Consider the following 115,343-nt stretch of genomic DNA (forward strand, 5'->3'; position numbering starts at 1 on the left):
CCGTCTCCGCACCATTCCATTTCAGGCTTGATAGCTTCGCCGTCCAGATACTTAGCAACTTTTTCAAGTCTGCGATCTACGCAGTCTTCTTCATCCAGCTCATCGATGAAGACGATTTTGCTTCTATCTTCAAAAGTACATCCGCCGATGAGTGCTGCTGGATCTGCAGGATCTCCGCCGTACTGTTCTACATTATTGTAACCGAAGTGTGCAGTTACAGGAGCCATGTAATCTTCTTCTCTTTCGAAGATATAACCGTAACCTACGCCGCCTTCTGGATTTCTTGCGATACCATCGCCGTTTCTTTCAGGATATTTTGCAGAGTCAACGAAGAAGCCTTCCTTAACTGCCTGGAAATATCCGCCGACTTCGATGATTTCTTCCATGAACAGGCAAGCTCTTTCTTTCAGGTCACGAGCCATTTCACGGAGCGGACCATCTTTCTTCAGTTCAACCATTTCCATCAGACCGTCCATTGCCAGAAGTGCCTGTTTTGCGTTGTCTACAGCCTCCATGTTGTAAATGTGCCAAGGCACGTTTCTTCCTTCGTCCGGTGTGATAGTGGACTGAATGTCTGCACTGGTCAGCTTGGAAATAACCATGTTCATAACATGGGTTACAGTTGCTTCTCTTGCGGAGGAGCAGATATATTTAGTGTTCTGCTGTGCTCTCATTTTGTATCTGCCGCAGAAGTCACGAAGAGCTACTGCATACGGCAGGTCGTAGTACATACAAGGTGCTGGTGTTGCTGTCGGAGGTACAGTTGACAGCGCAATATTTTCCGGTTTGATGCCTACTTTTTCTGAGAACAGAGAGTTGATTGCGTGCTGCACAATCAGCTCAGGCATTACTTTCCACGCTTCTCTTGCGGTAGCATTTGCATTGTGAGCGCCGTCAATCTGCAGAATGCCAGCCCAAGCTAAAACTTTCTTGGATTCACAAGCGTCTACAAAAGAACGAACGCAGTTGATATCTCTGTAAAGTACGTTGTACTGCGGATCCTGGTGCGCACCGTTGATACCTTCTTCTGCGAACATAACAGCTACATCAGGTCCAGCTACGCCGGAAACGTAGGAATGGTAGTTGATTGGACGACCAACTTCATCTTCGATGATATCCAGTGCTTTTCTCTGTGCTCTCACCTGTTTACGAGTTACAGGAATACCACCAATACCCTGCGGAGTACCTTCCATCAGACCGTCGATGTGGGACTGACCCATATGACGAATAACCATGATATGGTCAGCACCATGCCATGCAGCCATTCTCATTCTTCTGATATCGTCTTCAAATCTTCCGGAAGCGATTTCAGTTGTAATAACCGGCATCGGCTGCGGATCGATATCTTCAAAGTACTTTGCAGGAGGAAGACCTACGCCGTTCTTCAAAGGTTCGGAGCAATCATGATACTCAAAAGGTCCCATTTTAAGACCAGGAGCAGGTTTTCTCCAAGTCCAGCCTTTTCTTCTCGGTTCATACTTATCGAGGTCTTTTAAGATGTTTCTAACATCTAATTTTTCATTGTGTTTTAAAACCATATCTGCCATCTTTATTTACCCTCCTTGAACAGTGCTACTGCATCGTCCCAGTATTCGCCAGCAGCCAGTTTTTCACTGGCCTCTCTGATGGAGATGCCTTTGTCTTTAGAAATTTTGTAAACTACATGACCTGTTCCGTGTCCCATCAGACCTCTGTCCATGCAGCCTTCTACGATTTTCTGCGTATCCAGGGAGGAAACGCCCATTCTCAGTAAAACGGCTCTTTCAACGGAAGGGGTTGTGTTTTTTCTTCCCAGTTCAAGAAGCGGGTCAACAACCTGGGCGGTCAGTTCCCAGAATCTGTTGTAAAGTTCTTCGTCAGAAAGATTTGCGATATGCTTTCTTCTCTGTTCGAAATCGTCTGCTCTTTTCATTCTATTTTCTCCTTTATGCTAAAGATATTAATATCCCAGTTCGGCAAGTGCTGCCATAACAAAATCGGTATCAGTGTTGGTTTCTGCTACTAAGAACTGAATATCCTCGTCAGTCAGTTTCTCTACGCCTGCCTTCTTTACTGCCTTCTTGATTAAAGACTTTCTGAAGTGGGTGATGTCAGCTTCTTTGTGTTTTACAAAGCTTGGATCCTTCGGCAGAATGATGTTCACGCCCGGCTTGTCTTCTTCCTGCGGGTTTCCGAACTTGATTTCGATGCCGTTTTCTCTTGCAAAGTCAAGCTGCGGCTGAATATGTTTACCAGCGCCGGTGTATTCAGTTTCACTGATGACAAGCACTGCATCTTCAGGCAATTCCTGCGCCAGAGAAAATGCTGCCGCAAGGGCTGTATTTCCTGCCGGTCCTCTTTCGATACCCTCAAGATTAGCCAGTGCTTCTGTCATGTACATAACCTCACCCTGTGTTACAGTTACATAACGATCCATGTAACGCAGAGGTCTTGCAGCAGAACGCGGAACATCAGAGTGGTCCGGATCAGTTGCATAAGGTACACCAAATCCAGTATGACCTGTGGTGCAGGATTTCTTATTAAACTGCTCGTCGGAAGCCATGTGCAGTCCGGTCAGGTCGATGGAAGCGGAAACCATTTCTGTATCAACAGCGCCAGCCTTTAATAGACCTCTTGCTGTACCTGTCATCATACCGCCGCCTGCATTGGTGCAGACTACCATATCCGGGTCTTTGCCAACCAGTTCACGACACTGCATTGCAATTTCGTAACCCAGTGTTTCTACGCCGGCAATGCCGAACGGAGAATACAGTGAAGCGTTGAAATATCCGGTGTCTTCCAGAACAGAAAGGAATGTGTAGAACAGTTCAGGTCCTACAGTCAGCTGAATAACTTCAGCGCCGTAAGCTTCGCATTTTCTTGCTTTTTCTACAATTTCAGGCTGTCCAACACCTTTGGAATCGTAACATTCCTGTACGATGATACATTCCATTCCCTGCATTGCTGCCTGGGAAGCAACTGCTGCACCGTAGTTTCCGGAAGTTGCTGCGATAACGCCTTTATAACCTAATTTCTTAGCGTGTGCTACTGCACATGCCGCTCTTCTTGCTTTAAAGGAACCGGAAGCGTTGGCTGCCTCGTCCTTTGCAAAAATTCTTGCGCCATAGCCCGGCTTTGCATATTTTCTTGCCAGCGCGGTCAGGTTGCGCAATTCAATCAGCGGTGTGTTTCCTACTGCAGTTTTTGCCTGAATCTTAGCAACTTCTTCCAGGGTGTAACCGGTGGATTTCATCAGTGCCTCATAGTCAAAAGCTACTGAACCGGATTCAAATTCTGCGTAGTCAAGACCCAGTGCTTTTCTCTGAATCTCATTGGATCTGCCCATAACGGAATCATAATCTTTTGCCAGTGTCATTATTTGTCACCTCCAAACATGATTTCTCTCAGCTGTTTGTCAATCTCGATGATTTCAGGGACAAATTTGCCGTAGCTGTGTGTATAGTACGGGTTTACTTCAATTAAAGTGCCCTTTTCCATACGACCGCATGCAGTTTTTACGGTAACAACATCGCCGATTTCTGCATCTTCCTGCAAAGTGCCCTTAGTCCACATCTGCAGGTCACATTTCTGTGTATCTTCAGGAATTTTAGCAGTTCTTTCTTCTGCCTTGAGTACTACAGAGTGAATGCGTACCCATTCTCCTTTTTTTACCATTTTAATCATCTCCTACATTATTTATATAGTATGACGCCGCTTGCGCCAGCTATCTTACGTCTCTCATAGTAACCTAGAAGACGCTGGATTTTTTGTTCACAGCGAGGCAGCAAGTCATCGAAACACGGAGGTACTTGTGTGAATTTAAGTACTGAACGATGAGACTGACAACGCTGTGGACAAATAAGACAAGTCTTAATTATTTAACCAGTTTGCAGTCTTCCTCGATCATATTTCTCATGTCGCCCATGATTGCGTGAGGAACTGGAATGTCGATCATAGTCTTAAGACCAGGTCTTGCGTTGATTACGTGCGGAATGCAGTTCATGATCATAGCCATAGTTCCGATACCGCCTTCGATTTCCGGAGTATTAGCCATGTTTACAGGAGGATTACCCTTAATTTCTACGTAGTCACCTGTGAATACGCCAACCTGCTCAGGTTCGATCTGCTGCGGATGATCCATTTCAATCTTAACTTCGCCGTCAACAGTTCCCCAGCCCTTCATTGCAACGCCTGCAACCTGACCAGCTGCTGCGAAGCCGTAAGGAGATTTTCTGTCTACATCAGTCACGATCGGTTCCATATCCTGTTCAAACTTCTCAAGGTTCCAGCCCAGCGCATCGCAGATCATGCCAACGGATTCTGCGAATCCTACGTGACCTGCCATAGTGCCGTCTGCTTTTCTCTTGTTAAAATCTTCTACTTCTACGCCAATTCCCTGTTCTTCCATTACAGCAGGACCAAACGGAGATAAGCTGTTTACTCTTCTGGAAACGATGTGATCAACGGATTCACAAGCACCAGTCCACAGGATTACGAGAAGGTCCATAATCAGACCAGGGTTGATACCAGTACCCAGTACAGTTACGCCGTTCTTCTTACCGATTTCATCCAGCTTCTTAGCCAGTTCAGGTTCCTGTGCCTGCGGATAAGCCATTTCTTCAGCGGAAGTGATGACGTTCATGCCGTTTTCCATAACCTTAACCAGTTTGTCATATACTTTTGCAGTGAAAGAGTCTGTGCAAACTACTACGATGTCTGCTGCACCTGGTTTGATTACTTCATCTGCAGTGCCAACGATAACATCTTCTCTGTCGCCTCTTTCGATACCAGGCACTACTTCATACAGGCTCTTGCCCAGCTTTGCGCCGATGTCGATTGCGCCGACAATGTCAACACCCTGTTTCTTTACTAACATTTTGCCGATTCCGCCGCCCATAGCGCCGAGTCCCCAAAGGATTACTTTTACATTTTTCATTTGCTTTTCTCTCCTTTTAATAAATCATTACTATAATATGAATTGACTTTGAAACGCGTTTTCGCGTGATGCCTATATATAAAGCAACAACCATGCCAAATATTCCCGTGTATACATGATACAATTTCGCCGCAATAATTTCATAAAAATAGTGGTTTTCAGCACTTATTCTGTGCAAAAACCACTAAATAACTCTCGCAGATTGCGGAAATTTTTAAATTTTGAAGTGACCGCATTTCTAATTCAGCGGGCATAATGCAAATTTTTTGGCATTATATATGCAAATATTTTTGCATTCCGGCGCCTTTTCTCAACCTTTAATCCCATATTTTTTCAATTTATGCTGCAAGGTCTGCCGCTTAATATGCAGGGCTTCTGCGGTCTTCGAAATATTTCCACCTTCGGAAATCATTACCTCTCTGATAATTTCCTTCTCCAAATTATCAAGATACTGATCAAGCGGACCTTTCCGATCCCACTTTTCGACATCAGCGCCAATTGCATCTACCTGCATCGGCATCTGCAACAGTTTTTCTGTCAGCACGTGTTCCCTGTCTGCCATAGCGACCGACTGCATAATAATATTTTCCAGTTCACGAACATTGCCCGGATAATTATAATCACAAAGACGCTGCAGCGCATGTTCCGATACCATCCAGACCTCTTTTCCAAAGCGTTCATTGTGCTTTTCCAGCAGTTTTTCTGTCAATACTGGAATATCTTCAAGGCGGCTGCGCAGCGGCGGAATGGAGATATTTACTACATTAAGCCGGTAATAAAGGTCCTTTCGAAGTTTGCCTTCTTCTATGAGTTTTTCTGGGGGTTCGTTGACCGTAGCAATAATTCTCACATCAATGGGAATATCTCTGCTTCCACCAACTCTTCTGATATAATCCTCCTGCAGCACGCGCAGCAGCTTGCTCTGTAAATCATACGGCATGGAGTTGATTTCATCCAGCAGCAGAGTGCCGCCATTAGCTTGTTCAAAGAGCCCGGCTCTATCCATCGCCCCGGTAAATCCGCCTTTTGTGGTTCCGAATAAGATGCCCTCAAGCAAGGATTCCGGCAGCGCTGCGCAGTTCTGCGCCAAAAACGGATTTTGCCTGCGAGCACTGGCATAATGGATACTCTGCGCAAGAAGCTCTTTTCCTGTCCCTGTTTCCCCATAGATAAATACCGATGCGTCGTTGCCTGCCGCCCGCTTTGCCCGTTCCAAAACCGCAGTAAACAGCGGACTGTTTCCGATGAGGTCATCAAAAGTATACTTTTTCAGCTTCGGCCTTGCCTCTTTAGGCTTTATCTCTTTTTCCCGCAGCTGCAAAATGGTATCGCTCATGGAACGAATATTGGTTACATCTCTTGCAACTTCAATAGCTGCAATGGTTTTTCCTTCATGGATTACAGGTACAGTGCTGTTAATTGTTGCGATTTCCTTTCCATATAAGCTGGTATATGACTGTTGTTTATTACGGATTTCAACGTTTTTCTTTAAAGCCTGATACATGGTGCTTTCTTCCAGCTTTACACCGGGAAACGCTTTTGCAAAAGGCTTTCCGATGACATCGTCAATGCGAATCTGCTCCATGTCCGCCATAATTTGATTATAGAACATGCCCACGCCGTCTGTGTCTACCACGTAAATCCCCATGTCTACGAGATTGATCAGCGCTTCCAGTATTTTTTTATATTCCTCTGCGGTCAAGTCTCCGTACCTCCTGCTTTATTCTCTTCTATTTTACACGATTTCCTGCACAAGTGCAAATTTTTTTGCAGAAAAGTTCAACTATAATTTATTTATACTTTATCCCGTATTCGTTCAGCTTTTTATACAGATTCTTCTTGGCAATCTGCATTTCACCTGCTGCCTTTGCAACATTGCCCTGATGCTTGTTTATGATTTTTATAATGTATTCTTTTTCAAAGGATTTCGTCTGCCCCCGCAGTGAATCATCCGGCTCGCTTTGCTGAAAAATATCCTTTATCTCTTCCGGAAGTACATTCACATCTAAACTTCCTTCGCCAGAGAGTACAACCATTCTTTCTATCAGATTGCGAAGTTCTCTCACATTGCCGGGCCAGTCATATTTCTGAAGGACTTCCAACACCTCTTCATCTATGACAGGCAGCGGCTTATTCATTTCTCTTGCATAAAGGGACAGGAAGCTGCTACATAAGACCGGAATATCCTCCAATCTTTGCCGCAGAGGTGGAATCTCAATAGGAATAATATTAATTCTGTAGTATAAATCCTTGCGAAAGCTATTCTCTTCAATCTCCTTCTTCAAATCTCTGTTCGTCGCGGCAATTAGCCTGAAATCACTCCTGATTGTCTCATAGCCGCCTACTCTTTCAAAGGTCTTTTCCTGCAGCACTCTGAGCAGCCGCGTTTGCATATTCGGACTCATCTCTCCGATTTCATCAAAGAAAATTGTTCCGCCGTTAGCAATTTCAAAACGACCCTTTTTCTGTCGCTCTGCTCCTGTGTAAGCGCCTTTTTCACTGCCAAACAATTCGCTTTCTATCAGATTCTCATTCAGCGCCCCGCAATTTACGCATACGAAAGGTTTGTCCGCACGACTGCTGTATCTATGTATCATATTTGCCAGAATTTCTTTTCCCGTGCCGGTCTCTCCGGTAATCAATACCGCAGAATCCGTTTTACCTACAATTTTAGCTTTCTCTCTGAGTGCTTCTGCTGCCGGGGATATACCGATAAATTCACTTCCCATCGAAAAGGAAGCTAACCGGTTTTTTAAGGTCTTATTCTCAGCCTTAATATTGGAAAGCTCTGCTGCCTTTTTTATATTGGAAATCAATTCCTCAATATCTGCCGGTTTTACCAGATAAGAAAAAGCTCCTTCCTTAACAGCCTCCACTGCTCCAGAAATTGATCCTTCAGCAGTAAGCATAATGACCTCTGTGTCCGGCGATTTTAGTTTTATTTGCTTCAAAAGCTCCATACCATTCATCTTCGGCATGATGATATCAGAAACCACCACAGCGATATCCTCTTTACCGATAACCTCTAGCGCAGAATGCCCATTCTCACAGGGCATAACTTCAAATCCATTGAGTTCAAAGATTTTCTCATAAAGTTCCAACAATTTCCTGTCATCATCAACCAGCATAACCCGTGCCATGATATTACGCCTCCTTTCTTTCTACCGGAATTAATACAATAAACTCAGTGCCGCCGTCTTTAGGCTCACGCAGTATAATCTCCCCTTCCAATGTATCGACAAGACGTTTGGTAATCCAAAGTCCGATGCCTGTTCCTTTTTCTTTCGTTGTCAAAAATGGTTCAAAAACCTTTTCCTTTGGTATAACTTTAATACCATCTCCATTATCTTTAATTCTGATAAATGCGTTATCAGCCTTCCTACAGCACTCAATCACAATCTCGCCTTCACAGTGTACCGCCTGAATCGCATTTATGATGATATTCTGTAGAATAACTTTTATTGCCTCCCTGCCATTTGAGTTTACATAAAACTCCTTATCAATTTCTTTTTTTATAACAATTCCTTTGCCGATAATCTCTTTTTTAGACAACAGCAAAATTTGATTTACCAGAGTTCCAAGATGTATCATCTCGCTGCCGTCTTTGTCCCTCTTTGAAAAATCCAGCAGAGTTGAGATTACATCTTCCGCCTCGTCGACCCCTTTTTGAATTGCAAATATTTCCTCCGATTCCTTCGCCTCAGTCAGTTTTAAAATATACGCAGCGCCTTTGATCCTCGCAAGAATATTCTTTAGTTCATGTACAATTGCAGCAGCCAACTGTCCTACTCCTGCCATTTTTTCAATCTGCTGAAGTTCCTTTTCCTGAAGAACTGTTTTCGTAACACACTCTCTGGACACTACGATTTTGATGACCTCTCTATCCTTTAAAATCGGATAATACTGATTCCTATATGCTTCTCCGTCCACTACCTGCTGTTCAGAAAAAGGCTTTCCGGTCGCTACTACTTCTGCAATTCCATTTTTTAAATTATCCCGCGGTATCGTGACAAAATCCTTAGACTGCATGTTGACAGTTCCATCTATGTCTGCAATCATGAGCGTCTCTTCAATGGCGTCCAGAATTACTGTAATTTCACGGTTCTTGTCGATGAGACTTTCTGTATAAGAGACAATATTCTCGTTCATCATCCGCAGCGCCTCATTGAGTTTGCAAATCTCATAATTACCGCAGGCCTCTTCTTTTTGAAACTGAACAGTTGAATAATTTCCTTCGGAAATTTTTTGCGCCTGATTTACAAGTCTTTTCATAGGTCTTGAAAAACTAAAATATAAAATCAACGCAAAAATTACTGCAAGAATCAGATTGATCAGCACTACAACCATAATGCCTTTCAGATTCACAGTATAAAATGAACTAAAATCATCTATGCCGATTTCTGTAAAAATAACGCTGTCTGCACCTTCCACCTGCGAATAGATGAACATGCGCTGCTCGCCGTTTTCCTCAAAGTATTTAATTCCCGAACCACCGCCGAGAACGCCTTCTTTCAGCGCCGCTCGCCGTTCTTCTGACAATACATCTTCAAAAATGTTTTTCTCCAGCGTTTCACCCTGCTCTGCAGTCAAACTGTCATAATCAGTATGGTAATACACCTCTCCGTTATTTGACATCCAGCACAATTTTCCGCTCTGTCCTAAAGAAAACTCTGTAAAATACTTCTCTTTCATTTTTTCAATGGAAAGATCCAGACAAATCACGCCAAACAGTTCGCCATTTCGATCATATACCGGCTGGGAACAGGTTATCGTCCATCCTGTTCCCAGATAATCATAATAAGGTCCTGCCCAGATTGCCTGATGATCTGGATTATACTGATTTGTCGCCTGTGTATAAAAGATATCGCTGACCTGACTGTGGTCACTGGTAAAAAAAGCGTTGAGGTCACCATACGGACTACACCGCAAAAGATTCCCCTTTGTTACAATATAGCACCACGAAACCTCTTCATTTTCTATAATCTGCGCAAAATAACGGTCCAACCTTTCCGTCACGTTGATTTCATAAATCAGTTCATCTGACAAGGGCGCAATGTTAGGCACAATAATATTGCTCTGCTGACTGCTGCTCTTTGTGCTGTCCTTTTTTCTAGTCATCGTGCCGGTTTCTGTCATCACATACTGGCTGCTCAGCGCTGCCGAAGTATCCTGCGAAAGCGCCTCCTCCATATATACGCCCATAACTTCTGCTCTATTTTGAATCCGATCGAAAGTAATGGCAAGAAGGTTCCCTTTCTCCTTTGTCATTTCCAGCAGGCTGCTCTGTGCGTATTTCATAGCGCCGTTCTGACTGCTTTTCTGCATATATACAGTAAAAATCATAACAGAAAGGATATTAAAGATTAAAAAAATCAAGATGATGTTCACAGTAAGTGATCGCTTCCTCTTTCTCATGGGGTTCTCCTTACCTCAAGCTGGCAGCAATTTGATGATTTGATTTATTATAACATAAGCCCGAGATATTCCCCGGGCTATGTTATCATTTTGCTTTTCCTATTTTTGGAATATCAACGGTTCAGTCTTAGCCTCCATGCCGCAGCTCAGCGCGTGATTTCATTTGCTTCTTCTTTGGTGACTGTATCTGGACTCAATACAACCGGCGCCCAATCCAGCGGATTTTTCTTTTGCATTGCCTTTGCATAACCCCAAAGCACAACACCGACCGCCGCATACACTGCCAGTACAATCCACTCTGCCGCACCCATTGCAGTGCCATTAGTCCAAAGAATCCATATGCAAAATACGATTCCTATAACGCCAAGCAGCATGCCGGCAGGCGCTTTATATGGTCTTTCCCACTCAGGATGCGTTTTTCTGATTCTCATGAAGGAAAGCGTCACCATCAGATATACTGCACCTGCTGCAACGCCATAAATTACGTATATGTAATTTACCCATGCCTCCGGCGCAAAAATCGTAAAGTAGATGGACAAAATGCCTACAACTAGATTTGCAAACTGCGGCTGTCCATGCTTGTTTAACTTAGCAAATCTTGCAGTAAACTGATGCTGCTTTGCTGCACCATAGAGGATTCTGGAAGCAGAGAGCCAGAAGGAGGATAGCGTAGTAATACAGGTCAAAACGCCCATAACGACGAGAAGAATCCCCAGCCAGTGAAGTCCTAGATGATCTGCCACCATAGGGTCTACAATGCTTACTTCGCTAATCCAGTCAAGGGATACGATACCTCCGATTGCAACGACCGCCAGACCATAAACCAGCACTGTACAACCTAAAGATCCTACAAAAGCTTTCCAAATATCCTTTTTCGGAAAGTTTGCCTCCTCTGAAAGCTGCGGAATCAGGTCAAATCCTACAAACTTCATGATTAAAAGACCGATTCCTGCAGTATACCCAGCGGCTCCGTTTGGAAACCAGTCAAGATTTGCAAAGCTCCACTTTCCACTTGCAATAAAAATAACATCCGCAGCAACGGCAATTACCAGCGTACTCCAAAAGAACACATTCTGCAGTTTGGTAAGCAGCTTCAATTCAAAGTTGGTTAAGAAATACCAGAGCACCAGCAGCACCGCTGCAATGATTTTTATTTGTGTGGTTGTAATTGGGAATAAGTATGCCAGCATAGAGGCAATTCCCATCGACACCGTAGGCATTGCCATGATATAAAGAAGCATAATCATCCAGCAGGATGCAAAGCCGGTGTTAAATCCGAAAGCGTTTGTAATCCAGATATTCTGTCCGCCTGCATAGGGCATCATAGAAGTCATTTCAGTATACATAAATGCCAGCGGTAAAATCAAGATTGCGCATGTCAGTAAAGAAAGCGCTGCTCCTGCACCACCGATTTCAAACCAGTACTTGATTTCAACCATCCACGCTGCAATCATGCCGCCGGCAGCCATAGCAACCATGCCGGACAGTCCTATTTCTTTTCTCAGTCCTTGTGTTTCCATTTTTCTCTCCTGTTACCTATGAGCTATAAGTTCTTCTCAATGAGTGCAATTGTTTCGTCCGTGGAAAGTACATCGCAGTAAATAACGCTCATAATTTTCAGTTCTGCATCATGCAGCTCCATGCTGCCTGCTGCACATGCATCTTCTACACAGATTACTTTGTAACCAGCATCTGCAAGTCCTCTTACTGTAGACGCAACACACTGATCCGTTACAATTCCGGTTACAATCACGGTTTCCACGCCCATAAACTGCAGCAGCTGCAGATAGTTGGTCCCCGTAGTCACGCTGTCTGTCGTCTTATTTACGACAATTTCGTTCTCAAGCGGCGCCAGCTCATCAATCATCTGCGCTTCATAGCTATTCACAGGAAGCAGCATACCATTCCAGCCTTCAGACTTCTGTACCGGTGATCTGTCTTCGCCGTCTTCCCGCAGGCAGGCGATTCTTCCATAGGTCACCGTCAAGTTATTCTTTCTGAAAAATTCCAGCAGCTTTTGGTTGTTAGGAATTACAATTTCATCCAGTCTGTCATGGAAAGGAATCCATCGTTCCCATTCCCCTGCCGCCTGAAACTGCAGCGCTTCGCCGCAATCCCGCCGAACAAATTCGTTTTGCAGGTCCACCAGAAGCAGCGCCGTTTTCTTTGGATTGATTTCAGGTTCACATACTTCCCCAATTGTTTCGTAGTAGAAGTTTAGATATTTTTCTTTGACTTTCATTGACTATTCCTCCTTGTCAGAATCTTTTTTCACTTTATCATTGCGATTTTCGTGCCAATGACTCCTAGGAGAAAAATATTATTGAAATTTCAACGTTATCTTCGCTTATTCCTCCTTTTTCCACTCTACTGTCCAAACCGACTTGTCACCTTAACGTAAAAAACTCGCCTCAGGTTTTACCTTTTGGTAATCCAGTTCCGGCGAAATTCACGCAAAAGAAAAAGCGCATATATACAACGTATATACACGCTCAGTAAACTTTTCTCTATTTCTCTGTTTTCACAATGCAGCCCTTCTTGTACAAAGCAATCCCATACTTCAATATAGGTCTATAGCCATCGGCAATCAGCGGTGCTGCATAGCCCTGCGTCTCTATCTGTGCAAGCGCTTCATCGCACTTTGTTTCCATCTCCGCAAAGGTCTTTGCAGCCTTCAATTCTATAATAATTGCTCTGCCCATAAACTTTTTTTCTTTAAGGATCAGGTCAGGTCTGCCATTTCCACTTTCCCGGTTGGATAGAATCGAATAGCGTCCGGTGTTCTTCAGAAGTCCGCTCAAAAATCCATGATAATAGCTCTCCGCATAGTCAAAGTAACTGATAGTGTCCATCAGCTGGCAAGAGATAAAGTCCGCAGCAGCCTCGCAGTCGCCATCTTCTAAGGCTTTAATCAGAGGGCTTCTGTCTATGCGCTCAATCTTTCGGTCGAACCACCCGACAATAGATTGCCTGTAGATAGATCGAATTTCCTTATTTGGAATGGTCATTTCCAAATAAATGGTTTCGCCTTCAATTCTCTGACTTTTCATCTTCAAATATCCTGTAAAGAACAGGAAGTTCCACAGATTGTCTCTGGAACTGTGAATATCTCCATAAGTGATTTCTTCATGAACTGGCTTTTCAATGGTTCCGCCGTCCATGAGAATTTCCAGTTCTTCTCGGGTAATATCGTCAGCGTCTTCAACCAGTTCTTTCACAATGCCATTGCCCGATGTGTTTGACCAGTACGGTCTTGTTGCGATTTGCGCACCCGCCTTTGCATTGCTGGCATAGCTGAGAATACTCCACGGATTATAGATTTCCGTATTTCCAAACAGATAGCCATCGTACCATGCTTTTGCTTCTTCAAACCTGTCTTCCAGATTATAATATGCCAGCATATTCTGCACTTCCGCACCGGTAAAGCCAAAACAGCTGCTGTATTTCGGACTGATAATGGAGTGAATTTCCAGATTATTAAGCCCCGTAAAGATACTTTCTTTACTGATTCTAAGGCAGCCGGTTACCACACCCAGTTTCAGATACGGATTGGTTTTCAGGGCTGACTCAAACAGCGAACGGATAAATCCAATCATCTCATCGTAGAAACCTTGAAAATATGCATTTTCTAACGGCACGTCATATTCATCAATGAGTATGACAGCTTCCCTGCCGTGATAGTGATACAGACACTCTGACAAAAAACGCAGTGCGTCAATATATAGGGCAGGTTCCTTGCTTTCTCCAAGAATTGCCTGATATTTATCTCGTTGGGTGGTATCCATTGTCCCATCAAGGACATACCGGTGCCTCGAAAACTCCGCAACGATTTGCCGTTTCAGCATTGTATATGACAAATCATAATTATCCTGCTTCCCTGACTTGAGTGATAAAGTAATCACCGGATACTGCCCCATGTGTGCAAGGTAGGTTTCTCCTGCTCCCATTATGGCAAGCCCTTCAAAGAGACCGCGATTATCTATCTTCTCACCTTCCGTCGTTCTCTCATCTTCAAAGAAACGGCGTACCATGGAAAGATTCAAAGTTTTTCCAAACCGGCGCGGTCTTGTAAGCAAGGTCACTTTGCTGCCATCCAATAGTTCCTGTATCATCATTGTTTTATCCACAAAATACAGGTTCTCTTCTCTAATCTCTTTAAAATCCTCAAATCCAATAGGGATTCTCTTCTTATCCATTCGCCATCTCCTCCTCGTATCTATAGTATACGTGAAAAATTGTAAATTCACAAGCAGACAATAAAACAAATTCTTTTATCTGCCTTTCATCTGTTTCTACCACCTTTTTTCGACACATTCCTTGCTATTTTGACCGTTTTATTGTATATTGGTATTTGACAATCTAAAACTTTGGAGGACATTCATTATGAGAATTAGAAAAGAACAGGACTTTGACGAAAAAGACATCGAAATGATTGCAGACGTGTCCGATGCACTGGCACATCCCGTTCGCCTGCGTCTGTTCCGCTACATCATGCAGTGCAACAAAACCATGGAAAACGTATGCAACAAAGATCTTGTCGCAAATTTCGACTATGCACAAGCCACCATTTCTCAGCATATGAAGAAACTGGTACAATCCGGTCTAATTGAAGTGAAAAAACAAGATAAATTCTCATATTATTACGCAAATCTGGGCATACTGATGCAATATATCAATGTGACGAAACGGTATTCTGTCATATAGGGGGGTATTCCCTCCCGCCCAGTGCAGATATCCGCCTTACATCCATTGATGAAACATAAGGCAGGAGGATGATGCACCTATGCGAAAACTTTCATCTATACAGCTTTTGTCGGCAGGGTTTGCCGTGATTATTCTGACAGGTGCACTGGTTCTTTGTCTGCCGGTCTGCACAACAAGCGGTGAATCCACGCCCTTTATCGACTGCCTTTTTACTTCAGCCTCGGCGACCTGCGTCACCGGTCTTTCTCCGATGGACATTTATACTCATTGGAATTTTCTGGGTCAACTTATCATTCTGCTTCTGATTCAGATTGGCGGTCTTGGATTTATGGGGCTCTCCATGGCGCTTCTTTATTTTTCAGGACATAAAATCAGCATTTTTCAGCGTACCACATTGATGGAGTCTATGGGCAGTCTAACCATCGGCACTGTTACCAAGGTGCTGCGCACGATGACACTGGGCACCCTCATCTTCGAAGGTGCCGGCGCCATTGCTCTGGCATTTCGTTTTATCCCGCTCTTTGGAGCTGCGCAAGGTCTGTGGTTCAGCATCTTCCACGCAGTCTCCGCGTTCTGCAACGCAGGCTTCGATTTAATGGGTATCTTTACCCCCGGTACATCTTTACAGCATTTTTCAAAAGACCCACTGGTGCTTCTAACCACTACTATACTGATCATCACAGGCGGCATCGGTTTTATCGTCTGGCGTGACTTCATCGACCATCGTTTCCGGTTCCGCACCTACACCCTGCACAGCAAAATTATGCTGACCTGTACCGCAGCTTTGGTTATATCCGGCTGTCTTTTATTTTTGTTCTTAGAAAGCAATACCACACTGCGCTCCCTTTCCCTCGCAGAAAAATGGATGAACGCTCTATTTTTGTCGGTTACCCCGAGAACAGCAGGCTTTGCGATTTCTGACTACAGTGATTTTTCGCCGGCGGGCAGAGTCCTGACCATGTGTCTTATGGTTATCGGCGCCGGTCCTGGCTCCACTGGCGGCGGTATCAAAGTTACCACATTCACTGTTGTTCTGCTCTCTATCGTTTCCCAAATTTTTCGCAGCAGAGATCTATCTTTGTTCCAGAGGCGACTGCCCGAAGAAGTACAGCAGCGCGCCTTCTCCAGTATTTCATTTTACCTGATTGCAAGTATTTTCTGTACATTTCTGCTGCTTCTTGCGAATCCCCTTCTGGAATCTGAATACGTACTTTTTGAGGTACTATCTGCCCTTGGTACAGTAGGTCTTTCCATGGGAATTACGGCAGAACTGGGTGTATTTTCGAAGGCGATACTCATTGCGCTGATGTATCTTGGCAGGCTGGGGAGTATTGCTGTCATCATGGTAATCAGCAGTCATAGACCTGCCCACAGGCTGCGGTATCCTAAAGAGCCAATTCTCATCGGATAAGCGGTACAAAAAATTCAAACAAAAGGAGACAACTCATGCGTTCTATTTTAATTATTGGACTGGGCAGATTCGGTCGTCATCTGTCCATGCGTCTTTCTGAACTGGGAAATGAACTTCTGGTAATCGATCAAGACGAGCGGTGTGTCAACGAAATTGCACCCTTTGTCACTGCTGCCCAAATCGGTGACTGCACAGATGAATCAGTGATCAAAAGCCTCGGTGCAAGCGAATTTGATCTTTCCTTCGTCTGCATCAGCAACAATCTGGAAACTTCTTTGATTATCACCATGATGCTGAAAGAACAGGGCGCAAAAAAGGTGATTGCCAAAGTCAATCAGGATCTTCATGCTAAATTTCTTCTTTCCAACGGAGCCGATGCCGTCATCTATCCCGAACGTGACATGGCGCTGCGCACCGCTATGAAATACAGTGCCGCCAGTGCCTTTGACTATCTGGAACTTTCTTCTGATTACGGTATTTTTGAAATTGCGCCGCCAAAGTCCTGGATTGGACACAGTCTTAAAGAACTGGAGATACGAAAAAAATACCGCCTCAATGTCATCGCTTATAAAGAAAACGATGTCATCAAGGCGGTAGATTCCCAAGATTTTATTTTTAGGGAAACCATGCACCTGCTCATTGCCGGAGAAAAGAAAAGTTTTCAGCGGTTTATCGGGAAAAATGTGTGACAGAGTTTTTTCGCAAAACACGCAGTCCTTCTCCGGTAATCTTCGTCCCCAGTCTGCCCTGATGTACCTGTACCAGTCCCTGTTCCGCAAGTGTTTTTATGATAAAACGTACTTCCTGCTCTGCCATACGCGTCCCATTCGTGAGAAGGAATTCTCTTACATTCTTTCGTCCTGCTGGCTGTCCTTTTTCGTTTATCTTTTCAACCGCAACCAAAACCCGTCTTTCGGTTTCACTTAAATGGAAGGCTGGCACTTCTTTCATTTTAAAATTTCTGATTCCCTGCGGTATGTCAAGGACTGAAATTCTCTCATCTGACAACTGATACATATATTCAATACAATTATGCAGCTCTCTAACGTTCCCCGGCCAGTGGTAAGCGGTCAAATATTTCAAAATCTTTGGCGCCAGCTTCTTTTCTTCGCCAAATTCTGCGAGAAAAGCTGTTGCCAGAATCGCAACATCCTCTTTTCGCTCTCTTAACGGCGGGAGCATCAAAGGTAGTACGTTGATTCTGTAATACAAATCCTCCCGAAATTGTCCCTCTTCAACCAGTTGCAAAAGATTTTTATTGGTCGCGGCTATGACTCTCACATCAATTTTAATAACCTCCACTCCGCCAATACGCATGATTTCTCTTTCCATCAGTACACGAAGTAATTTAGCCTGCAGTACATAAGGAAGTTCGCCGATTTCATCAAGAAAAATAGTTCCCTTATCCGCCAATTCAAAAAGCCCCAGCTTTCCCCCCTTTTTTGCACCTGTAAAAGCGCCCTCCTCATATCCAAATAGCTCCGACTCGAGCAAAGACGGCGCTAATGCTGAACAGTTTACCGCAATAAAAGGCGCGTCTTTTCTGTCAGACTCATTATGGATCACTTGTGCAAAAACTTCTTTTCCTGTACCGCTTTCTCCTGTAATCAAAACCGTACTTGAGCTTCTTGCCATTTTTACTGCTGTTTTCTTAGCCGTTTTGATAGCAGAACTGTTCCCCAAAATATCACTCATATTATACTTTGTAATATGGCCTTTAGGAATCAGCTTGGAGCGGAGTTTATTTCTCTCGTTCTCCATCTCCATATATTTTTGTCCCAAAATTACAACGCCAGCCAAGATACCTTCACTGCTGTAGATACCATATTTATTGATCACATAGCTAACGTGATTGATAGTAACCATCTCATTTGTCACAGACTTTTTCCCTGATAAAATGTCCCGAATATGTATCTCAGGAAAAACTTCTCTGATATTTCGGCCTAAAACTTCCTCTTTTTTCAAGGAAAAACTTCTCTCGCTGGCCTCATTATATTCAGAAATATAGCCCGCCAGATCTACAGCGACAATGCTGTCATTGGTAAACTTCAAAATCGTCTGCAGCTGCTGCTGAATATCACCGGAATCTGTAAGCATCTGATTGATTCCATAATCAGTATAAGCCAATTTTCTCTTGTAATGCTCAAGAATTTTGTATAAATGTACACCGGGCAACTTCAGCATCGCGCCTATATCTGCAATTGTAGACAGATCCATAACGCGATCCCCGATATCGATAATTTCCTGGATGAAAGACGGAATCCTCTCTGTCTTACCTGCAATGACTGCGGTTTTTATATTGCTGAATTCTTCCTCGTAGCGAGAATATGTATTATAGGGAATCAACTTTAGATTTTTAATCCCCAGCTCGTAAAGTTTTGACACACATTCCACTGCAATTTCATGAAAATTACTGACAAAGAGGATTTCCTTCTCGTTATTGATTCCTCTCAATTTGTCAAGTCCCTCTCTGGTAAACGTCCGCCGCATGACAATGGTTTCCACCTGATTCTTATTCAGCTGTTTAATATGATCATAGAGAATATTTGAAGACGTCACTATCAAATCACCATCAAAGTCAAAATTCCCAGGGTTATTCTCAATATAATAATTTTCAACTATTATACTATTACCAAAGATATCTTTCAGATACTCGCAATAATATTCACTGATTCCTTTATATAACGCCACTACCATAAGTCGTTTCATTTCCATTTCACCTCCTGGCATTTTGCCCCATCCTCATTTTAATTCATTATACAATAAAACATAAAACACCGCAAAAGAAGATGATTTCTTTTGCGGTATCGAAAAACTATTGTAAATATTATGCGTCCTTCTCCTGCAGTTCTTCTGTCTCCTTAAAGATGGCAATCCCTGTGCAGGCATAAAATACTGCGATTAGAGGACAGAGAATTGCAAGAAACGCGTAAGGGACATATTCGAGTACTTCTACACCCAGCACTCCTGATACAAAAATCCCTGTGGTAGACCATGGAATCAGGAAGGTAAAGATCGTACCTCCATCCTCCAGTGTACGCGACAGCACTCTCTTTTGTACACCTTGTTTTGTATAAGCATTTTTCATCACTTGACCCGGCAGTAAAATTGCAATATACTGGCTGGCAGTCAGAACCGTTGTTACAAGACAGGTTGCTAACGTTGTCAGCACCAGAGATCTTGGACTGCGTATAAACATTTCCATTTTCTGCAGCATTACTGACAGAACGCCCATTTTCTGCAGCATCTCTCCAAGTCCCAGGGCAAGAAGCGCCAGAGAAACCGTACTCATCATTCCCATTACACCGCCTCTGTTCAGCAGTCTGTCTACATCTGAATTTCCGCTGTCAATAGAAAAACCATTGCCAAGGGCGTTGAGAATCTCCTGATAATCGTAATGTCCTCCCTGGAAAATAAATGCGGCAATGGTTCCAGCAATAGCGCTCAGAAGTAAGGCGATCAGCGGCGGCATTTTTAAAAGAGCTAATACAATCGTCAGAAGTGGCACAATCAAAAGAATTGGACTGATTGTAAAATGCGCCTCTAATGTTCCGTTAATTGCATCAATTACCGATGTATCCATCGCATTTCCATCAATGCTAAAACCGATTATAGTATAACCCACAGCAGTAAGAATCATCGCCGGAACAGTCGTATAAAGCATAGAATTAATATGACGGAAAATATCCGTTCCTGCCACTGCCGGTGATAAGTTCGTCGTGTCTGAAAACGGTGACATTTTATCACCGAAAATGGCGCCGGAGACTACCATACCCGCTGTCAGCCCTGGATTAATATTAAGTCCTAAGCCAATTCCCATAAATGCAACACCTAAAGTCGCAATTGCCGAGTAAGAACTCCCCACAAAGAAAGAGATTATACAGCAAATAAAGAAGCCAACAACCAGAAATACTTTTGGTGAAAGAATTTCTAATCCATAATAAATGATAGTCGGCACAATTCCCGAAATAATCCACGAACCTATTACAGTCCCCACCGTCATCAAGATGAGGGCTACCAACACTGCACTTTTACAGCCTTCTACAAAAAATTTCTGCAGATCTGTTTTATTAAAACCGCTAATCAACGCGATAATGCCAATAGCAATAATCGCCAAAATAAATACTACGTGGGTCGAAATTTTCAATACAACAAATCCGCCTATTAGAACTGCAGCAAGCGCCAGCATCGCTGCCGTAGCTATTCCCATCGAAACTTTTTTCTCTTTAACATGTTCCATCGAATTACCTCCTTTACTCAAGATAAATCACGTCTGGCATCTTTTCAATTTTTCTTTCAAAAGACATGATTTCTGTCAATGGTAAATTATTTGCAAATCCTGCCTGGTCAATTTTATTGTATTCCTCATACATTTCTGCAATTTCTATCAGTTTTTCTGCAAAATCATAAGGAACTACTACAATTCCGTCACTGTTACCTAAAATCAAATCTCCCGGGCAGACAACGCAGCCTCCGCAGCACACAGGAACATTTACATCCCCTTTAAAGCCGAAAATTTTCGTTGTCAGGTTGGATTGTCCTTTGGAAAATACCGGAAAATCTTTTTCCTTGATTTCCTTTGAATCTGTATTCGGTCCATCTACTACGACTGCTTGTAACCCAAAGCGCTTTGCAGTCAGCGTAGTCATCTCGCCCCAGCATGCATGGCGCTTTTCGCCCTGCATATCAATTACCAGAACATCTCCGGGTTCCGAATAAGTCATCGCCTTATATACCATGGTCGAATCCGTTGCCGGAATGCGCGCTGTTATAGCGCTTCCCACAACGTATGTATCCTTACTCTTATCCAAGAGCGTGATATCATTATTCATGAAGCCAAATTCCAGTGCATGCCCCAACTCACTGGGGCTAATCTGCCTGAAACGTTCTATCAGTGCATCAGGAAGTCGTCTTACTTTTGTATTGATAATGTTCATTTTTATCGCCTCCTATTATTTATAATAATCTTCCAGAAACTCTATAATTCTATCTACACTTCGCAATACAATCTCCTTGCCCTTTTCTGCAGTTCCCTTTGTCGCGTCACCCAAAGTTCCGGTGTCTGTGTATTGGTCAAATTTGATATACTGTTTGAACTCTGGGAATTTATCTTCAAACAGTTCCAGCGTACACACCGATTCCTCTTCGTGAACCAGTTCCGGGGTCAGGTATTTCAAAACTGAAGTCCCCGCTTCGCTGGCGTGACCGTGCGCCATCACGCCTGTATAATCACAAACACCTTCACAATGAGGCTGTATAAAACGCCACCAGTCCATAGATGCACAGCGAATCTGATATTTATCTTCCAGTTCCCAGCCCAGCTGAGTTATCATGAACACATTGCTCACGTGGGTATTGAGGAAGAAAATCTTCTTAAATCCCCAGCGAATCAGACTCAAGCACACATCTTCCAGATATCCTTTAAAATGCTCCGGCTTAATCACCATTGTCCCTGGAAAAGCCGGCGTCAGTAAGGATAAAGAATCTCCCATCTCTATAGTCGGCGTTACCAGAAGATTCAATCTATCAGCTACCATATCAGCAATCCGATCCGCCACGATTGCATCTCCTCCCATCGGCAGATGCGGTCCATAAACCTCAATGGCGCCTGTCGGAATAATAACTGGCTTCTCCCTGTCCAGTTGCTCAAATTGCTTCCAGCTCAGATTTCTCAATCTCATTGCAGCTTCCTCCTATTTCACATCATATAATTCTGGTCTTCGGTTGTGATAAGTCGGCACTTGCTGCCTTACTTTCTTCTGATAGTCCATATCCAGCATGCCATACATAATTCCTTCCTGGTCCGATGCTTTAGATACAATCAGTCCACATGGGTCTGCAATGCAGCTTCTTCCAAAAAAATGACTGTTGTACTGGTTCAATGCAACAACATACATCAAATTATTCAGCGCCGCCGACTGCACCAAAATGTCCCACTGATCATGGCGCGGCGTGTAAAACGCAGATGGAACAAAGAGCACATCAATATCTTTCAACGCCAGTGTCCTCAGATAATCTGCAAAACGGAGTTCGTAACAGATTGCTATGCCCACCTTGCCAAAATCAAATTCAAAGATTCCGATCTCATCCCCTGCATCCACGGTATCGGATTCTTTTGAAGAAAACGCATCAAACAAATGAGTTTTACTGTAATCTCCAATCAGCTGCCCTTCTCTGTTGATGCAAAGACATGCGTTCAGAAGTTTATCCCCCTTAATCAGCGGATAGCTCCCTGTAATGATATTTACATGATGCTTCTTTGCACATTTTGAAAATTCCTGAAAGAATTCTGAATCCAGGACTTCTCCAATCCAGGCTCTGTTCTCCTTTGTCGGATTTGAATAATAAAGCTCAGGAAGACAAATCACATCAAGTTTGTTATACCGTCTCACGCCCTCTTCAATCAAGTTCAGTGCACGCATCAAATTATCATGTTTGTCATCGGTCATGCCTACCTGCACACCCATTACACCAATTTCATGTTTCATAAAATCCTCCATATTTAGTTTGTTCCAGACTGTTTTGCAAAGTACTTTACAGACGTCTATAAATAAGAGCAAAAAATATGCCAAGATTTAACTTTAGAAAAGACGTTGAAATTACAGCGATTACAAGTTATAGCATCTGTATACCGTTTTATATTTTTATTTAAACTGTATCCATTTTATATAAAATGTTGAAATTCCAATATTTTATATGTATCCTTTTATGGATTTCTATGAAAATTCCCAATTAACTTCATCCCACAAAAAACTGCCGCATTATCAACCATTTCCTATAATGCAGGCAGTTCCTTCTCGTATTTTTATATTATCCCAGCAGTATCTTCACTGCATAATCCAAAATGCGCGGCGTGCGCTCATACAAATCCTCTTTGTATACTCTCTCCGTCAGTTTATGGAAATCCTTTCCCCACGGACCGATGTTAATCCCTGCCATGGAAACAGCTTTAATCTGCTCGAAAGGAATATCATAGTACGCACCAAAGAGCGGCATAGCACCTGCCACCGATTCCCGCTGGGCTGTCGGATCGTCAATATTGATGTAGCTCAGATCGCAGATTCCGGTGTAGAAATACTCTTTATCGTAAATTTGTCCATACTCTTCTTGTGTATATGTGGATAACTTTTCGCTCAGCCCTGACGCTTCCTCTGCAATCCCATCAAAATACACATTAGATACGTTTGGATAATACGGCGGAAGTAAACCGTACACAACTCTGGGGGAAATATCCTCAATATAATCGTAGATTTTCTCAATGAGCTGGAAGTTCCCTTCAATCATATTGATACGCCCTTCCGCAAGATCCCGCAAGATCCGCTCTCTTTCCATTTCGTAAGCCTCTTCAAAGACTGTCCCGTGCTGGGCTTTTGCCTCTTCATAAAGTTCTCCAAAACCTACAGTCTTCACCTTCCAAGGCAGCTTCTTTACCGGCTGCCCCGTAGCAGCTAAAAACTTCTCATAATTCTCGTTAAGCCGCTCAATTACTGTCAGAAATCCGTCTTCACAGACCTTCTTTACCTTGCCTAAAAGCTCCGCAGGCGTTTGCTTTAAAGTCAGAACGCTAAAACAACCTTGTGCAGACAACGGCATAGAGACATCATAACGATCTTTACTATCCTTTTGATATAGCCAGGTTGGCGGCGGCGCCGCTTCTCCGTCTACTACATCGGCAAAGTCCATGTTAACTTCCGTTTTCGCCACAATTTCCGACAAAACGGATACCGGATTGAGTCCCTCAAAGACTTTCCCTGCATGAGATAAAAATCCTCTCACATAGACAAATGGCATCATTTTTCCCACTGTTCCCTCAGAAAAAACACCTTTGGAAAAATCTTTTCTCTGATGGGGCTCGCTGTTGATCATCATCAGATATTCAAGCCCCTGCTTTTCCTTTAGTTCTGCCAAAAGCCGCACCGCAGCCCGTATACCGGCAGAAAGGTTTTCTTCATCAGGAACGCCAAGAACGATGACATTTCCCTCAAAATTCGCAAGTTTGCTGTATTCCTCTAAAAGTGCGTACTGGATAGCGCCTCCCGCCTTCATATCACAGCCGCCTCTGCAGAATACAAAGCTGCCAGCTTCCAGATCCACCAGCGCATCTTCCGGCAGCATATCTTTATGATCTGCAAGGGCTGCCGCAAGTTCATCAGGTGAAAAAGCCAGCGGCTTGAGCAGTTTATAATCTTCGATATCCACAATATCGTAATGATGTACCATGGCAACAGTTTTATTCCCTTTTCCCCGTACCATAGCCCAGCATACATGCCTGCCCAGCGGGTCATTTTCTACAGGATAAAGACCCCAATTGTCAGGATGTTCTTTGAAATATGGAATTTCTCCAAAATGCGCAGTGAAAAATTCCTCTACCAGCCGCTCGCCAGAGGTATTAGTAAAACTTTCAATTTTTACATATTCATATAGTATTTCTTTGATCTTTTCGCCCAGCAGCGCAAAATCCAAATTGTGATTTTTCATGGATATTACCTCGAAGCTCCTATTTTCTGCATACTGGGCAGGTCAGACAGGTCGGTCCGCCGGTACCACGGTAGGACAGCTCTTTTCCTTCGTAAGTGTAAACCGTTACACCTGCGTCTTCGATTTTTTTCTGAATCTCCGGACAGCCTGCGATTAAAACGCATTTTCCAGGTTCCAGCGCCAGCAGGTTGGTTCCCAGATAATCGTATTCTTCATCATTGCATTCGATCAGCTGTATGCCCTTTTCGATGAGATATTCTCTAAAGAATACCGGCATGTACTTGGAATAAACAACGGCTTTATCTGTGTCCACAAAACTGATAATGCTCATCAGGTGGAGACACGCCTCTTCGCCGTCACCGTGGGGCATTGGAATCACAATATATTCATCGATAAAATCCTTTGTCAGCTCTTTGAACTGGCGAATGCCTTCATCATTAGTTCTATACCCCCTGCCGATCGCTACAGTCTTTTCATCAATCCAAAGGACATCGCCGCCTTCCATTTTTCCCGGCGCCTTAATGTATCCTAAAGTCGGCACCCCATGCTCTGTTAAAAAAGCTTCTGTCGCAAGGCGCTCCTCATTTCTAAGTTCTTTTCCCATCGGAAAGTAAATTGCACCTTTTTTCGTGACTTTGAGGGAGTCATGGGTGTAGATAGAATCAAGTCCGGTTCTCTCGTCATAAGGAAGATAATAAACATTTTCGACATTGTCTTTGATGATCTTTTCAAAGACCTCGTACTCCTTAAGCACCTTCTCATAGTCTGGACACCCGAAATACTTGAATTTTTCCCAATTCTCGTTGAGGTTTTCCTGACTCACAAAAGCCGCTTCCGGCCGTTTAATTAAAATTGTGTCAATTTTTTTGACCATACTCTGACATCCGTAATTCATAATTTCCTCCATTAACATAAATTATTTTAAAAAAAGGGAATGCATTTTCACACATTCCCTAATTATCACATAAAACTATGATCTTTTCAAATTTTTAAGAGTTAATATCCTCTGTACGCCTTGTGATCTGCTTTGAGCTTCGCGAGCAACTCCTTATCGGTATAAAGCTTTGCCGCTAAAGTCAGCAGATAATTCGCTGAATTTTTGATCGCCTGATGGGTTCCCGGGCAAGTCATTTCATCTGCAAATTCCTTGGTATGGGGATCGTAATTCTTACCAATTCCCATAACCGGATGAAATGCCGGACAGCGATAATCGACATTGCCGATATCTGAGGAACCTGTCATGGCAGAGGATCCTTTTACAAAGTCTATATCCAGATCGGTAAAGCAGTCTTCCATAATCTTCTTACCAATTTCACTGATATGCAGTTCATGGAACGGCGCACCGACCAGAAACATCTCAGCTTCCGTCCGAGTCGCAAGAGCCGCCGCTTTTGCGCAGTCTCTGACCCACGCTGTAATATCATTAAGGTCTTCCCTTCTTGGCGCTCTGGTTATAAATTCAATTTCCACCTCATCGGGAACGATATTAGAAGCAACACCGCCTTGCTTAATGAAGCCATGCAATCTAGCTTCCTCTATGACATGTTGTCTCATCATATCGACTGCGTCCATAAACAGTCGTGCCGCATTGAGGGCATTTCTTCCCTTTTCCGGTGCTGCTGCCGCATGAGCTGGCGCGCCGTGCCACTTGAAACCCAGACCATCTAAGGCAATAAATTTAACCTCTGCCGTATTAAAGCCGCCCATGTGAACCATGGCTGCAAAATCATATCCATCGAAAACACCCTCATCCGCCATATAGCATTTATCACCGTTGACTTCTTCATCAGGTGTTCCGATAATATCTACGCCGAAATCCAGCTGATCCTTTACCTGATTCAGCGCCAAAGCCGCAAGAAGGCTCGCACTGCCGCTGGCGCAGTGACCGCAGGCATGACCTAAACCCCGCAGAGCGTCATATTCTGCTAAAAGCACCATTCTGCTTTCCTTTTCAGGATTGATAATCCCTTTAAAGGCTGTATCTAATCCAGCAAAAGGATACTCCACCTGAATTCCGTATTTTCTCAGCAATTCTACCATTTTGCGAGAACTATTATACTCTTCCGACCCAGTTTCCGGATTTTCTGCCATATAGTCATTGACTGCAATAACTTCTTTCTCAAAGATGCGCACCTGCGCAAGCAGCAAATCTCTAAACTCTTTTTCCTGCATTTTAGAAAATCCTTTCTTTTCCCGTTATTTTAACTATAGTTCATCAGAACTGCGATTACAATAAAGATAATCTGTAATACGAAGAACACTGCAAAAATCGGCAGGAAGAATCTATACCATTTGCCCATAGGAATTTTTGCAATACCACACATAATTGTACAGGACGCTGTCGGCCATAACAGATTGGAGAATCCATCACCAAACTGATAAGCAAGCACTGCAATCTGTCTGTTTAGATCAGACAGGTCTGCCAGCGGAATCATAATCGGCATAATTGCTGCCGCCTGACCGCTGCCCGATGGGATAAAGAAATTCAGGACATTCTGCACAATCAGCATTGCAATACCTGTTCCCCATGCTGGAAGTCCATCCATCATGCTGTTCATACCGTGAATTACAGTATCAATAATCACTCCGTTCTGCATGATAACCAGAATTGCTCTGGACATACCTACTACGACCATTGCAACTGTCATTTCTGACAACGATGTAATCAAATCTGCGCAGATACCCTCTGCTCTTTTGCCTCCGATGATAGAAGAAATGATACCGGAAATGATAAATACAGCGCTCATTTCATTGATATACCAGCCCAGTTCTAAAGAGCCATATACAATGGTTGCGACTGTAACAACCATACCAAGCATAATAATTTTGTGTTTGCCTGTAAACTTCATGGTTTCATCACGTTCAACCTGGAAAGCAGAGTAATCCATGCCGTAAAGCAGACTCTTCGTTGGGTCCTTCTTAATTTTTAGAGCATATCTCATCACCAGCGCCACAGCAACCAGATAGAATACCACAAAGATGAGCCATCTGTATCCTAAGCCGGAGAACATCTTCAGCTGCCCAAACGTCTGTGCAATACCGATGGTAAACGGATTTGTCGTTGCAGAGGCAAAGCCGACTGCCACTGCCATACCTGACATGCACATTCCCACGATTGCATCATAACCCAGCGCAATGGCAAGCGCAACGAAAATCGGAATCAGCCCATATACAGTCTCAAATTCGCCATAAGTAGATCCCGCTAATGCAAAAACCAACATAACGATAGGAACAAATAATTTGCTGTCCTTTGCCCTGCCGTTAAGAAGCGTGTTAATCATCGCTGTAAAAGCACCAGTCTGCATGACAGAATATACCCAGAAATATCCGAATAAAATCAGGAAGATAATCTGTGCACCGTTGATAAAGCCTTCCTGAATTGCTACGAACAGTTTGAACGGATTGACTGGGCTCTAATCAACATAAGCAAAACTTCCCCCATCTACAACGTTATAGCCCGTTGCCTCATCCAGCACATACTCATACTGACCTGCTGGTACAATGTAGGTTAAGATAGTTACCACTACAATGATGGAAAACAGCATTAATGTACTGCTCGGAAATTGAAATTTCTTCTTCTTGTCATTTAATGTCGGCATTTCATAAACCTCTCTTTCTTTCTATAAATAAAATAATTGCGCTCGGCAGATTATATTCGATATAAATTATAAAATATATTATATTTTCTACCGAGATGAGTATATTATATATAAAACTTTTTCTTCTGTCAATAGGTCATATCTGATTTTTCAGATAAATTCGCGTTTCTTGTCGAATTCTATTGACGAAAGATTCCAGCCGTTATATATTATATATAAGCGTTAGAATTTTGAGAGGAAACCATACATGGAAAGATTTAAAACATTAAAAGACCACGTCTATGACTATATCGCCGAGCAAATACGTGATGGCGCCCTTCTCCCCGATAAACGTGTCAACGAGAATGTGATCTGTGAAGAACTGAATATCAGCCGTACACCTGTCCGCGAAGCCTTAATTCAGCTAGCCGCTGAAGGCGTGCTGGAAAACCGCGCCCGCAAAGGCTTTGTCATCAAAGCGATGAGTCACACCGACATCAAGGAAATTTATGCAGTCATCGGAGTCCTCGATGGCTACGCAGCAAAATTATCCTGTGACAATTTAACAGAACAGGATTATGCCGATATGGCTTTTTATATAGACGCAATGGAGCTTGCTATCAACTCTGGCAATTACGAGATGTATTACAAACAGCAAACCACCTTCCACCAGCTATATATCAATAAATGCGGCAACAATACCCTAATCGATACAATTGCTAAAACAAAGAACAAACTATTGAAAAAAACTTATATCGATGACAACGATTAGACCCTGAAAGAAGTGTTTGCAAAGACTAATAATGAACATCGTAAAATTCTGGAATTGTTCAAAGCAAATGACACGGAAACTTTGTTCCACTATATTGCCGACACTCACTGGATGCCGGACTACGCAACCTATGATATGATTGTATAAGCATTATAACTAAAAAAGATGTCACGTTGGCGTAAAATTGCCTGCCTGACATCTTTTAGTTTGTAGAAAACCGCCAAAAAAAAAATGTCAATTCAATCCTTGACATTTCTTCTCTTATCCAAGAATAAACAGGGAAAAAACCTCGCAATGTAAACTATAAACCACCATACAGAAAAAACTTCTCCGTATTAAATTTTTCCCTGTTCATTTTGAACTATTTTTATTATAATCCTTTTTCCGCAAAAGTAAATACCTATGAGTGAAATTATTTATGATAAGTTTCATTCCTCATAATTTTAAAACTTCTATACACCTGTTCCAGCAGAATCACCCGCATCATCTGGTGCGGAAAAGTCATCTCAGAAAAGGAAAGTTTAAAATCAGCCCTCCTGCTTACTTCATCGGAAAGTCCCAAACTGCCGCCAATAACAAAGGCGATATTACTGTCGCCGGAAAGGCCCAGTTTTTCTATCTTTTCCGCTAATTTTTCAGAGGAAAGCATTTTCCCTTTGACTTCCAACGTAATCACATACATGTTTTCCTTAATCCGCCTCAGGATTTCCTTCCCTTCGGCGTCCTTTACAGCCAGCTCCTCGGCAGCACCAGCTTTATCAGGAAGTCTGGACTCCTTTAACTCCAGGATTTCCAGACTGCAATAGCTGCGAAGCCTTTTGCTGTACTCCTCTACAGCCTGACTCCAGTATTTTTCTTTTAATTTACCAATACAGATAACCGTAATGTTCATATACTATATTTCCATCTCTTTTCCAATCTCGTCTCTTTTGGCAATATCTAACATCAAATCTTTGTCTATGTAAAAATCCTCTTCAAATAAAATGTTGCGAATGGTTAGATATGCCTGTCCCGGCGTATTATTTTCCTTGCTTAAATGCGCCAGCACCACCTGCGGTATTTTTGCGCAGCCCTTTTCTTTCCGTGCCCGCAGCATTTCGCAAAGGCATTGCCCTGCCGCCTCGTTGGAAAGATGTCCTTCATCACCCAAAATTCTTCGTTTCAAATAATATGGATATGCCCCCATCTTCAGAATATTCACCTCATGATTGGCTTCCAAAACCAGCAGGTCTGCTTTCTCAATATGTAAGAAAATTTCCTCGGAAATGTATCCAGTATCAGTCACAATGGTCAGCTGTCTTCCCTGGTGAATCAACGAATAACCAAAAGGCTCTGCCGCATCATGGGAAAGCCGAAAAGGAACTACGGTAATATCTCCAATCTGGAAACGCTCTGCAGCTCCAACTGCCCTTGCTCTGTCACCATCAATCTTATCCATAACCTCCGCCAACGTGCCCGCGGAGCCGCAGACTCTGGCATTGACCGCTTTCTTGCTTAGCATTTTCAGACTCCTGACATGGTCCATATGCTCATGGGTTACCAAAATTGCGTCTACTTCCTCCGCCTTTAAATTGAGCAAAGAAAGCCCCTCAAAAATTCGCTTGCCGGTAATGCCCACATCTATTAAAATTGTCGTATTTTCACTTCTTGCCAGATAGCAGTTGCCGGAACTGCCGCTGGCAAAGGAATAAAACTGAAACGCCATCTCTTACCTCTTCCATATAAAAATCACAAAACTTATTTTATCATGTTTTTGCGGATAGCGCCATATCTAATTCCTGCACTAGCACCATTGCCAGTACAGTGGCTTAACCTAAAATAGGTCTTTTTGAAAAAAATGTATAAGCGAATTCGCAAATCTTAACCCAGAAATCGAAATAATAGAAAATATGTATAAAAAGATAGGAGCAGTAAGCTTGAGCACGCATGATTCCTTGATTTTTGTCCTCAAATCCTGCATTTTTCGCAAGATTTCCCTAAACAAATTTCAAATCTTGCATATTACGCAAGTCCTGCAGTCCCCTGCCATAGCACGTTTATACATATTTTTTTGAAAACCGCAATTTAGGTTAAATCTGCTTCTTCTCCCTCATTATAGCACACTTTTTCACCGCCACAAAAATTTTCCGTTGTACTTTTTAACAAAATAAGGCATAATAGTATGTGTAAAAAATTACAAAGGGGATACCAATGATGATTTTGAGAATTTACACAGACGGCGGCTGTTCAGGAAATCAGAGCAGTGAGAACGCCGGCGGCTGGGGTGCCATTTTAGAATTTGGCGAACACAAGAAAGAAATGTTCGGTGGTGAAGCAAATACCACCAACAACCGCATGGAACTGACCGCAGTCATAGAGGCATTTAAAGCGCTCAACAAAGATGGGCAGACTGTAGAAGTTTTCTCCGACAGCGCTTATGTTTCCAACTGTTTTCGCGAAAAATGGTACGAAAGCTGGGAGAAGAATAAATGGCGCAACGCCGCCAAGAAATCTGTAGAAAATCAGGATTTGTGGAAAGAGCTTCTGGCGCTGGTGCGAAAGCACGATGTGAAATTTTTCCGCGTGAAGGGGCATGTTAACCTGAACAGCAAAGCTACAGACTTTGATAAACTTTACACGAAATTCGTCGGCTGGAACGGAAGCCGTTTTTCCTTCGACGATTTCAAATATATCACTGCGATGAACAACCGTGCCGATGAGCTGGCAAACATGGGAATCAGTCGCATCAAAGGAGAATCTTAAAATGGAAAGAAAAGTAGGAACAGTATCCAGAGGGCTTAGAGCTCCCATCATAAAAGAGGGCGAGGACCTCGCCCAGATTGTCATCGACACTGTCATGGATGCGGCAGCAGCTGGTGAATTTACTATACAGGACAGAGACATCCTTGCCGTAACAGAATCCATTCTGGCAAGAGCACAGGCAAACTACGCTACCACTGATCAGATTGCTGCAGACGTAAAGGCAAAGCTCGGCGGAGAAACCATCGGCGTTATCTTCCCGATTCTCTCAAGAAACAGATTTGCAATCTGTCTACGCGGTATCGCAAAAGGTGCAAAGAAAGTTGTACTGATGCTCAGCTATCCTTCTGACGAAGTAGGCAACCATCTGGTTGACATCGACCTTCTGGATAAAAAAGGAATCAACCCGTACTCCGATGTGCTGACACAGGTACAGTTTGAGGAGCTGTTCGGAAAATCCAGACATACCTTCACCGGTATGGACTATGTGAATTACTATAAAGATCTTATCGAGGAAGAAGGTGCAGAAGCCGAGGTCATCTTCTCCAACAACCCAAAATCCGTTCTGGATTATACCAAAAAAGTACTGACCTGTGACATCCACACCAGAGCAAGATCCAAGAGACTGCTCAAAGAAGCCGGCGCAGAAGTGGTGCTGGGTATGGACGATATATTGACTGCAAGCGTAGACGGAAGCGGTTACAATGATAAATACGGTCTGCTCGGTTCTAACAAAGCAACCGAAAACAGCGTTAAACTCTTCCCGATTCACTGTCAGGAATTTGTTGACGGCATTCAGAAAAAAATCAATGTCCTGACCGGTAAAACTGTAGAAGTTATGGTCTACGGCGATGGCGCATTCAAAGACCCTGTAGGAAAAATTTGGGAACTGGCTGACCCTATCGTATCTCCAGGATACACAAAAGGTCTTGACGGTACACCAAACGAAGTAAAACTGAAATATCTTGCCGACAATGAATTTGCTGATTTAAAAGGCGATGAACTGAAAGATGCAATCAGCGAATACATAAAGAACAAGGATGCAGAACTGGGTGATTCCATGGTAGCAGAAGGCACCACGCCTAGAAGACTGACCGACCTGATTGGTTCTTTATGTGACTTAACCAGCGGCAGCGGCGACAAAGGCACACCGTTTATCTACATTCAGGGTTATTTTGACAACTATACGAACTAAAAAAGTGGCGGCTTTACCGGATGAAATCCGGTCAAAGCCGCTTTTGTTATACCTTCTACTTTATAAATTTTGATACTATCTCACAAGGCAACCAGAAGAAAGCCTAATACTAAATTTGGCCAGCATTAGGTTTTGCAGGATGCGGTATTTTCATAATAGCGTTTGCCAAACTCTTTCAGAATCCAGGTTTTTTCCTGCCTGACTCACACCCTTTAATACCAGGAATCATAAAATCCGCTCCAACTTGTTTAGTGCATAATTTCAGCAAAAACATCCAAAATATGCACATCAGAGTGCATATAATCAAGAAAAATTTCTAAAATATGCATTTTCAGACCTGTTTTCTCTGATTTCAAGACTTTCTATCATCAGAATTTGCATATATCCATTATTTTTTCCAAAAATATGCACGTCATACGAAGAAAATGTGCATATTTCAGAGAAAAACTTCAATTTTATGCACAAACAGCGCGCGGGCTGGCACAAGAAGTCACGTTGTACGTTGTACTTCGCCAGTTCGCGCGCCACCCAAAGCCTACAGAATATTAATGGTCTTTCTCAAGTTTGGCTTAATCTTTACAGCGGTTGCCTCTTCAGTGTGATCTTCAAATTCCTCTGGTGCGTCTTCGTAGCGAATCATGTTTCCGCTTCCGCCAACGCAGCCGCCGACACAAGCCATACCTTCGATAAAGTTATTCGGCAGAAGTCCCTTGCTTGCGCGCATTAACGCCTTTCTGCACTCCTCGATGCCAGAGCAGGAAATCGGATTAAATTCAAAGTCCTGCACATCCAGTTCTTTCAGTGCCTGAGTTACAGCCTCAGCAAGACCGCCGCTTCTCGCAAAGATTCTGCCGTAGTAAGTCGCCTGATTCCATTCGGTCTCTTCCTGCTCCTTCAGGATAATATCCTTACTGTCGAAGAGCGCCTGCAGTTCCTCAAAGGTAATAGCATAATCTACATATTTGCTGATTTCCGGTTTTCTGACCTCAGATTTCTTTGCGATACAAGGACCGATAAATACGATGGTATATTCCGGATGCCCTTCCTTTAAGAACTTTGCAAGCTCTGCCATCGGCGAATAGTTATGAGAAATCTTGTCCACCATATCCGGGAACTTAGTTTCTATGTATTTTACAAAAGCAGGGCAGCAGGAAGATGTCAGAAATCCTTTTTCTACAAGTTCCTGTCCCTCTTTAATGGATACCATGTCCGCACCCAGCGCAACTTCCAGCACTTCCGCGAAACCCAGCTTATGAATGCCGGTAATCACTTGTCCCAATTTTGCATATAAAAACTGGCTGCCGATGGACGGTGCTACGATTGCAACCGTTGGATTATTGGAATCCTTTCTGGTGCTTTCCTTCAGACAGTTGATAACATCCACAATGCTGGACACATCAACCGTTGCTCCAAACGGGCAGTGGTAAACGCAGGAACCGCAGCTGATGCATTTTTCGTAATCGATAGAAGCTTCTCCTCCCGGACCCATAGAAATTGCACCTACTTTGCAGGCAATCTCACACGGTCTCTGGAAATTATGAATCGCGCTGTATTTACAAGCTGTAGCGCAGCGCCCGCAGTCAACGCACTTAGTCTTATCAATTTTGGCATGATGATTTTCATCGATAGTGATTGCCTTTAATTTACAAGCTTCAATACACCCGTGAGCAAGACAGCCTCTGCACAGGTCAGTTACAACGTATCCTGCTTCCGGACATTCATCGCAGGCAATATCAATTACCTGCACCACATTAGAATTCTTTCTGCTGCCGCCGATGGCAAGACGCATACGCTCCGCAACGACTGCCCTATCCTTGTAAATGCAGCAACGCTGCGGCGGCTCATCCTTTGGAATAATTTTGCTGGCAACTTCGTTAAACTCTGCAAACACGTCATTTCCTTTCCATGTCTGTACTGCTACCTCACGAAGTACCTTGTACTTTGTTTCCTGTACTTTGTTGTCAAATAACTTCACGTATGACCTCCTACTTAATTAATATTGCTGATATCCAGATCTTCATCTGAAATGTATTTATAATTTTCTCTGTTCATTATATCATAAATCGCTGGCACAATATACAGCGTTGTTAAAGTTGCATAAACAAGTCCGCCGATACAAACAAGGGCCACCGGCTGCATCATATCAGTTCCTGTTGAGTTTCCAAATGCCATGACAATCAAGCCCAAAATCGTAGTCAGCGATGTCATGAGAATCGGACGCATACGAGTCATACCCGCTTCGACGATGGCATCTCTCTTGGATGCACCACCTGCACGCAGTTGATTGATGTAGTCCACCAGCACAATGCCGTTATTTACGATAATACCCGTCAGCATAACCATACCAATCATGGCGATGACACTGATTTCCTTGCCGAAAATCAGCAGTGCCAGTAAACCTCCCGTAAATGCCAGCGGAATGGTGAACATAATGATAAACGGTGATTTCAGTGACTGGAACTGCGCCACCATAATCAGGTATACGAAGACAATTCCCAGAAGCAACATAAGCACTAAATCACTCATAGCATCCATGATTTCTTCGTTTTCACCGTCAAACTCGATGGTTGCTCCTTCCGGCAGCTTGTAATCTGCTACAGCCTGCTTCGCCGCGTCCGTCACCTTCGTGATATTGTAGCCTTCCTGCAAACTCGCCGATACCGTTAAAAATCTGCTCTGGTTGTCTCGGTTGATAGCTTTTAAGGTTTCCTTTTCCGTCAAATCCGCAATGTCGGAAAGCTTCACTTCCTTTTCAATGCCTGCGCTGTCGGTCACCGTTAGAGTCAGATTTCTGATATCCTTTGTTGTCAGCTGGCTTTTCTGCTCAGAAGAAACAATCACGTCATAATTGTCGTCCTGCCATGTCACAGTAGTTGCCGTATCCTCATAGGTCATAGCATCCACGATAGCCGCGTAAACCTGCGCAACTGTAAGACCTTCCTTCATTGCAGCAGTTTTCTTTACTGTAAAGTGGTACTCTTTGTCAGATTCCTGCACACCACTTTCAACTTCTTCGATTCCTTCAACAGTTTCCAAAACGTCAGTGATTCCGTGAGCCGCTTCCTGCAGATTATCAAGATCACCGCTGTAGACTTTGATGGAAACCCCTGCGCCACCCATGGCAGTGGTAAAGTCGCCCATGGAAGAGCCAGAGGCAGTAACCTCTGCTTCCATATCTTCGCAAAGGCTGTTAATTTCTGCTGCAATGGCACTGCTGTCAGTCTCACTTTCCGCCTCCAGCATAATATACAGGGATACGGACTGCTCTGAGGAGGAATTTCCCATCATGCTGTCGCCGCCCATCATTGCACCAACTGTTTCTACGCCGTTCACGTTCTGAATCCGCTTGATAGCCTCGTCTGCCTGTTCTTTGGTTTCCTCTAAGGTGCTGCCCTTCGGCATTGTTACCGTTGCTTGAATCTGCGGCGAACTCATCTCCGGCATGAATATAAATCCTTTTGACAGGCTCATATATACACTACCTGCCAAAAGTACTACTGCAAGAAGAAGTACCGGTAACTTATGACGCAGCACAAAGGTAACGGACTGCTTATATTTTTCCAGAACTGCAAGGAAAAAATTCCCTTCCGTTTCTCTGGTCTTTACCAGTAATTTAGAGGCCATAGCCGGTACTAAAGTCAGTGCAATAATCAAACTAGCTGCCAAGGTATATGTCACTGTCAGCGCCATATCGGTAAATAGCTGTTTAGTAAGTCCATCCGTAAAGATAATCGGCACAAATACACAGACCGTTGTCAACGTTGACGCCGTAATAGCAGCACCCACCTGTTTTGCACCTGCCACTGCTGCCTTTGGAGCAGGAACCCCCTGCCGCCGCAGACGAACGATATTTTCAATCACAACAACGGAGTTGTCGACCAGCATTCCTACAGACACTGCAAGCCCTGACATAGAAATCAGGTTGATGGAAATGCCGGAGAAATACATTAAAAGTATAGCAAATATGATACTGATTGGAATGCTGCACAGCGTAATCAATGTCGGCTTGATTCCTCGGAGGAACAGGAACAACACGATAATCGCAAAGAGCGCACCCCAAAGCAAACTACTCAAAATAGAAGTTACAACCAGCTTTATGTAATCACCCTGATCCATCAGCGTTGTAAAATGCAGACCTTCGTATTCCTCGGCAAGCTGATCAAACTTTTCCTGCAAATTTTCGCAGGTCTCCGCCGTCGCAAAATTCGACTGTTTTGAGAAAGTCAGCACAATGCCATCTTCCCCATTAATCTTTGCATAAAGGTCCTCGCTGTTATCGCTGATGAATACATCAGCAACATCCTTGACGTAAACCTTTCCTACGCTGTCCACACCGGAATCAAAGAGGAACAGATTCTTTGCCTGCTTCTCTGTGGTTATTTGATCGCCTACGCTGAGCAGCACATTATTCCCATTTTCCACGATATAGCCAGCCGGCATGGAAAAGTTCTGCGCTTGCAAAATGCCGGAAATCATATCAGTCGTAATTTTATCTCCGATATTGGCGCTTTCTCGCGCTTTGCTGGACTGAGAATCCAGCTGCACCTGTGCAGATTTTAACTGCTTATCCGCTTCGGAAAGCTGCGAACTTGTCTTTTCAAGCTGTTTTTCATTCTTTGCAAGCTCCGCTTCCGCCGTTTTAAGGGCAGCCGCCTGCTTTTCATACTCGCCCTCCGGCAGAAAATCCTTGCCTGCTTCCAGCTGTTCTTTTGCCTTTTTAAGTTCTTCCTTACCTTCGGCAATCTGGTTCTTTCCCTCTTCCAGCTTTTTCTTGCCGTCGGTCACCTTAGCCTTCTGGCTGTCCAGCTGGTTCTGGGCATCGGCAAGCTGACTGTTGACTGACGCTAAAATCTTGTTGTTCAGTTTGTCAATCTTGTCCTGACTGATGACAACGTTTACTTTTTCTTCCAGAATCCCGGAGGAATTTATGCTTGCAACACCAGCAGTTCCCTCTAATCTATTCAAAAGCGTATCACTGACAAAAGCGGATAACTCCGCTCTTTCTTTTCCTTCATAATCTACTGCAGCAACACTGACTGGAATCATGTTGGGATTAATTTTCATAATCGTGGTAGAACCTACCCCATCATCAAAGCTACCCTCCACCAGATTGATTTTCTGTAAAATATCTGAAGAAACAGTATCCATATTCACACTATTTTCAAATTCCAGAACTACCATAGCATAGTTAGCATTGGAAACAGATTGTACACTTTTTATATCCGTCAAAGTTGCCAGACTCTGCTCCATAGGTCTGGTTACTCCGGTTTCCACCTTTTCCGGTGTCGCACCCGGATACGGCGTTACAACCACTACATACGGCATATCGATATCCGGAAACAAATCTGGCGTCATCTTCGTATATGATACGATTCCCGTCATTAAAATAAGGATGACTGCAACAAAAACCGTAAATGGCTTTTTAACGCTAAATCTCGACATGTTTTTCCCTTTCTTATACCCAAATTTTAAGGCTTTGTCTCAAAAAACGACACTCAGCCACAACTTAAAATTATATATGGCAGAGTGTCTATTGTCAATGAAATCAACCGTTCTTTCAGTAAAATTCGCACAAAGTTCACATAAAAAAACTTATTTTTTCTGTGATATTTTCCAAACTGCATCAACGGCCCTTTTGATGTCCTTTCCCGTGTTGAATGGTCCAACACTAAGTCGAACGGCACCGGTATCCCAAGTTCCAATCGTTCTGTGCGCAAGGCCTGCACAGTGATAGCCGCTTCTGACTGCAATTCCAAACTCCCTGTTCAGTCTGTCTGCAACTTCCTCGCACTCAATGCCGCGAATATTGAACAAGCTGATTCCTGTCTTCTGCTCCGACACCGGCCCATATAAATCTACACAATTCATATTGCGAATCGCATTGTCAAATTGACAAATCAGCTGTCTTTCATGGTACGCAATAGCGTGAATTCCCACTTTTTCCACTACTGATGCCGCATATCCCAGCCCTATGATTCCCGGTGCATTGACAGTCCCCGCTTCAAAGCCTTCCGGAAAGTCCGCAGGCTGCAGTCTGCTTCTTGATTCTGTTCCGGTTCCTCCGTAAAGCAGCGGCTGCAGTTCTATTTCCTCGGAAACATAAAGACATCCGGTGCCAAGAGGTCCAAGCAATCCTTTATGCCCAGGAAAAGCCATCATGGAAATTCCCAGTTCCTCCACGTTCAAAGGCATACAGCCCGCAGCCTGGGCAGCGTCCAAAAGCAGCGGAATTCCTTTTTCTTTGGCAATCCCGGCAACCTCTTTGATTGGCATGATACTTCCTGTCACGTTGGATGCCGCCGTCATCACAATAAGTCTCGTCTTTTCTGTGATGGCATTTCCTATCGCCTGCCCGCTCACACACCCCTCTATATTTCCACATACAATGGAGTGCTGCACCCCTCTATCTTCCAGCGCCTTCAAAGGTCTCAGCACTGAGTTATGTTCCATGGAGGTGGTGACAACGTGATCCCCATTGCGCAAGAATCCGTACATTGCCAGATTCAAACTCTCCGTGGTATTTTTTGTAAATAACAGTCTGCCTGGATTTTTAATACTAAAAAGCTTTGCCACCTGTTTTCTTGCCTCATAAATCTTTTCCCCTGTCTTCATGGACATAGCATGACCTGACCTGCCTGGATTTCCGCAATAATGCAGCATGCAGTCTTCCATTATATAGGTCATACCCTTTGGTTTGGGAAATGACGTTGCTCCATTGTCAAGATATATCATCCGTTTCACCCCGCAAAAAAAATAATGGAGGATTTTATCTCCTCCATTATCTTATTCCGCGTGTCTATGCAATGTGTGTGTTTTTTTAAATTTTTTCATTTCCATGATACCATCTACCAATTCCGGAAAATATCTCACCCAATAAACTAGCAAAAATACCATATGAATCCAAGACGGCAGCCGTTTTATGAACACCACCAGCAGCGGATTCAATTGCAAAATCAATATCCATGCACCGAAACCTGCCAAAATTGGATAGTACCATTTTAAGTGAATCACCTTTGCACCGCAAAATCCATTAATCACAAGGGCGCTCAAAAGCCACATTACAAGCCCCACAGCAATTCCCAAAACGAAAATGCTGATAAAAGAGACCGTCGGATTCAGCGTAAAATTCTCTTCAAGAAAAGCATTTCCATATAGAATTCCAAGGGCACCAAAGCCAAAAGCGCTCAAATAAGGTCCGTAGCAAACTCCCCTATTCTGAAAGCCTTTGTTTTGCAGCGCAAACAGAAACACTTCAAAAATCCATCCCGCAATGCTGTAAATTGAAAACAAAAGTAAAATTTCGTATAGCTGATAGTCCATTTCTCTACTCTCCGTGTGATATGATACCGCTGCCGCTGATTGGAATCACTTCTCCCCCCAGCACCGATTCCGGTTTCCCCATAACCTTAAAGTAATCCTTCACTCGTGCCATAACTTCCCTAATCTCTCTCATAGGCTGCCCCGCATAAGTAAACTGATCTGAAGCAGCGCCAAATACATCCAGGCCCAGTTCATCACCGATATACAGTGCTCTGTATTCATGATAGGTCTGGGTCACTACAATGATAGTTTGTGCCGAAAAAATGTCCTTTGCCCGGTACATGGAGTCATAAGTGGAAAATCCCGCATGGTCACAGAAAATGTCTTCTTCCGGCACACCGGCTTTCTTTACATAATTCAGCATGACATGAATCTCATTATGACTTTCCGTTCCGTTGTCGCCGGAAAGAAGAATCTTCGGCGCAACGCCCTCCTGGTAAAGCATAATGCCCAAGTCCAGTCTGTCCTTTAACATCGGCGTCGGCGTTTCGTCATCTTTAATTCCCGCGCCCAGCACTAAAATGCAGTCTGCGCCTTTATCCTTAAGTCTCTCGATATCCGAAGAAGCAAGCACAGACTCCTCCTCAGTAACGGCGCACAGGATATTATCCTTCTGCGATTTTACGATATGGTTATTTATAGTCATACTGGCAATTCCGATGATGCAGCCAAGGGCGATGACTGCAAAAATACATCTGCCTATGAATTTCTTAATTTTACTCACCTCTTGTATATGGTTTTTGCAAAAAACTGAAAAATATGTTACAATCGTTTATAGTATAACATATGGGACTATATATTATCAATAACAGCCGTTGCGGCAGGAGCTCTACAAAATGAAAAAATTTCTTATTTCAACTGAAAATCCTTACGAAGTCTTAATCGGCGAAGCTTTACTCAAGGACGCAGGTGCTTATATCAGCACTTGTATTCCTCCTTGCCATCTTTGCATTATTACAGACAGCACGGTCAACAGTATTTATTCCCAGGTCATCATGACATCATTAATGGAGCACGGATACCGCACCTCCAAAGTAGTTTTTCCTGCAGGCGAACATTCCAAGAATTTGAACACTTACTCCAATATCCTGGAAGCTATGGCGGACGAAAGTCTCAACCGCTCCGACGGCATTATCGCCCTCGGCGGCGGCGTTGTCGGCGATATGGCAGGCTTTGTTGCTGCCACCTATATGCGCGGCATTCCGTACATTCAAATCCCGACCACTTATATGTCTGCGATAGATGCTGCTGTCGGCGGCAAAACGGGCATCAATCTGCTCTCCGGAAAAAATCTGGTCGGTGCTATCTGGCAGCCTTCCCTGGTACTGTGCGACTACAAAACCTTTGACAGTCTGCCGCCTTCCAAACTACAGGACGGTGTTGCGGAAGCCATTAAATGTGCTGTCGTTGCAGAGTCCTCTCTGATTGAACATATTAAAGCACAAGATTACGAATACGTCATTGAACGCTGTGTTTCCATCAAAAAATCCGTTGTCGAAGCTGATGAACGGGACATGGGTCTGCGCCAGATTCTCAACTTCGGTCATACGATTGGGCACGGTCTTGAAAAACTCAGTGCTTTTTCCATACCTCACGGAAAAGCCATTGCAAAAGGCATGGTCGTAGAAGCGAAAGCAGCTTTCAGGCAAGGTCTCACCAATGTAGATATCAGCGGCGATCTGACCGAAATTCTCACCAATCTCGGCTTCGATTTGTCTGTCGATTATCCCCTCGAGGATTTATACCGTTTCGCCTTGATGGACAAAAAAATCAGCGGTGACAAGATTACCATGATTATTCCCGAATCCATTGGAAAATGCAGACTTCAGAAGATTTCCCTTTCAGAGCTTCACAAGTTCATAGAGCTGGGTCTGCAGCCATAAATACGATTTAAAGTATATAAAGAGCGTGAGTCACTGACAATACACGCTCTTTTCTTTTAACTTCTTATTAGGTGATACAGACTTATTTGCTGTCTTTTCCCGCAAAAAATTCTTCTCTCAGCATGGAAAACACCATCGAATCACGCAGACTTCCATCATAGATTTTATAGTATCTGCGAATGGTACCCTCATAGGTAAAGCCACACTTTTCAATAATACGCTGAGAACGCCTGTTGACTCTGCTGGTACAGATTCCAACCTGATCCAGTCCCAGCTCCTCAAAGGCAAAACGAAGCACTTCCTTTGCCGCCTCTGTCATATATCCTTTGCCCCAGTGTTCCTCCGCCAGATTATATCCCAGTTCCCTGCTGTTAGCCTCAGGTCTGATATTATCTGGCTCCAGCGCAATAACGCCGACCACTCTGTCATCGCCTTTAATACAAATCGCCCAAGCTTCAGGCGGCATAAAAATTTCCTCTATAATTTTTCTGGAATCTTCCACGCTTTTATGAGGCGCCCAGCCTGCAGGCGGTCCTACGTTAGGATTGCTCGCATAAGCATACACATCTTCTGCGTCTTCAGGGGTAAACATTCTAAGGTTCAGTCGTTCTGTTTCCAAAGATTTCATGGTTTTCCTCCGTTCGCGTTTACTCTGTAGTACTGATAATTTCTTTATTAGACTTATCTATCTGGCTGACCTTCATATTTTCTGCGTCAGCAGGGTCAACTTCCTCCTGCAGTCCCAGAAGACTCGGTCCAAGATAAATGGTTCTCAAGGTTTCTCCGTTAAGGGTTACCTTGCTGTATTCCGTAAAGTTCTGTCCTTTAATGTAATACTTTCCACCGATATTGACTACCCTATCAATTTTGATTTTCTTTACACCCAGAGTCATTTTGGCCCTTTCAAACGGATTTTCTCCGCCGTAAATATAGCCTTTTCCATAGTACATATCATACCCCAGCGCTTTCAGATTATCCAGATAATCTGCTGCATCATGGTCTTTTGTCTGATGATACTTTACAGTAGTTCCGGTATGAATATCTACCCGGTTCAAAACTTCTGCTGCAAGCTGATATGCCGCTAAATTTTTATCCCTTTTTTCCATCGGGAAATTGCTCCACATGATATATTCCGTTTGGTACAGATTGTCCTCGGCATAAATATCTTCCGTTATATCCAGTGCCGGAATATGGTCACCGTACATAACCAGAATTACGTCCTCATCATAAGCTTCAAGGGCTTCCGTCAGTTCCTTAATGAACAAATCCATCTCATAAATCTGATTGACATAGTACTCATACTGCCATTTGATATCTTCATTCGGCGCATCCGTGACCTGGATTTTTGGATTCTTGATGATCTGCTCAGTCGGATATTTTCCATGTCCCTGTACGGAAATGGTATAGATATAATCTCTTTCCTCAGACAGCTCCATGGTTTCCAGAATTTGTTCCGTCAATATGCTATCCTTCGCCCAGTTTTTCGGCGTTTTCGGCACGTCACTCATGTATTCCAGTGAAGTAAAGCTGTCGTAACCGATATTGGCAAACACATCATTTCTGTTATAGAAAAGGGCTCTGTGGTTATGCACCGCATGGGTCTTATAGCCCAAGGATTTTAGGTCAAAGGCAAGGCTCTCCCCGGTCCTCTCTTTCAGAATGGACTTAAACGGATATTCGCCCGGTCCAAAGAACTTAACGCTGATTCCGGTCATCACTTCAAATTCCGTGTTGGCAGTTCCCGCGCCGCAGGCAGGAACGGTGAGTTTGCCAGTGGTATATTTCTGCTTCATTCTGCGGAAGTTCGGTACCGCGTCCGCTGAAAGCTCAATATGCTTAAACATGGATGGATCCACAAAAGATTCCAATTGAAGGAATAGAATATTCGGGTGATTTTCATCCTCGTCACTTTCAACCAGCTTCATGGTACCATCTTCATTGTACTGATCCTTATCAAAGAGGCCCTTAATCATTTTTTCATCGTATCCTGCAGGCTTTGCAATTCCGGTATTGAGCCAAGTGTTCACAAAGCAGTACGGCACACCGTAGTCCTCATAGGCATACGCCAGATTTCCAAAAAAAGTACTCAGTACTCCGATACGAATCAGCCCAAAAGTCATCACAAAGGTCAATGCAATGACTACAACTGCAGCGGTCAGATTCCTCTTCCACTGTATTGGCTCTTTCTTCTTCGGTCCCTTAATCCAAAGAAGTAGCAGCGCTGTTGCCGCCAACAAAATGCCGCCAGCAATAAGAATAATTTCGGTTTTGCTGAAATAATTGGTTAAAATCGTTGCCCCGTCGGCGAGATTGCTCAAATCCTTTACTGTAAACGGTGTCATTCTCTGCATGAGAATAATACCGTTGGTAATGCCGATTCCCATCCATACGATGGTGACCACCGTTACCACAAATACCCTTCGTTTAAAAAGGGTTGCAATAATCAAAGTTGCAAAGATCAGCAGCGTATTATAAAAGAATGCAACCGGACTGTGCAGTAAAAACTCAAAACCTCCAAGACCTTTTCTTGCCAGTGTTTCTATGGCAAAGTTAAGTACAAAAGCCCATACTGCGCAGAAGGCAAAACTGTTTTTTAATCTTTTCTGATAAAATTGCTGCAATTTCTCCATGTTACTATCCCTCACTTTATTTCCCTTTTGCCAGGTGGTTTGCAATCGCTGCAAATTCACTCAATGACAGAGTCTCAGCCCGTCTCTTTTCATCAATCCCAGTGCCTGCCAGACACGTTTTTATCTCTTCCTTTGTAAAATCGCCTAATTGCGATAATGAGTTAGAAAGGGTCTTTCTTCGCTGTCCAAAGCCCGCCTTAATGCAGCGGAAAAACAACTGCTCGTCCACAAGTTCTACCGGCTTTTCCAATCTAAGGTCAAGACGTAGCACCGCTGAATCCACCTTCGGTGCAGGAAAGAACACTTCCTTTGGTACTGTTGCCACTGTCACCACCGTGCAGTAATACTGCACCGCTGCAGATAAAGCGCCGTAAGCCTTGGTGCCTGGCCCAGCCTTGATTCTGTCTGCCACTTCCTTTTGCATCATGATGGTAATGCTGTCCGCCGCTACATGGCTTTCCAAAAGCCCCATGATAATCGGCGTGGTAATATAGTAAGGCAGATTGCCTATAATTTTCGTTTTCTTACAGCCTGAAGCTGCAATAACTGCGTTTAAATCCGCTTTCAGCACATCTTTATTGATAATCTCAATGTTGTCAAACTCCTTCAGCGTATCCCGCAAAATCGGAATTAGATTCCTGTCGATTTCAACAGCGACAACCTTCTTCGCAAGCTGCGCCGCCTCTGCAGTCAAAACACCAATTCCCGGCCCGATTTCGATGACTAAATCCTCATCAGTAATTTCCGTGGCTTCAATAATCTTGTCGATGATGTTCTTGTCAGTCAAGAAATTCTGACCAAGACTTTTTGACAGCTTAAAACCGTATTTATCCTTAATTTCTCGAATGGTCGAGGGTGCATATAATTTCATGTAAGTTCCTTTACTCTCTGATAAAATTCCTCTTTTGTAATGTGAAACTGGTTCAGTTTCCGCAGGAATGTCTTCGTATTTCCATAGCCAATGGAAAGAAGATTCCCAAGCTGTTCTCTCCGCTCCTTAGCCTCCGGCGTTCCCGCCAATCTGCAAGCAGTCAAATCCTCCATGGTAAAAAGCTGCTGAGAATCGGACGCTGTACAGCGCGCGTGTTCCAGCGCTTCTATGATATCTTCAGGTTTTGCATTTTCTACGCCCACATTGCCTTTCTTCAGTGCCTTTCCCTTAGGCAGAAAGGCCTGCTTGCAGCCTGGAAAACGCTCCGCCACTTTTCTTCTAATTTTTTCGCCGGCATAATCCGGATCTGTAAATATAATTATGCCCTGTTCATTATACGCCTTTTCGATGAGAGGCCACATAGAATCCGGCATACCGAAACCGTGCGTTTCAATGGTCATTGCTGACACTGCCCGCCTGATTGCCGCCGTATCGTCTCTGCCCTCTACAATGATAGCCTCTTTAATTGTCTTTTTCGTCGTTTCCATTGCTGTCATCTTTGTCCTGTTCTTTATCTAAAACAAATAAAATTTCTCCCGGTTTAATCATGCGCAGCTGAATTCTCGCCTGTTCTTCAATATATTCCAAATCGTTTACATTTTCAAGTTCAGCTTCCAATGCTTCTTGCTGCTGCAAAAGATTTTGATTTTCTTCCTGCAGGCTTTTTTGCTCTGCCCTCAAATCAAAGACATTTTTTATGGACATTCCAACGACCGCTATTAGTATCACTACTATAACGGTCAGGATTAATCTGCCTTGATTCAGTTTTACTCTTTTTTTCTTTCGGACAGTGCCGGCAGTGCTGACAGTTTCGGCTTTGCCTGTTTCACTTTTTCGCATTTCTGCTTCCGTAAACTGCTTAACTCTCCCTTTTTTCCTCTTCTTCATACCTGTGTACCCAACTTTTAGTTCTCTTTCAGTATACCACAAATGCCTTTTTTCCACAAGAATATGCCGCCTAGCATAGCCGCAAGCCCATACAAAGTCACAACACCATGAGACGCCCTATACAAAAACCTGTAGAACAGAAACGCTGCAAATATCCAAAAAGCAAAGTAGATAACTGTTTGAACCCGCCGTCTGTTTCCGCAGCATTTCATCAAATAATTTCTCGCTTCAAAGGTAATCATGATGCCAATTCCACAGCCGAACATAATCAGCAGCTGAAACAGTTCTCTCTGAATCAGCGCTGTCATTTTCGAAACCTGTCAAAAAGTTTTGTCTTTGCTTTTTTCTTTGTATAGGTCAGCGCTTCAATCTCGCCTGTGGCGACTAACTTCCCCTCTTCCAAATCCAGCACTTCAATATGCAAATTTTTTCCGGAAATTACTAGTCCCTCATCTGCTAAATCAGCCAGAATTGTTTCTTCATCAAATGCATCCACCGCTGTCACTGCGCTCACCATAAGCCGGCTCTTGTTTTCCAGCTCAATCACATGATTTTCCATCGCACAGACCTCCTTTTATTGGTAAGTATATGCCGGAAAATCCGAAATTTTCCCGAAAAGACTTTGCCGCCTGCATTTAGGTACATGCTGGTGTTCTTAAAAACAGCGTATTTATAAATAGTTAAATGGATCTACAGCAGTACCATTCTTTACAATCTCAAAGTGACAATGAGATCCGTAGCTGTTTCCTGTATTTCCTACTTCTCCGATTTTCTGACCCTGATATACTTTGTCACCCACGCTGACATTAATTGCACTGCAGTGTCCGTATCTGGTCCTCATTCCGCTGCCATGGTCAATTTCTATAAATAGCCCGTAGCCGCTGTACCAGCCTGCGTAAACCACTGTACCTCCGTCTGAAGCATGAATCGGTGTACCTGTCGGACATGCCAAATCCAGTCCGTCATGATTACGTCCCCATCTCCATCCGAATTCCGACGTCAGTGTATACCCAGATACCGGCATAATAAAGGTACCTGTCGGTGCCGTCTTCGGTAGTTTCTTGGTTCCTTTTATTACGATTTTCTTTACGGATTTTTTGATGGTTTCCGTCTTTAAAACTTCTTTTCCGACTTCTTCCCCGTTTTCTCTGATGATTCTAGCCGTCACCACTCGTTTTCCGTTGACGCCTTTCTGAATCACTTTAGTCACATTTTCGTACAGGGAATCATCTTCCCTATATTCTGTCTTATATTTTACCTTTTCCGCATAGGTTGCTTCTTCTTCCGTCACTACAGTTAATGCTGGAACTGCCTGAGAAATCAGGATTTCATCACCTGGGAAAAGAGAATCCTCTTTCAATTTTGGATTGTTTTCCTTTAGTTCTTCAAAGGTCGTATCAAACTTGCTGGTAATTCCCGAATAAGTGTCGCCTGCCTTTACTACATAAACCTTCTCCTTGGAACCGCCGTCCATAATCTTTGATACGGCTTCCTTCTTGCCGCTGATATAAGCAAGCTTCGTGTCCATCTGCCTGATTTCTACGTTTTCTTTAAAACCAACACGCAGATATTTTATCTCACCTTCACCGTCCATGAAAGATTTCTGCACATTGCGCAGTGCAGCATTAGCAGCATCCTTGCTTTCGCAGATGACAAAACACTGTCCGTCTATATAAATGCCGTAAGCCTGTGCTTCCATGTCGGTCATGTAAGTAAGTCTCTTCAGTACCGTGTCAATGTCATCAATATCCTTATCCAAAACTACCACATTTTTGAAGCTGATGTTTTCATCAGCTTCAATATGAATCTGTGACCCGTACTCTTTACTCAGCTCGGCACTGACCAAATCCAGAATCTTAATGACATCCTCCTGATTCTTTACATAGCCCAGTACTTTGCCGTTATAAGAATACTGAAAACCTGTAGCATAGTTGAACATAGCTACCATGGCAACCGCTACCAGCACAAATCCTGCAAAGTGGCTTAAAATACTCTTTTTATGGTCGATAAAGCTCTTCCGGTTCCTGTGAATGGCGCTGGCTGTATGATATCTCATGATAAGCCACAGCCTGTCCACTCGTTCCTGTGTATGATCATGGAACGTCACGACACCAGCTGCACCGCTAATGATGAGCTGCCAAAAGGAAACAAGCCATTTGTCGAAGCGAATCTGCGCCTCGTCATGCCAGGTAATAATCCCTGCCGCAACGTCCACTATTTTTCTAAACTTTTTTTCTTTATCCATATTTCCGCCTCTTCCGTACGCTGCTTAATACAGGAACAACGCTCTCCCAGATCTGTCATTCCAGTATCGCTGCACTTCTCACAAGCGTACTTTATGTCGGTGTAATCCATCTCAAAATTGTTTTCCGTCAGCACCACTGCACGTTCTGCTGCCAGCTCGTCCATAATGCTGTTTATCTTCTTACTCTCGTTCTCTGAAGAGCCTAAAATCAGCGCCTTAGAAAGCTGGGATCCCATCCTGCGGATTTCCTCATCAATGTCTTTAATTCTAGGCAGCTTCTGATAAACTTCCTGTTTTCTCTCTTCCGCCTCTTTCTCTGCCTTATCCCGCAAGTAATCGTAATACTGGTTGAGCACTGCCTGAGTCACCACAATCTTGGTGTTGACATCCACGCCTTTGCTCTGCGCTTCGTCTCTCCAGTTTTCTAAAACCTTGTTGACATAGTTAAAATTCGGACTGGATATACCGGCTGTCTTTGTACAGGCTTCCAACACTCTGTCCATAGAGTAGCCCATACGCTCAAACCAGTTATCCATCATTTCTTTTTCTGCTTCTGTAGCATTTCTGGTAAAACCAAGAGCTTTAAGCACTCTTCTGTAGCGGTAATATTTTTCGTCCATCTCCTGCAGTTTTTCGCTAATCTGATCTGTGGACTGAAGCCCTTCTTCGGTCCATCCTTTTACCACACTTTCGATATACCGCATGCTGGTCTTGTTCTTGTCGATAGAATATTTTACTGCTGTAAAAACCACCTCAGGGCTAGCGCCGTAATCGGTAAGCCATTTCATAATCTGACCCAGCTCAGAAGAGTCCAGAGTCCGTCCCAAAGCTTTTTCGATATCTTTAAACATAACTTTGACTTCCGGATTTCCGAAGACATTGTCACCTTTCGGTCTGCTTGCTTCCCCCCGTACAGGTGCAGTGTTTTTCCCATACAGCTGCTCCTTCAGACTGAGAAATTCCACAATAAAGCTAACGTTGCCCTGTGTATCAAAGTAACGCTTTCTTATAACGCCTCGCTCTTCCCAATATTCCCAGGCTTCCCGCACTTTCTCCTCAGAAAGTCCCAGCTGTTTTGCTATCGCTTTTTCCGTAATTTCAAGACCGTGTTCTGCATACATACTCGCATACAGATATACCTTCACAAAATCTCCGGGCGCGGATGGCATATATTCGTTGATAAAAATATTTTCTACTTTTGTATCCAGCAGAAAAAAGTCTTTGATTTTTTCTTTTATAAAGTTCATAAATACTCGCCCTTATGCTTCTTTATTCAGCGCGCAAAGCAATTCTTCTATGTCAAGACCATGTCCCTCTGCCGCTTCATGCAAAGTTTCCTGCACTGCTCCGGGACAACCGGTGCAAAGCAGTCCATACTCTTCAAAAATCAATTCCATCTCTTCGTTAAGATTCAAAACATCACAAACCTTCATATCCCCTGTAATTTTCATAAGCAACTCTCTTTCAGATACAAATCACTATAAACTACGCTTTATCACTGAACTTGGTGTATCTTGCCACCCAAGTCAAATCAAAGGTTTCGGTCGGCCCACTTCTGTGTTTTGCAAGATTCACCTCACAGACACCCGGTTTTTCTGAGTTTTCCTTATTATAATAGTCGTCACGATACAGGAACATAACCATATCGGCGTCCTGTTCGATAGATCCGGATTCACGCAGGTCAGACAGAATCGGTCTATGATCCTGTCTTTGTTCCGGTGCACGGGAAAGCTGAGAAAGTACCATTACAGGACAATCCATCTCTCTTGCCAGCAATTTTAAATATCTGGACAGATTACTGATTTCCTGCTGTCTGCTGTCTGCTCTCCCCTCTGCCTTCATCAGCTGCAGATAGTCGATAATGACAAGATCCAGACCCTTTTCAGATTTCAGTCTTCGGCACTTATTTTTCATTTCAAGTACACTGATACCTGGTGTATCGTCAATATGTAAATTGGTTTTGGACAAAGAGTCCAGCGCCATATTAATTCTGTCCCAGTCGTTTCGCTCCAGACTTCCCGTTTTCAACTTCTGCATTTCTACGCGGGACTCCATAGCCAGAAGTCTCTGTCCAAGCTGTTCTTTGGACATTTCCAAACTGAAAATCAGCACGCTGGCACCGGATTTTACTGCTGCGTTCTGGGCGATATTCAAAACAAAGGCAGTCTTTCCCATAGCAGGTCTTGCCGCAATAATAACAAGGTCAGATCGCTGCAACCCGCTTGTCAGCTCATCCAGCCGTTTAAATCCCGTGGAAAGTCCGATGACCTGTCCCTGCGTCTGTATTGCTCTGTCTATCATCGCTACATTTTCTATGAGAACTTCTTTAATAGGCGCAAAATCGCTGCGCTGACCTTTCTGGGCGATTTCAAAAATGCCCTTTTCAGCGTAGTCCAAAATATCAGAAGCCGCCATGGATTCTTCATAGCCTTTCTCTCTGATATCCTCAGCGGTCTGAATCAGTCTGCGCATAGAGGCTTTTTCAGAAACAATCTTGGCATACTCCGCAGCACTGCTGGGTGCAGGAGCAACCGATGACAAGCTGGCGATATAGACTCTGCCGCCGACCATTTCAAGCGACTTTCTCTTGCGCAGTTCCTCACAGACCGTTACAATGTCCACCGGTACATTATTTCTGAATAGCTCAATCATCACAGTGAAAATCTCTTTATGCGCTGCGTCATAAAAATCCTCTGGTGTAATATGGTCAATAACATCGGAAAGCGCGTCCTTGCTCAGCATGGCTGAGCCTAAAACAGACTTCTCCGCTTCCGTATTATGGGGTGGAATTTTCTCAACCATGTAGATTCCTCTCTATACTATCAGTCAATCAGTTTTAGTCGGTTACTTCAACGGTCAGCTTACCGGATACTTCCGGATACAATTTCACATCAATTTCAAATCTGCCAATACTCTTAATTGGGTTTTTCATCTGAATTTTTTTCTTATCGATGGTAAGACCGGTCTGCTTTTTCGTTTCGTCAGCAATATCCTTGGAAGTAATGGAGCCGAAAAGTCTGCCGCCTTCACCGGACTTAGTCTTGATAATAACAGTTACATCTTCCAGCTTCTTTGCAAGTTCTTCTGCCGCCGCTTTTTCTTCTGCCTTTTTCTGTGCCAGCAGTTCTTTCTGCTTCTCAAGACTTCTGATATTGCCATCGGTCGCCTCGGTTGCATACCCTTTCGGCAGCAGCATGTTTCTTGCGTATCCATCGCTGACTTTTACTACATCACCAGCTTTACCAGTACCTTTTACATCTCTATTTAAAATTACAATCATCTTTATCTCTCCTTTTATTTTAGTAATTCCAACACTTTCTCTATAACTTCCTCAGGGCTGCAGTCCACCTGCGCACCCGCCGTGGTTAGATGTCCGCCCCCGCCCAGTTTTTCCATAATTACTTGTACGTTGATTTCCCCCAAAGATCTGGCGCTTATTACTGTTTTTCCCTGTGAAGTTCTTCCTGCCACAAAGGAAGCTTTAATGTCCTTGATAGTCAAAAGCTCATCTGCAACCTGAGAATTTACTACCTGCGCATCTTCATTGCAGCCTTCACAGATGGAGGTTGCAACGCCTTTTTCGTGAAAGTCCGCAGCTGCAATACACTTTGCACGAATCTTAAATGCCTCCAGATCAGTCTGGAAAAATCGCTTTACTTCTGCAGTGTCTGCGCCGGATCGTCTGAGCCATGCCGCAGCCTCAAAAGTTCTGACGCCGGTCTTTACAGCAAAGCGGTTAGTATCGATTGTCATTCCTGCAAGGAGCGCTTCTGCCTCCAGCTTAATAAGTGTTTTCTTTGGCGCTGCATACTGCAGAATCTCGCTGACCAGCTCTGCTGTTGAAGAAGCGTAGGATTCAATATAGGACAAAATCGGATTTTCCACATAATCCTCTGCTTTTCTGTGATGATCGATAACCACAATTCGCTCTGTCATTGTAAGCAAATTTCTGTTTTCAACATAACTAGGTCTATGGGTATCTACTATAATCAACAGCGTGTCTTCATCAGCCAGGCTTTCAGCTTTTTTGTTGTTAACAAAAATATAATTATCGCTTTCTTTAGCCTGCTCATAAATTTCCTGCAAAGATCCTATCACTTCGTCAAGAAGAATATATGCAGTTCTGCCGCACATAGCGCACAGTCTGTGAATGCCCAGCGCCGAGCCAAAGCAGTCCATATCCGGGTGAACATGACCCATGATGATCACTTTCTTTGACTGCTCAATCAGCTGTTTCAATGCATGGGCGATAACTCTGGATTTTCCTTTGTTTCCCTTCTCTACAGTCTGCATTTTCCCGCCATAATACTCGATTTTGCTGACACGTTTAATGACAGCCTGATCGCCTCCGCGTCCTCGTGCAAGATCCATAGCGGCTCTGGAGTATTCCTCTGTGGTAATCAGGTTCTTTCCTCCAACGCCTACCCCGATACTCAGACTCATCGGAAAATCCGCTTCCGTCTCAATCTGTCTAATCTCGTCCAAAATACCAAACTTATTTTCGATAATATTCTCTAAATGAGAATACTGGCAGTACATGACATACTGTGAATTGTTCAGTTTGTTGATAGAGCCTTCGTTTTTGGCAGCCCACTGACGAATCACACTATCGGCAGCAGCGGTAATGCGCATCCGCATTTCTGGCAGAGTGCTGGCCTCAAACTCATCGTAATTATCTATAACGATTCTAAGCACGCATACGCGTTCATCGTTATACCGATCTTTCAAATTCTCAAAGTTGGTTATATCATAGAAAAATACCAAAAGGTTCGCGTCCTCTTCCCCACTTTCTCTACTGATAATCAGCTTAAATTGCTTCCCGTTTCTTTCCAGAAAGAAGTGTGTTCCCTCGTCCACCTTACTATATAAATCAGAGGTCTTTATTCCGGTTAAGGCAAAAAAGTCCGCATCTTCAATTCCGTCATAAATAAACACATCTCCGATGTGCTCATTGGCGCTTACCACTTTCCCTTTACTGTTAATAATGCAGACAGGTAAAGGTATTTTAGATGAAATTTCTTTTTCAAACAAAATTTTTGCCATTTCTCGTCCCTCTTTTTAGCGCATAAAACCAGTGCAATATACATTAATATATCACATTAGCTGGTTTTCTTCGTGTTGTTTCTGTGATAATTCCCTAGGGATTACTCATAGGGTTTACAGTATAGTATACCACATTTTCTAAATTTGGTCTACCTCTAATGCACCACCGCACTTTGCACACCGGTATTTTTGCGGTTCATCCACGACCCTGCTTTTTCTCATACGATAGCTGGTACTACCGCATCTTTTGCAGCGAATACAATATTTATAATGAACCCTTTGCTCCGCTGCCGGAGTTGTTATTCCCAGCTCTTCTGAGGTGCTCATTCTTTGTATGTGGTATCCGTATGTCTGATTCACCATTTTAGCCAGTTTTTTCCATTTTGTTCCATGGTTGAAGCAGCCTGGACAGGTGTGGAGCAACTCATGAAGGATGACCTGCTTCAAAGCTTTATCTCTGGCATCTGCTAGCGCAGTGGAAATCTCAATTCGGAAAACCTGTCCAAGACCTTTTTTCTCTACCTTGCAGCAGCCAAGTCTCTTTTTGGCCCTGTGGTTCGCTTTAATTTCCAGTATTTTACTTGAAGGTTTAATACCTATGCTGCGCAGTTCTTCCTCTGCCTCTTTCATCAACACTCTGATTCTATGTTCAAATTCTATCATACTCTTCATCCTGATATAGCAAAATGCCTCTTGCTTCAAGAGGCATTTCCTTGATGTTTCATGTGAAACAAATATTATAATTCCACAGATTTCAATAGTTCTATTAAACGATTTAATTCTTCCGCACTATAATACTCTAATTCGATCTTTCCTTTTTTCCCTTTTTGCTCGATGGAAACTCTGGTGCCGAAAATGTTTTTTAGTTCATTCTCTACGTGAACCGTATCTGCACTCTTCACTTTTTTTACAGGTCGCTTCTTTGGTTTTCCCGCAGCCTGCACCAACTGCTCAATCTTACGAACAGACAGTCCATCTTCTATTATTTTTCTGCAAAGCTCCGCCTGCAGTTTTTTATCGCTTATTGAGATGAGCGCTCTTGCATGTCCGGTTGAAATTTTTCCTTCCGTTACCAAATCCTGAATCTGAGGCGGCAGTTTTAAAAGACGCAGCGCATTGGTAATGTACGGTCTGCTTTTGCTGACACTTTTAGAAACTTCCTCCTGCGTCAAGCCGTAGGTTTTAATCATCTGATTCAGTCCTTCCGCTTCCTCAATCGGATTCAGATCTTCACGCTGCATATTCTCTATAATTGCAATGAGCATATTCTCTTCATCGTTAAACTTACGAATCAGACATGGGACTTCTTTCAGTGCTGCTTTTCTGGCAGCTCGCCATCTTCTTTCACCGGCAACAATCTCATACCCAGTACTGCTCTTTCTAACTACCAGTGGCTGAATGATTCCATGTTCTAAAATTGAATCAGACAGCTCGCTGATTTTTTCCTCATTGAATACCTTTCGTGGTTGATTTTCGTTGGGTTTGATATCATTAATATTAATATATACTACTGCGTTTTCTTCATCTGCCATAGTAGGTGCTTTCACAGTCTCTTCTGGCTGCACCACTGGCGCCTGATCAGCAAACAGCGCATCAAGTCCTCTTCCCAGTCCCCTGTTCTTTGTCTTTCCTGATGCCATTATTTATTTTCCTCCCACTCCAGAAATTCTTCCGCAAAGTCACGATATGCTTCTGCTCCCTTAGATTTTGGGTCATACTCTGTAATTGCCATACCGAAACTAGGTGCTTCTGCCAGTCTGATGTTTCTAGGAATTACTGTTGAATAAACTTTAGAGCCGAAATACTTCTTTACTTCCTGTACAACCTGAATAGATAAATTTGTTCTGCCGTCGAACATACTTAAAATAACTCCTTCAATTTCCAGGGAAGTATTGAGGCTCTTTTTTACAAGTTCAATTGTATTCACCAGCTGACTTACACCTTCCAGCGCATAAAACTCACACTGAATTGGAATCAGCACACTTTCTACAGCTGTCAACGAGTTTATCGTCAAAAGTCCCAGCGATGGGGGGCAGTCGATAAAGATATAGTCATAGAAGTCCTTAACCTTCTCTATCGCTTTTCGCAGACGTCTTTCTCTGCCTTCCAGGGCTACCATTTCAATTTCTGCACCAACTAAATCAATGCTGGCCGGAATAATATCCAGATTTTCTATATTCGTATGAATAATCGCTTTGCGGGTGTCAAAGTTATCTTCAATGAGCAGGTCATATACCGTATAAGGTAAATCCTTTTTAGAAATACCGATTCCGCTGGTAGTATTTCCCTGCGGGTCTATATCCAGCATTAGGATTTTCTTATCTTTCAGCGCCAAACTTGCACCTAAATTGATATTGGTTGTAGTCTTACCTACGCCACCCTTCTGATTAAATATTGCAATTGCTTTTCCCAATGTTTTTCCTCCTGCAAAGAATGTACTATAGACATTATATATGATTCGCTGCAATTTTGCTACTGTTTTACGAAAAAAAATCAATGATGTTTCACGTGAAACATCATTGATTTTTTGGTATCACGATTTTTAGTTCTATATATGCACCCTTATCCTCTTCTGTCATCTTAGAATTCTCCTCCATATCGTGAATTTGTGCAAAAGCTTTTCGAATTGTGTTAGTATAAATTTTATAGCTGATATAATTAATTTTTCTTCTGTTCCTATATTCTGCTTCATCTTTTGTCAGATAATCATCAATCAGTTTTTCTGTCTGCTTTACATTGAGATTGTGACTGATTACCCTTTGAAGAATTTTTTCTCGAATTACTGAATCCTCTATTTTAAGCAGCGCTCTGGCGTGTCGTTCCGTCAGCTTTGCTTCAATCAGCTTTTGCTGTATATCAGGTGGAAGCGTAAGGATTCTCAATTTGTTAGAAATTGTAGACTGGCGCTTTCCAATCTTCTCAGAAAGTTCTCCTTGTGTCAGACCAAAATCCTCGATCAGTTTTCTATAAGCATAAGCCTCTTCTATGTAGCTGAGATTCTCTCTTTGAACATTTTCTACTACCGCAATCAATGCTGTATCCTTATCGTCGAAGTCTTTAATTAGAGCTGGTATCTTCGTGAGCCCTGCAAGCTTTGCAGCACGAAGTCTTCTCTCCCCTGCAATAAGAAAAAAAGACCCACTTTTATCTTTTTTGACAATTATCGGCTGCAATACCCCATATTCAGCAATAGAATTTTTAAGATCGTTCAATTCCTCTTCCGCAAAATGCTTTCTCGGTTGCTCCGGATTGGCTCTGATAGAACCTATGGGCAGTTCTACACTTTTCCTTTGTAACATATAATCCCCCTTTCTTTTCCTAATAACAGCATACCATGTTTTCCAGGGAAATGTAGAAAAAATGCCCAACAAAAAAACCCATATTCTATCACAATATGGGCTCTTTCACCGGAGTTCCTGCTTTTCTAGGATATTTCGCAGGAGTATCTTTAATCTTTTCAATTACGACTATATTATGTTCGTATCCTTCCAGCGGCGTTGATTCTATTCGTATAATTTTTCCGCCAAGTATTTTAATAGCTTTTTCCGCATTCTTCAGTTCCTCTTCTGCATCAGGTCCTTTATATGCAAGGAGATATCCACCCTTTCTGATAAAAGGAAGACAATATTCTGCAAGTACTGCCATATTAGCAACAGCTCTGGAAACACAAAGATCAAATCGCGCCCTGTAATTCTTATTTCTTGCTAGCTCTTCTGCTCTTCCATGAATCGTTTCAACATTATATATTCCCAGCTTGCCAGTCAAATCGTCGATTACTTTCAATCTTTTGTTCAGAGAATCCGCCAAAAGGAACCCCTTATCAGGACTAACGATAGAAAGGGGTACACCCGGAAACCCTGCTCCTGTCCCTACATCTATGATGCTCTCACTGTTTTGGTATTCTGGAAAACCAACGCAAAGTATGGAATCGACCAAATGCTTTACTATAAATTCATCTCTGTCTTTAATCGCAGTCAGATTAATCTTTTCGTTCCATTCCAAAATGCCTTCCATATAGCCGACAAATTTCTCTTCCATATCCTGTTCCCATGGAATCTGCAATTGTTCAAATGCTTCAGTTAATGCTTTCATATTATGCTTTCTTTCTTCTAATCTTTTCTAAATAAACTAAAATTACATTAATATCTGCCGGGGATACACCGGAAATGCGAGATGCCTGCCCTACTGATCTAGGTTTCAGCTGGTTCAGCTTCTGCACTGCTTCCAGACGAAGTCCTTCAATGTCAGTATAGTCTAGTTTCTCATCAAGGGCCTTATTCTCAAGTTTTTTAAACTTTTCAATCTGCGCCATTTGCTTGGCAATATATCCTTCATATTTGATCTGCACTTCCAGCTGAGTCTTTGCATGAGAAGTCAGCACTCTTCGAGAAAAATCTATCACTGCCATATTTTCATAGGTTACTTCTGGCCGTTTCAGAAGTTCTGCCAAAGTTGCCTTATTCTGCAGCGGTGCGCTGCCTACACTTTCTAAAAAGGCATTCGCATCTTTCGGATAAATATAAGTCGTTTCCATTCTCTGACGTTCTTCTTCCACGATTCTCTTCTTTTCGAGAAATTTGTCATATCTTTCTTTATCTGCCAATCCTAACCTGTAAGATTTTTCCGTTAAACGCAAATCTGCATTGTCTTGCCTCAAAACCAGCCTATATTCCGCTCTGCTGGTCATAATTCTGTAAGGTTCATTTGTACCTTTAGTCACGAGATCGTCGATGAGAACGCCAATATAAGCCTCACTTCTGTCTAGTACCAGTGACTCTTTTCCATTTATTTCCAAGGAAGCGTTGATTCCCGCCAACAATCCCTGTGCAGCTGCTTCCTCATAACCGGAACTTCCATTAAACTGGCCAGCGCAAAATAAATTCTTAATCATTCTATTTTCTAAATTAGGCTTTAAATCAAGTGGGTCAATGCAATCATATTCAATTGCATAAGCAGGTCTTGTTATAATAATATTTTCAAGTCCTGGTATAGTATGATAAAATTTCTCTTGTACATCTTCAGGTAAACTGGAAGACATACCTTGGATATACATTTCTTCAGTATCCAGTCCCTCTGGCTCAATAAATGTCTGATGTCTCTCTTTATCTGCAAACCTGTTAATTTTATCTTCGATAGATGGACAATATCTAGGTCCTACACCTTCTATTTGTCCTCCAAATAAAGCAGATCGATGAAAGTTATTTCGAATTACAGTATGGGTTTCTTCATTGGTGTAAGTGAGCCAGCAAGAAACCTGTTCTTTTTCCAGTTCATCGTTCATAAAAGAAAAAGGTACAATTCTTTCATCGCCTTTCTGTTCTGTCATCTTTGTATAATCAAAGGTAGAAGCAAGCGCTCTTGCCGGTGTTCCGGTTTTGAATCTGCGCAGCTTCATGCCATGTTTTTTCAGATTATCTGCCAGCTCTATAGAAGGTGCGAGTCCATTTGGACCGCTTGCATAAGCGCTGTCTCCAATAAAAATTTTACCGCGCAAGAACGTGCCTGTAGCCAGCACCACTGCCTTCGCCTTATAATATGTATGCGTCATTGTAACTACACCGCATACTTTTCCCTCTTCTATGATCAAATCCACAATTTCAGCCTGCTTTACATGCAGATTTTCCTGCTGTTCTATGGTTTTCTTCATTTCGGTATGATATCTATGTTTATCAGCCTGCGCACGCAGCGAGTGCACCGCCGGTCCTTTTGCTGTATTTAACATTCTGCTTTGTATAAAGGTTTTATCAATATTTTTTCCCATTTCTCCGCCGAGAGCATCAATTTCTCGAACCAAGTGACCTTTACCAGTTCCTCCAATAGATGGATTGCAAGGCATCATGGCGATTGCTTCCAGATTAATGGTAAACAGCATTGTGCGATTACCCATACGTGCAGAAGCCAGTGCAGCTTCACATCCTGCGTGACCTGCACCAACAACAATAATATCGTATTCACCCATAAATACTTGTTCCATATTTCTCCTAACTTACTTTCCTAAACAAAATCTTGAAAAAACTTCATTGATAATATCATCCTGAACAGTCTCTCCTATAATCTCACCAAGAGACGCGTAGGCGCTGTTGATATCAATTTCAATAAACTCTAAAGCCTCTCCCATCTGTGTCATAGCAATCGCATCACCCAAAGATTTTTCAGCTTTAACCAAAATGTCTTTATGTCTCACATTGGTTACGATGAGACTATTATTTTGACTCACTTTTCCATCATACACCATAGAAACAATTTTTTCTTCGATGTCACCGATTCCCTCTTGCGTTTCCATAGAAGTTTTCATCACATAAGCATTTGGTAAAATGTCTCTAACTGCACTTTCATCAATTTTCGCAGGGAGATCAATTTTATTTAAAACTACAATTGTTTTCTTTTCATCAATTTGCTCCATAATTTCTCTGTCTTCCGCAGAAAAATCTTTACTGCAGTCTAAAATGAAAATAACTAAATCGGCTTGATTGAAAGACTCCTTTGATTTTTCAATACCAATTTGCTCTATAATATCACTGGTTTCTCTGATGCCGGCGGTATCGGTCAGTCTTACAGGGATTCCCTTTACACTGAGATACTCTTCAATGGTATCTCTGGTAGTTCCAGGAATTTCAGTTACAATAGCTCTGGACTCACGAAGAAGACTATTCATCAGTGAAGATTTTCCAACGTTAGGTTTTCCTATAATTGCTACTGCAAGTCCATCCTTTATCATTCTTCCTGTTTCTGCGCTTGCCAGCAAACGATTCACTTCAAATTTTACTTCTATTAAATCCTTTTCTAACTTTTCATAAGTAATTTCTTCGATATCCTCATCAGGATAATCTATATTGACTGTGACATTTACTAAAATATCTACCAGTTTTTTTCTAATCTCTTTAATGGTACCAGAAAATACGCCTTCCAGCTGATTCATTGCAACATCAAAGGTCTTATCGGTCTTTGCGCGAATCACATCGATAACAGCCTCTGCCTGAGACAAATCCAGACGACCATTTAAAAATGCACGCTTGGTAAACTCTCCCGGCTCTGCCATTCTTGCACCACTTTGCAGTACCAGTTCCAAAATCTTGCGCAGCGGCACCATGCCGCCATGGCAGTTGATTTCTACTACATCCTCTGTAGTGTAGGTCTTTGGACCTTTCATATAGACACAAAGTACTTCATCTATGATACTATTTGTCTGTGGATTTAGTATATGTCCATAGGACATTTTTCTATTTTCTAAGGATTCAGGATGTGCAGGACGAAATACACGTCTTAATATATTATAAGCATGTTCTCCACTGATTCTGATAATTCCAATACCGCCCTCTCCTGGTGCGGTTGCAATTGCAGCAATTGTATCTTCCATTTATTTCTCCTTGAAAAAAGAAGCCCGCATCTGCTGCGGGCTATAAATTATTTGAGCTCAATGATAACCCTTCTGTACGGATCTTGTCCCTCGCTTCTTGTTGTAACGCGGGAATTATGCTGAAGAGTTGCATGAATAACCTTACGTTCATAAGGATTCATCGGTTCAAGTCTTACACTTCTCTTAGTTTTTACTACTTTGTCGGCAAGTCTATTTGCTAATTTTTCGAGAGTCTTTTCTCTTTTAGCTCTGTAATTCTCTGCATCGACAACGACTCTAATGTAGTTTTCTGTATCTTTATTTACAACCAGACTTGTTAAATACTGAATTGCATCAAGGGTTTGTCCTCTTTTACCGATGATGGTACCAGAGTCTTTACCCTGAATATCAATAAATACATTTTCTTCATTTGCTCTTGCAGATATTTCAATTTCTAAACCCATCTGCTCTGTTACTTCATAAAGAAATTCCAGGGCGATATGATTTTCTACAGGAAAAAGTTCTCCTGCTTCTTTTTCTACAGAAGATTTTCTCTCAGGTCTTGCCTTTTTTTCAGTCTTCTCAGTTTTTGGCGCTTTTCTCGCCTCAGCCTTTGGTTTTTTGATTTCTTCAGAAGCCGGTTTCTTTACTTCAGAAACTACTTCTTTTACAGCAGGCTTTTCTTTTGGTTCTTCTACCGGTTTCTTCTTCTCAACTCTGACTAATGCCAGTTTAGAACCAATTCCAAAAAAACCTCTGGAAGGTTCTTCTAAAACCTTTACATCAACTTCGTCTATGGTCAATTTGAGTTCATCCAATGCCAGCTTTACAGCTGTTTCCACATCGGTTCCCCATTTTTCCGAAAACTCCATATTAATTTTTTCCTCCATAGCTCTTACTACTTCTTTTTCTTTTTGTTATTTTTTTTATTTTCTTTCAGAGCCTTTCTAAGCATGTTAAAACGCAAATTAAAGAAAATCTGAATAAACTGACTCATAAACCAGTAAATTGCAAGCCCAGAAGGATAAGATCTTGCTAACCATACAATCATAATCGGGAAGAAGTATTTCATCATATTAGTCATGAAGTTACCTCCAGCCATCTGATTAGGATTGGTCTGCTGATTCATCCAGAAAGAGAAGAAAGTAGCAATACCAGCCGCTATTGGCAAAATCCACAAATCAGGCTGACTTAGATCTTTAATCCACAAAAATGGTTCATGTATTGCAAAATACATACTTTCATCCGAAATAAAAATCATAGGGTTTCTGAGCAGTGCAAAGAGTCCCATAATGATAATCATCTGCACAATCATAGGCAGACAACCGCTCATAGGGTTAAAACCTTCCTCTTTGTAAAGCTCTGCCATCTTTTCATTCAGAACTTCTTTTTGATTTGCATATCTCCTCTGAAGCTCCTGAATCTTTGGCTGCATTTCAGCCATACCCGCAGTCGAAAAAATCTGTTTCTTATACACTGGATAAAGGGCAATTTTCACGATTAAGGTAACAATAATCAAACAAATGCCGTAATTTCCAATGATATTATACAGCTGCGTCAGAAGCCATCCCAAAGGAGTAGCTAATATGTTAAAGATAAACATTAAATTTCCTCCGTTATTTTAAAGGGTCATAGCCGCCGGGATTTCCCGGATGACACTTTAAAATTCGTTTTATTCCTAAGTAACTACCTTTGATTGCCCCGTATTTTTGCAGAGCCTGTATAAAATAGGTGGAGCAAGTAGGATAAAACCTACAGGTAGGCGGAAACAAGGGCGAAATACATTTCTGATATACCCGAATCAGGAAAATCATGATTCCTTTAAAAAATCTGCTGATATATTTCATGCTTTTTTCGTTACCCCGGTTCTTTTCAGTGCTGATTCTAAAGACTTCTTCACATCTTGGCACTTAGTGTTGACAATAGTATTTCTAGCAATAAAAATCAAATCATAGCCTTCCGGAATTCTAAAATCTGTCAGTCTAAAACTTTCTTTCATTAAACGTCTGGCTCTATTTCTTTTGACACTATTGCCAACTTTCTTGCTAGCTAAAAAAGCTTTTCTGGTGTAGGGAAGGTTATTTTTTCTGTAAAAAACGACCACATATCTGTCCCCTACAGATTTACCTCTATTATAAATAGACGTAAAGTCACTTTTTCTTCTTAAAACATTTTTTTTAAGCATTTCAAAATTAAGCAGTTAATTTTTTTCTGCCTTTTGCTCTTCTTCTCTTAAGAACGTTTCTGCCATTCTTGGTGCTCATTCTTTTTCTGAAGCCGTGCTCTTTCATTCTCTGTCTTTTTTTAGGCTGATAAGTCTGTTTCATTGGTTTTACCTCCTTATAAATTGTAAACTCATACGCAATCTAAATTCCAATATGCGCACATATGCCCTATTATTATACTTACAAAGGCTTGGCTTGTCAATGATTTTGTCTTTTTTTGTTCTTAAATAGCCATGCTGCTATATAAAAACAGGTATGTGCGTAAAATTATCCACAAGATATGGATAACTATATGGAAATTTTATTTTTCAACCTTTTAAATTTGTACTTGTATATGGATAACTTATTAGGTACAATAAAACTACACCATGAAATTGAGGGCAGAAAATGAAAAGTATATGGAATCAAGTTTTAAATATCATTGAAGAAAATACAACATCAATCAGCTATAATACCTGGTTTAAACCACTTAAAATCAACAACATTGACAAAAATGTAAAAATCGTCTATTTAGAAACCGATGAAGATTTTATTATCAAAGTTTTAAAAGACCGTTATTTACAGCTGATTGAGTCCAGTTTCAAAACTGTAACCGGAGAAGAATACCGCGTTGTAATCAAAAATAGCAGCGACTACGAATCCAGTAAGGAGGAGGCTCCGCAGCAGCCAGTTTTAATGGATCCAAAGCTGCGCAAGCAGAAAATTTTTAATCCAAGATACACCTTTGATAATTTTGTTGTAGGCGGCAGCAATAAGTATGCCCATGCAGCAGCCCTTGCCGTTGCCGAATCTCCATCGGAAGCATATAACCCGCTGTTCATCTATGGCGGTTCCGGACTTGGAAAAACTCATCTGATGAATGCTATTGGTATTTATCTTCTGGAAAACAACGAGAATCTCAACGTTCTCTACGTATCTTCCGAGATGTTTACCAATGAGTTTATCAAGGCGCTGGGAGAAAACAAAACCAGAGAATTTAAAAACAAATACAGAAAAGTCGATGTTCTTCTCATCGATGATATTCAGTTCCTGGAGGGAAAAGATACCATGCAGGAAGAATTCTTCCATACCTTTAATTCTCTGTATGATCTAAATAAGCAGATTGTCATTTCCAGTGACCGGGCTCCGAATAAACTGGACAAACTGGAAGAACGACTGAGATCCAGATTTATGTGGAACCTGATTGCTGATTTACAGCCGGCTGACTATGAAACCAGAGTTGCAATTTTAATGAAAAAGGCAGAAAATGCCAACATTGAAATGGACGACGAACTATACGAAGTCATTTGTCTCATCGCTGAAAAAATCAAAGATAACATCAGAGAACTGGAAGGTGCCTTTAATAGAATCGTTAGTTTTTCCACCCTTATGGAAGAAAAAATCGATAAAACCTTTGCAAAAAGAATTCTCAAGGACATCATTCAAAACAACGGAACCAGTCCTACTCCTGAGAAAATCAAAACAATTGTCAGCAGATACTTTAAAATCAAGGTTTCTGATATGGAGAGCTCTAAGAGAACCAGCAATATTGCATTTCCAAGACAGATTGCCATGTATCTCTGCAGAGAATTAACCGATTATTCCCTTCCTAAGATTGGAAATCTCTTTGGCGGCAGACACTACACTACAGTTATGCATGCCTGTGACAAAATTCAGGATGAAATAAAAAGCAATGAATCAGTCAAAGAAATTATAGAAAACCTAAAAAAGGATATTTCTGAATAACTTTTACAGCTTATCCACAAATTTTTAACTTTAAATTTTTAAGATATTGCAAGGGGCAGAAAAGTTATCCACAGAATCCACAGCCCCTACTACTATTACTACTAAATTAATATAAGAAAAAGATGGCATTTCGGAGGTTTTAAGTATGAAATTCACATGCAACCAATCAGTTCTCACCAAAGCATTAAATATCGTGTCCAAAGCGGTCACATCGAGAACCACTATTCCAATTTTAAAAGGTATCCTTTTAGAAGTATCTGATAACGGCACATTAAAAATGTCAGCCTCAGATTTAGATATTACGATAGAAGAAACAATTGAAGTTGAAAACACCGAAAGCGGTTCCATTGTAGTACAGTCAAAACTTTTTGGCGATATTATCAGAAAGCTTCCTAATGCCGATGTCAGTGTGGAACAGGAAGAAGGAAATGTAATCATCAAATGCATGAATTCTCAGTTCAGTATCATAGGTCTTTCTCCTGATGAATTTCCAAATATAAAAGATATAGAAGAAAATCAAGACAATATCGTATTCAATAAAACAATTTTAAAAGAGATGATTAGAAAAACATCTTTTGCTGCCAGCATTGATGAATCAAAAGGTGTTATTACAGGTATTCTTATTGAGCTTTTAGCAGATGGTATAAACATGGTTGCAATCGATGGCTACAGAATGGCAATCACCAGAGAAGCTATGATTAATAAAGAAGAAAAGAACGTCATTATTTCTGCAAAAATTATGAACGAAATCAGTAAGATTTTAAGTGATGCATCAGAAGAAGATGAAAATGTAAAACTTTTCATGAGTGATAAAAAAGCTATCTTTATGATTGGCAGCGTAAAGGTTGTCCTCAGACTTCTTGACGGTGAATTCATCAAATACAAGGATGTGCTTCCAAAAGACAATAAAATAAAAGTGAAAGTCAACAAAGGAGATTTGATGGAAAGTATAGAAAGAGCTTCCTTGCTTTCTAAAGAAGGAAAGAACAATCTCATTAAAATGTCCATCAAAGATACCATCGTTACCATCACTTCTAAGTCTGAAGAGGGAAATGTAAAAGAAGAAGTTATCATTTCTAAAGAAGGAGAAGATTTGGATATCGGATTCAATGCAAAATATGTCCTCGACGTGATGAAATCTATCGATGATGAAGAAGTATATATGTACTTCAACACACCAATTACCCCTTGCCTTGTAGAGCCAATTGAAGGGGAAGCATTTGAATACTTGATTCTTCCTGTTAGAATCACCAACAATTAATTATGTACATTAAAAATATAGAGTTAACTAATTTTAGAAATTATAAACATTTAAAAGTGGATTTTAATAAAAATGTAAATCTTTTCCTGGGTAATAACGCCCAGGGAAAGACTAATTTACTGGAAAGTATATACATTACTTCTATTGGTAGATCTTTTAGAACCAATAAGGACAGCGATCTTGTAAAATTTGATCAATCCATAGCAAAAGTTAAGGTAGAAGCTGAAAAAGAAGTCTTTGACACTTCTGTAGAAATTACCATTAAAAAAGACGCCAAGAAATCCATAAAAAAAGACGGCATCAATATCAAACGAACGTCTGAACTTCTTGAAAATATCCTGATTGTAATTTTTTCGCCGGAGGATTTGAAAATCGTCAAAGATGAGCCGGAAAAGAGAAGAAAGTTCATAGATAGAGAGCTTTGTCAGATACAACCTCTCTATTATGACAGCTTGACTAACTATAAGAAAACATTGGTTCAGCGAAACACTTATCTGAAAGAAGAAAATATAGATAACAGCATTTTGGATTTGTGGGATACCCAGCTTGCTCATTACGGCGCAAGAATCATTCATATTAGAGAAAAGTTCATCAAAAAAATCAGTAATTTCAGTGGAAAGATCCACAGCAGCATTACTAATGGAAAAGAGAGTCTTTTTCTGGAGTATAATCCTAATGTTGCATATATGGAATCGCTAGAAGATTTGGAAGGTTTTTTTTATGATGAAATCAAAAAAGCCTTTAAAAATGATTTTCGCCAGCGCACTACTACAAAAGGACCTCATAAAGATGATATTTCATTTTATGTCAATGGGATTGATATGAGAAGTTTTGGTTCTCAGGGTCAGCAGCGTACCTGTGCTCTTTCACTGAAGCTGGCTGAGCTGAATCTGATTAAAGAAGAAACTGAAGAAGATGCGATTCTGCTCCTTGACGATGTGATGAGTGAACTGGATATTGAAAGACAGGAATATCTGATAAAAACCTTGAAAAATAATCAGCTTTTTATTACTACGACTGATATTTCCGGTGAAATTTTAAAATCCTTTCCCGAAGCAAAAGTGATTTACATCGAGAAAGGGGAAATGAGAGAAAATTAAACCTATTAAGAATTACGATATATATCGACAGTTTTTAATAGGTTTTTTCGTACTAAATTAACGTTTCTGCGGCTTTTTTAATAGAGTTAAGGTAAAAATGATAAAATACACTTATTTTCTTGTAAAATCGCTTGTTTTAGTGTATAATGGAAAAAGCGCTTAAAATTAACAGAGAAAATAAAAATTGATATAAGGTGGGTGTAAGATGAGCAAAGAAGAGAAAAATCAAAATCAGTATGACGCCGCCCAAATTCAGGTACTGGAGGGTCTTGAAGCAGTTCGTAAAAGACCTGGTATGTACATAGGCAGTACCGGACCTAGAGGGCTCCATCATCTGGTATACGAAATTGTTGACAACAGTGTGGACGAAGCACTTGCTGGTTACTGTAAATCTATCAATGTAACCATTCAGAAAGATAATTCTATTATGGTAGAAGATGACGGTCGAGGTATGCCGGTTGATAATCACCCGAAACTTGGCATTCCAGCTGTTGAAGTTATTCATACAGTCCTTCATGCCGGCGGTAAATTCGGCGGAGGAGGATATAAGGTTTCCGGCGGTCTGCACGGTGTAGGTGCTTCCGTTGTTAATGCCCTTTCTACTAGAATGGAAGTAGAAGTTAAGAGAAACGGAAACATTTACAGACAGGAATATGAAAGAGGTAAAACTGTTGCACCTCTCGCAATCGTAGGGGAATCCAAGAAGACAGGTTCTAAGACAATTTTCTGGCCGGATCCTGAAATTTTTCAGGAAACTACAGAGTACGATTATGATACTCTGCAGCACAGACTTAGAGAAATGGCGTTCCTTAACAAGGGAATTAAGATTGTTCTTTCTGATGAAAGAGAAGGAAAGAAAAAGAAAGAAGTTTTCCATTATGAAGGCGGTCTGAAGGAATTTGTAAAGCATCTGAATAATAATAAAGATGCCCTCCATGAGGAAATCATCTATTTTGAAGTAAGCAAAAAGGATATGGAACTTGAAGTTGCCATGCAGTATACTGATCGGTATAACGAAATGGTTCTTTCTTATGCCAATAATATTAGTACTACAGAAGGCGGTACCCATATGGCAGGCTTCCGTACAGCGCTTACAAGAGTATTCAACGACTATGCAAGAAAAAATAAGATTTTGAAAGACAATGACGATTCCCTTGCCGGCGAAGACGTAAGAGAAGGTATTACAGCCATCGTATCTGTAAAACTGACAGAACCTCAGTTTGAAGGACAGACTAAGACAAAGCTGGGAAATACTGAGATGAGAGGTTTCGTAGAAACTTCTACCAGTGAAAATTTAACAGCTTTCCTTGAAGAAAATCCAACTCAGGCGAAAGTTATATTAGAAAAATGTCTCCGTGCATCAAGAGCCAGAGAAGCTGCAAGAAAAGCAAGAGAATTGACAAGACGAAAAAGTGCTCTTGACAGTATTGCTTTGCCAGGAAAACTAGCCGATTGTTCTGAAAAGGATCCGGCAAAGTCTGAGATTTTCTTAGTCGAGGGTGACTCCGCAGGTGGCAGCGCAAAGCAAGGTCGTGACAGATTGAGACAGGCTGTTCTTCCGCTTCGTGGTAAAATCTTAAATGTAGAAAAAGCAAGACTGGACAAGATTTTAAATTCTGATGAAATCAAGAATATGATTACTGCGTTTGGCTGTGGTATCGGCAACGAATTTGATGAAAACAAGCTGAGATATCACAAAATTATCATCATGACCGATGCCGACGTCGACGGTGCGCACATCAGAACGCTGTTGCTGACTTTCTTCTTCAGATATATGACGCCATTGATCGAAGGTGGTTATGTTTATGCTGCAAAACCGCCGCTTTTCCTGACAAAAAGAGGCAAAGAGGTTTACTATACGTACAGTGAACCTGAGCAGGACAGACTGATGGCGAAGCTGAAGGAAGACGGAAAAGCAGGTAAAATAGACATTCAGAGATACAAGGGTCTTGGTGAAATGGACTTCCATCAGCTTTGGGAAACCACGATGGACTACAATAACAGAACCTTAATTCAGATTACCATCGACGATGCTGCAGCTGCAGACGAAGTATTTACAGTGTTGATGGGAGATAAGGTTCCGCCTAGAAAGAAATTTATCGAAGATAATGCACACTTAGCAGAACTTGACATTTAAGAAAGGAGGGCAAAAATATGAATACCTTATTAGAAGATACAAAATTAGAACAACATGAGATATCTAAAGAAATGAAAAAATCCTACATCGACTACTCCATGAGTGTTATTGTAGGACGTGCCCTTCCTGATGTCAGAGACGGACTGAAGCCGGTTCACAGAAGAATTCTTTACGGTATGAGCCAGCTGGGCGTTACACCGGATAAACCGCATAAAAAATCCGCCCGTATTGTCGGTGAAGTAATGGGTAAATATCACCCACACGGCGATAGCTCTATTTACGATGCTATGGTAAGACTGGCACAAGATTTTTCTACCAGATATATGTTGGTAGATGGTCACGGAAACTTCGGTTCCGTCGATGGTGACGGCGCCGCTGCAATGCGTTATACAGAAGCAAGAATGACGCCGTTTTCTCTGCAGATGATCAGGGATATTGAAAAAGAAACGGTAAACTTTGTAGATAATTTTGACGGTGAAGAAAAAGAACCAGTAGTGCTGCCAAGTAGATTTCCTAACCTTTTAGTAAATGGTTCCAACGGTATCGCCGTAGGTATGGCAACTTCCATTCCGCCGCATAATCTCAGTGAAGTCATCGATGCTACAGTAGAGTTGATTGATAACGAAGAAGCAACTGTAGAAGATTTGATGAAATATGTCAAAGGACCAGATTTTCCAACGGGTGCGACTATCCTTGGAAAGAACGGCGTAAGAGAAGCCTACAAAACCGGTATCGGTAAGGTAAAGGTTCGTTCCTGCTGCGAAATTGAAGAAACTGATAGAGGGCGTTCACAAATTATTGTAACGGAAATTCCTTATCAGGTAAACAAAGCTAGACTCATCGAAAAGATGGCAGAACTTGTAAAGGATAAGAGAATCGAAGGCATTTCTGCAATCCGAGATGAATCCAATCGTAACGGTATGCGTATCGTCATCGAACTGAAGAGAGATGCAAATCCTCAGATTACGCTGAACAGATTATATAAGCATACACAGCTGCAGGAAAGCTACAGCATGATTATGATTGCTTTGGTAGACGGTCGTCCAAAGGTTCTTAATCTCTATGACATTCTTTCAGAGTACTTGAAATTCCAGAAGGAAGTTGTAACCAGAAGAACTCAATTTGACCTGAAAAAAGCCGAAGCCAGAGCCCACATCTTAGAAGGTCTGCGTATCGCTCTTGATAATATTGATGAAATTATTAAAATCATCAGAAGCGCATATAATGACGCAAGAGAAAAGTTGATGGAACGTTTCGGACTTTCAGAAATTCAGGCGCAGGCAATTTTGGATATGAGACTTGCCAGACTGCAAGGACTGGAAAGAGAAAAAATCGACAAAGAGTATGCTGAGCTGATGGAAAGAATCGCTTACTTTAATTCGCTGCTTGCTGATGAAAAACTGCTCATGGGTGTTGTAAAAGATGAACTTCTGGAAATCAAAGAAAAATACGGTGATGACAGAAGAACCAAGATAGTTGCAGATGTAGATGAATTTGACGATGAAGACTTAGTTGCAGAAGAAAAAGTAGCGATTACTTTGACGCATCTTGGATATATCAAGAGAGTTCCGGCTGACACCTATAAAGCACAGAGACGTGGCGGTAAGGGCATTACAGGCATTACGACCAGAGAAAACGACTTTGTAAAAGACCTGATTATGACCTCTACTCACGACTATCTCATGTTCTTTACCAATACAGGAAAAGCGCATAAGATTAAAGCATTTGAAATTCCAGAAGCGACAAGAACAGCTAAGGGTACGCCGGCTGTCAACTTCCTGAATCTGATGCAGAGAGAAAGAATTACAGCAATTATTCCGGTACAGGAATTTGCAGATGATAAATTCCTCATTGCTGTAACTAAGAACGGTACGATTAAGAAGACACCGCTTTCTCAGTTTGATACGCAGAGAAAGACTGGTCTTATTGCTATCAACTTAAAGGATGACGACCAGTTAATCGGTATCAAAGAAACTACTGGAAGCAACAATGTAATCATAGTAACCAAAAATGGTAAATGTATCTGCTTCTCTGAAGAAGATGTAAGAAGCATGGGTAGAATTGCCGGTGGTGTTCGTGCAATTAAGCTTGAAAAAGATGATGAAGTTGTAGCAATGGAACTTGTTGAACCGGGTCAGGAGCTGCTGGTAGTAACAGAAAATGGTTACGGTAAAAGAACTCCTGTAGAAGACTATAAGATTCAGGTGCGCGGCGGTAAAGGTCTTTTGACTTATGATAAATCCAAGTTCAAAAAGACCGGTGCTCTTATCGGTGCAATGGTTGTCGATGAAGATGACGAAGCTCTGATGATTAATTCAGATGGAATCATCATCAGAATCAGAGCTGGAGAAGTATCCAAACTGGGCAGAGCAACCCAGGGTGTAAAGATTATGAAGGTCGAAGACGAAGTAAAAATTGTCGCTATGGCAAAAGTAATCAAAGAAGATGAGGAAGAGGAAGTAAAAGAAAAACCTGCAAAGGAAGAAGCACCGAAAGAAGACGGTGACGAACAGCTTACTCTGTAATTAAAAATAAAAGGCTGTCGCACAGTTTAAAGATTCGTTTAGATGGAGCGACAGCTTTCTTCTTTTTGGCGCTGCACATCGTTTCTTTTCACTTATATTTTTCTGTACATATTTTGGAGGATTTTGTCGATAATATGCACTCCTGTGTGCATATTTTAAGAAAAAATGCCTTTAATATGCACATTTGCGCAGCTAAGAACTAAAAAAGCTGCCGAATGAACAATGAAATTGCCTTTCAACAGCTTTGACTGTACATATTTTTGAAAGTTTTTAAAAAAATATGCAGAGCGTTATGCATATTTTTAGGATTTTTTGCGAATATATGTACATTCACAGCCAGTTATTGGATTTATAAAAATTATGCTGATAGAGGAGTTATTTAAATGGATCAGTTAAAATTTACAATACCGGGAAAACCGGAATATCTGACAATGCTGCGTCTTGCAATCAGCTCGGTAGCAGTAACCGCAGGCTTTGATCTTGATGGAGCTGAAGATATAAAAACAGCTGTATCGGAGGCTTGCAAACTGGTATCCTGCCATGGTTTTGACGGATTTTCCGACAAGTACGAACTGCAATGCAGCGTAGAGGAAGGGAGGATTGAAATCATCATAGAAGACAGATGTGAAAATCATACCCTTGAAAAGCTGCATAAACCTTGCAAAAACTGCCCAACTGAAGGAAATATCGGTGTTTATGTTATTCAAACACTGATGAATGAAGTAGAAATTAATGTTTTAGAGAACGGACAAAAGTCAATAAAAATGGTGAAATATTTATGATGGAACAAGAATTGTTTATCAAATACAAAGACAATCCCACCAGAGAACTTCGTAACGAAATTGTAGAAAAACATCTTTACATGGTAGACATTCTGATTCGGAAATATCTAGGAAAAGGCGTAGAATATGACGATCTTTATCAGGTTGGTGCTCTTGCTCTTGTTTCTGCTGTGGAGCGCTTTGATCCGGAAAAAGGATATGAGTTCAGCTCTTTTGCAACACCAACTATTTTGGGAGAAATCAAAAAATATTTCCGGGACAAGCAATGGAGTTTAAAGGTTCCCCGCCGCCTGAAAGAGATTGCCGCGAAGGTGCAGGAAACTAAGGAAACACTTTACACGGAGTATCATCGTAAACCGACGGTGGAAGAAATCAGCAAGGCTACAGGCTTTTCAAAGGAGCAGATTATTGAGGCACAGGAAAGTTCCCAGGCTTACGGAACCTATTCTCTTGATAAAACCTTTGATGACATGGGAGAAGATGGGGAAAGTCCACTTCTCGAAAAGTATGCCGGTTTTGTGGAAAAAGGCTATGAACGGATTGAAATCTCTGAGATTATCAAAAAGGTCATGGCTACTTTCAGTGAGCAGCAGCTTTACATATGCAAGCAGCGGTTTATCCATAACCGCTCTCAAGCAGAAATTGCAAAGGCTCTCGGCGTTTCCCAGATGACCGTGTCGCGGGCTGAGAAAAATATTATCAGCCGGTTTCAGGAGGAACTGAAACACTAGAAAAGAGCCGCATAAATTTGCGGCTCTTTAAGGTTTTGTATTTACAGCCTTAAAATTTTAGCTGAAGCAATCTGTGGACTGATAGAAACGGAATTGTCATATCCCAGCATAACCATAGTTTCCAGGAATTTTATAGCATTTGCCATGGGTTCGATAACGGTTATATTTATGTGCTCCTCTTTCAGCCTTGCATTGAGGGTATTTGCAATATAAAACATTCCAGTACATCCCAGGCAAACTGCCTTGATGCCGTAATCATCAGACATTTTTTTGCAGATAGAAAGCAGTCTGTCTATCAGGAAATCCGCCTGTTCACGAATATCGTTTACTTCTAAATCAACAGGGATAATAGAGGCGATATGGTCCAGCATACCTATTTGCTTTGCCTTTCTTTCTTCGTGAATAATTCCCGCTGTGTCGGTGGTAATAATACCAATTTTATCTGCGAGAATCAGCGCAGAATGTATTGCCGCCTGATATGGACCGATAACGGGAGTAATGGCAAGTTCTCTGCAAGCAGATACGCCCGGATCATCAAAGCAATTCACATATATGCCATCGTAGTATTTACTCAGCGTTTTTACCAGATTTACAGTTTGCCAGCCGTTGTAAATATCCTGTAAATCCGATTCAATAGAAGTGTATCCTTGCGGAATTTGTGCAAATTCGATGACCGTATCTGGATGAAGATAGGGCTGAAGATATGAAAGAATATCAGTTTTTTTGTTCTCATATTCCGCAGTCACAGGGATTAAAAATAAAAGTTTCATCAGCGCTCCTCTCAATCAATATAAATTTCATCAATATATTTTTGCATTTCGATATTTAGAATGTTTTCGATTCTCTGATATACGTCTCGGTATAAAAGACCTTTTCCAAGCAGCATATGCTCTTTTGATGCGGCAACTACTGTAATATTGCAGCCATTTTCAATTTGTGCAGTAGTCAGAATTTCTCCCGTTTGTGTATCTATCGTTGTAATCAAATCAGGGAACGTATGTAGCCTTTCCCCATTTTTATCAACGGCCATATATTCATTAAAAAAGTATAGCTGATATTTGTCGTTTTCGCTGCAAACTGTAAAAGAACCATGATCCAACGCGTTTTCAGTGCAGAGAGTGTGATTCTCTACCCTGCCCTGGCAAATTATATTTCCTTCTACTACGGAACATGCTGCTGCAATCTTTTCTTCCACTGTTTTTCCAGTTAAATATACTTCGCCCAGTCTGTATGCTAAATCATATGCTCCCGTTGCACCGGAAGTTTCAAGCCATGACGGAGCGACAGGGTTTCTTGCGACAGCTATAGCGCCGCCTGCCTTTGCTGCGGCGTTTCTGATCAGGTCAGAGGTAGTTTCTATGGAGCCGGTTAAAAGTACTTCAACATATGTATTGGTAGATTCTCTGCCACCAGCCCCAGCTTGCACCGTGATATTTTTATCACCTTTCTCAAGACCCAGAGATCCCATAATCCCAAAGGGATGTGCTCTGCCGTCACAGGCAGAATTAATGACGGGAATATTTAAGCGAGCAGCTGGAATAAAGGGCTCAAAAGAAGATGAAGCACCCATTTCGCAGGGAATAAAACCTATAATTTTTTTCTTTTCCTGAGATTGAATTAGATAAAGAATTTTTTCGTAAACGTCCTCTGAATAGTAAGCGGTATCCGATGCGGGAGAGCCAACGCCGGATATGGTAAGAATGACGCCTTCCTTTTCGCTGACTTCGGAAAGGGGAATAATCTGCACTTCTCCCAATTCCAAAGCGCGCCTTGCGGTTGAAAGACCTTCACGAATATCTCCGCCTCCGCCTCCGCCGAGAAAGAGACTTCCGATTGCAATTTTCTTAACATCTTCAAGATTTACTAACATATTAGTGGTACCTCCATGTAATAATGCAAGTACCGGAATTACACACTGCCAGTATACTGGGTTCAGAGGCGAAAGTCAACCTATATTTTTTGAAATTTCAAAAAGTCCTTGACACCAAATCGAAGCCATGATACATTAAATTTAGTTAAAATGTCAATATTCATAATGTTCTCGTTAGCAGTTTGATTTGTGAATCAAAACAAAAGGAGAAAGTTATGAATAACACAGAAAGTAAGCAGAACAATATTCTGCTTGAGGAACAAAAAGAAATTGACAGACATAAGATTACTGCAGATCAGATGCCAAAAGTAAAAGAGCCTGCAGTTTTTGTTGTTGCTATTATTGTTGCGATTCTCGGGTGTATTGTAGGACTTCAGGTACAGATTCATACAGGTACTACACCAGATACATCTATTGTCGGCGCTATTTTTGCTATTCTTATTGCGCAAATTCCTCTCAGATGGCTAAAACCTTTTAAAAACATTCACCGGCAGAATCTGGTACAGACGACGATTTCCGGTGCGACGTTTGCTTCTGCAAATTGTATGTTCTTAACTATGGGTATCCCTGTTATCATGGGATGGCCGCAGTTGATGGTTCCTATGTTAATTGGTGCAACTCTTGCCACTATTGTGGATGCAACGATTTTATACAAGTCCTTTGGATCTCCAATGTTTCCGGCTGAAGGTGCGTGGCCTCCGGGAATTGCTGTAGCCGAATCTATTTATGCTATGGCTGACAAAGGAAAACGAGCGCTTTTGCTGCTTGTAGGTTCTGCTGCCGGATGGATTGGTGCAATGATTGGAATTCCAATGGATTTAGTTGGAGTAGTATGGGTTGGAAGTTTAGTAGCGATGGGTGCTTTTGGTGTAGGTGCTTTGTTGAAAGGTATTTTATCTACGAACGAATTTTCTCTCACCTTTGCAGGTCACACCGGAACTTTTGCAACAGATATTTTCGGATCGGATTTCTCATTTGCCGACAGCGTTTCTCTTTCCTATCTTGGTCATGGCGCGATGATTGGTGCCGGAATTATTTCTTTATTGCAGTGTGCACGAATTTTATTTAAAAAAGAAGAAAATGGAACTTCTGCCGCATCCAGATTCGGAACAAGTCTCAGTGATATGAAAAACGCTTTGAGCAAAGGCTTTATTGCATATATTGTTATTGCAATCGGTCTTGCAATTGCGACAGGTCTGTACTATGAAATGGGTATAGTGAAGCTAATCGCATGGGTCATCTTTGCTGCAGTCGCAGCGTTGGTATCTGAGCTTATCGTAGGTGTTTCCACGATGCATTCAGGCTGGTTTCCGGGATTTGCTACTGCACTGCTATTTTTGATTATTGGTATGATGATTGGCTTCCCTACACTGCCGCTGGCAATTCTTGCAGGATTTACAGCTGCTACAGGTCCGGCTTTCTCTGATATGGGAAACGATTTAAAGGCAGGATGGATATTGCGTGGTAAAGGCGCAGATATGGAGCTAGAAAAAGTAGGAAGAAAACAGCAGTACTATGCAGAATTGCTCGGGTTTGGCGTTGCCTTTGTCATGGTAGCAATTTTTGCGAAGGGTTATTTCAATCAGGGTATGTTTGCGCCGATTAACTTTGTTTATCAGTCGACTATTGAAGCGGGATCTACCGTTGAAGTAATGAAGTGGCTTGCGATTTGGGCAATTCCAGGTGCACTGATTCAGCTTTTGGGCGGAAATCATCAGGCAGGAATTCTGTTTGCAACTGGTTTTTTGGTTGGATGGACTGAGGCTGGTGTTGTCATTCTGATTGCAATTTCAATCAGAGCGATTGTTATCCATAAAAATCCTGAAAGAGACAGCATTTTTGCAATCCTTGGCGCAGGTGCTCTTGTGGGATCCGCGCTTCGGGATTTCTCCACTTCCATGCTTGGATTATTTAAGAAATAGGTTGCCGCAAGGAGCTATGTCAACGCTTTCATTTTCATAATTTTGTACAGAAAATACAGCGTTTGCGTAAAGTCAAGAGAGCTCCTTCCATACGGAATCAGCTCTCTAATTTTATTTAGGCGGTAGCGTACCGTATTAACATGAATATGCAGCAGTTTTCCCGTTTTTACATGATCAAGGTCACATTCAATAAAGGCTGTCATTGTTTCAATCAAGTTGGAATGGTATTTCTTGTCATGTTCAGCAATGGGCGAATATAACTCATTAAAGTAGTCCTCAAGAAGTGGATTTGAAAGGAGTTTGACGAGCAGTTTTGATAATCCGATATCTCTGAAATACACTGTGCCGTTGATATCGTGTGCGCCGGATAAACTTGCCATAGATGCTTGTACAATCACTTCATCTACTTTCTTCAGCGGAAGCATTTCGCTGATTCCTATGACTGCATTAGGCAGCATTCTGCGAATAAACTGGATTTCATCCTCGCAGGATGAAAGATTGGTCGCCGTGCGGTAGGACCAGATAATCAACATGCCCTTTTTATAGTGGCATCCTAAGGCGAATTTGTTTTCTCTGATTTTATTCAGCAAGTATACTTCGTTGCTGATTGCTGTGATTTTGTTGGAGGAGAGGTCGGTATTGACGCAGTAAAAGGCTCTAATATAGGAATGAAAATTCTTATTGAGCAGAGGAATAATCTCTAGTTTTCTCTCTTCTTTACATTGGGAGGAAACTAGTTCATGGATTAGATTTTCATGAAGTTCAGATTCATGATAGGATAGTTTAAGCTCCATGATGGAAGAAATAATCAGTGCATATGGGGTACTTGAGTCGATAAAAATAATGGGAAGCTTGTGTGTGTTTGCTAATTCATATGCACTTTCTGGAAGCTCGTCCAAGTATTCGTCAATGATAAAAAGGGCGGAAACCTTCATGTCAATAAAATGCCGAATCACCATATTGATGTATTTCTCATTGTCCACTCCGTAAGCCATTGACGTCAAATATAGATTCTGCCCGTAATTTACTGGTGTAGACTCTGAATCTGTTTCATCATAATAGTTATCCAGCACATTAACGTACGATACGATGTTAGATAGCCCGTTCTGGCCAGCTTTCAGCTCTGCATTTGCCATGATTGGCAGGTGCAGAACATCTAATACGGTAATATCCTTCATATATGCAACCTTCCTTTTCGTCTTGATTCTGTCATAATTATACCAGAATCTCAAAAAATCGCAAATAGAATTATATGTCCATACAATAATTAATAAAGAATTTTATATGAACATACAATTCTTTTCGATTTTTCTGTTTGCTAAAATGAACATTAATACCGGAATTACACAAACAGGAAGAACGCAGATCGTATACTGCGAATTAGAACAATACCGAGTATTGACATTTTAACGACTAACTAAAAACGAATTTCAGGAGGTACATAATGGTATTCAAGCAAATGATTGAAGTATATGATATTCTTGATGACATCCATGCAAATGGTGAGAGAATGGCGAATTATTTTAAATCCATTAAACCGGATGCAGATGTTGAAGTGAAGACAATCTACGGAGATAAAGGAAAGACAGATTTGGTAAAGGTTACGATTCCAGGAACGAATGGACGGGTAAAAGGAGGAGACGCCCCTACCCTCGGCTTAATAGGACGTCTGGGGGGACTGGGCGCCAGACCGGAGAGAATCGGTTTTGTATCCGATGGAGATGGCGCGCTTACGGTGCTGACAGCAGCAGCGAAGCTATTGGATATGCAGAAAAAAGGAGATGCACTGGAGGGTGACGTCATTGCGGTTACCCACATCTGCAGCGATGCGCCTACCGAACCCCATGAACCTGTAGACTTTATGAATTCTCCTATCAGCATGAAGCAGTGCAATGATGAAGAGGTTTGTGAAGAAATGGAAGCAATTTTGACTGTCGATACCACAAAGGGAAACAGAGTCATCAATACAATGGGTTTTGCGATTTCTCCAACGGTAAAGGAGGGATATATTCTGCGAACCAGTGAAGATCTGTTGGATTTAATGGAAATGACGACGGGTCGTCTGCCAAAGGTTTTCCCTGTTACGACACAGGATATCACCCCTTATGGAAATGACCTGTATCATTTGAACAGTGTACTGCAGCCTGCTGTTTCCACAAACGCTCCTGTTGTTGGAGTTGCAATTACAACGGAAGTTCCTGTTCCGGGATGCGGAACCGGCGCAACTCACGCAGCAGACGTAGAGATGACTATAAGATTTGTCTTAGAAGCCGCCAAGGCCTATGGAAGAAAACAGTGCAGTTTTTATGACGAAGCCGAATTTAATCATTTAGTAGAACTCTACGGCTCCATGACGCAGCTGCAGACAATGGGAATGAAGTAAGATGAAGAAAATTGGTTTTATCACGATCGGTCAGTCCCCTAGAGATGATATCATGAAAGACATTCTTCCAATAATCGGAGATGATATAGAAATTTTACAGAAAGGGGCTTTGGACAACCTTTCAGAGGAAGAATTGGAGGAAATCGCACCGCAGTCTGGCGACACAGTTCTTGTTTCATCCCTTAGAGATGGGCGGTCTGTTTCCATGGCGGAAGAAAAAATTATCGTGCATCTTCAGCGGTGTATCGATGAATTGGAAGTTTGCGGTGTGAGTGGGATTATGTTCCTATGTACGGGAGATTTCAAAGATCTTCTCACTGCACATGTTCCTCTGATATATCCAAACCGTCTTTTGAGGGCGATTATCCCCGCCATATGTGATAGAAAAAGGCTTGTAGTTCTCGTTCCCGAAGAGGAACAGAAATCTGAGGCTATGGCGCAATGGGAAGGTATCGGCATGGAGACCAGCGTTTTTCCTATCTCGCCGTATACTGCTGCCGAAGAGAATTTCGCGGCGCTGGCTCTTACGTTAAAAGACATTGACTGCGACTGCATTCTGATGGACTGCATGGGATACTCCGCAGAGATGAAGGATATCCTTTGTAGCCGCAGCGGTAAAAATGTATTGCTTCCGCGTACTTTTTCTGCCGCTGTGCTGAAAGAACTGATTTAAGGAGCAAATATGAAATCACTTATAGAAATATCAAAGGACATTTTAACAGGTTGCATGGATTTAAAAAAGGAAGAGACGCTGCTTGTTATCACCGATACGTTAAAATTCGAAATCGGAAAAGCCCTATATCAGGCGGGTCTTGAACTCGGGTGCGAATCTCTTCTCATGTCCATGGAAGCTCGCTCTGTTTCCGGAGAGGAACCTCCTGAGGCTGTAGCAAATGCAATGCTGGGTGCAGATGTTATCATCTGTCCCACAGAAGAGTCTCTAACCCATACGAGTGCAAAAGTAGAGGCCGTCAAAAAAGGCGCCCGTGTAGGTACTATGCCGGGTATTACAGAGGAAATGTTTACACAGGGTGCAATTACCGCTGATTTTAAAGAAGTTGAAAAACGCACGTTGGAATTGACGCAAATGCTCACCGAGGCGAAGGAGGCTGTCATCGAAAAGGATGGTTTGGTGATGAGGCTAAATTTGCAGAATAGAGAGGGCGTCCCAAGTACTGGCGTATATAGACATCGTGGAAGTAGCGGAAACCTGCCTTCAGGAGAAGCGTATATTGCACCGAAGGAAGACGGGTGTGATGGTGAAACTCTGATTGACGGTTCGATGGTAGGTGTTGGTACTCTCGTAGAACCTCTTCACGTCACAGTGAAGGATGGCCAGCTTCAGAAAATCACAGGCACAGGTTCTGAAAAACTGGAAATCTTATTTACTAAACCGGAGAACGGCATTGTGGCTGAGCTTGGCATCGGCACAAATGAAAAAGCGCTGCTCTGTGGAAATACACTGGAAGATGAAAAAGTCTATGGAACGGTACATATCGCCTTTGGCACCAATACCTCTTTTGGCGGAAAAAATAAGGCAGACTGCCATATGGATGGCATCATCCTGAAGCCTACGCTGTATTTGGATGGCAAAAAAATCATTGCAGACGGAGAGTTTGTCTATTAAACTTTCAGCTGAGAAATCTGTTCAAAGGAAAACCTCCCGTAGGAAAGGTGTTTAAACGGGAGGTTTTTTAGTATGACATTTTGTAATTCGCTAAATAATTAGTAGAACATACCGGTCGGACCACAGGTTAAAGTGACGGTTTTTGTTACAGTCTCTACAACAATATTACCATTATAGCGTTTTCCGGTTGCAGTAGCGGTTGCTTTATTTCCGGACTTGCCACCTGTAATATCGGAGACTTTCCAGTTTGAGTCTAGAGAAGCGGCAGATGGAGTTGCAGAAGTACATCTGGCAGTACCATCTCCATAGGTAAATGTACCAGTAACTCTGACGTACCATACGGATTTGCCTGCTGAATTTTCGTAATATACGGTTTTAGATTTGGTTTCAGTGGTTCTGTCAAAAGGCTGAATGCCCAGTGTAGGTACATCTTCTATCACAGTTACGAAGCGGCTGCCGTCAGGCAGTTCTTCGATATCTACAGAAATTACATTGCTCTGTGCAAATGCAGGCTGCAATGTGAACACTAAAATCATGCTGATAATAGTGAAAAAAGTGGTGAATTTTTTCATATCTAAGTCCCCTTTCTATTCAATGACAACTCTTTCGTGAGTAATAATAGAGTTTACACTTTTTAAGTATGAATCATAAAGAAAAATAACTCTGATGGCACATGTAACGATTACTACAGTAACAGCAATAATAATCGCTCTTTTAATCGTTTTTCTCAGAGAAATCTTTTTGCAAAGCTCATGCTGGTCTAAACAGGAAATATAGTTAAAAACAACATCAGCAGGTTCCTCGAATCGCTCCAAAATTTCTTCATAGGTGCAGTTTGGATTGGATTCGATATACTCGTCGACTGATTTTCTAAGGTCGTTAATAAATATTTTCTCCTCTTTAGAATAAATAGGAAGCAGTAATTTTATTTCTTTGAAATACTGTTTGAGTGCTTTAGCCCTAATCTGCTGCATAATACTCCTCCGGCAGTTCTTTACAAGAGAGAATTCGGTCAGTGCCTATCCTGTTGTTCTCGTAATCCTCTAACAGGTCGGCAAGACGAGCTCTCCCCGAATCTTCTAAGTGATAGTATACCCGAATACGTCTCTTACCGATAGGTTTTTCAATATCGGAAATGCACCCATTATTCTTTAGTTTATAAAGGGTTGGATACAGAGAACTTTCGGTGACGATAACCTTCCCTTCGGAAAGAGTCTCAATTAGCGTAGTTAACTGATAACCGTATAAATCACTTTTGTCTAACAGGAAGAGGACAATAAGCTCCACCGTTCCCATCTTAAAATTACTTCTACCTCTGGCCATATAGTAGTCTCCTTATAACTGAAATTGTACAACAGAAGTTTTGTAGTGTCAACGTTATTAAAAAAATATATTATGAAAAACAAAATAATGTTGACAAGATTTTAGGAATCTGCTATGATATAGAAAAGTCAGAAAAATAAATCATTTGATTCGTTTGCTTCTGTCGGTATTGGGATTAGATTTAAAAAGGGGTGATGCGTATGAGGGAAGAGACTGAAAATGTGAACTAAAGCAAACAAACGATTTCAGAGGCATATACTTGTTCGACAGTTTCAATATTAATATTTGGAGAGCCATTCCGACAAGAAAATATGAAAAGTTTTTTTTGATGAATATGATTCAAAAAAGTGATGTGATCCAGTTAATAATAAATCATATATAGATGATTAGTATGATATTGTTTCAATCATATTTTATAATATATGGGATAATCTTATAATTTATATATTGGACATCGAATTATCAAGAACTAGAGGAAAAACGAAAGGATAAAATCATGAGAAGGAAATTAAAAAAATTTTTTGCATGTGTATGCGCATTTACTCTTTTAGCTACAAGTTTTTCATTTGCGGCTGAAGATCAAACAATTGAAAATGCGGTAAGTGCGTCATTACCTCAGGCAACATCCAAAACTGTCACTGATTCACATGGAAACAAATATACAGTTTCAGGATTATCTTCTATAGTTGGAAAAAAAGCAGAAACTCATACCGAATTCAAAGTATCCTATTACTTTGGAGGGAAAAAAGCTCCTGTAGATGCATATACGAAGAAATTAACCGGAGTTGGCCGGGTGTGGTTTTATGGTTCAGCATCAGATAATCAATTCACTAAGTCTGCGAATAAAACAGGAGCAAGTGGTTCCCTTATCGCAACAGATACTTATGATTTTTTGGTGAAAAGTTTAAATAGTACACATAAATTCTCATGCGAAGGAGGATCTGTAAGTTTTTATACCGAAATGTAAAGAGTAGTGGAAGATAAGCCAAAAATATTTCTAGGAGCCTCATAAATTTGAAGTGCCAGTATGGATGGTGAAGTAATCAAGATTTGGCGACTACTGCTATATGGTAGGAAAGGTTATAGGTTTGTACTAAAGTGACCTAGAAGTCCTTAGAAATGAGGACTTCTAGGTTATTCAGATTGTTATTTCAATTCAATTATCGTATGCTGAATAGCACGTATGTGAGAAGGGCGGCTTATAAGGATTACTAGATGGGAGGTATTTATGAGAAAGCAAAAGATAATCATTATATTTTTATATACAATAACTTTCTTCCTTTATTCCTGCAGTGAACCCGACAATTTGTCCGTAAAAATTTCCGAAACGCCGTCAGATATAGTTGTACAGGGTGCAAATGATTTTGGAACGTTTTCTGCAGGCGAATCAGGAATATTACACATCGAAGATAACCATTTTCTATTTTTTGATTACGAATCAAAGAAGGATTATGTGGTTTGTAGCAGGGCAAACTGCAGGCACAATGATAGTAGTTGCAGTGGTTGGTATGATGGGTATCATGGGGCTTTAGGACTTGCTGAATATGGAGGCAAACTGTATTGTTTTGTCAAGCGGCAGGAAAAAAATTTATATGAATTTATTCAGATGGATTTGGATGGAAATAATCGAAAGGTAATTGCAAAAATTGATTGTGGAGACAGTTTGCCTGGAAACTGGGAGGCAAATCTAGACTTATCATATACATATTATACAAACTATAAGGTGATTACAGTTTTGAACTGGTTATATAATCCAAAAGAAAACTCTGAAGAAATCATTCAGACCCAGCAATGCATTTCCGTGGATTTGCTGTCAGGTGAAATTATGGAAATTATGGAAAGAACAGAAGAACCTGTGCAATGCACTATTGAGGCGGTTTCAAAGGATTACAGTATAATCAAGGTGACAGGGTATGCTGAGCAGCGTTTTACAGAAGATGAATTCTTCACTCGGTATGAGCAGGGAGAATTTGCAGATTATGTTCAAATTATGAAGGCAGAGAATCCTTATGAGGCATATTGTGATTGGTATTTTGATGAAGTAACATGTTGGTATAAGTATCTGATTTTTGATATAGATAAAAAAGAAACAGATATATTGCAGATGGGAGATTTAAAAAAAGTCAAGGATGAAAATGGAAAAACAACAGCCATAAAGCCACCGTTTTATATCATAGGTGTATATAAGAATGATTTGGTGATTGAAAAGCTTGAAGAAGGGGTTATTGAGGATGAAGAGTATCCCGGTATTATTAAAGAACAAGTCTATAGGTGGGATTTGCAGAAGAATACAAAAGAAAAAATTCTTCATATAGATGATGGCTATGTTTTTGATGCCGGAGGATTAGATTGTAGCAGTATTGTTGACCATAATAAAATTCTATTTCTAAGAAGAAAGCCAAACGGAAAGGCCGTCTATTACTATTATTGTTTTGAAACAGAACAGGAAGTACAGATGTATGAGACGGTTCGGAATGTACCATATCGAATTGTAGGGGAAATGAAAAATTGTTTCATCTATTACACGGCAGATGAAACAAAGAAGTCTATGTATATGCTTGATAAAGATGATTATTATAAAGGGAATTTTGAAAAATCTATCCGCATTGAAACAATGGATGAGTATTTCTAGGGAGGATTTATGCAACTTGAGATAAAGGATTTATATAAGTGCTATGGGAAGAAAGAGGCGTTGAAAAATGTTTCTTTTTCCATGACTCCAGGAATTTACGGTCTTTTAGGACCCAATGGAGCAGGTAAATCAACATTGATTGGTATATTGACAGGAAATTTAAAAGCCGATAGGGGAACCATATATTTCAATGGAGAAAATGTGAATGAAATAGATCAAGATTATAGAAGAAAGCTTGGTTATATGCCACAACAGCAAGCATTATATCCGGCATTTCGTGTGGGAGAGTTTTTGAGTTATATGGCAGCTTTAAAGGGTATGGAAAAAAAAGAAGCCAAACGACAGATACCGGAAATTTTGAAATTAGTTGATCTCTCGGAACATATGGGAAGTAGAATAAAAACTCTTTCTGGAGGTATGAAGCAGCGACTTTTAATTGCACAGGCAATTTTAAGCAATCCGGATATCCTCATCCTAGATGAGCCGACTGCAGGACTGGATCCGAAACAAAGAATTGGGGTACGTAATCTGATTTCTCGCATTGCTGTTAATAAAATCGTTCTTATCGCTACCCATGTAGTTTCAGATGTAGAATTTATCGCAAAAGAGTTGATTCTTATGGGGGAAGGTGAAATTCTTAAGAAAGATTGTAAGGAAAAAATTTTAAGCCAATTGTATGGTCTGGTGTATGAAACTGAGCTGACGGAAACACAGTATAAGGATTTACCGGCTACATGGTGTATTGCGGGTGTTTCACAGATGGATCAAAAGATTATTGCTAGAGTGATTACAAAAAAGCCTGATTCGGTATGGAACTGTAGAGAAGTAAGACCATCGCTGGAAGATGTGTATCTCTATTATTTTGGAGGATTTTGAGAGTGGGGAATCTGATAAAATTTGAATGGAAAAAACTCTTCCAATGGAGATTTCTTTTTATTTTTCTACCACTGATTTTTATTTTAAATGGAATATTAGTTTTAGAACAGATTACAGGTGACTTTGAAAAAAAAGAAACTTTCCAGGAAGATAGTTGGACAGAAAATAGAAGTGAAAATAAAAATGAGTCTTATGAAGCATTTCTCTTAAGCATTGAATTGCAAGCAGAAGATATGCAGAATACTGCTATTTTTAATACAAGTTACTTCAATAGAAAAAACTTGGAAAAAACTAAAAACGCATATAGTCGGCTTCACGGAATTGAGTTGGAACCTGATTATCCGACAGGATTACGTTATGTGACGGATTATCGTATGACAGATTGTCTTCTTCTCTTTTCTGTTTTAGCACTGTTGATTCAGCTTATGCTACAGGAAAGAGCAGAAGGGCTATTGCATTTGCTTAAGCCTACTCTAAATGGAAAGGGCAGACTGATTTTTGCTAAGTATGTGACATTTGTTTTAGGAGCACTGATTCTTACTATTTTGTTTTACGGTACAAATTATTTTCTAGCTGCGGTAATAAATTCACTAGGGAATGGAGATGCGGCAATTCAATCTTTAGAGGGATATTTTGCAAGTCCTTTTGCAATCAATATCCGGACATATTTTTGGTTGTTCCTTTTGTGTAAATGGCTTGCTGTTACTGCAACCAACAGTGTATTTTTCCTTTTTTGTATTTATTGCCGTAATCATGTTTATGCTATATTGTGCAGTATTTTAACCCTTAGTGTAGAACTGTTGCTTTGGCTAACCGTAAAAGACTATGCATGGCTCAGTCCTGTTAAGCATTTTAATTTAGCGGCCATTTTAGATACTTCACATTTTTTTAATGATTATACGAATTTTAACTTTTTAGGAATACCGGTTTCTGCTGTAATGGCGGGACTGGTTACAAGTATTTTGTCAATTATAATTTCTTTGACTTGGTCAATAAAACTGTTTATATCAGAAGCTTCTTCAGAAGCAAAAAAGAGTAGATGGTTGAAAAAATTTCAAATGAAAGCATGTGGAACTAGAGTTTCTGTAAATTTGTTTAGCATGGAATGTAAAAAAATGTTATTTATGCAGAAGGGGTTGTTTCTTCTCTTAGCGCTACTCGTTATACAGGCATTATTTTATTATGAAAATCATTTTTTCTCTGACCAAGAAGAAGCCTACTACCAAAGATATTCGCAGGTTCTAGCAGGAGAATTATCAAAGGAGAAAGCTGATTGGATAGAACGGGAGGAAGAATGTTTCAGGAGTTTAGATGAAGAACTTGAAAAGCAATATCAGCGATATCAGCAAGGTCTAATTAGTGCTACTGTATTGGACTATTACATTAAGAAGTTGACACCCAGACAGGCGGAACAAATTGGGTTTGATAGAGCGAAAACTCAGTACCAATATGTGGAAGAACAGAGGAAAAATGGATTAAATGTGGCCTATCTGTATGATACCGGATGGAATAAATTGTTAGGTTCGGAAGGAAGGCGAGAAGAACTCCTCGACTTTGCAAAGCTTTTTTTGATAATGATTTTGGCATTGTCATCTCTTGGAACTATAGAAAAAACGTCTTCTGTAGAACTCTTGATTTTACCGTCTGCAAAGGGAATTAAAGGCAGCAATCGCATAAAAACCATTTTGTGTACAATGTATTCTCTTGTTGCTGCAGCAATTACTTTTGTATGGAGACCGATGCAGATTTTAAATTACTATGAAATGTCTGGAAGCCAGTACAGTGTGCAAAGTTTGCTTCTTTTCTCTCAAATAAAATGGCAGATGTCGTTGGGAGTTTATGTAACTTTCATCTATTTGTTAAAAGGTGTGATAGCTATTTTGGTCGGGCAGTTCCTGTTTTACTTATCTAGGAAATGCACACATGACAGTACCGTATTGTTTTTAAGCAGTCTGCTTCTTGTAGTGCCTGTTGTAGCAGTGTGGTTTTATTTGGGATTATGACGTTGACTTATTTAAAGAGAGAGATAATTGGAAGATTAAATCAGTAGAATCTGCATAGATTGAAAACCCAGATGATAAAAACCAAGTTATATTGAGTTCTATGAACTTTTGAATTCGGGGCGCAAGAAAGCTGGAGTATGTGGTGCATGGCGACCTATATGATAAAGCTGATATAGAAGTTGAATTCAAAAAAGTAAGTGGAGGAGAAGCTAAAACAATTCATATTACACCGGGAGAGGAGCTTTTGCTAGAGAGCTTAGGATTCTTGGAATTGCAACAAGTGTTGGAGCTATAGAGAGAAAACTTCGTTTGAATGATGTAATATATTCCAGATAAGGAGGAATTTAAAATGCAATGTCCATTTTGTAAAAATACAATGACATCAGGAAAGCTTATGGGACTCCGCAGGCTTGCATGGAGTGAGCAGGGGAAAAGACGATGGGCATTGTACGAAAAAGAAGGGGAAGTAACCCTTGCCACGGGAATAGATGTTGCCAAAATAGAAGCATTTAGATGTAAACAGTGCAGAAAAGTCATCATTGATGTAGATTCTGAAAGATGACAAAGTTATTTACAAAAAACAAGATAAAAAGGTAATAGAGGGCGGGCTAAGTTTGATCTACGCTCTCTATATTTATATAACATAGAAGCAAATGAACCTTTTGGTTATTTCAAGAGATTGGTTTTATTCTAAAGTTATATAAAATGACGGGTAAATATATAAAATATAACTTGACATTTCTATGATGTGTACGTATACTTATAGTGACAATTATCTGAATAATCTATATTTATTAGTTGGAAGTAATAAACTCAAAATAATTCCAGATTATTTTGTTTCGTCCACTTAAGGCAGGAAAGGAGAACCAAAATGAAGAAACTTATTAGTATATTCTTCGCATTGACAGTAATTTGTGGAATGAACATAGCTGCGTTCGGAGAGACGGATATGGAGAAAGTATCAGAAGAAAAGATAATTGCAGAGGTTGATCTTACATACTGTCAAACACTGCCGGAAAGTTTTAAGGTGCAAAGAGAAAATGGGGAAACTGTCCATATAAATATAAATCCTGACGTATTAAACGATGTCGATGGAAAAATGGTAAAAGAAATTATCGAAGGAAATCATCTTGAAGATGGTAGTGCAATCAATATTGATAATATCGGTTATGGGGGACAGCAAGAAGAAATGGAGCAGCTTTCTACAGACTCTGAAGCATGTTCTAATGCAGATAAAGTACAGCAGTCTCGCATCAGCCGCATTTTTTTCTTATGCTTGCGCAATTGCTTTCTGATGATATGGGGTAATAGTTTGTGGATATAATCCTGTGATGATATCTAACAGGTCAGGTATAATGGAAAATATTTATCGAAACTGAAATTGGTGGATTGAATAGGTCTTTAAATAACCGCTCAAAGATGAAATCTTGTTTATGGGTTTGATATGTGAAATCACGACTTTGATGGGACTGATAATCATATGGTTCAATTGTGGGGGTAAAATTGCCGATGAGGATAAGAGCAAAGTTTATGTCAGACAGTTCATCATAACCGTATTGCTGGTATTTTTGATTTATTATTTAAATGAATGGGGCATAATCGGGGATTTAGCCATGAGACTGGAAGGATAAACATGTTTGTGTCAGGTTATATAATTGAGGAAATAACTTGTAAAAGAGAAAAGAAACTGAATTGCCATGGGAAGTAAAGCAATTTAAAAAATGACAGATTCGCGGAGATAAAATCAATAAAAAGTATCAGAAAGGCAGATAGGATGAAGAAGAAAGTTAAATTGGCGTTATGCACACTATTGACAGTCAGTTTGTTTTTTACCTTTGGCTGTAAAAGCTCTTCCACAACCGATGAACAGGCTGCCAGTGAGGAACTGAACGTGGCCCATCGCCTGATAGAAGAAAAGTTTAAAACATCTCCGGATAATTTTGCGATAATGGCATATGAGATTAATTCGGCGGAGGAATTCCGTCTTATTGAGATGAAGGATGACATGTATATGATTCGCGGAGGCTTTCAATGCAGCTATGGCTGGTCGAAGGAAAAGTCAGTTTTAGAGATGGAAGTGGAGGCTGATTATACGCTGAAACAAAGCGCAGAAGGAGATTGGAGTATCGAAAGTATTACGCCGGTCAAAATTGAAAGCGATGCGGAAAAGAAAGGCAAAGGCTGGATTACTTCCATTGATGCAAGCAGCCTAGTTCCTTTTATTTCCATAAAAGAAGCGGAAGACGAGAAGATGCAGATTCCAGATATTGCGCAGAACTTATTAGGGAAGTTGATGGTAGAATTCTCAAATTACGAAAGGGAAAAAGCAACGTTTCTTTTAGCAGCGGCATCCAGTTCAGCGTCAAATCTGGAACAAATTAAAGTGCCGGAAGGGCGAAGCGATGTCAAGGTTTGCTGGAAAATCGAAGAGGGTATTAGCGGGTCGTATTTAGGTTATATCGAAGGCTTGGGTTACATGTCTCCCATGCTGCAGACAGACTTTGGGAGCCAGGATATGACATTAAACCAGAAACCTCTTTATTTGGTAAAGAAGCAGGATGGATATTATTTAGAGACTTCCTTTGTATTTGAGAGGGGTATAAAAGGGGAAATTTATTAAGATATAAAACAATATATTACAAATAAATATAGATATATATATAGTTGACGAGGCATTACAGATAAAGGAGAAATAAAAATATGAAGGTGTTAGTATGAAATATGTAATTATTCCGGTTTCATTTTTATTAGGCTTTTTCGGAATGTGGATAGATGTGGCATTATTCAGAGGAGAAGCAAATTTCTTTGGAATTGTTTGCTTTTTATTACCTTCGGTTTTCTGCTTGGGAATGCTTTATGATAACGGGTTTAATTAAGGGCAAAAATATTTTGTATAAATTTTATGTAGTTCAATGTTGTTATCCATTACACATAAAAACTGTAAATAACTCCCAAATTTTGACCACTTATTGAAAAAAACGACCACTTATTTCTTTTCTGTTGCAATGGAATATGATTTCTCTTAAAATAAGTAATTAACTCATTATAGTATTTTAGCGAAAGGAGAGAGCTATGTTTTTTAGAGATTTGAGGAACACTTACAGGGATTTTCTACTTGTTCTTTTGGGGATTACGCTGCTTATAACCTTGTTGGACGTATTTAACGTAGGGGCAGCAGCAGGTTCTCTTCTAGCGCTTATTTTTTCAGTGCGGTATTTGAATACGATGCTGAATAAATCTGTTTTTTGTGAAGACGGCAGCGTGCTGGACCTGCATGTATCGCTGACGCAGCTGATTTGCAGTAAGACGGCGCTGTTGCTTTGCTATAACACGGTGTTCATATTGGTATTTTTCGTATGCCAGTATCTGAAAAAGGACTACCTGACCCTTAGCTTCAATTTACCGCTTTATGTGGACTTTGACGGCAATCTGCAGGTCGGGGGTTCTCTGTTTTGGGCAGTTCTTTCTAAAATAATTGGCGGGACTGTTATGTGTTTGAGCTTTTTTCCGTTGATGGCGATTTGCTGTAAGAAAATGAAGAACGCAGAAACTGCTTGCAGGGTAGCGTGGTCTATTTTCTGGCTGCTGAATATTTTTATTGAGCCGTTTCTCCTCACCCCGCTGCTGGAAATGGGCATTTGGTCTGTTTTTAAGTTCGTCGGTGCGGAAAGACTGACTAGTCTCCTGCTGGGTGCAGCGTATATTGCAATCGTTGCAGTTGTGCTAAAGAAGCAGAAAAAGTTATAATAACTGTGGCTTTGGAGTCCTCTGAAAAAGTTTTCGGTAGTTGCATTAAGTGCTGAAAATATGCTATAGTAAATAAAAAGGAGTGATTTTATGTATACGGTAGAATTCATAAAAGAAAAAACTATACCTGTTGCCGAGTCTTACGGCATTAAGAGCATGAGTTTATTTGGCTCCTACGCAAGAGGGGAAGCGGACGATGATAGCGATGTAGATTTGCTTATAGATAAAGGGGATTTACAAGGATTAATCCAGTATTTTTCCTTTGTCCATGAGTTGGAGGATTCTTTGAGTTGTCATGTTGATGTAGTAACAACAGGTATTAATGACAAGGAATTTCTAAATAAAATTTCAGGGGAAGAGATTTTATTATATGAAAAGAGATTCAATGGATAATGTTATAATTATCCGTAAAATGCTAAATTATTGTTATGTGCATTATCCAAATTGGAGAACTTGTTTCGCGTTTAAGTGAAGAGTTTTTGGAAAAGCATTCAGAAATCCCTTGGTACGCAATCAAGGCGATGCGTAATCTTCATGCACATGATTTCAACAAACTTTGCCGGTCTTAGCGAACCCTCTCAGCAACAGAACTTCCGAGGGGCAGCACAACTGTAAACTTACTTCCCTGCCCGAAGTCGCTTTCTGCGCTGACGCTGCCGCCGTGGGTTTCAGCAATCCATTTTACCATAGAAAGGCCCAGTCCAAAACTGCCGTCGTCTGCAGTTCTGGCTTTATCGACTTTATAAAACCTGTTGAAAATATTCGGCAGGTCTTCTTTTTTGATTCCGATTCCATTGTCTTCCACTGTAATTACGATGTTGTCGCTGCGGCGCAAGGTCAGCTTTACATAGGAATCCACTTGTTCTCTGCGATATTTGATGCTGTTGGTAATCAGGTTCATAATCATGCGCATGAGTAGCGTCTCATCGGCATAAATAGAAATTTCCGGAGCAATGTCACACTGCAGGGTAGTTCCTTTTTCTTCTGCCATCAGAGAAAGCTCGCTGACAATGCTTTCGCAAAGAATAGAGAGGTCAAAGGTCTCCTGTTCGATAGCGTCTGCGCGATTAATCGTGCGGGAAATCTGCAAAAGCTGCTGAATCAGCGACATGGTGCGCTTACACTGCTTCTGAATCGTTTCGAGGGATTCTTGGTATTCAGCTGCACTGCGATTTTGCTGCAAGGTGTATTCACACTCCGTCAAAATAACGGAAATCGGTGTTTTCAGTTCATGAGAAACGTCGGAAGAAAATTCTTTCTCAGCCAGAAAGGCGTTTTCCAGCCGCTCCATCATGTCGTTTAAAGTCTGTGATAAATCGTAAAGCTCGTCTTTCACCTCGCCCTGCGGAAGCCGTTTGGACAGATCCTGTCCAGTGCCGATGGTGTTTGCGGCGGCGGTAATTTTCGCAACAGGAACAAAGGCTCGATTGGTAATTCTGCGCCCTGCTAAAATAGCTGCAAGAAGCAGCAGCGGAAGTGCAACCAAAGTGACATAAATAATTGTACGCAAAGTTTGCAGGGTGCCGTCCATGGCATAAATGCCTCTGACCCAAATGCCCTGTCCATTTTCGAAAGTATTATATAAATCATAAATTAGCCAGATATCCTCGCCGGAATCAAATTCCTGATAATCACCGTTTTGCAGTGGCATATAGGAAGGAAAATCCCGCGGCGTGGAACCCTTTATTAGAGTGCCGCCTTCACTGTAAATGAGCAGAGTAACGCCTTTGGTGTAAGCGTCAAAATCGTTGTCCACTTGAATGATATTGTCTTTGCATTCGATGTCATCAAAGGAGTTTTGTACAGCGCCCATAAGGGTGTCCTTGGAAACCAGTGTCACCTGCCTGCTAGCGGTGAGAAGAAATACACCTGTCAGGAGCAACGTAATGAGAATCAGGACAAGAGAGTAGTACAGCGTAACCCGTTTTTTGATGGAACTGTTTTTCATCTTTATCATTTATGTCTCGTCCTTTATTACATAGCCAAGACCGCGAACGGTCTGAATCAGTTTCACCTCAAAGTCAGCGTCAATTTTGTTTCGCAAAGTGCGAATGTACACATCGATGATGTTGCTGCTGCCCTCGTAGTCGTAGTTCCAGATGTGGTTCATCATTTTGTCTCTGGAAAGGACAATGCCTTTGTTGTGCATGAGATATTCTAAAATGGCGTATTCTTTTGCAGTGAGGGGAATTTCTTTTCCTTCACGCAGCGCAACCTTTCTGTCTGTATCCAGGGTCAGAGGACCTGCGGAAATCTGACTGTCTACCCTTTCGATTCCGCTTCTGCGTATCATGACACGAATTCTTGCGGAAAGCTCTTCCAGCGAAAAAGGTTTAGTCAGGTAATCGTCTGCGCCACTGTCAAGACCTTTTACTTTATCTTCAATGGTATTTTTTGCAGTGAGCAAAAGCACCGGCGTTTTTACCTTTTGGCTTCGCATGGTTTTTAGTACTGAAATGCCATCAAGTCCGGGCAGCATGATGTCCAAAATGACTGCGTCGTATTCGGTTCCTGCCATATAGTCGAAAGCGTCTTTTCCGTCATGGCAAAAATCCACCGCATAACCCTCTGCCTTCAGGTGTTTGGCGACCGTCTGGCAAAGTCTTTTCTCATCTTCTACAATAAGTAATTTCATAATAGTTTTCTCCAAATCAGTTACACTAGAATTACACTTTTATTATATTTTATCTGTGAAAAAATACAAGTTTTTTTCAAGAATCCATAAAAGAACCAAAAAATCTTGAATTCGTGAAATAAAGGAGATGAGGACATGAAAAGGAAGCTATATAACAAGATTTTAGAGTGGAAAGAAACTGATAAGGGACAGACTGCTTTGCTAATTGATGGTGCACGCCGCGTTGGCAAAAGTTATATTGCAGAGGCATTTGCTAAGGCAGAATACAAAAGCTATATTTTGATTGACTTTAACCACGTCAGCAAAGAGATTAAATATCTTGTCGCAGACAGTCGTTATGATTATATTGAAACAGGCGCCTTGATGACAATTAAGAAAAATGTGCAGGATATTTTAATACCTTCTGAAGAACGCCATATGAAAATGTTTCCTTTTGATTTTGAAGAATTATTATGGGCGTTGGGGAATGAAACGATAATGGATTATATAAGAAATCGTTTTAATGAGAAGAAACCTGTGGGTCAGGCATTTCATCGGAAGGCAATGGATTACTTCAGGCAGTATCTTATTGTTGGTGGAATGCCTCAGGCGGTAGCAGTTTATGTGCAAGGACGCGATTTCGACAGAGTTGATCGAATAAAGCGCGATATATTGGAGCTATATCGTGCTGACATTATGAAGCATGCGGCGGGCTATGAAATGAAAGTTGCACAAATTTTTGACGATATTCCTGCACAGCTGCAAAAACATGATAAGAAATTTAAATTACCCTCCTTAAAAAAAGAAGCTCGCTATCGGGAGTATGAGGATGCTTTGTTCTGGCTAAATGACGCAATGATTGTAAACATATGCTATAATTCCACGGAACCCAATATTGGTCTGCGTCTGAATATGGATCGCCTGCGTCTGAAATGTTATATGGCAGATACAGGGCTTCTAATCAGCCATGCTTTTGATGAAAACGGCATAGTAGGTGAGGAAATTTATAAGAAACTTTTATTTGATAAACTGGAAGTAAACAAAGGCATGATTGTAGAAAACATCGTAGCGCAGATGCTTGCGGCAAGCGGGCATAAGCTTTATTTTTACACAAATTCTTCCAGAGAAGATGCGGCATCTCGTATGAAAATTGATTTTCTGATTGCAAAAAGCAAAATTAGCACAAGACATAATATTTCACCAATAGAGGTGAAATCAGGTAAAAATTATACTTTGGTTTCTTTACAGAAATTCAAGAATAAATATAAAGAATAGCTGCATGTGGCTTATGTATTACATGGAGGAGATTTAAAGGAAGAAAATGGGATTTTATTCTTACCGCTGTATATGACACCGCTTTTATAAATTTTTCCCAAACTCGAAAAAATTTCATTTTCCTTTCATTTTTCGGGTGTATTCTATCCACATAATCGGGAGAATAAACCTAAGGGAAAAATTCTTATGGAGGTATAGTATGGATAAATTTGTGAACAAAAAAACCGGCATTGCAGCAGCAATTGTTGCTGTAGTCGTGATTGCCGCTATCGTTGTATCGACATCTTTTACACAGGCGCTGACCTTAGATGAAGCGAAGGAAATTGCCAAAGGCTACGTGCCGGAAACAGCAACTTTTGTGACCAGCGAGGAGGAACAGAACAAATACGAGGTTATGTTCCGCGATGACAGCAACAGCGAAAGCTTTGAGGTAGAAGTCAGCAAGAACACGAAAAAAGTGAAAAAGGTGGAAAGTCAGCTGGATGACGACATGGGTAGCGAGAAGGTAGAGCTGAAGGAAGCCGATGTGGAAAAGATTATTAAAGAAAAATTTGCCGGCGTTACCAGCGTCAGTGTAACCTTAAAGAAAGACAATGGACTGTATGAATATCAGGCGGATTTTAAGTCTAATGACTTTTATGGTGATGCTGAAGTGCATCCGGTGACGGGCGTTATTTTGGAAAGTACTGTAAAATACGGCACAGCAGTGACCATTCCTACTGATGACAAAGACGATAGTCAGAGCGGAGAGTTCCTTTCCTACGGCGAAGTTGAAAAGGCTGTGTTGCAAGCTGCTGGCGGTGGTTTTATCAAGGATATTGACCTAGACAAAAAGAACGGAACCTATTATTACGAGGTTGAGCTGGTAAAGGACGGTATCGAATACGACTATATCGTGGACGCTAAGACCGGAAAAGTTACCTTAGAGAATGAGCATGACGCTTACCTTAACTACGATGACAAAGATGATTGGAGTGATGATACGAATAACGGAAGCACCAATAACGGAAATGGTGGAAACAATAATCAAAACTCCAGCAATGGAAATTCTCAGGGAAGCAGTACTTCCGGCGGAAATGAAAGTGGAAAAATTTCTTTCGAAAAAGCGAAAGCTATCGTTCTTGCAAAGATTCCGGGTGCAACCATCACAGAACTGAAGCTGGAAAGGGACGATGGAATCTATATCTATGAAGGCGAAGCAGTTTTGGGTAATTATGAGTATGAATTTGAAATTAACGCTTCCTCAGGGGTGATTATTGACTGGGATAAGGAACGCATTGATGATGATGACGATTGGGATGATGATTGGGATGACGATGATGACTGGGACGATGACGACTGGGATGACTAAAACAGAATAAAGATGAGTAAGTGTGGTCTGCCAAAGAAATTATATGGCAGACCGTATTTTTTTCTTTTTCTTGACAAAATCTTGACTTTTCTTTGGTAAAATTAAAGAAAAGAGTAGGAAAGGAAGAGAGCAATGACAGCCATGACACGAAAGCTTTTAGTGGTAGATGATGAAAGAAGCCTGACAGAGCTTCTTGCGAATCATTTTCGGGAAAAGGGATATCTGGTTTACACGGCGCTAAACGGGGACGAGGCGCTTGCACAGCTTTCTGTAAAACCGGATTTAATTCTACTTGATATTAACATGCCAGGCATCGACGGACTGGAGTTCTGTAAACAGGTCAGAGGTCTGGTATGTTGTCCGATTTTGTTTCTGACCGCACGAATTACAGAGCAGGACAAGGTCAATGGGCTTTCTATTGGTGGGGATGATTATATTACAAAGCCATTTAGTTTGGCAGAACTAACGGCACGGGTGGAGGCACATTTGCGCAGGGATGCCAGAGGAACAAAGAAAATTTCTCTTTTGACGTCACAAAACCTGATGGTAGACTTGACAGGGCAGAAAGCAACCTATATGGGGAAAGAAATTCCTCTTTCTAAAAGGGAATTCTTAATTATAGGATTTTTGCTTGAAAATGCTGGACAAATTTTTGACAGGGAAAGAATTTATGAGGAAGTATGGGGATTTGCAGCAGAGGGTGACAGCGCAGTGGTAAAGGAACACATTCGCAAAATCAGGGCTAAGCTTGTGAAAGCGACAGGGAAAGAGTATATAGAAACCATTTGGGGAATGGGTTACAGGTGGAATAAATGAGGAAAGAAAAATCTTTGAAGCATACCTTTATCAGTACCATGCTGATAGCAGTTGCAGTTATTGCCAGTCTGTCCGTTGTAACAATATGGGGTTGTGGTAGGCTGCAGAAGGCCATTTTGCCGGACGCTAATGCAGCCTATCTTCATATATTGACTGTCGATGAAAGCGGGAATCAGAAAGAACAGAAACTACGGTTGGAATTTGGTGAAAAAGTGAAAGCGCCAACCTTAGAGGAACAGCTTGACGCGATTTTGGTTCAAATCGGAAGAGAAGTGACTACTTATTCCATCGAGAAAATTGAACGAAGTTATGACTCTTTGTCACCGAAAAGGAAAGTAGCGTATTCTGGGCTCTCCACCTGCAAGGTATTGTTGCCCGCGCTGTATTCTATTGCCGGAACGCTGATTTCCGCCCTTTGGTTTTATCGGAAGAAGCTAGATCCGCCTATTAAGATTTTGACAGAAGCGACAGAAAATATCGCAGAGGAGAATTTGGATTTTGAGGTGTACTATGAAAGCCGAGATGAGATGGGCAGGCTCTGTGATTCCTTTGAAGCCATGCGGAAAGCTATGTATGAAAACAACAGGGTTTTGTGGCACATGCTGGAGGAACGGAGAGTGCTGCAGGCGTCTCTTGCCCACGATTTGCGAAACCCGATTGCAATTATCGAAGGGTATACGGAATATTTGCAGGAGAAAGCCCAGACCGGCAGTCTATCTTCTGAGAAGCTTGGACATACGCTTGCGAATCTTTCCGCCGCCGCAAAGAGGCTCAGCCGCTATACCGAATCAATCTGTGATATTCAGCGTCTTGAGGATTTGGAAATACAAAAAAGACCCTGTAGACTTCCGGATTTACTTTCTGACATGACGGAGGATTTTGCCAATATGGTGGAGCAAAAATGGCTTTCTGTAGAAACTGAGATTTCCATAGAACCATGCTCTATCATGGTGGATAGCCAGATTCTTTACCGTATTTTAGAAAACATTGTTACCAACGCATTGCGATTCGCGAAAGAAAAAATCTGGATTCATGCGGCGTTTTACGATGAAATGCTGCGGATTTCTGTCTCTGACGATGGGCCTGGGTTCTCACCGGAGGTGTTGAAAGTGAAAAATCGATATAATCTGGCGGTAAATCAGGAGGGCGCTCACATGGGAATGGGACTGATTATTTGCCGAATTCTCTGCGAAAAGCACGGCGGCGCGCTGAAGATTTCTAATCGTCCGGAAGGCGGGGGACAGGTTGAAATAACAATTCTCGCGAAAAAAGAATAAAAAGAAGGAAAACCTTGACGGAATTTTGACTTTTTCTTATTAAAATCTCCTCAGAAGATGAAAATATGAGGAGGTTTTTTTATGAGGAAAAAACTGTTTTTGACATTGCTTTGCGCAGTACTTGCAGCAGGTACGGTGGGAACGCTGACAGGCTGTAAAAGCGGCGGAGGAACTGGAGGCGTAGGAGAAAAGGGAAATGCCGACAGCGAAATCAGGGGAGAATTATCTCTTTTAACGTCAGAATCTATTTACAATGACTGCGAGGCAGACCACGGCTATTACTACATCAATGGAGAAGGCACCAACCTGATGTACATCGACTATGAGAGCAAGCAGGAGGTATACCTTTGCAACAGTCCCGGCTGCAAGCACGATACGCAGGAATGTACTTCCTATATCGGCGGAGACAATGTGGGAATGGAAAACTCGCTGTTTTATTATAAGGATTATTTGTATTTATTTACCCATTCTTATGATAATGATGGAGTGACGTCGACTACAATCAGCTATGATGACAGCGCTATCGCTGACGGATCTCCAATTGACAATTCACTGGCGTGCGAACCGGCAGTCCTTTACAGAATGAAACCTGATGGCACGCAGCGGGAAAAAGTTTATACCTTTGAGGAGGGGTTGACGATAGAGAAGACGATTCTCAATGATGACAACGGACTGTATTTTATCGCAAAGGAATTAAAAAGCGAGAAAAAGGACGCAAACACTACTTCCGTATCCTCAGAGGGTAGACGACTGCTCAGAGTGGATATAGATAGCTGGAAAGAAGAGAAGATTTGCGATATGGAGCAAGATAGTGGAATCGTTGGCTGTTACGAAAATCAGCTGCTACTCAGTTACATGCAGTATGATCACGAATTGACGGAAGAAGAAAAGGATGATGACGATAAGATGCGAGAGGCCCTTTTGGCATCAGAATCGGTGTATATGCTCTTTGATGTTGAGAGCGGTGAGAAAAAAGAGATTTATAGGCACAAGAACGATAAACTGGGAAATTTGTTCAGCAAAGGGCAGTACCTCTATATAGCCAATGAAGGGGAGGATATCATCTGGAAAATGGATATCGAAACTGGGAAGAAAGAGGAGTTTTGCAAGACGCCTTACAACAATCTCAACGATATTTATGATGACGTGCTGATTTGCTGGCCGTGGGGAAGCGATGACAATGGAGTCCTGACCGATCCAATTAACTATTTTATCCATTTGGACGACGGGTCTTTAGAAAAGTCCGGGCTAAAAAATCACTATGGAAATTACGGATTGGAAATCAGGGCTGAAACGCCGACTCAATTCCTGGTCGTCTATGATTACGACGCGGAAATCGATCCAATCTATCCGGATCAGGATAACATTCACGCCAATAAATTCGCTTTAATTGATAAGGAAGACCTTTACAGCGGTAAAGAAAAATATGAGAAAATCAAGATGACCAGTAATGGCATGTAATAGGAGGGGAATATGTTAGAGATATGCGAGGTAACTAAAAAATATGGGAAAAAATATGCGCTGCAGGGTGTAAGCCTGCAGCTTTCCGAAGGAGTTTACGGACTGCTTGGCCCCAACGGAGCGGGAAAATCCACGCTGATGAATATCATTACAGGAAACCTGACACCTGATACGGGGCAGGTGCTGTGGAACGGAAAAACGCTGAAAGCTTTGGGCGTGGATTACCGGCGGATTTTGGGGTACGCACCCCAGCAGCAGGGGCTTTATGAGGGCTTCACAGGCCGCAGATTTCTCAGCTATCTGGGCGTGCTGAAAGAGATTCCGAAGAAGGGGCTTTCCGCGGAAATTGAAAGCGTGGCGGCTTCTGTAAATTTGACAAATAAGCTGGATTATCCTATCGGGACCTATTCCGGCGGTATGAAACAGCGACTGCTGATTGCTCAGGCGATGATGGGAAATCCTGCGATGCTGATTCTTGATGAACCGACAGCGGGGCTTGATCCCAAAGAGAGGGTGCGGATTAGGGAAAAAATTCAGGAACTTTCCAAGGGGAAAATTATCCTCATTGCGACCCATGTAGTGTCCGACGTGCAGTCTATTGCCAGGGAAATTGTTTTCCTAAAGTCCGGCGAAATTGCCGACGCGGACAGTGTGGACGCTCTAAAAGCCCGCTATGGCGCAGAGAACTTGGAGGATATATATATGGAGATTTTCGGAGAGGAGGCAGCAGATCATGGTGAAGCTGATACCCTTTGAGATCCGCAAATTCTGGGGAAAGAAAAATTTCTGCTTGGTCATGCTGTTGATTTTCTTTGTCAATCTGTTTTTTCTGTGGTTTTTAAGTCAACCGGGGGATTTTTCGCCGGGGCTTTCCGACTATAAAAAGCTGAATCAGGATTTGTCGGGGGTCAATGCTGGGCAGCGGTGCGAGTGGCTGGCTCAGCGCCATGAAGAAATTGAGAACTATAGCGTGGTGGCAGAAATGCTCAACTTGCGTTCCCGCAGCGATGACTTCGCGAAACGGATGGAAACAGCGCTGACAGAGGAGCATCCGGGAGTTTTTGAAAAGTACCACGAGAAGTATCTTTCCGGAACGTATCTGCGTTATACGAATTCTTTGGAAAAAGAATCGGCAATGCTTAAAGGTGTATATGGGGATTTTCAGAAAGTAGAGAACTATGGGGATTTCCTGAAAGAAATCGCGAAGAAGAAGGAAAATTTGTCTGGAATTTCAATTTTTGCGGCGGATACGACCTCTTTTGCGGCGAGAAATATGGAAAAGGAGTCGGAAGACTATGAGACGATGAAAAAAATTACGCCTGTAGCGCAGCTGGCGACGCCGGTTTCCTTTGCCTTGGAATTTCCCGTATCGGATTTGCTGTTATATCTGGCGGTCCTTTTCTTTGGCGGCGCGCTGATTTACGAGGAGCGGGAGAAAAAGCTGTTTCTTGTTACTTTTTCCTCGGCACGAGGAAGGTTTTCCACAATTGGAGCAAAGACGGGCGCGCTGGCGCTACACTGTTTAATGGTTACTTTTTGCTTATACGGAAGTGATTTTGCCTGGAGTTTTGCCTCAGCAGGTTTTGTTGACCTGTCCGCACCCCTCCAGTCACTGGCGCCGTATATGGAAAGTACCTTAAAGTTATCCATAGGGGGATTTTTAGTTTTTAATTTATTGCTGAAGGCATTGGTGCTTTTTACCTTTGGCACATTGCTTTTGGTTGCGGCGATTGCGTTCAGACAGAATTTTATGTCGCTGCTTTCCGGAGGACTGTGCCTTGGAATCAGTGGATTTTTGTACAGTGTAATTCCCGCAAACAGTTGGAACAACTGGCTTAAATTCCTAAATTTCTATGGAACGATGAAAACAGACAGACTCCTCGGCGGATATCTGAATCTGAATTTCTTTGGGACTCCCGTATCGCGGCTTGCGGCAACGCTTTTATTTCTGTGCGTGGTATGCGCGGGTGGCGTCTTTAGCAGTATAGTCTTGTTTCTAAGGGGAAAAAATCTTTCCGCGGCACAGAGGAAAAGTCGGGCAGCAAAATTGTATGGGGAAATCAGACGGCAGTTTGGGAAAAAGATGCGCAGCTTGCAGGAAGAAAAAGGATTGGATGCGTATGGCGGATTGTTTCGCCATGAGAGCTGGAAAATTTTTATCATGCATCGAAGCATCGTGATTTTGCTGCTGTTTACCGTGTTTATCGGCTATCAGCATATTTCCAGGCCTTATGAAATCAGCGGCGCGGAAAGCTACTATCAGGATATGATGATGGAGCTTTCTGGGGATTTGACAGATGAAAAAGAGGCGATGATTGAAAGGGAACAGGCGCGTTATGAGAAAGCTTTCGCGGAAATTGAGCGGATTGAGGGCTTGATCGCGGAAGGGGAAATTGATCAGCAGACGGGCAGTGCTATGCTGGAACCCTATCACAGGGAAACGGCGTTTTATCCGGCGTTTCAGAAAATCCTGGCGCAGTGTGAGTGGATTCGCCAGACAGGAGACGGACAGTTCGTCTATGATACGGGCTATTTGCTTTTACTTGGATTTTCGGAAGGAGGAGCGGCGGACGCGCTGACTGATTACATTCTTTTGGCACTGTGTATGATTTTGGCGTTCAGCTGCACTTTCGCCATGGAGGATCAGGTCGGTGCCTGGAATGTGTTGTCTGCGACAGCTTGCGGGAAAAGGCGAATCCAGGGCGCAAAAATAAAAGTGACGATGCTGACAGGACTTCTGATAACAGTAGTGATTTTTGGATGCAATATTCTGCAGGTGGCAATGCATTGTCCGATGGAGCATCTTGGTGCTTCAACGATGAATTTAATGCCTTATCGCAGTGCGGAACTTGATATGCCGCTGATTATGTGGATTGGTATCGTTCTGCTGATGCGGATTTTGGTGGTGATGGCACTTATTATGTTGGTTTTACTGATTTCAGCGAAATTGAAAAATCAGCTGATAACCATGTGCCTTGCAGGACTGCTTCTGGTTATTCCACCGCTGCTATACGCGATGGGATTGGATTTTGCCAAATCATGGAGTCTGCTGCCTGTATATCAATTCGGAACGCTGGTAGCGTAAAGCAAAGGATAACTATGTGGAATATGTGGATAAGTTTGTCAAAATGGGACAATTATAAGGGGAAAATTGTGATAAAAGTTATGCACATGTATGGACAAGCATGTGGATAAATCAAAGAAAAAAAGAGGCTCTGTCTTAATGGTTATTCCCATCAGGACAGAGCTTTGCCTTTTATTCATTACAGTCCCAGCTGTGAAAGCAATGCCGCCTTCGGCAACGCGCCGACGGTTTTGGCTGTAACCTCGCCATTTTCGAATTTTGCGCAGGTTGGAATGGTCATGACGCCATATTGGATTGCGAGAGGCTGTTCCTCTTCAATGTTAAGCTTGCAGACCTTGTATTTGCCTGCTGCTTCTTCATCCAGTTCCTCAATAATAGGCATCAAGTTAATGCAATGACCGCACCAAGGTGCCCAAAAATCTACGACAACAGGAATATCGGATTCTAAAACTTCCCTTTGAAAATTATCTTTTGTTAAGTTAATCATATTCATCTCTCCTCTTCTTTTCTGTTATTTTCCCTTTCGATCAGTTCGGCAAGGGCTTCTCTAATAGTATCTTCTACTTGGTGGCTAATATTCGCAAGGGCGTGTCTGTCCATGGAGGCAGTATCAATTGCCGGCATGATTTTTATGTCGATGACAGCACCATTTGTGATTATGCCGCGGTCTTCAAAGAGGTGGCGGGTGCCATTTAAGGCAACTGGTACGACAGGGACTTTAGCCTTAGTTGCCAGCTTAAAACTGCCGGGTTTGAAGCTGCCCATTTCTGCTGACTGGCTTCGGGTGCCCTCCGGAAAAATTACAAGCGAAAAGCCTTCTTTCAAGGTCTGCACACCAGCCTGTATGGATTTCAAGGCTTCTCTGGCATCACCCCGTTTGATAAAAACGCCGCGAATGGCTTTGATCCATTTTCCGAAGTATGGCATTTTTTCAAGGCTGTCCTTTGCAATAAAGCCGACCTGTTTACCGTCCATCATCTTTAAAATCGCTATAATATCTGCATACCCCTGATGATTAGAAATAAACACACAGGCACCAGTTTTTGGAATATTTTCTTGCCCTTCTATGTGAAATGTAATGTCGAAGAGTTCCTCAAGACGCTGAATCCAAAGGGCAACGCCTTCCCCGATAATAGCTTTTTCTTTTTCTACATCGCCGGCATTCTTTGCCGCTTCGATTTTCCCTAAATAATTGTTGAACACGCTGACAGAACGGAATAACTTGTATCCTTTCGGTATATTTCTAAGTAATTTCAATTCCTGACCCTCCTCCGATGCAAATTTTTTGTTACTTTCATCATACCACATAAAGGGGTAGAATATCTATAGAAAAGGTAAGGTTTTCTTTGAGAAAGGAAGCAAAGAAAAACTGCAATCCCCATACAGGAATTTCTGATGTCATTTGGTCATATTAGACCATTGCAAATAGTGACAATATGTGATAATATATAGTTAACAAATATTGAAAAGCGGACTGCAATAGGCAGTGCGTTTTTTCTTTCATCTTCGCATGAGCAAAAGAAAGGGGGATGCCTGTGAATCGCAAGGAAATTTATACTTACAGTAAAAATTTGATAGAAATACCGTATGGAGCGAGAGAAGGCAGCCCTGAGTCCGAAGGCTGCAACTAGGTGCAAGCACTGTATAGAGGAGTATGCTGAAACTTTTATGTAATAGGAGGACTTAAAAATGAAAAAGATAAATATAAAGGAACTTTGTATTGATATTGCTGTAGATATTGTTGGAGGAATTTTAATTGCACTCAGTGCATACAACTTCGCTTCGGCGGCGGCATTTCCTATGGTGGGACTGAACGGAATTGGTCTGATTTTTTACCACCTCTTTGGGCTGCCTATTGGAGCCGTATCTTTAGTGCTGAATATACCTATCACACTGCTATGTTATAAGCTTCTCGGAAAGGCTTTTCTGCTGCGTTCTTTAAGGACGATTATTATTACTTCGTTTATCATGGACGTAGTAGCGCCGATGTTTCCTGTTTACCATGGGGAACCGATTCTTGCCGTTATTTGCACAGCAGTACTTGCTGGTTTTGGCTATGCAATGATTTATCTGCGTGAGTCATCTACGGGAGGAACGGATTTTATTTTAATGGCAGCTAAGGTATTAAAGCCGCATCTTTCCTTTGGAAGTATTTCTTTCATGATGGAGGCTGTTATCATAATTCTGGGCGCCGTAACCGTATCAGGCAGCGTAGACGGGCTGATTTACGGTATGCTGATCAGTTATATTATGGCTGCAGTAATAGACAGGGTAATGTATGGTATTTCTGCCGGAAAAATGACGCTCATCGTTACCGACTGTGCGAGAGAAATAGCGCAACGCATTGATGAAGTTGCCGGCAGAGGCGCAACGCTGATAAAGGCAGAAGGGAGTTTTTCTGAGGAGGAAAAAAATGTGGTGATGTGTGCATGTAGCACGAAACAAATGGTCGGAATTAGGAAGATGGCAAAGGAGATAGACCCTGAAGCGTTTATTATCATTATGGAATCTAATGAAGTGGTTGGCGCAGGGTTTAAGGAAAGCTGATAAAGAGCGGAAGAAACAATAAAACCAGTGGAAATATCTACGAAAAAGGAGTATAATATAAACAAATCGCAAAAGATATGGTAGGAGGTATTTTATATGAAACTGATAAATATTGACTATATTCCGGGACAGGAGTTTGATGTGCTGGGCTTGGTAAAAGGTAATGTAGTACAGTCCAAGAATCTGGGAAAGGATATCGGGGCAGGTTTTAAGACACTGGTTGGCGGTGAGCTGAAGGGCTACACAGAAATGCTGCAGGAAGCCAGACAGATTGCTACCAAGAGAATGGTAGACGAAGCCGAAAGCCTGGGTGCAGACGCAGTAATCGGTATGAGATTTGCGTCTTCTGCAATTATGCAGGGCGCTGCTGAGGTCATCGCTTATGGAACAGCAGTAAAGTTCAAATAAAGAGGATTGTTAGATGAATTCGGAATCTAAGAAACAGATTCGAGCAGTTATCATAGGCGGAGCATTGTTATGCTTCGCCTATGTTGCATATCAAATTTCTGTTGCCGAGGTGCTATCCTTTGATACGGCTATCAGAGAATGGGTGTATGCTGGCAGAAATCCAGGGCTAAACCGAGTTCTTATTACTATAACCTATCTGGGAAACTGGCAGACGGTCAGTCTTATGGGAATTTTCTTGCTTATGGTAAAATCTACACGAATGAATATGGGAATTCCCTTTGCGGTAATTTCTCTTTCTTCTACTGTCGTCTATAAAGCGGCAAAGGAGATTTTCCAAAGACCGAGACCGGATTTTGCGGTGCGTCTCATTGAAGAGGGAGGCTATTCCTTCCCCAGCGGGCATTCCATGAATGGATTGGTATGCTATGGGATTTTAATTTATCTCATTCGAAGGTACTGCAAAAATAGAAAGCTGGCAAACGTTTTGACGGGGCTGCTCGGTTTTCTGATTATTGCAATCGGCTGCAGCAGAGTTTATGTAGGCGTGCACTATCCCACAGATATTATCGGAGGATGGTCTCTGGGCGCAGCTTATTTATGTATCGCTATTATTATTTTAGAAAAAGTGCGGGGACAAAAGGATGATTTATAACACGATTACCGAAACCATCGGAAAAACACCGCTTATGCGGCTTCACAAGATAGAAAACAGCCAGCAGACAAATGCGGCAATCTATGGAAAATTAGAAGCCTTTAATCCAGCAGGCAGTATCAAAGATCGGGCGGCGATGAGTATGATTGCCGATGCTGAGGAGAAGGGACTGCTGGCACCGGGCGGCACTATCATTGAGCCGACCAGTGGAAATACAGGAATTGGTCTTGCTGCTATTGCGGCGGCGAAGAGCTACCGAGCAATTTTCGTTCTGCCTGAGACGATGAGTCTGGAGCGGAGAAAACTCCTTGCCGCCTACGGTGCAGAGGTTGTGCTGACAGAAGGCGCAAAGGGCATGCAGGGCGCTGTCGATAAAGCGGAGAAACTGCATCAGGAAATTCAGGGAAGTATCATAGCAGGGCAGTTTGTCAATCCGGCAAATGCTAAAGCCCATGTTGATACCACAGGTCCGGAAATTTGGGAAGAGCTGGACGGTAAGGTGGATATTTTCGTAGCTGGCGTGGGCACGGGCGGCACCATTACCGGCTGCGGAACATTTTTGAAGGAAAAAAATCCGGAGGTAAAGATAGTCGCGGTGGAGCCGAAGCATTCGCCGCTGCTTTCGGAAGGCAAAACCGGCAGTCATAATCTGCAGGGGATTGGCGCAAATTTTGTGCCTGATGTGCTGGATAGGAGCATCATTGATGAAATTATTCCTGTTCTGGAAGATGACGCTTATGACCTTGCAAGACGCCTTGCAAAAGAAGAGGGATATCTGGCAGGAATCACTTCCGGCGCAGCGCTTTGGGCGGCGGTGCAGCTTTCTAAAAGAGCGGAAAATTGTGGGAAGAACATTGTCGTGATTCTGCCGGATTCCGGAGAAAGATATTTATCAACTGTTCTTTTTGATGCGTAAAGTCCGACAGAGGATAAAGGAGTTCCTATGGCTGTTACAATCAAAGACTTGCTGAATTTAGAAATCATGCAGAATTTTAAAATCGTGGCAGGCGAAAAGGGTTTAAATAGAGCCGTTACGGCGACGGAAATTTTGGATTTTGAATTTATGCAGGAGGGAGAAGAGTACAGAGCCAACAGTTTTGAAGGCAACAGTTTGGTGCTTTCCAGTCTGCTTTTTGCCAAAGATGATCCGGCGCTGGTGCTTGTGACTATAAAAAAACTGATTTCGCAGAATGTGCAGGTACTTGCCTATAAACCGGTATTTTTCAAAGAGCTTCCTGCAGAAGCACTGGCCTATGCTGATGAGCGTAATTTTCCCATTTTAGAATTTTCGCATGACGAATATTTTGAAGATATTATTTTTAGCGTAAAAAATCTGGTGGAACGAGATGATATCGTTTTGCAGGCGGAAGCCCTTTTTTCTGATATGCTGCTGCGGGAATTTTCTGCGGAAGAAGCAGAGTGTGCCCAGGAGAAAATGAGCTCACAGCTGAGACCTGTCAGGCTGGTTCTTTGCGTGAAGATAAAGGAAATCGCAGGGACGCAGATTTCAGATATGATCAAACGAGCAAAGCCTGATCAGAAATTGCGCAGCAAGACCTTTATTGGGAAATTGGGGAATCGATTCTTTGTAATACTTTCTCAGGATGAGGAGAATCCGTCCAGATTTAAAGCCCAGTTTGATGATGTGCTAATCGCATATGGTCTGATTGGCAGGGAAATGACTGTGGGAGTCAGTGCGGTTGTGCCAACAGGCGAAAATATTGATAAAGCAGTGCGACAGGCTTTCTGGACAGAAAAAATTGCAGAAATTGAAAAAGTTCCTGTTAAGTATTATGAAAAAACGGGTATATACAGATTAATTATTCCTGGCATGCATACCAAATCAATGGCAGCATATATGGAAGATTATCTGGCGCCGCTTTTTGAAGAAGAAGATAAGGATGGAGAATTGTTTCGTACGGCAGTCGAATATATTCTAGCAAAAGGTGACACAATAGAGACAGCAGAAAGGCTGTATTGTCACAAGAATACCATCCGGTACAGAATCGGAAAACTTCAGGAAAAACTGGATTCTGAAAGTAATGAAAAGGAGTTCTATCAGAATCTGGCAGCAGCCATCAAAATTTATTTATTAATCAATCAAGATTAAAGGAGGACGATGTTATGAAAAAGTATGTATGTGGAGCATGTGGATATGAGTATGATCCTGCAGTAGGTGATCCGGACAATGGAATCGAGCCGGGTACTGCATTTGAAGATATTCCAGAAGATTGGGTGTGTCCTTTGTGCGGACTTGGCAAAGATGTGTTTGAGGAAAAAGCGGAATAAGGGAAAAGGTGAACGCAGTGAGTGCAATGTTTAAACTCAGTTATGGACTCTTCGTCCTAACTGCAAAAGAAGGAGACAAAGACAATGGCTGTATCATCAATACGGCAATGCAGGTGACTGATTCACCGAAACAGCTGTCTATCTGCGTCAATAAAGCAAATTATACCTGTGGTATGATTGAAAGAACTGGCGTATTTAATATATCTATTCTCAGCGAGGCGGCGAAATTTGAAGTGTTTAAGCATTTTGGATTTAGCAGCGGAAAGGATACGGATAAGTGCAGCGGTTATGCTGACGCAGAAAGAAGCGAAAACGGTCTTTTGTATATTACCGGAGGGACGAATGCTGTGATTTCCGTTAAAGTAAACAAGACTGTAGATTTGGGCACTCATCTGATGTTTATCGGTGAAGTGACCGAAGAGAAAGTACTTTCCGATGTACCTTCAGCAACCTATCAGTATTATTTCGATCACATCAAACCAGCGCCGGACAGCAAGCCGAAAGTAAAAGGCTATGTCTGCAAGATATGCGGGTATGTATATGAAGGGGAAGAATTACCTCCAGATTATATTTGTCCGCTGTGCAAGCACGGCGCAGAGGATTTTGAACCCATCGGCTGATTAGGAAAATATTTTGATTAAAATGGGAGATTCTTACAAAAAAGTATTTGATAAGAGTCTCTTTTTTATCTATAAGACAAATAAATTTATAAAAAATTATAAAATATTACAAAGACAAGGGGACTATTTTCTGCTAGAATAGTAACATAGAGGAAAAGAACTGTTTGGGAAAAGTTTCTACCCATAAAAAGTCCTAAAAATAAAATCCTATACTTAATTAATCCTATAAAATCAAAATTTCAGAGACGATTCCCAAACGTCTTTTTTGTAGCGAGATATGAGTTTTATAAAATAGAATAGATATGGCGAGCGCAGCTATCTTTTGTACATATAAAGATAGCTGCGTTTTTTCTATGATGATGATTGCCTGCAGTTTGAAACAGAGTTCCTATCTTATCAACGGAATCAGGCGCATAGAGGATTACATAGACCGTAAAGAAATACAGTGGGGTATTGCTAAAGACGCAATACCCCCTATTATTTTTTGAACTACCAGCATACAAAAAAGCAATGGTAAAATGTAGTAAAGTATTAAAATCATGCAGTATGAAGAAAAAATTCTGAGGAGGTGCATCAATGGAATTAAAAATGAAAAGAGGCTACAAAGGATACCGTGCCTTTTCTTTTTTAGAGGAAGGTGTTGATTATCCGAAACTGGCTTGGCCGAAATGGGACTGGGCAGGAAGGAACGTTGTAGAATTGGACGACGAGCAGGAGGCAATGTATCGCGAAATTTTAGATCGGCATGTTATGATTTCTCTGCATGAGCATCCGTGTTATCATCCGGAGGATATGTCACATCCGAGTAAATTTATGGATGCATATCGCTGTGGACGGCAAATGATTGCGTATGAGGCGCTTGCGTATTCTAATCTGGACTGCGTCTTTGACAATCTGGCAGATGGAACTTGTCTGATGTCTTCTATGGCAGGTTGGAAGTGGAACGATGTAATTCATGATTTGGCGATGCATCTTGCAGACATTGCGCATCAGGACTTTCTGGTACAGTGCAAAAGAGTGCAGGATATTTACGATGCCAAGAAGGAAGGCAAGATTGCCTGGGTGCCTGTGGTAGAGGGCGCGGCACCGATTGAAAATGAAATCGACAGAATTGACGTACTTTACGGTTTGGGTGTCCGTCAGCTGGGGGTTACCTATTCTGAGGCTAATGCACTGGGATGCGGTTTAAAAGAGGAAGTAGACGGCGGTCTTACTGTCTTTGGAAAAGCCTGTGTGGAACGGATGAACAAAATCGGTATGCTCATCGACGTTTCTCACTGCGGACCGAAAATCGCCTACGACGTGGCGGCATACTCAAAAAAACCATTGATTGCAAGCCATCTTGGTGCGCAGAAAGTTTGGAACATCAAGCGAATGTTTCCAGATGAAACCATCATCGAGATTGCAAAGCACGGCGGTGTAATCGGGGTGGAGGCATCTCCGCACACGACCATGTCCTATCAGAGCATGACCCATTCTCTGGAAACGGTGATGGAGCATTTTGAGTATATTAAAGATTTAGTAGGTATTGATCATATCAGCTTCGGACCGGATACACTTTACGGGAACCATGTTGGTATGCATCATGCCTTTGACGAGCTGTTTTCTACTAAGTATGACTCAGATCCAGGTGTACCGTATGATGAGGTGCCGTATGTGGCATATCTTGAAAATCCGACAGAGGCTTCCTGGAATATTTTACGTGAGTTAATCCGCAGAGGTTACAGTGAAGAAGAGATTGCCAAAGTAATTGGCGGAAATACGCTGAGAGTTTTAGAAGAGGTATGGGTGTAAGCAGGGAACCTCAGAAAGCAGAAAGGAAATAGGTATGTATAAGTATGTGATAAAACGCCTGCTGCTTGCAATTCCAGTATTGATTGGGGCGACTTTCCTTGTCTTTGCTATTATGGACTTTGCACCGGGGGATCCGGCAAGGATCATTCTTGGAAGCGGTGCAACAGAACAGGCGCTGGCGCTGAAACGAGCGGATTATATCATGACAGAAAGCGCCCAGAATTATTGTGATATTATGCTGAAATTATTTGAGCAGACAGATTAATACTTCTGGCGCTTCTGCATGTGAGATTACAGCAGCACAGCGCCAGCTCCCCGGTCGAAGAAAATACTTTTAGCGCCGGTGTACAGCGGAATGCCATAGCAGACCCGCACGTCTTTTGGGAAAATTCCCATCCTAAGAGCGCCAGCGCCTGCTGAGTACATGACTCTATTGTCGATTCTGTGGTCCGCCGCCACGGAGACTGCAGAACCTACGGCAATGCCCAGGTCAGTGATGTTGAATGCGCAGTTGGCGCCTGCCTTTTTCATCTCTGCACAGTTTTCAAAACCGCACATCTTGCAGTCACTTAGTCCAAAGGGATTAGACACAGCGCCGATTAGAACTACACAGTGGCTATCTTCCACGTTATAGGAGTCTCTTTCGATAAATTCTTCGCCTCGCTGGGCGGCGACTTTGCGCATTTCTTCAGCAAGGGTTTGCTTTTCATCACCTGTAAGAATGAATGTGATGATTTTATCTTTTCCACTGGCTTTAGGTGCGGTCCTTGCAGCTGCAGCCATCAAATCGGCAACTTTTAGCGCAGCATCTCTTTCCGCTGCTTCCATGGCTTTTATCATAGTGAGTTCCTCCCTTGTTTTCCCATTTATGATAATATTATAGCTGACCGGACATCTTTTAACAAGGGCAACAAGGAAATTGGTACGGAAAACGCATGAAAGGCGCATGAAGCATGTCATTAGTACTTTTAAGTGTTTTTTGTAAAAAAGGTATCAAACTCTTTAAATCATGATATCTATTATATGGAAATTGAGGAAATTACTTTAATAATATGGCAAGTTTTTATGAAAATATCTGCTTAGAAAACGAAAAAGAACGAAGAATTCCATTTCTATTTCGTTTAATTTGCTCAAAACCTTTTAGTTAGTATAAAGTAACTTCTAAGTTTTGATACCTTTTTTGCAAAAAAACGGAATAGGTACTAAAATCTAATACTCGCAACTTTTTCTTCTTGCCGGCTTGTTTGCGAATCGACAAACATTTTCTTGATTTCAGCAAACAGGCTCGGTCACGTCCGCACTGACCATGGCGCGGGCAGGGTGCTGCGCCTTCTGCAGTCTGCGGTGTGTGCGTGGCAATGCTGCATGTATAACAAAGGAGCTGCATGCATCAGCAGGCAGCTCCCCTTTTACCTATGAAATTGTAATTCCACCGCCGCCCAGCAAGGTTGCAAAGTAGCCTGCAAAGATAACAGATGTGATTGTAACTGTTACAAATCCGCCGACGACCATGGATGGGAACATTTTACTCATCAGATATCCGCGTTCGTCCGGGTCATCAGTCAGTGAGTTGCAAGTGTTTTTTGTGATAATTGCATCACAAGGGAAGCCGTATAAAGCGGTAAGACCATTTGCAAAGGCAAGCTGGAAGTCCATGTGGAACAGCTTTGCAATGATGAAAGCAGCCAGCGCCATACCGGCAACACCGATTACAATCATAATCAGCATTGGAACAATCAGGGCCTTCAGCATGCTTGGCGTGCAGTCAGCAAGACCGGAGAATACGCTTAACATAGCTGCAAACATGAAGATTGTGTATGTATTTGCTCTTGTCATTGAACTGGTATCAAGGAAGCCAATTCTTGTCAAAATGACTGAAATAATCAGACACCACACAATTGTAGGAATCTGTGGAATCAGCTGTCCGACAATACTGGAAAGCCACACGCTGAGAGCCAGTTTTACGATGATGAAAACTGGAGTGTTAAATTTGTCTGGAAGTGGTGGGATTAATTTCTTAGTCCCGCTGTCATCTGCGATGGTAGTAAGACCGACAGTTTTCATTTTGTCAATTTCTTTCTGTGAAAGGTTCAAATCACCGGAACGCCACTCTTTCAGAAGCTTTCTGCCTTCTGAGTGCAGGCATAAAGCGGTGATAGGATATCCTGCGAGTCCCTGCACACTGTACATTGCGATTGCAAATACTGCGGCTTCTTTTAATCCTGCAGCTTCGGCAGCGCCCTGCATGGTCAGTGCAGCAACGATACCTCCGGTTAGAGGCGGAAGTCCTGCAATAACAAGGTTTTTGTCCATGATGATTGGACAGATGAACCAGCATAGTGCGACCATACCGACAAGACCGACCAGACAGACGACTACGGTTTTCCACTGTTCGACCAGCTGTTTTAGACTGATGACCGTACCGATGTGGGTGATGAACATGAGTACGCCAATTGTGCCAGCGAAGGAAGAAAGTCCCGAATCTTCGGATACTGTCTTAGGAATTACAGTCCAAAAACCGATTAAAAAGATGATTGCGGTTACCAGTACGGAAGGGACCCATGCACGTGTGATTGTGGATACCCATTCACCGATAACGTAGGCGATACCAACGATTACTACCGCCAAGAAAGCATTATAAAGTACCATAATAACTCCTTTCCTTTACAATTTAAATTTATTCTTTCAGAAATGCAAGTGCGCTGTTAACGATTGCCACCATTCCATATTTCATTGCATCTTCATCAAAGGTGCAGTCTGAGCGATGGAGTACGGAGACTTTCATTCCCGGTGCATGCCCTG

112 protein-coding genes (2 of these 112 cut by a window edge) are annotated in these 115,343 nt (G+C 41.8%); 46 read left to right on the top strand and 66 right to left on the bottom strand.

Annotation, left to right across the window (positions count from 1 at the left end; all coding sequences use genetic code 11):
• From oraE to NFR88_RS05155, 11 genes are all read right to left on the bottom strand, one after another.
• Positions 1 to 1,547 carry the 5' portion of a D-ornithine 4,5-aminomutase subunit OraE gene (gene oraE / locus NFR88_RS05105; protein ID WP_160200954.1) on the bottom strand. 670 nt of this gene lie to the left of the window's left edge, so the window shows 1,547 of its 2,217 coding nt (coding positions 1–1,547); its start codon is at positions 1,545 to 1,547; its stop codon lies beyond the left edge, outside the window.
• 2 nt (positions 1,548 to 1,549) lie between these two features.
• Positions 1,550 to 1,912, bottom strand: coding sequence for an ornithine aminomutase subunit alpha (locus NFR88_RS05110; protein ID WP_160200955.1), 363 nt, complete (start codon positions 1,910 to 1,912; stop codon positions 1,550 to 1,552).
• Between the two features lie 27 nt (positions 1,913 to 1,939).
• Complete coding sequence (gene ortB / locus NFR88_RS05115) at positions 1,940 to 3,355, bottom strand: 2-amino-4-oxopentanoate thiolase subunit OrtB (protein ID WP_251613979.1); 1,416 nt, start codon at positions 3,353 to 3,355, stop codon at positions 1,940 to 1,942.
• Positions 3,355 to 3,654: a 2-amino-4-oxopentanoate thiolase subunit OrtA gene (gene ortA, locus NFR88_RS05120; RefSeq protein ID WP_160200957.1), complete on the bottom strand. Its 300-nt coding sequence runs from the start codon at positions 3,652 to 3,654 to the stop codon at positions 3,355 to 3,357. The genes ortB and ortA overlap by 1 nt, the downstream gene beginning before the upstream one ends.
• Before the next feature lie 199 nt (positions 3,655 to 3,853).
• Positions 3,854 to 4,915 (bottom strand): 2,4-diaminopentanoate dehydrogenase, encoded by a 1,062-nt coding sequence (gene ord, locus NFR88_RS05125; protein ID WP_251613982.1) that lies wholly within the window; start codon positions 4,913 to 4,915, stop codon positions 3,854 to 3,856.
• Between the two features lie 310 nt (positions 4,916 to 5,225).
• Entirely contained in the window at positions 5,226 to 6,617 is a 1,392-nt protein-coding gene (locus tag NFR88_RS05130) for a sigma-54 interaction domain-containing protein (protein ID WP_251613984.1), read from the bottom strand.
• A gap of 88 nt (positions 6,618 to 6,705) precedes the next feature.
• Positions 6,706 to 8,055 carry a sigma-54-dependent transcriptional regulator gene (locus NFR88_RS05135; protein ID WP_160200960.1) on the bottom strand — a complete coding sequence of 450 codons (1,350 nt, stop codon included), beginning with the start codon at positions 8,053 to 8,055 and terminating at the stop codon, positions 6,706 to 6,708.
• A 4-nt stretch (positions 8,056 to 8,059) separates the two neighbouring features.
• Complete coding sequence (locus NFR88_RS05140) at positions 8,060 to 10,330, bottom strand: ATP-binding protein (protein ID WP_251613987.1); 2,271 nt, start codon at positions 10,328 to 10,330, stop codon at positions 8,060 to 8,062.
• Positions 10,331 to 10,476: 146 nt separating this feature from the next.
• Entirely contained in the window at positions 10,477 to 11,850 is a 1,374-nt protein-coding gene (locus NFR88_RS05145; protein WP_251613990.1) for an APC family permease, read from the bottom strand.
• Between the two features lie 23 nt (positions 11,851 to 11,873).
• Positions 11,874 to 12,572, bottom strand: a complete 699-nt coding sequence (locus NFR88_RS05150) for a cysteine hydrolase family protein (protein WP_251613993.1) — start codon at positions 12,570 to 12,572, stop codon at positions 11,874 to 11,876.
• Positions 12,573 to 12,837: 265 nt separating this feature from the next.
• Positions 12,838 to 14,526, bottom strand: coding sequence for an AAA family ATPase (locus NFR88_RS05155; protein WP_160200964.1), 1,689 nt, complete (start codon positions 14,524 to 14,526; stop codon positions 12,838 to 12,840).
• Positions 14,527 to 14,713: 187 nt separating this feature from the next.
• Between NFR88_RS05155 and NFR88_RS05160 the strand changes: the two genes are divergently transcribed.
• The 3 genes from NFR88_RS05160 to NFR88_RS05170 all read left to right on the top strand — a co-directional run bounded on the left by NFR88_RS05160 (position 14,714) and on the right by NFR88_RS05170 (position 17,134).
• Positions 14,714 to 15,034 (top strand): ArsR/SmtB family transcription factor, encoded by a 321-nt coding sequence (locus tag NFR88_RS05160; protein ID WP_160200965.1) that lies wholly within the window; start codon positions 14,714 to 14,716, stop codon positions 15,032 to 15,034.
• 79 nt (positions 15,035 to 15,113) lie between these two features.
• Positions 15,114 to 16,445, top strand: a complete 1,332-nt coding sequence (locus NFR88_RS05165) for a TrkH family potassium uptake protein (RefSeq protein ID WP_161908758.1) — start codon at positions 15,114 to 15,116, stop codon at positions 16,443 to 16,445.
• A gap of 35 nt (positions 16,446 to 16,480) precedes the next feature.
• Positions 16,481 to 17,134 (top strand): potassium channel family protein, encoded by a 654-nt coding sequence (locus NFR88_RS05170; RefSeq protein WP_161908759.1) that lies wholly within the window; start codon positions 16,481 to 16,483, stop codon positions 17,132 to 17,134.
• Here the strand turns inward: NFR88_RS05170 and NFR88_RS05175 are convergent.
• The 10 genes from NFR88_RS05175 to NFR88_RS05220 all read right to left on the bottom strand — a co-directional run bounded on the left by NFR88_RS05175 (position 17,115) and on the right by NFR88_RS05220 (position 28,522).
• Positions 17,115 to 19,154, bottom strand: coding sequence for a sigma-54 interaction domain-containing protein (locus NFR88_RS05175; RefSeq protein WP_161908760.1), 2,040 nt, complete (start codon positions 19,152 to 19,154; stop codon positions 17,115 to 17,117). The genes NFR88_RS05170 and NFR88_RS05175 overlap by 20 nt on opposite strands.
• A 118-nt stretch (positions 19,155 to 19,272) precedes the next feature.
• A complete protein-coding gene (gene nhaC, locus NFR88_RS05180) occupies positions 19,273 to 20,685 on the bottom strand; it encodes a Na+/H+ antiporter NhaC (RefSeq protein WP_251613996.1) in 1,413 nt (470 codons plus the stop codon).
• Positions 20,686 to 20,698: 13 nt separating this feature from the next.
• Positions 20,699 to 21,382 carry an RraA family protein gene (locus NFR88_RS05185; RefSeq protein ID WP_251613999.1) on the bottom strand — a complete coding sequence of 228 codons (684 nt, stop codon included), beginning with the start codon at positions 21,380 to 21,382 and terminating at the stop codon, positions 20,699 to 20,701.
• 15 nt (positions 21,383 to 21,397) lie between these two features.
• Entirely contained in the window at positions 21,398 to 22,126 is a 729-nt protein-coding gene (locus NFR88_RS05190; RefSeq protein ID WP_161908763.1) for a creatininase family protein, read from the bottom strand.
• Positions 22,127 to 22,138: 12 nt separating this feature from the next.
• The gene (locus NFR88_RS05195) at positions 22,139 to 22,933 is read right to left on the bottom strand and encodes a carbon-nitrogen hydrolase family protein (RefSeq protein WP_161908764.1); all 795 of its coding nucleotides are present in this window, start codon (positions 22,931 to 22,933) and stop codon (positions 22,139 to 22,141) included.
• A 322-nt stretch (positions 22,934 to 23,255) separates the two neighbouring features.
• Positions 23,256 to 24,923: a M20/M25/M40 family metallo-hydrolase gene (locus NFR88_RS05200; protein WP_251614002.1), complete on the bottom strand. Its 1,668-nt coding sequence runs from the start codon at positions 24,921 to 24,923 to the stop codon at positions 23,256 to 23,258.
• A gap of 19 nt (positions 24,924 to 24,942) precedes the next feature.
• The gene (locus NFR88_RS05205; protein WP_251614005.1) at positions 24,943 to 25,818 is read right to left on the bottom strand and encodes a dimethylarginine dimethylaminohydrolase family protein; all 876 of its coding nucleotides are present in this window, start codon (positions 25,816 to 25,818) and stop codon (positions 24,943 to 24,945) included.
• Between the two features lie 101 nt (positions 25,819 to 25,919).
• A complete protein-coding gene (locus NFR88_RS05210) occupies positions 25,920 to 27,095 on the bottom strand; it encodes an amidohydrolase (protein WP_161908766.1) in 1,176 nt (391 codons plus the stop codon).
• Positions 27,096 to 27,124: 29 nt separating this feature from the next.
• Positions 27,125 to 28,315 (bottom strand): YfcC family protein, encoded by a 1,191-nt coding sequence (locus NFR88_RS05215; protein ID WP_307726234.1) that lies wholly within the window; start codon positions 28,313 to 28,315, stop codon positions 27,125 to 27,127.
• Positions 28,316 to 28,336: 21 nt separating this feature from the next.
• A complete protein-coding gene (locus tag NFR88_RS05220; RefSeq protein ID WP_251614007.1) occupies positions 28,337 to 28,522 on the bottom strand; it encodes a hypothetical protein in 186 nt (61 codons plus the stop codon).
• 247 nt (positions 28,523 to 28,769) lie between these two features.
• Here NFR88_RS05220 and NFR88_RS05225 point away from each other — a divergent pair, with 247 nt between their 5' ends.
• Entirely contained in the window at positions 28,770 to 29,273 is a 504-nt protein-coding gene (locus NFR88_RS05225; RefSeq protein ID WP_251614010.1) for a GntR family transcriptional regulator, read from the top strand.
• Between the two features lie 412 nt (positions 29,274 to 29,685).
• Here the strand turns inward: NFR88_RS05225 and rlmH are convergent, their stop codons facing one another.
• Positions 29,686 to 30,165 carry a 23S rRNA (pseudouridine(1915)-N(3))-methyltransferase RlmH gene (gene rlmH, locus NFR88_RS05230; RefSeq protein WP_161908767.1) on the bottom strand — a complete coding sequence of 160 codons (480 nt, stop codon included), beginning with the start codon at positions 30,163 to 30,165 and terminating at the stop codon, positions 29,686 to 29,688.
• 3 nt (positions 30,166 to 30,168) lie between these two features.
• Positions 30,169 to 30,978 carry an MBL fold metallo-hydrolase gene (locus tag NFR88_RS05235; protein WP_160200973.1) on the bottom strand — a complete coding sequence of 270 codons (810 nt, stop codon included), beginning with the start codon at positions 30,976 to 30,978 and terminating at the stop codon, positions 30,169 to 30,171.
• Between the two features lie 485 nt (positions 30,979 to 31,463).
• Here NFR88_RS05235 and NFR88_RS05240 point away from each other — a divergent pair, with 485 nt between their 5' ends.
• Both NFR88_RS05240 and NFR88_RS05245 read left to right on the top strand, forming a co-directional pair.
• Positions 31,464 to 32,015 carry a ribonuclease H family protein gene (locus NFR88_RS05240; protein ID WP_160200974.1) on the top strand — a complete coding sequence of 184 codons (552 nt, stop codon included), beginning with the start codon at positions 31,464 to 31,466 and terminating at the stop codon, positions 32,013 to 32,015.
• A gap of 1 nt (position 32,016) precedes the next feature.
• Positions 32,017 to 33,207: a coenzyme F420-0:L-glutamate ligase gene (locus NFR88_RS05245; protein WP_161908770.1), complete on the top strand. Its 1,191-nt coding sequence runs from the start codon at positions 32,017 to 32,019 to the stop codon at positions 33,205 to 33,207.
• Between the two features lie 535 nt (positions 33,208 to 33,742).
• On the opposite strand, the gene NFR88_RS05250 is transcribed toward NFR88_RS05245, so the two are convergent.
• The 5 genes from NFR88_RS05250 to NFR88_RS05270 all read right to left on the bottom strand — a co-directional run bounded on the left by NFR88_RS05250 (position 33,743) and on the right by NFR88_RS05270 (position 41,251).
• A complete protein-coding gene (locus NFR88_RS05250; protein ID WP_160200976.1) occupies positions 33,743 to 35,182 on the bottom strand; it encodes a monomeric [FeFe] hydrogenase in 1,440 nt (479 codons plus the stop codon).
• Positions 35,183 to 35,196: 14 nt separating this feature from the next.
• Positions 35,197 to 38,649 (bottom strand): efflux RND transporter permease subunit, encoded by a 3,453-nt coding sequence (locus NFR88_RS05255; protein ID WP_251614012.1) that lies wholly within the window; start codon positions 38,647 to 38,649, stop codon positions 35,197 to 35,199.
• A gap of 150 nt (positions 38,650 to 38,799) precedes the next feature.
• Entirely contained in the window at positions 38,800 to 39,939 is a 1,140-nt protein-coding gene (locus NFR88_RS05260; protein WP_160200978.1) for an aminotransferase class V-fold PLP-dependent enzyme, read from the bottom strand.
• A gap of 51 nt (positions 39,940 to 39,990) precedes the next feature.
• The gene (locus NFR88_RS05265) at positions 39,991 to 40,527 is read right to left on the bottom strand and encodes a putative ABC transporter permease (RefSeq protein ID WP_160200979.1); all 537 of its coding nucleotides are present in this window, start codon (positions 40,525 to 40,527) and stop codon (positions 39,991 to 39,993) included.
• 4 nt (positions 40,528 to 40,531) lie between these two features.
• The gene (locus NFR88_RS05270; protein ID WP_251614014.1) at positions 40,532 to 41,251 is read right to left on the bottom strand and encodes a SanA/YdcF family protein; all 720 of its coding nucleotides are present in this window, start codon (positions 41,249 to 41,251) and stop codon (positions 40,532 to 40,534) included.
• A gap of 112 nt (positions 41,252 to 41,363) precedes the next feature.
• Between NFR88_RS05270 and aroB the strand changes: the two genes are divergently transcribed.
• A complete protein-coding gene (gene aroB / locus NFR88_RS05275) occupies positions 41,364 to 42,410 on the top strand; it encodes a 3-dehydroquinate synthase (protein ID WP_160200981.1) in 1,047 nt (348 codons plus the stop codon).
• 82 nt (positions 42,411 to 42,492) lie between these two features.
• Here aroB and NFR88_RS05280 read toward each other — a convergent pair whose 3' ends face one another.
• The 25 genes from NFR88_RS05280 to rpmH all read right to left on the bottom strand — a co-directional run bounded on the left by NFR88_RS05280 (position 42,493) and on the right by rpmH (position 63,810).
• Positions 42,493 to 43,038, bottom strand: a complete 546-nt coding sequence (locus NFR88_RS05280; protein ID WP_160200982.1) for a GNAT family N-acetyltransferase — start codon at positions 43,036 to 43,038, stop codon at positions 42,493 to 42,495.
• Between the two features lie 19 nt (positions 43,039 to 43,057).
• Positions 43,058 to 45,040: an LTA synthase family protein gene (locus NFR88_RS05285; RefSeq protein ID WP_251614017.1), complete on the bottom strand. Its 1,983-nt coding sequence runs from the start codon at positions 45,038 to 45,040 to the stop codon at positions 43,058 to 43,060.
• Between the two features lie 16 nt (positions 45,041 to 45,056).
• On the bottom strand, positions 45,057 to 45,911 hold the full coding sequence (rsmA, locus tag NFR88_RS05290) for a 16S rRNA (adenine(1518)-N(6)/adenine(1519)-N(6))-dimethyltransferase RsmA (protein WP_160200984.1): 855 nt from the start codon (positions 45,909 to 45,911) through the stop codon (positions 45,057 to 45,059).
• On the bottom strand, positions 45,908 to 46,468 hold the full coding sequence (gene rnmV / locus NFR88_RS05295; protein WP_243153689.1) for a ribonuclease M5: 561 nt from the start codon (positions 46,466 to 46,468) through the stop codon (positions 45,908 to 45,910). Before rnmV ends, rsmA begins: the two co-directional genes overlap by 4 nt.
• Positions 46,434 to 46,859 carry an FtsB family cell division protein gene (locus tag NFR88_RS05300; protein ID WP_160200986.1) on the bottom strand — a complete coding sequence of 142 codons (426 nt, stop codon included), beginning with the start codon at positions 46,857 to 46,859 and terminating at the stop codon, positions 46,434 to 46,436. The genes rnmV and NFR88_RS05300 overlap by 35 nt, the downstream gene beginning before the upstream one ends.
• Positions 46,860 to 46,876: 17 nt before the next feature.
• On the bottom strand, positions 46,877 to 47,167 hold the full coding sequence (gene yabQ / locus NFR88_RS05305) for a spore cortex biosynthesis protein YabQ (RefSeq protein WP_251614020.1): 291 nt from the start codon (positions 47,165 to 47,167) through the stop codon (positions 46,877 to 46,879).
• Positions 47,164 to 47,418, bottom strand: a complete 255-nt coding sequence (locus NFR88_RS05310) for a YabP/YqfC family sporulation protein (RefSeq protein ID WP_160200988.1) — start codon at positions 47,416 to 47,418, stop codon at positions 47,164 to 47,166. The genes yabQ and NFR88_RS05310 overlap by 4 nt, the downstream gene beginning before the upstream one ends.
• A gap of 111 nt (positions 47,419 to 47,529) precedes the next feature.
• Positions 47,530 to 49,104 (bottom strand): peptidoglycan DD-metalloendopeptidase family protein, encoded by a 1,575-nt coding sequence (locus tag NFR88_RS05315; RefSeq protein WP_160200989.1) that lies wholly within the window; start codon positions 49,102 to 49,104, stop codon positions 47,530 to 47,532.
• Positions 49,074 to 50,351 (bottom strand): DnaD domain protein, encoded by a 1,278-nt coding sequence (locus NFR88_RS05320; protein WP_160200990.1) that lies wholly within the window; start codon positions 50,349 to 50,351, stop codon positions 49,074 to 49,076. Before NFR88_RS05320 ends, NFR88_RS05315 begins: the two co-directional genes overlap by 31 nt.
• A 12-nt stretch (positions 50,352 to 50,363) precedes the next feature.
• Positions 50,364 to 50,555: a DUF1858 domain-containing protein gene (locus NFR88_RS05325; RefSeq protein ID WP_160200991.1), complete on the bottom strand. Its 192-nt coding sequence runs from the start codon at positions 50,553 to 50,555 to the stop codon at positions 50,364 to 50,366.
• 34 nt (positions 50,556 to 50,589) lie between these two features.
• Positions 50,590 to 51,906 carry a replicative DNA helicase gene (gene dnaB, locus NFR88_RS05330; protein WP_160200992.1) on the bottom strand — a complete coding sequence of 439 codons (1,317 nt, stop codon included), beginning with the start codon at positions 51,904 to 51,906 and terminating at the stop codon, positions 50,590 to 50,592.
• Positions 51,907 to 51,940: 34 nt separating this feature from the next.
• Positions 51,941 to 52,384: a 50S ribosomal protein L9 gene (gene rplI, locus NFR88_RS05335; protein WP_160200993.1), complete on the bottom strand. Its 444-nt coding sequence runs from the start codon at positions 52,382 to 52,384 to the stop codon at positions 51,941 to 51,943.
• A gap of 14 nt (positions 52,385 to 52,398) precedes the next feature.
• A complete protein-coding gene (locus NFR88_RS05340) occupies positions 52,399 to 54,147 on the bottom strand; it encodes a DHH family phosphoesterase (RefSeq protein WP_251614023.1) in 1,749 nt (582 codons plus the stop codon).
• 138 nt (positions 54,148 to 54,285) lie between these two features.
• Complete coding sequence (locus NFR88_RS05345; protein ID WP_160200995.1) at positions 54,286 to 54,810, bottom strand: SprT-like domain-containing protein; 525 nt, start codon at positions 54,808 to 54,810, stop codon at positions 54,286 to 54,288.
• Positions 54,811 to 54,884: 74 nt separating this feature from the next.
• The gene (locus tag NFR88_RS05350; RefSeq protein WP_251614026.1) at positions 54,885 to 55,787 is read right to left on the bottom strand and encodes a ParB/RepB/Spo0J family partition protein; all 903 of its coding nucleotides are present in this window, start codon (positions 55,785 to 55,787) and stop codon (positions 54,885 to 54,887) included.
• A complete protein-coding gene (locus tag NFR88_RS05355) occupies positions 55,787 to 56,560 on the bottom strand; it encodes a ParA family protein (protein ID WP_160200997.1) in 774 nt (257 codons plus the stop codon). Before NFR88_RS05355 ends, NFR88_RS05350 begins: the two co-directional genes overlap by 1 nt.
• 103 nt (positions 56,561 to 56,663) lie before the next feature.
• Positions 56,664 to 57,446 carry a ParB/RepB/Spo0J family partition protein gene (locus NFR88_RS05360; protein ID WP_160200998.1) on the bottom strand — a complete coding sequence of 261 codons (783 nt, stop codon included), beginning with the start codon at positions 57,444 to 57,446 and terminating at the stop codon, positions 56,664 to 56,666.
• Between the two features lie 88 nt (positions 57,447 to 57,534).
• Positions 57,535 to 58,239 (bottom strand): 16S rRNA (guanine(527)-N(7))-methyltransferase RsmG, encoded by a 705-nt coding sequence (gene rsmG / locus NFR88_RS05365; protein WP_161908783.1) that lies wholly within the window; start codon positions 58,237 to 58,239, stop codon positions 57,535 to 57,537.
• Position 58,240: 1 nt separating this feature from the next.
• A complete protein-coding gene (mnmG, locus tag NFR88_RS05370) occupies positions 58,241 to 60,121 on the bottom strand; it encodes a tRNA uridine-5-carboxymethylaminomethyl(34) synthesis enzyme MnmG (protein WP_251614029.1) in 1,881 nt (626 codons plus the stop codon).
• 12 nt (positions 60,122 to 60,133) lie between these two features.
• Positions 60,134 to 61,504, bottom strand: coding sequence for a tRNA uridine-5-carboxymethylaminomethyl(34) synthesis GTPase MnmE (gene mnmE / locus NFR88_RS05375; protein WP_251614032.1), 1,371 nt, complete (start codon positions 61,502 to 61,504; stop codon positions 60,134 to 60,136).
• A gap of 47 nt (positions 61,505 to 61,551) precedes the next feature.
• Positions 61,552 to 62,373: an RNA-binding cell elongation regulator Jag/EloR gene (gene jag, locus NFR88_RS05380; RefSeq protein WP_161908785.1), complete on the bottom strand. Its 822-nt coding sequence runs from the start codon at positions 62,371 to 62,373 to the stop codon at positions 61,552 to 61,554.
• Positions 62,374 to 62,381: 8 nt separating this feature from the next.
• Positions 62,382 to 63,086, bottom strand: a complete 705-nt coding sequence (locus tag NFR88_RS05385) for a YidC/Oxa1 family membrane protein insertase (RefSeq protein ID WP_160201003.1) — start codon at positions 63,084 to 63,086, stop codon at positions 62,382 to 62,384.
• Positions 63,087 to 63,099: 13 nt separating this feature from the next.
• Positions 63,100 to 63,330 carry a membrane protein insertion efficiency factor YidD gene (gene yidD / locus NFR88_RS05390; protein WP_160201004.1) on the bottom strand — a complete coding sequence of 77 codons (231 nt, stop codon included), beginning with the start codon at positions 63,328 to 63,330 and terminating at the stop codon, positions 63,100 to 63,102.
• Positions 63,327 to 63,668 (bottom strand): ribonuclease P protein component, encoded by a 342-nt coding sequence (rnpA, locus tag NFR88_RS05395; RefSeq protein ID WP_251614035.1) that lies wholly within the window; start codon positions 63,666 to 63,668, stop codon positions 63,327 to 63,329. Before rnpA ends, yidD begins: the two co-directional genes overlap by 4 nt.
• 7 nt (positions 63,669 to 63,675) lie before the next feature.
• On the bottom strand, positions 63,676 to 63,810 hold the full coding sequence (gene rpmH, locus NFR88_RS05400; protein ID WP_160201006.1) for a 50S ribosomal protein L34: 135 nt from the start codon (positions 63,808 to 63,810) through the stop codon (positions 63,676 to 63,678).
• 285 nt (positions 63,811 to 64,095) lie between these two features.
• Between rpmH and dnaA the strand changes: the two genes are divergently transcribed.
• From dnaA to NFR88_RS05435, 7 genes are all read left to right on the top strand, one after another.
• Complete coding sequence (gene dnaA, locus NFR88_RS05405) at positions 64,096 to 65,433, top strand: chromosomal replication initiator protein DnaA (RefSeq protein ID WP_160201007.1); 1,338 nt, start codon at positions 64,096 to 64,098, stop codon at positions 65,431 to 65,433.
• A 145-nt stretch (positions 65,434 to 65,578) separates the two neighbouring features.
• Positions 65,579 to 66,694 (top strand): DNA polymerase III subunit beta, encoded by a 1,116-nt coding sequence (gene dnaN / locus NFR88_RS05410; protein ID WP_161908787.1) that lies wholly within the window; start codon positions 65,579 to 65,581, stop codon positions 66,692 to 66,694.
• Between the two features lie 2 nt (positions 66,695 to 66,696).
• Positions 66,697 to 67,794, top strand: a complete 1,098-nt coding sequence (gene recF / locus NFR88_RS05415) for a DNA replication/repair protein RecF (RefSeq protein WP_285813815.1) — start codon at positions 66,697 to 66,699, stop codon at positions 67,792 to 67,794.
• A 205-nt stretch (positions 67,795 to 67,999) separates the two neighbouring features.
• Positions 68,000 to 69,931, top strand: a complete 1,932-nt coding sequence (gyrB, locus tag NFR88_RS05420; RefSeq protein WP_160201010.1) for a DNA topoisomerase (ATP-hydrolyzing) subunit B — start codon at positions 68,000 to 68,002, stop codon at positions 69,929 to 69,931.
• Between the two features lie 17 nt (positions 69,932 to 69,948).
• Positions 69,949 to 72,456: a DNA gyrase subunit A gene (gene gyrA / locus NFR88_RS05425; RefSeq protein WP_251614041.1), complete on the top strand. Its 2,508-nt coding sequence runs from the start codon at positions 69,949 to 69,951 to the stop codon at positions 72,454 to 72,456.
• 383 nt (positions 72,457 to 72,839) lie between these two features.
• Positions 72,840 to 73,238 carry an ATP-binding protein gene (locus NFR88_RS05430; protein WP_160201012.1) on the top strand — a complete coding sequence of 133 codons (399 nt, stop codon included), beginning with the start codon at positions 72,840 to 72,842 and terminating at the stop codon, positions 73,236 to 73,238.
• Positions 73,235 to 73,969 (top strand): sigma-70 family RNA polymerase sigma factor, encoded by a 735-nt coding sequence (locus tag NFR88_RS05435; RefSeq protein WP_160201013.1) that lies wholly within the window; start codon positions 73,235 to 73,237, stop codon positions 73,967 to 73,969. Before NFR88_RS05430 ends, NFR88_RS05435 begins: the two co-directional genes overlap by 4 nt.
• 41 nt (positions 73,970 to 74,010) lie before the next feature.
• Here the strand turns inward: NFR88_RS05435 and NFR88_RS05440 are convergent, their stop codons facing one another.
• Complete coding sequence (locus NFR88_RS05440) at positions 74,011 to 74,739, bottom strand: aspartate/glutamate racemase family protein (RefSeq protein ID WP_160201014.1); 729 nt, start codon at positions 74,737 to 74,739, stop codon at positions 74,011 to 74,013.
• 11 nt (positions 74,740 to 74,750) lie between these two features.
• Positions 74,751 to 75,839, bottom strand: coding sequence for an S-methyl thiohydantoin desulfurase domain-containing protein (locus tag NFR88_RS05445; protein ID WP_160201015.1), 1,089 nt, complete (start codon positions 75,837 to 75,839; stop codon positions 74,751 to 74,753).
• A 215-nt stretch (positions 75,840 to 76,054) separates the two neighbouring features.
• Here NFR88_RS05445 and NFR88_RS05450 point away from each other — a divergent pair, with 215 nt between their 5' ends.
• The gene (locus tag NFR88_RS05450; protein ID WP_251614044.1) at positions 76,055 to 77,761 is read left to right on the top strand and encodes an OPT/YSL family transporter; all 1,707 of its coding nucleotides are present in this window, start codon (positions 76,055 to 76,057) and stop codon (positions 77,759 to 77,761) included.
• A gap of 14 nt (positions 77,762 to 77,775) precedes the next feature.
• Here NFR88_RS05450 and NFR88_RS05455 read toward each other — a convergent pair whose 3' ends face one another.
• A complete protein-coding gene (locus NFR88_RS05455; protein ID WP_251614047.1) occupies positions 77,776 to 78,939 on the bottom strand; it encodes a PucR family transcriptional regulator in 1,164 nt (387 codons plus the stop codon).
• 266 nt (positions 78,940 to 79,205) lie between these two features.
• On the opposite strand from NFR88_RS05455, the gene NFR88_RS05460 reads away from it, so the two are divergent.
• Genes NFR88_RS05460 through NFR88_RS05470 form a run of 3 tightly spaced genes read left to right on the top strand, consistent with a single transcriptional unit; the run spans position 79,206 to position 81,771 of the window.
• Positions 79,206 to 80,144, top strand: coding sequence for a DUF1177 domain-containing protein (locus tag NFR88_RS05460; protein ID WP_251614050.1), 939 nt, complete (start codon positions 79,206 to 79,208; stop codon positions 80,142 to 80,144).
• Between the two features lies 1 nt (position 80,145).
• Positions 80,146 to 80,817 carry an AroM family protein gene (locus NFR88_RS05465; protein ID WP_251614053.1) on the top strand — a complete coding sequence of 224 codons (672 nt, stop codon included), beginning with the start codon at positions 80,146 to 80,148 and terminating at the stop codon, positions 80,815 to 80,817.
• 9 nt (positions 80,818 to 80,826) lie between these two features.
• Positions 80,827 to 81,771, top strand: coding sequence for an aminopeptidase (locus tag NFR88_RS05470; RefSeq protein WP_251614056.1), 945 nt, complete (start codon positions 80,827 to 80,829; stop codon positions 81,769 to 81,771).
• A gap of 98 nt (positions 81,772 to 81,869) precedes the next feature.
• Here NFR88_RS05470 and NFR88_RS05475 read toward each other — a convergent pair whose 3' ends face one another.
• From NFR88_RS05475 to NFR88_RS05485, 3 genes are read right to left on the bottom strand one after another with little or no spacing between them, the layout of a single operon-like run.
• On the bottom strand, positions 81,870 to 82,343 hold the full coding sequence (locus NFR88_RS05475) for a hypothetical protein (RefSeq protein WP_251614059.1): 474 nt from the start codon (positions 82,341 to 82,343) through the stop codon (positions 81,870 to 81,872).
• A gap of 15 nt (positions 82,344 to 82,358) precedes the next feature.
• Positions 82,359 to 82,745 (bottom strand): DUF6120 family protein, encoded by a 387-nt coding sequence (locus NFR88_RS05480; RefSeq protein ID WP_251614062.1) that lies wholly within the window; start codon positions 82,743 to 82,745, stop codon positions 82,359 to 82,361.
• Positions 82,732 to 83,094, bottom strand: a complete 363-nt coding sequence (locus NFR88_RS05485) for a PadR family transcriptional regulator (RefSeq protein ID WP_251614065.1) — start codon at positions 83,092 to 83,094, stop codon at positions 82,732 to 82,734. Before NFR88_RS05485 ends, NFR88_RS05480 begins: the two co-directional genes overlap by 14 nt.
• A 496-nt stretch (positions 83,095 to 83,590) precedes the next feature.
• On the opposite strand from NFR88_RS05485, the gene NFR88_RS05490 reads away from it, so the two are divergent.
• From NFR88_RS05490 to NFR88_RS15165, 12 genes are all read left to right on the top strand, one after another.
• Positions 83,591 to 84,061: a hypothetical protein gene (locus tag NFR88_RS05490; RefSeq protein WP_160201023.1), complete on the top strand. Its 471-nt coding sequence runs from the start codon at positions 83,591 to 83,593 to the stop codon at positions 84,059 to 84,061.
• 261 nt (positions 84,062 to 84,322) lie between these two features.
• On the top strand, positions 84,323 to 85,726 hold the full coding sequence (locus tag NFR88_RS05495; protein ID WP_251614067.1) for a hypothetical protein: 1,404 nt from the start codon (positions 84,323 to 84,325) through the stop codon (positions 85,724 to 85,726).
• A 9-nt stretch (positions 85,727 to 85,735) separates the two neighbouring features.
• Positions 85,736 to 86,602 carry an ABC transporter ATP-binding protein gene (locus NFR88_RS05500; RefSeq protein WP_251614069.1) on the top strand — a complete coding sequence of 289 codons (867 nt, stop codon included), beginning with the start codon at positions 85,736 to 85,738 and terminating at the stop codon, positions 86,600 to 86,602.
• A 2-nt stretch (positions 86,603 to 86,604) separates the two neighbouring features.
• Positions 86,605 to 88,605 carry a hypothetical protein gene (locus tag NFR88_RS05505; protein WP_251614071.1) on the top strand — a complete coding sequence of 667 codons (2,001 nt, stop codon included), beginning with the start codon at positions 86,605 to 86,607 and terminating at the stop codon, positions 88,603 to 88,605.
• A 349-nt stretch (positions 88,606 to 88,954) separates the two neighbouring features.
• Entirely contained in the window at positions 88,955 to 89,167 is a 213-nt protein-coding gene (locus tag NFR88_RS05510; RefSeq protein WP_160201027.1) for a PF20097 family protein, read from the top strand.
• A gap of 309 nt (positions 89,168 to 89,476) precedes the next feature.
• The gene (locus NFR88_RS05515; protein WP_251614073.1) at positions 89,477 to 89,929 is read left to right on the top strand and encodes a hypothetical protein; all 453 of its coding nucleotides are present in this window, start codon (positions 89,477 to 89,479) and stop codon (positions 89,927 to 89,929) included.
• A gap of 109 nt (positions 89,930 to 90,038) precedes the next feature.
• Positions 90,039 to 90,236: a hypothetical protein gene (locus tag NFR88_RS05520; RefSeq protein ID WP_251614075.1), complete on the top strand. Its 198-nt coding sequence runs from the start codon at positions 90,039 to 90,041 to the stop codon at positions 90,234 to 90,236.
• Positions 90,237 to 90,379: 143 nt separating this feature from the next.
• Positions 90,380 to 91,225 (top strand): hypothetical protein, encoded by an 846-nt coding sequence (locus NFR88_RS05525; RefSeq protein WP_251614077.1) that lies wholly within the window; start codon positions 90,380 to 90,382, stop codon positions 91,223 to 91,225.
• 94 nt (positions 91,226 to 91,319) lie between these two features.
• Entirely contained in the window at positions 91,320 to 91,481 is a 162-nt protein-coding gene (locus tag NFR88_RS05530; RefSeq protein ID WP_251614080.1) for a hypothetical protein, read from the top strand.
• A gap of 196 nt (positions 91,482 to 91,677) precedes the next feature.
• Positions 91,678 to 92,352: a hypothetical protein gene (locus NFR88_RS05535; protein WP_251614083.1), complete on the top strand. Its 675-nt coding sequence runs from the start codon at positions 91,678 to 91,680 to the stop codon at positions 92,350 to 92,352.
• A gap of 90 nt (positions 92,353 to 92,442) precedes the next feature.
• On the top strand, positions 92,443 to 92,745 hold the full coding sequence (locus tag NFR88_RS05540) for a nucleotidyltransferase family protein (protein WP_251614085.1): 303 nt from the start codon (positions 92,443 to 92,445) through the stop codon (positions 92,743 to 92,745).
• Between the two features lie 35 nt (positions 92,746 to 92,780).
• Entirely contained in the window at positions 92,781 to 92,921 is a 141-nt protein-coding gene (locus tag NFR88_RS15165) for a HepT-like ribonuclease domain-containing protein (protein WP_371874440.1), read from the top strand.
• Here NFR88_RS15165 and NFR88_RS05545 read toward each other — a convergent pair.
• Together NFR88_RS05545 and NFR88_RS05550 are read right to left on the bottom strand one after the other, a co-directional pair.
• Complete coding sequence (locus NFR88_RS05545) at positions 92,918 to 94,309, bottom strand: HAMP domain-containing sensor histidine kinase (protein WP_251614087.1); 1,392 nt, start codon at positions 94,307 to 94,309, stop codon at positions 92,918 to 92,920. The two genes, NFR88_RS15165 and NFR88_RS05545, sit on opposite strands and share 4 nt — an antisense overlap.
• Positions 94,310 to 94,987 carry a response regulator transcription factor gene (locus NFR88_RS05550; protein ID WP_160201036.1) on the bottom strand — a complete coding sequence of 226 codons (678 nt, stop codon included), beginning with the start codon at positions 94,985 to 94,987 and terminating at the stop codon, positions 94,310 to 94,312.
• Between the two features lie 135 nt (positions 94,988 to 95,122).
• Here NFR88_RS05550 and NFR88_RS05555 point away from each other — a divergent pair, with 135 nt between their 5' ends.
• The 7 genes from NFR88_RS05555 to NFR88_RS05585 all read left to right on the top strand — a co-directional run bounded on the left by NFR88_RS05555 (position 95,123) and on the right by NFR88_RS05585 (position 104,231).
• Positions 95,123 to 96,241, top strand: coding sequence for an ATP-binding protein (locus tag NFR88_RS05555; RefSeq protein ID WP_251614090.1), 1,119 nt, complete (start codon positions 95,123 to 95,125; stop codon positions 96,239 to 96,241).
• A gap of 199 nt (positions 96,242 to 96,440) precedes the next feature.
• Positions 96,441 to 97,592: a PepSY domain-containing protein gene (locus NFR88_RS05560; protein WP_251614093.1), complete on the top strand. Its 1,152-nt coding sequence runs from the start codon at positions 96,441 to 96,443 to the stop codon at positions 97,590 to 97,592.
• Between the two features lie 132 nt (positions 97,593 to 97,724).
• On the top strand, positions 97,725 to 98,408 hold the full coding sequence (locus NFR88_RS05565; protein WP_330588324.1) for a response regulator transcription factor: 684 nt from the start codon (positions 97,725 to 97,727) through the stop codon (positions 98,406 to 98,408).
• Positions 98,405 to 99,685: a HAMP domain-containing sensor histidine kinase gene (locus tag NFR88_RS05570; RefSeq protein ID WP_160201039.1), complete on the top strand. Its 1,281-nt coding sequence runs from the start codon at positions 98,405 to 98,407 to the stop codon at positions 99,683 to 99,685. The genes NFR88_RS05565 and NFR88_RS05570 overlap by 4 nt, the downstream gene beginning before the upstream one ends.
• Positions 99,686 to 99,766: 81 nt before the next feature.
• A complete protein-coding gene (locus NFR88_RS05575; protein WP_161908814.1) occupies positions 99,767 to 101,146 on the top strand; it encodes a hypothetical protein in 1,380 nt (459 codons plus the stop codon).
• Positions 101,147 to 101,158: 12 nt separating this feature from the next.
• Complete coding sequence (locus NFR88_RS05580) at positions 101,159 to 101,902, top strand: ABC transporter ATP-binding protein (RefSeq protein ID WP_251614096.1); 744 nt, start codon at positions 101,159 to 101,161, stop codon at positions 101,900 to 101,902.
• The gene (locus NFR88_RS05585) at positions 101,880 to 104,231 is read left to right on the top strand and encodes a hypothetical protein (RefSeq protein ID WP_251614099.1); all 2,352 of its coding nucleotides are present in this window, start codon (positions 101,880 to 101,882) and stop codon (positions 104,229 to 104,231) included. The genes NFR88_RS05580 and NFR88_RS05585 overlap by 23 nt, the downstream gene beginning before the upstream one ends.
• Positions 104,232 to 104,409: 178 nt before the next feature.
• On the opposite strand, the gene trxA is transcribed toward NFR88_RS05585, so the two are convergent.
• Together trxA and NFR88_RS05595 are read right to left on the bottom strand one after the other, a co-directional pair.
• The gene (trxA, locus tag NFR88_RS05590) at positions 104,410 to 104,718 is read right to left on the bottom strand and encodes a thioredoxin (protein WP_307726232.1); all 309 of its coding nucleotides are present in this window, start codon (positions 104,716 to 104,718) and stop codon (positions 104,410 to 104,412) included.
• A gap of 2 nt (positions 104,719 to 104,720) precedes the next feature.
• The gene (locus NFR88_RS05595) at positions 104,721 to 105,488 is read right to left on the bottom strand and encodes a lysophospholipid acyltransferase family protein (protein ID WP_161908816.1); all 768 of its coding nucleotides are present in this window, start codon (positions 105,486 to 105,488) and stop codon (positions 104,721 to 104,723) included.
• A gap of 432 nt (positions 105,489 to 105,920) precedes the next feature.
• Here NFR88_RS05595 and NFR88_RS05600 point away from each other — a divergent pair, with 432 nt between their 5' ends.
• From NFR88_RS05600 to NFR88_RS05640, 9 genes are all read left to right on the top strand, one after another.
• Positions 105,921 to 106,778: a YitT family protein gene (locus tag NFR88_RS05600; RefSeq protein WP_251614105.1), complete on the top strand. Its 858-nt coding sequence runs from the start codon at positions 105,921 to 105,923 to the stop codon at positions 106,776 to 106,778.
• A gap of 96 nt (positions 106,779 to 106,874) precedes the next feature.
• Positions 106,875 to 107,186: a YbjQ family protein gene (locus NFR88_RS05605; RefSeq protein WP_160201046.1), complete on the top strand. Its 312-nt coding sequence runs from the start codon at positions 106,875 to 106,877 to the stop codon at positions 107,184 to 107,186.
• 13 nt (positions 107,187 to 107,199) lie between these two features.
• Complete coding sequence (locus NFR88_RS05610; protein WP_251614108.1) at positions 107,200 to 107,838, top strand: phosphatase PAP2 family protein; 639 nt, start codon at positions 107,200 to 107,202, stop codon at positions 107,836 to 107,838.
• A complete protein-coding gene (gene cysK / locus NFR88_RS05615) occupies positions 107,828 to 108,754 on the top strand; it encodes a cysteine synthase A (protein WP_251614113.1) in 927 nt (308 codons plus the stop codon). Before NFR88_RS05610 ends, cysK begins: the two co-directional genes overlap by 11 nt.
• Positions 108,755 to 108,781: 27 nt before the next feature.
• Positions 108,782 to 109,948, top strand: coding sequence for a PucR family transcriptional regulator (locus NFR88_RS05620; protein ID WP_160201049.1), 1,167 nt, complete (start codon positions 108,782 to 108,784; stop codon positions 109,946 to 109,948).
• Positions 109,949 to 109,962: 14 nt separating this feature from the next.
• The gene (gene rd / locus NFR88_RS05625) at positions 109,963 to 110,127 is read left to right on the top strand and encodes a rubredoxin (RefSeq protein WP_160201050.1); all 165 of its coding nucleotides are present in this window, start codon (positions 109,963 to 109,965) and stop codon (positions 110,125 to 110,127) included.
• A gap of 26 nt (positions 110,128 to 110,153) precedes the next feature.
• Positions 110,154 to 110,747 (top strand): flavin reductase, encoded by a 594-nt coding sequence (locus tag NFR88_RS05630; protein WP_161908822.1) that lies wholly within the window; start codon positions 110,154 to 110,156, stop codon positions 110,745 to 110,747.
• 576 nt (positions 110,748 to 111,323) lie between these two features.
• Positions 111,324 to 112,541 carry a dipeptidase gene (locus tag NFR88_RS05635; RefSeq protein WP_251614116.1) on the top strand — a complete coding sequence of 406 codons (1,218 nt, stop codon included), beginning with the start codon at positions 111,324 to 111,326 and terminating at the stop codon, positions 112,539 to 112,541.
• Between the two features lie 34 nt (positions 112,542 to 112,575).
• A complete protein-coding gene (locus tag NFR88_RS05640; RefSeq protein WP_275557416.1) occupies positions 112,576 to 112,806 on the top strand; it encodes a hypothetical protein in 231 nt (76 codons plus the stop codon).
• 26 nt (positions 112,807 to 112,832) lie between these two features.
• Here the strand turns inward: NFR88_RS05640 and NFR88_RS05645 are convergent, their stop codons facing one another.
• The 3 genes from NFR88_RS05645 to NFR88_RS05655 form a co-directional block, all read right to left on the bottom strand.
• Positions 112,833 to 113,381: a ferredoxin domain-containing protein gene (locus tag NFR88_RS05645; protein WP_161908823.1), complete on the bottom strand. Its 549-nt coding sequence runs from the start codon at positions 113,379 to 113,381 to the stop codon at positions 112,833 to 112,835.
• A 573-nt stretch (positions 113,382 to 113,954) separates the two neighbouring features.
• Positions 113,955 to 115,190, bottom strand: a complete 1,236-nt coding sequence (locus NFR88_RS05650) for a hypothetical protein (protein ID WP_251614120.1) — start codon at positions 115,188 to 115,190, stop codon at positions 113,955 to 113,957.
• 28 nt (positions 115,191 to 115,218) lie between these two features.
• Positions 115,219 to 115,343, bottom strand: partial view of a M20 metallopeptidase family protein gene (locus tag NFR88_RS05655; RefSeq protein WP_251614123.1) — the 3' end only. 1,048 nt of this gene lie beyond the right edge of the window; only the last 125 of its 1,173 coding nucleotides appear in the window; its start codon lies beyond the right edge, outside the window; its stop codon occupies positions 115,219 to 115,221.

The sequence above is a fragment of the Senimuribacter intestinalis genome (genome assembly GCF_943192965.1).
GTDB lineage: Bacteria > Bacillota > Clostridia > Peptostreptococcales > Anaerovoracaceae > Senimuribacter > Senimuribacter intestinalis.

Excerpts from the sequence above, each read along its gene's own strand:
- NFR88_RS05110 (WP_160200955.1), bottom strand. The coding sequence starts at position 1,912 with ATGAAAAGAGCAGACGATTTCGAACAGAGAAGAAAGCATATCGCAAAT.
- ortB (WP_251613979.1), bottom strand. The coding sequence starts at position 3,355 with ATGACACTGGCAAAAGATTATGATTCCGTTATGGGCAGATCCAATGAG.
- ortA (WP_160200957.1), bottom strand. The coding sequence starts at position 3,654 with ATGGTAAAAAAAGGAGAATGGGTACGCATTCACTCTGTAGTACTCAAG.
- ord (WP_251613982.1), bottom strand. The coding sequence starts at position 4,915 with ATGAAAAATGTAAAAGTAATCCTTTGGGGACTCGGCGCTATGGGCGGC.
- NFR88_RS05135 (WP_160200960.1), bottom strand. The coding sequence starts at position 8,055 with ATGGCACGGGTTATGCTGGTTGATGATGACAGGAAATTGTTGGAACTT.
- NFR88_RS05140 (WP_251613987.1), bottom strand. The coding sequence starts at position 10,330 with ATGAGAAAGAGGAAGCGATCACTTACTGTGAACATCATCTTGATTTTT.
- NFR88_RS05145 (WP_251613990.1), bottom strand. The coding sequence starts at position 11,850 with ATGGAAACACAAGGACTGAGAAAAGAAATAGGACTGTCCGGCATGGTT.
- NFR88_RS05150 (WP_251613993.1), bottom strand. The coding sequence starts at position 12,572 with ATGAAAGTCAAAGAAAAATATCTAAACTTCTACTACGAAACAATTGGG.
- NFR88_RS05155 (WP_160200964.1), bottom strand. The coding sequence starts at position 14,526 with ATGGATAAGAAGAGAATCCCTATTGGATTTGAGGATTTTAAAGAGATT.
- NFR88_RS05160 (WP_160200965.1), top strand. The coding sequence starts at position 14,714 with ATGAGAATTAGAAAAGAACAGGACTTTGACGAAAAAGACATCGAAATG.
- NFR88_RS05165 (WP_161908758.1), top strand. The coding sequence starts at position 15,114 with ATGCGAAAACTTTCATCTATACAGCTTTTGTCGGCAGGGTTTGCCGTG.
- NFR88_RS05170 (WP_161908759.1), top strand. The coding sequence starts at position 16,481 with ATGCGTTCTATTTTAATTATTGGACTGGGCAGATTCGGTCGTCATCTG.
- NFR88_RS05175 (WP_161908760.1), bottom strand. The coding sequence starts at position 19,154 with ATGAAACGACTTATGGTAGTGGCGTTATATAAAGGAATCAGTGAATAT.
- nhaC (WP_251613996.1), bottom strand. The coding sequence starts at position 20,685 with ATGGAACATGTTAAAGAGAAAAAAGTTTCGATGGGAATAGCTACGGCA.
- NFR88_RS05185 (WP_251613999.1), bottom strand. The coding sequence starts at position 21,382 with ATGAACATTATCAATACAAAAGTAAGACGACTTCCTGATGCACTGATA.
- NFR88_RS05190 (WP_161908763.1), bottom strand. The coding sequence starts at position 22,126 with ATGAGATTGAGAAATCTGAGCTGGAAGCAATTTGAGCAACTGGACAGG.
- NFR88_RS05195 (WP_161908764.1), bottom strand. The coding sequence starts at position 22,933 with ATGAAACATGAAATTGGTGTAATGGGTGTGCAGGTAGGCATGACCGAT.
- NFR88_RS05200 (WP_251614002.1), bottom strand. The coding sequence starts at position 24,923 with ATGAAAAATCACAATTTGGATTTTGCGCTGCTGGGCGAAAAGATCAAA.
- NFR88_RS05205 (WP_251614005.1), bottom strand. The coding sequence starts at position 25,818 with ATGAATTACGGATGTCAGAGTATGGTCAAAAAAATTGACACAATTTTA.
- NFR88_RS05210 (WP_161908766.1), bottom strand. The coding sequence starts at position 27,095 with ATGCAGGAAAAAGAGTTTAGAGATTTGCTGCTTGCGCAGGTGCGCATC.
- NFR88_RS05220 (WP_251614007.1), bottom strand. The coding sequence starts at position 28,522 with ATGCCGACATTAAATGACAAGAAGAAGAAATTTCAATTTCCGAGCAGT.
- NFR88_RS05225 (WP_251614010.1), top strand. The coding sequence starts at position 28,770 with ATGGAAAGATTTAAAACATTAAAAGACCACGTCTATGACTATATCGCC.
- rlmH (WP_161908767.1), bottom strand. The coding sequence starts at position 30,165 with ATGAACATTACGGTTATCTGTATTGGTAAATTAAAAGAAAAATACTGG.
- NFR88_RS05235 (WP_160200973.1), bottom strand. The coding sequence starts at position 30,978 with ATGGCGTTTCAGTTTTATTCCTTTGCCAGCGGCAGTTCCGGCAACTGC.
- NFR88_RS05240 (WP_160200974.1), top strand. The coding sequence starts at position 31,464 with ATGATGATTTTGAGAATTTACACAGACGGCGGCTGTTCAGGAAATCAG.
- NFR88_RS05245 (WP_161908770.1), top strand. The coding sequence starts at position 32,017 with ATGGAAAGAAAAGTAGGAACAGTATCCAGAGGGCTTAGAGCTCCCATC.
- NFR88_RS05255 (WP_251614012.1), bottom strand. The coding sequence starts at position 38,649 with ATGTCGAGATTTAGCGTTAAAAAGCCATTTACGGTTTTTGTTGCAGTC.
- NFR88_RS05260 (WP_160200978.1), bottom strand. The coding sequence starts at position 39,939 with ATGATATATCTTGACAATGGAGCAACGTCATTTCCCAAACCAAAGGGT.
- NFR88_RS05265 (WP_160200979.1), bottom strand. The coding sequence starts at position 40,527 with ATGGACTATCAGCTATACGAAATTTTACTTTTGTTTTCAATTTACAGC.
- aroB (WP_160200981.1), top strand. The coding sequence starts at position 41,364 with ATGAAAAAATTTCTTATTTCAACTGAAAATCCTTACGAAGTCTTAATC.
- NFR88_RS05280 (WP_160200982.1), bottom strand. The coding sequence starts at position 43,038 with ATGAAATCTTTGGAAACAGAACGACTGAACCTTAGAATGTTTACCCCT.
- NFR88_RS05285 (WP_251614017.1), bottom strand. The coding sequence starts at position 45,040 with ATGGAGAAATTGCAGCAATTTTATCAGAAAAGATTAAAAAACAGTTTT.
- rsmA (WP_160200984.1), bottom strand. The coding sequence starts at position 45,911 with ATGAAATTATATGCACCCTCGACCATTCGAGAAATTAAGGATAAATAC.
- rnmV (WP_243153689.1), bottom strand. The coding sequence starts at position 46,468 with ATGACAGCAATGGAAACGACGAAAAAGACAATTAAAGAGGCTATCATT.
- NFR88_RS05300 (WP_160200986.1), bottom strand. The coding sequence starts at position 46,859 with ATGAAGAAGAGGAAAAAAGGGAGAGTTAAGCAGTTTACGGAAGCAGAA.
- yabQ (WP_251614020.1), bottom strand. The coding sequence starts at position 47,167 with ATGACAGCGCTGATTCAGAGAGAACTGTTTCAGCTGCTGATTATGTTC.
- NFR88_RS05310 (WP_160200988.1), bottom strand. The coding sequence starts at position 47,418 with ATGGAAAATCATGTGATTGAGCTGGAAAACAAGAGCCGGCTTATGGTG.
- NFR88_RS05315 (WP_160200989.1), bottom strand. The coding sequence starts at position 49,104 with ATGGATAAAGAAAAAAAGTTTAGAAAAATAGTGGACGTTGCGGCAGGG.
- NFR88_RS05320 (WP_160200990.1), bottom strand. The coding sequence starts at position 50,351 with ATGAACTTTATAAAAGAAAAAATCAAAGACTTTTTTCTGCTGGATACA.
- NFR88_RS05325 (WP_160200991.1), bottom strand. The coding sequence starts at position 50,555 with ATGAAAATTACAGGGGATATGAAGGTTTGTGATGTTTTGAATCTTAAC.
- dnaB (WP_160200992.1), bottom strand. The coding sequence starts at position 51,906 with ATGGTTGAGAAAATTCCACCCCATAATACGGAAGCGGAGAAGTCTGTT.
- rplI (WP_160200993.1), bottom strand. The coding sequence starts at position 52,384 with ATGATTGTAATTTTAAATAGAGATGTAAAAGGTACTGGTAAAGCTGGT.
- NFR88_RS05340 (WP_251614023.1), bottom strand. The coding sequence starts at position 54,147 with ATGGCAAAAATTTTGTTTGAAAAAGAAATTTCATCTAAAATACCTTTA.
- NFR88_RS05345 (WP_160200995.1), bottom strand. The coding sequence starts at position 54,810 with ATGATAGAATTTGAACATAGAATCAGAGTGTTGATGAAAGAGGCAGAG.
- NFR88_RS05350 (WP_251614026.1), bottom strand. The coding sequence starts at position 55,787 with ATGGCATCAGGAAAGACAAAGAACAGGGGACTGGGAAGAGGACTTGAT.
- NFR88_RS05360 (WP_160200998.1), bottom strand. The coding sequence starts at position 57,446 with ATGTTACAAAGGAAAAGTGTAGAACTGCCCATAGGTTCTATCAGAGCC.
- rsmG (WP_161908783.1), bottom strand. The coding sequence starts at position 58,239 with ATGAAAGCATTAACTGAAGCATTTGAACAATTGCAGATTCCATGGGAA.
- mnmG (WP_251614029.1), bottom strand. The coding sequence starts at position 60,121 with ATGGAACAAGTATTTATGGGTGAATACGATATTATTGTTGTTGGTGCA.
- mnmE (WP_251614032.1), bottom strand. The coding sequence starts at position 61,504 with ATGGAAGATACAATTGCTGCAATTGCAACCGCACCAGGAGAGGGCGGT.
- jag (WP_161908785.1), bottom strand. The coding sequence starts at position 62,373 with ATGGAGGAAAAAATTAATATGGAGTTTTCGGAAAAATGGGGAACCGAT.
- NFR88_RS05385 (WP_160201003.1), bottom strand. The coding sequence starts at position 63,086 with ATGTTTATCTTTAACATATTAGCTACTCCTTTGGGATGGCTTCTGACG.
- yidD (WP_160201004.1), bottom strand. The coding sequence starts at position 63,330 with ATGAAATATATCAGCAGATTTTTTAAAGGAATCATGATTTTCCTGATT.
- rnpA (WP_251614035.1), bottom strand. The coding sequence starts at position 63,668 with ATGCTTAAAAAAAATGTTTTAAGAAGAAAAAGTGACTTTACGTCTATT.
- rpmH (WP_160201006.1), bottom strand. The coding sequence starts at position 63,810 with ATGAAACAGACTTATCAGCCTAAAAAAAGACAGAGAATGAAAGAGCAC.
- dnaA (WP_160201007.1), top strand. The coding sequence starts at position 64,096 with ATGAAAAGTATATGGAATCAAGTTTTAAATATCATTGAAGAAAATACA.
- dnaN (WP_161908787.1), top strand. The coding sequence starts at position 65,579 with ATGAAATTCACATGCAACCAATCAGTTCTCACCAAAGCATTAAATATC.
- recF (WP_285813815.1), top strand. The coding sequence starts at position 66,697 with ATGTACATTAAAAATATAGAGTTAACTAATTTTAGAAATTATAAACAT.
- gyrB (WP_160201010.1), top strand. The coding sequence starts at position 68,000 with ATGAGCAAAGAAGAGAAAAATCAAAATCAGTATGACGCCGCCCAAATT.
- gyrA (WP_251614041.1), top strand. The coding sequence starts at position 69,949 with ATGAATACCTTATTAGAAGATACAAAATTAGAACAACATGAGATATCT.
- NFR88_RS05430 (WP_160201012.1), top strand. The coding sequence starts at position 72,840 with ATGGATCAGTTAAAATTTACAATACCGGGAAAACCGGAATATCTGACA.
- NFR88_RS05435 (WP_160201013.1), top strand. The coding sequence starts at position 73,235 with ATGATGGAACAAGAATTGTTTATCAAATACAAAGACAATCCCACCAGA.
- NFR88_RS05440 (WP_160201014.1), bottom strand. The coding sequence starts at position 74,739 with ATGAAACTTTTATTTTTAATCCCTGTGACTGCGGAATATGAGAACAAA.
- NFR88_RS05445 (WP_160201015.1), bottom strand. The coding sequence starts at position 75,839 with ATGTTAGTAAATCTTGAAGATGTTAAGAAAATTGCAATCGGAAGTCTC.
- NFR88_RS05450 (WP_251614044.1), top strand. The coding sequence starts at position 76,055 with ATGAATAACACAGAAAGTAAGCAGAACAATATTCTGCTTGAGGAACAA.
- NFR88_RS05455 (WP_251614047.1), bottom strand. The coding sequence starts at position 78,939 with ATGAAGGATATTACCGTATTAGATGTTCTGCACCTGCCAATCATGGCA.
- NFR88_RS05460 (WP_251614050.1), top strand. The coding sequence starts at position 79,206 with ATGGTATTCAAGCAAATGATTGAAGTATATGATATTCTTGATGACATC.
- NFR88_RS05465 (WP_251614053.1), top strand. The coding sequence starts at position 80,146 with ATGAAGAAAATTGGTTTTATCACGATCGGTCAGTCCCCTAGAGATGAT.
- NFR88_RS05470 (WP_251614056.1), top strand. The coding sequence starts at position 80,827 with ATGAAATCACTTATAGAAATATCAAAGGACATTTTAACAGGTTGCATG.
- NFR88_RS05475 (WP_251614059.1), bottom strand. The coding sequence starts at position 82,343 with ATGAAAAAATTCACCACTTTTTTCACTATTATCAGCATGATTTTAGTG.
- NFR88_RS05480 (WP_251614062.1), bottom strand. The coding sequence starts at position 82,745 with ATGCAGCAGATTAGGGCTAAAGCACTCAAACAGTATTTCAAAGAAATA.
- NFR88_RS05485 (WP_251614065.1), bottom strand. The coding sequence starts at position 83,094 with ATGGCCAGAGGTAGAAGTAATTTTAAGATGGGAACGGTGGAGCTTATT.
- NFR88_RS05490 (WP_160201023.1), top strand. The coding sequence starts at position 83,591 with ATGAGAAGGAAATTAAAAAAATTTTTTGCATGTGTATGCGCATTTACT.
- NFR88_RS05495 (WP_251614067.1), top strand. The coding sequence starts at position 84,323 with ATGAGAAAGCAAAAGATAATCATTATATTTTTATATACAATAACTTTC.
- NFR88_RS05500 (WP_251614069.1), top strand. The coding sequence starts at position 85,736 with ATGCAACTTGAGATAAAGGATTTATATAAGTGCTATGGGAAGAAAGAG.
- NFR88_RS05510 (WP_160201027.1), top strand. The coding sequence starts at position 88,955 with ATGCAATGTCCATTTTGTAAAAATACAATGACATCAGGAAAGCTTATG.
- NFR88_RS05515 (WP_251614073.1), top strand. The coding sequence starts at position 89,477 with ATGAAGAAACTTATTAGTATATTCTTCGCATTGACAGTAATTTGTGGA.
- NFR88_RS05520 (WP_251614075.1), top strand. The coding sequence starts at position 90,039 with ATGGGTTTGATATGTGAAATCACGACTTTGATGGGACTGATAATCATA.
- NFR88_RS05525 (WP_251614077.1), top strand. The coding sequence starts at position 90,380 with ATGAAGAAGAAAGTTAAATTGGCGTTATGCACACTATTGACAGTCAGT.
- NFR88_RS05530 (WP_251614080.1), top strand. The coding sequence starts at position 91,320 with ATGAAATATGTAATTATTCCGGTTTCATTTTTATTAGGCTTTTTCGGA.
- NFR88_RS05535 (WP_251614083.1), top strand. The coding sequence starts at position 91,678 with ATGTTTTTTAGAGATTTGAGGAACACTTACAGGGATTTTCTACTTGTT.
- NFR88_RS05540 (WP_251614085.1), top strand. The coding sequence starts at position 92,443 with ATGTATACGGTAGAATTCATAAAAGAAAAAACTATACCTGTTGCCGAG.
- NFR88_RS15165 (WP_371874440.1), top strand. The coding sequence starts at position 92,781 with ATGTGCATTATCCAAATTGGAGAACTTGTTTCGCGTTTAAGTGAAGAG.
- NFR88_RS05545 (WP_251614087.1), bottom strand. The coding sequence starts at position 94,309 with ATGATAAAGATGAAAAACAGTTCCATCAAAAAACGGGTTACGCTGTAC.
- NFR88_RS05550 (WP_160201036.1), bottom strand. The coding sequence starts at position 94,987 with ATGAAATTACTTATTGTAGAAGATGAGAAAAGACTTTGCCAGACGGTC.
- NFR88_RS05555 (WP_251614090.1), top strand. The coding sequence starts at position 95,123 with ATGAAAAGGAAGCTATATAACAAGATTTTAGAGTGGAAAGAAACTGAT.
- NFR88_RS05560 (WP_251614093.1), top strand. The coding sequence starts at position 96,441 with ATGGATAAATTTGTGAACAAAAAAACCGGCATTGCAGCAGCAATTGTT.
- NFR88_RS05565 (WP_330588324.1), top strand. The coding sequence starts at position 97,725 with ATGACAGCCATGACACGAAAGCTTTTAGTGGTAGATGATGAAAGAAGC.
- NFR88_RS05570 (WP_160201039.1), top strand. The coding sequence starts at position 98,405 with ATGAGGAAAGAAAAATCTTTGAAGCATACCTTTATCAGTACCATGCTG.
- NFR88_RS05575 (WP_161908814.1), top strand. The coding sequence starts at position 99,767 with ATGAGGAAAAAACTGTTTTTGACATTGCTTTGCGCAGTACTTGCAGCA.
- NFR88_RS05580 (WP_251614096.1), top strand. The coding sequence starts at position 101,159 with ATGTTAGAGATATGCGAGGTAACTAAAAAATATGGGAAAAAATATGCG.
- NFR88_RS05585 (WP_251614099.1), top strand. The coding sequence starts at position 101,880 with ATGGTGAAGCTGATACCCTTTGAGATCCGCAAATTCTGGGGAAAGAAA.
- trxA (WP_307726232.1), bottom strand. The coding sequence starts at position 104,718 with ATGATTAACTTAACAAAAGATAATTTTCAAAGGGAAGTTTTAGAATCC.
- NFR88_RS05600 (WP_251614105.1), top strand. The coding sequence starts at position 105,921 with ATGAAAAAGATAAATATAAAGGAACTTTGTATTGATATTGCTGTAGAT.
- NFR88_RS05605 (WP_160201046.1), top strand. The coding sequence starts at position 106,875 with ATGAAACTGATAAATATTGACTATATTCCGGGACAGGAGTTTGATGTG.
- NFR88_RS05610 (WP_251614108.1), top strand. The coding sequence starts at position 107,200 with ATGAATTCGGAATCTAAGAAACAGATTCGAGCAGTTATCATAGGCGGA.
- cysK (WP_251614113.1), top strand. The coding sequence starts at position 107,828 with ATGATTTATAACACGATTACCGAAACCATCGGAAAAACACCGCTTATG.
- NFR88_RS05620 (WP_160201049.1), top strand. The coding sequence starts at position 108,782 with ATGGCTGTTACAATCAAAGACTTGCTGAATTTAGAAATCATGCAGAAT.
- rd (WP_160201050.1), top strand. The coding sequence starts at position 109,963 with ATGAAAAAGTATGTATGTGGAGCATGTGGATATGAGTATGATCCTGCA.
- NFR88_RS05630 (WP_161908822.1), top strand. The coding sequence starts at position 110,154 with ATGTTTAAACTCAGTTATGGACTCTTCGTCCTAACTGCAAAAGAAGGA.
- NFR88_RS05635 (WP_251614116.1), top strand. The coding sequence starts at position 111,324 with ATGGAATTAAAAATGAAAAGAGGCTACAAAGGATACCGTGCCTTTTCT.
- NFR88_RS05640 (WP_275557416.1), top strand. The coding sequence starts at position 112,576 with ATGTATAAGTATGTGATAAAACGCCTGCTGCTTGCAATTCCAGTATTG.
- NFR88_RS05645 (WP_161908823.1), bottom strand. The coding sequence starts at position 113,381 with ATGATAAAAGCCATGGAAGCAGCGGAAAGAGATGCTGCGCTAAAAGTT.
- NFR88_RS05650 (WP_251614120.1), bottom strand. The coding sequence starts at position 115,190 with ATGGTACTTTATAATGCTTTCTTGGCGGTAGTAATCGTTGGTATCGCC.